We start from the raw sequence: 111,012 nt of genomic DNA, 5'->3' as shown, positions 1-111,012 counted from the left end.
CTGGAGCAGCATGATGTCGAGGCAGGTGTTCTCGATCGCGGAGCGCAGGCGGTCCTCCGCCTTGCGGCCCTCCATGACGCCCTCCGCGGCGCCCCTGTCCCCCGTCACGGCGAGACCGGCGGCGCGGACGTCCGCCACGGTCTTCTCGCTGAAGCGGCGGATGAGGACCTCGACCTCGTTGAGCTGGTCGGTGAACTTGGTGCGGGTGCTGATGACCATTAGCTGAACCTCCCTGAGAGATACTCTTGCGTGCGCTGCTCCCTGGGGTTGCCGAAGAGCTCGCGCGTGGGGCCCTCCTCGATGAGCTCGCCCAGATAGAAGAAGGCGGTCTTGTCGGCCACGCGGGCGGCCTGCTGCATGTTGTGGGTGACGACGACCACGGTGTGGTCGGTGGCGAGCTCGCTCATGAGCTGCTCGACCATGCTCGTGGAGATGGGGTCGAGGGCGGAGGTGGGCTCGTCCATGAGCAGGATGTCCGGGTCGGTGGCGAGGGCGCGGGCGATGCAGAGGCGCTGCTGCTGGCCGCCGGATAGGCCCAGGCCGCTCTTGTTGAGGTCGTCCTTGACCTCGTCCCAGAGGGCGGCGCGCGTGAGGCAGCGCTCGCAGATCTCGTCGCCCTCGGACTTGGAGATGCGGCGCTGGCGCCTGGGGCCGTAGAGGATGTTCTCGCGGATGCTCATGGGGAACGGGTTGGGGTGCTGGAAAACCATGCCCACGTAGACGCGCAGGGCGTTGGAGTCCATCTGGAAGATGTCCTGGCCGCCGAACTCGATCGTGCCCTCGGTGCGCACGGACTCGACGAAGTCGCACATGCGGTTGAAGGTGCGCAGCAGCGTGGACTTGCCGCAGCCGGAGGGGCCGATGAAGGCCGTGGCGCGGTTCTTGGGAATCTCGAGGTTGACGCCCTTGAGCGCCTGGAAGTCGCCGTACCAGAGGTTGAAGTCGCGGACGCTGATGGCCGTCTCCGCGCCCTCGATGCCGCGCTGGGCGTTCTGGGTGTTATCCGTGTCCATGATGCCTCCCATCAGCCGAAGCGGCCCGTAAGGTAGTCGACCAGGCGCTGGTCGTGCGGATCGGAGAAGATCTGCTGCGTGGTGCCCGTCTCCACCATGTCGCCCACGTAGAAGAAGGCGGTGCGGTCGGAGACGCGCGTGGCCTGCTCCATGTTGTGCGTGACGATGATCTCGCAGATGCCGCTCGAGGCGATGTCGCGGATGGTCTCCTCGATGGCGAAGGTGGAGATGGGGTCGAGCGCCGAGCAGGGCTCGTCGAAGAGGACCACGTCGGGCTTCATCGCGAGCGTGCGCGCGATGCAGAGGCGCTGCTGCTGGCCGCCGGAGAGGGCGTGGGCGGACTGGCGCAGCTTGTCCTTGACCTCGTCCCAGAGCGCCGCCTGCCGAAGCGACGTCTCCACGAGCTCGTCCTCCTCGGCCTTGGTCCTCACGCGGCCGTGCTTCTTGGGCGCGAAGAGGATGTTCTCGCGGATGGACTTGCGGAAGGGCGTGGGCTGCTGGAAGACCATGCCGATGGACTTGCGCAGCTCGAAAAGGTTCTCCTTGGGCGTGTTGATGTCATGCCCGTGATAGAGGATCTCGCCGCCGATCGAGCACTTGGGGATCTCTCGGTTCATGAGGTTGAGGCAGCGCAGGAACGTGGACTTGCCGCAGCCTGAGGGGCCGATGAGGGCGGTGACCTGGCCGGACTCAAAGGTGAGCGAGGTCTTGTGGAGCGCCTCGTGCGTGAGGTCGTAGGTGACGGTCACGTCCTTGGTGCGCAGCAGCGGCACGTTCTTCTCGCCTGTCGGGGCTGCCGGGGTGATGGTGTCGGTCATTCTGCGGTCAGCCTCCTCGAGAGGAGCTTGCCGAGCAGGCGGGCAAGCAGGTTGAACAGGAGCACGCAGGCGAGAAGGACCGTCGCGGTGCCCCAGACGATCTCCGTGGAGCCGGCCGTGGGCTCGGAGGTGAGTCGCCAGATGTAGACGGCGAGCGAGCAGGCCGGGCGGAAGATGTTGAACGGGCAGGTGGGGCTCACGAAGTTGAACGGGTTCGCGAAGTTCAGGCGCGCCGGGGCGGAGCCCGCGGTGAAGATGAGCGCGGCGGCCTCGCCGAACACGCGGCCGGCGGAGAGCACGATGCCGGTCACGATGGCGGGCATGGCGGCGGGGAGAAGGACGTTGATCGTGGTCTCCCAGCGCGTGAGCCCCATGGCGAGCGCGGCGTCACGCTGGCTGCGCGGAACGTCCTCGAGCGCCTGCTGGATGGTGCGCACCAGGATGGGGATGTTGAACATCGTGAGCGCGCACGCGCCGGCGAGGATGGAGATCTTCCAGCCGAGCGTCACCACGAAGAAGAGGGAGCCGAACATGCCCACCACGATCGAGGGAAGCGAGGAGAGCGTCTCGATGGCCGTCTTGGCCGCCGAGGTGACCCAGTTGTCCGGCGCGTACTCGACGAGGAAGATGGCCGCGCCGAGCGAGATGGGGACCGAGATCACGAGCGTGACGAGCAGCAGGTAGAACGAGTCCCACAGCTGGTAGACGATGCCGGGGAGCACGTCGTCGTTGTAGGGGTTGGTGAGGAACCCCGGCGTGAGCGCGCGCCCGGCGCCGCGGACGAGGATGTAGGCGATGATCGCCACGACGAGCAGCATGACCAGGCCCACGATGACGGTGAGGACGCCGGTCGCGACCTTGTCCTGGGAGTTGATGCGCTTGACGTGGGCGTCCAGGGAGAGCGCGCGGCTGTTCTCGCTAGCCATTGGCCTTCGCCCCCTTCCGGCCGATGAGGTGGATGATCAGGATGAAGACGAGCGACATGGCCAGAAGGATCAGGCCGAGCGACCACAGCGCGTGGTAGTAGACCGAGCCGGAGGTCGCGTTGGAGAGGCCGGCGGTGAGCGCTGCCGTGAGCGTGGAGGCCGGGTCGAGAAGGCCGGTGGGCATGGAGCGCTCCACGCCGCCGATGACCATCTGGACGGCGAGGGTCTCGCCGAAGGCGCGGGTCATGCCCAGGATGACGGCCGTCATGAGCGAGGGCGTGGCGCTCTTGAGGACCACGTGCCAGACCGTCTGCCAGCGGGTGCAGCCGAGGGCGTAGGAGCCCTCGCGGTACTGGTTGGGCACGGCGCGCAGCGCGTCCATGGAGAGCGTGGTGATCGTCGGCAGGATCATGATGGCGAGCACGAGCGAGCCGGAGAGGATGCCCGCACCGGTGGGCGCCGCCTCGCCGAAGACGGCCTTGATGAGCGAGTTGATCACGTAGAGGCCGAGCACACCGTAGACGACCGACGGGATGCCCACGAGAAGCTCGATGAACGGCTGGAAGACGCGGCGGCCGAAGCCGGGGGCCACCTCGACGACGAAGATCGCGGAGCCGATGGCGATGGGCAGGGCGAAGACGGTCGAGAGCAGCGTGACGGCGAAGGAGCCCACGATCATCGGGAGGGCGCCGTAGCGCTCCTGCTCGGGGATCCAGTTCTGGCCGAAGAAGAAGTCAATCGGGTTGATGCCGTCGACGAAGAACGTGGTGAGACCCTGCTGGGCGACCATGAAGATCAGCGTGACGACGACGAGGGCCACGAGCGCGACGCAGAAGCCCGTGATCCCCAGTCCGATGTTCTCGAGCCTCCGCTTGGGCATGAGGTTTGCCATATGGAGGAGCCTTTCTCATAGCGCGGCGGCATCCCACAGGGGGATGCCGCCGAAGGGAGGGAGAATCCGTGCTAAGCGGCGGTGATGTTGCCGTCGGCGTCCTTCTTGACCTGCATGTCGGTCATGGGGATGAAGCCCTCCTCCACGACCGTGGCCGCGAAGTCCTCGGACATCATGAACTCGATGAAGGCCTTGGTCACGGCAGCCGTGGACTCGTCCTCGTCCTCGCGGGTGTACATGTGCTCGTACGCCCAGATGGTGAAGTCGCCGGACTCGACGTTGGCCTGCGTGGGCTCGACGCCGTCGACGGTGAGGGCCTTGACGCCGTCGTTCTCCATGTAGTTGAAGGCCACGTAGGAGATGGAGCCGGCGGTGGCGGCAACCTGCTCCACGACGGTGCCCGAGGAGTCTACCTCGGCGACCGGACGGAAGCTGTCCGGGGCGACCTCGCCGCCGAGGACGGCGGCCTCGAAGGTGGCGCGGGTGCCGGAGCCGGCCTCGCGCTGGATGACCTGGATGGTGCCGGCGGTGCCGCCCACCTCGGACCAGTCGGTGATCTGGCCGAGGAAGATGCCCTTGAGCTGGTCGAGCGTGAGGTCGTCGACGTCGACCTCGGCGTTCACGATCGGGCCCATGCCCACGATGCAGACCTGGTTGTCGACGAGGCCCTCGCACTGCTCGGGCTCGAGCTTCTCCTCGGCGTAGACGTCGGAGCGGCCGATCTGGACCGAGCCCTCGGCGATCTGGGAGAGTCCCTGGCCGGAGCCGCCGGCGGAGATGGCGATGGAGACGTCGGGGTTGGCCTCGCAGAAGGCGTCGGAGGCCTTCTCCACGAGCGGCTGGAACGAGGTCGCGCCGGAGCAGGAGATGGAGCCGACGAGCGCGGCCTCGCCGGAGGCGTCGCCCTCGGGGGCGGCGTCACCGGACCCACCGCAGCCGACGAGGCCGAGGCCGGCCACGGCGGCGACGGCGCCGGAGAGGCCGAGGAACTGACGACGAGAGATATCAGACATGGTTCTCCTTCCCAAGGATGTGGGCCCGGGGTCCCCGACCCCCGGCCGTGTCAAGTGCATCCTAGGGCGGCGCGCTTTTCTCCCCGCCCTGATCGGCCATCTCTTACGGGGGGCTGACGGCGGCTTACATTTGACTTACAAACGTTGGAGCGTTTGTAAGCTCGCGCCAAGACGAGCTTACAAATGGCCCCAAGCTTGGGTTTTCCCGTTGGCGCGCCTTACAAACGGCGCCGACCGTGCAAAAGTGCCTGTCCCCTTTGCACGCCGAGTGTAAAGGGGACAGGCACTTTTGCACGGTTTGAAGGTACCGTGCGAATATTCTCACGGTACCTTGAAATGTTCTGTGGCGCGTCGCACAATTGCTCTCTGTGTCGAAAGGAGTCATATGAAGAAAAAGAAGGAAGGGCAGGGGCTCACCGGCCGCGAGGTCATAGGCACCCTCAAGGGGAGCATCCGCGAGTTCAAGGGGGCCTCGATCGCCACGCCGATCATCGTCTCCGGCGAGGTCGTGATGGAGGTCGCCATCCCCTTCGTGACCGCCCAGCTCATCAACTCAATCCAGGCGGGGGCCACCCTGGGGGAGATGCTCCCCTACGCGGGCGTCCTCGTGGCGATGGCGCTCGCGTCCCTCTGCTTTGGCATCGGCGCCGGCGTCACCTGCAGCCAGGCGAGCTGCGGCCTGGCCATGAACCTGCGCCACGACGTCTTTGCCGCGGTGCAGCGCTTCAGCTTCGCCAACATCGACCAGTTCTCGTCGAGCTCGCTCGTGACGCGCCTCACCACGGACATCACCAACGTGCAGCTCGCCTACATGATGGTCATCCGCACCGCCATCCGCTGCCCGTTCCTGCTTCTGGCGGGCATCGTCATGGCGTTCATCATGGCGGGACCCCTGGCGCTCGTCTTCGTGATCATCGTGCCGATCCTGGGCTTCGGCCTCTACAAGGTCGTGCGCACCGTGCACCCGATCTTCCGCTCGGTCTTCCACAAGTACGACGCCCTCAACGAGTCCATCGAGGAGAACGTCACCGGCATGCGCGACGTCAAGAGCTACGTTCGCCAGGACTATGAGAAGGAGAAGTTCGGCCGCGCCGCCCAGGACGTCTGCGCGGACTTCACCCGCGCCGAGAAGATCCTCGCGCTCAACACGCCGATGATGAACTTCGCCGTGTACACCGTCTTCGCCGTGACCCTGCAGTTCGGCAGCTACCTCATCATCTCGAGCCAGGGCAGCCTGCTGAACGTCGGCCAGCTCTCGGCGCTCACCACCTACGGCTTCATGATCCTCATGGCCCTCATGATGGTCTCGATGGTCTTCGCCATGATCACGATGGCCCAGGAGAGCGCCGAGCGCATCTGCGAGGTGCTGCGCACCGAGCCCACGATCAAGAACCCCGCCCACCCCGAGACCGAGATGCGCGACGGCTCGATCGACTTCGACAACGTGACCTTCAAGTACTCCGAGAAGGCCGAGCACCGCGCCCTCGCGGAGATCGACCTGCACATCAAGAGCGGCGAGACCATCGGCGTCATGGGCGGCACGGGCTCCGCAAAGACGTCGCTCGTGAACCTCATCAGCCGCCTCTACGACGTCACCGAGGGCTCCGTCAAGGTGGGCGGCGTGGACGTGCGCGACTACGACCTCGAGTTCCTGCGCAACAACGTGGCCGTGGTCCTGCAGAAGAACGTGCTCTTCTCGGGCACCATCAAGGAGAACCTGCGCTGGGGCAACCCGGACGCCACCTACGACGAGCTCGTCGAGGTCTGCAAGCTCGCCCAGGCCGACGAGTTCATCCAGCAGCTGCCCAAGAAGTACGACTACTACATCGAGCAGGGCGGCACCAACGTCTCCGGCGGCCAGAAGCAGCGCCTGTGCATCGCGCGCGCCCTGCTGAAGCACCCCAAGGTGCTGATCCTCGATGACTCCACCTCCGCCGTGGACACCAAGACCGACGCGCTCATCCGCGAGGGCCTCAAGTCCTACCTGCCCGAGGCCACCAAGATCATCATCGCCCAGCGCGTGAGCTCGGTGCAGGACGCCGACCGCATCCTCGTGCTCGACAACGGCCACGTTGCCGGCCTCGGCACGCACGAGGAGCTGCTCGAGAGCTGCCCGTTCTACCGCGACACCTACCTCGCGCAGAACCGCACGAGCCAGGAGGGCGCTGGCGAGAAGGACGGGGCGCCCGCCGTGCCCGCCACGCCCACGAAGGGAGGTGAGGCGGATGGCCGCTAACAACAACTCCGCCGAGAACATCCTCAAGAACGTGACCGGCTCCAACCAGCCCACCGAGCCCGAGCGCGAGCCGGAGCGCCAGAACGTCGCCGGCCGCCAGGTCGCCCGACCGCAGAGGCGCGGGGGCCGCGGCAGGACGCTCGGCCGCCTCATCAAGATGCTCTTCTCGTTCTATCCCAGGATGCTCCCGCTCGTGATCCTGTGCATCGTGGTTTCGGCCGTGCTCTCGGCCCTGCCCGCCACGTTCATGCAGCGCACGCTCGAGATCGTGACCGCCCACTGGGAGGGCGGCGACTGGGAGGCCGTCGCCGGCCAGATCGGCTCGCTCGTGCTCACGCTCGTGGGCATCTACGTGGTGTCGCTCGTGCTCAGCTTCACCTGGACCCGCGCGATGGCCATCATCACGCAGGGCTCGCTCGAGAAGTTCCGCGAGCGGCTCTTCGGCCACATGCAGGACCTGCCGATCAGCTACTTCGACCAGCACCAGCGCGGCGACATCATGAGCCACTACACCAACGACATCGACGCCCTGCGCCAGATGATCGGCCAGTCGCTGCCCAACATCACGCTCACCTTCGTCACCCTCATCTCGGTCTTCTCGGTGATGATCTACTACAGCGCGTGGATGGCCGCGGTCATCGTGGCGGGCGTCCTGTTCATGTCGTACATGACCAAGGTGCTGGGCTCTCGCTCCGCGCGCAACTTCGTGGCGCAGCAGAAGGAGATCGGCGTCGTGGAGGGCCACGTCGAGGAGGTCATGAACGGCCAGCGCGTGGTCAAGGTCTTCTGCCACGAGGACGCCGCCCAGGACGACTTCGACGTGCTCAACCGCAGGCTCTTCGAGGCGAGCCGCGCCGCCAACATGTACACCAACACGCTCGGCCCCATCCTCATGAACCTCGGCAACCTGATCTACGTCATCGTGGCGCTCGTGGGCGGCGTGTTCATCGAGACCGGCGTGCCCAACCTCTCCATCTCGGGCCTGCCCTTCTCGATTGCCGTCACGGCGCCGTTCCTCAACATGACCAAGCAGTTCGCCGGCCAGATCGGCCAGATCTCCCAGCAGATCAACTCCGTGGTCATGGGCCTCGCGGGCGCCGAGCGCATCTTCGAGCTCATGGACGAGCCCGTGGAGCAGGACGAGGGCTACGTGGAGCTCGTGGCCTGCACCATCGACCGCGAGGGCAACGTCACCGAGTGCGACCGCCGCTCCGAGAACTGGGCCGGCCAGTGGGCGTGGCGCCACCCGCACGGCGACGGGTCGCTCACCTACACCCCGCTCGCGGGCGACGTGCGCCTCTTCGACGTCGACTTCGCCTACCGCAAGGGCCACACCGTCCTGCACGACGTGAGCGTGTGGGCGAAGCCCGGCCAGAAGGTCGCCTTCGTCGGCGCCACCGGAGCGGGCAAGACCACGATCACGAACCTCATCAACCGCTTCTACGACATCGAGGACGGCAAGATCCGCTACGACGGGATCAACATCAACAAGATCAAGAAGAGCGACCTGCGCCGTTCCCTGGGCGTGGTGCTCCAGGACGTGAACCTCTTCACGGGCACCGTCATGGACAACATCCGCTTCGGACGGCTCGACGCCACCGACGAGGAGTGCATGGCCGCGGCGCGCCTCGTGGGCGCCGACGGCTTCATCAAGCGCCTTCCGGACGGCTACAACACGATGCTCACGGACAACGGCTCCAACCTGTCCCAGGGCCAGCGGCAGCTCCTCTCCATCGCCCGCTGCGCCGTGGCGGACCCGCCCGTCATGATCCTCGACGAGGCCACGTCCTCCATCGACACGCACACCGAGGCCATCGTCCAGCGCGGCATGGACGCGCTCATGACCGGGCGCACGACGTTCGTCATCGCGCACCGCCTCTCGACGGTGCAGAACTCCGACGCGATCATCGTCCTGGACCACGGCCGCATCATCGAGCGCGGCAGCCACGACGAGCTCATCGCCAAGAGGGGCACGTACTACCAGCTCTACACCGGAGCCTTCGAGCTCGAGTAGCGAGAAGGACCTCGCACGGGTCGGCCGGCCCCGGCATCCCTCGAGAAGCGCGCTGCGCGGAGCTTCTCCTCGGGATGCCGGGGCCGGCCGTCTTCGGTTCTCGCTGCGACCGTCCTGATATCTGATGCGACGTTGGGTCGCATCGCTCGGTACCGTGAGATTTTTCGCATGGTACCTTGACTTCCCCGCGCGAGGGTCTCAGAGTGTGGTCTGGAACGTTTTCAGATTCGGGAAGGAAGGAGGCTGCCGTGTGTGAGAAGGGGGACGACGAGCGGCCGGAGAGCGAGGCGCTGCACATCATGCGCAACCTCGGGTACTTTGGCTACTACCTCCACGTGCACTGGGGCGGCAGGAACGGGAAGCAGCACATCCTCGTGGAGCTTCTCGCCCACGAGGGGAGGATGACGCAGCGCGACCTCCAGGAGGCGTCGTGCATCACGTCCGCCTCGCTCTCCGAGGTCATCGCCAAGCTCGAGGCCGAGGGCCTCGTCGAGCGAGAGCGCTCGGAGACCGACCGCCGCCAGCTCACGGTGACGCTCACCGGGCCGGGGACGGAGCGGGCGCGCGAGGTGCTGCGCACGCGCGAGGAGTTCGAGAGGCTCGCCTTCGACTGCCTCTCCCCCGAGGAGACCGCGCAGCTCGCCAGCACGCTCGACCGCGTGGCCGCCCGCTGGATGGAGATCGAGGCCGAGAAGAGGGGTGACGACCGATGAGCCTGCTGCCGAAGAAGCCCGTCATGGACCAGGAGTTCGTCAAGACCGCCGCGCACGTGAACTACGCGACGGTGGGCCGCAAGCTCACCGAGAGCGTGCGCGAGTACAAGACCGCGGCCGTCGTCACGCCGCTGCTCGTCCTCGGGGAGGTCGTCTTCGAGGTCATGATCCCGCTCTACACGGCCGACCTCATCGACGCCATCAAGTCCGGCGCCGACCTGAGCCAGATCCTCTCCACGGGAGGCGTGCTCGCGCTCATGGCGCTCGTCTCGCTCGCCTTCGGCGCCGCGGCCGGCCTCACGTGCGCGAAGGCCTCGACCGGCTTTGCGAAGAACCTCCGCAAGGACATGTTCTACAACATCCAGACCTTCTCGTTCGCCGTGATCGACCGCTTCTCGAGCTCGTCGCTCGTGACGCGCATCACCACCGACGTCATGAACGTCCAGATGGCCTACATGATGCTCATCCGCACCGCCATCCGCTCGCCGTTCATGCTCGTGCTCGCGTTCATCGCGGCCTACAGCATGGCCGGGTGGCTCGCCCTCGTCTTCGTGGTCATCATCCCGGTGCTGGCGGTCGCCCTGCTCACCGTGATCCGCAAGGTCGTGCCCGTGTTCCGGCGCATCTTCCGCAAGTACGACGCCCTGAACGAGCGCGCCGAGGAGAACCTCGCCGGCATCCGCGTGGTCAAGTCCTACGTCCGCGAGGACTACGAGAAGGAGAAGTACGACCGCGCCGCGACCGAGGTCCAGAACGACTTCACCTACGCGGAGCGCATCCTCGCCCTCAACGCGCCGATCATGAACTTCTGCATCTACACGGTCATGGTCTTCGTGATCTACGCCGGCTCCTTCGCCATCGTCTCCACGCGCGGCGAGCTGCTCGACGTTGGACAGTTCTCATCGCTCATCACCTACGGCTTCATGATGCTCATGCAGCTCATGATGCTGTCGATGATTTTCGCCCAGGTCGTCATGAGCGAGGAGAACGCGCGCCGCATCTACGAGGTCCTCGACGCCAAGACCACCATCGACCAGCCCGCCGACCCCGTGACCGAGGTCGCCGACGGATCGATCGACTTCGACGGCGTCGGGTTCTCCTATCGCGGCGACAAGGACCACGAGGCCCTTCGCAACATCGACCTCCACATCAGGAGCGGCGAGGTCGTCGGCGTCATCGGGTCGACGGGCTCCGCCAAGTCGACCCTCGTCCAGCTCATCCCGCGCCTCTATGACGTCACGGAGGGGTCCGTCCGCGTGGGCGGGCGCGACGTGCGCGACTACGACCTCGAAACGCTGCGCGACGCCGTCGCCATGGTGCTCCAGAAGAACGTGCTCTTCTCGGGCACCATCGCCGAGAACCTGCGCTGGGGCAACGAGCACGCCACCGACGAGGAGGTCCTCGAGGCGGCGCGCCTCGCCCAGGCGGACGAGTTCGTCCAGACCTTCCCCAACAAGTACGACACCTACATCGAGCAGGGCGGCACCAACGTCTCGGGCGGCCAGAAGCAGCGCCTGTGCATCGCGCGCGCACTCCTCAAGCGCCCCAAGATCCTCATCCTCGACGACTCCACCTCGGCCGTCGACACCAAGACCGACCGGCTCATCCGCGAGGGGTTCCGCAACTACCTGCCCGAGACCACCAAGATCATCATCGCCCAGCGCACCTCGAGCGTCGAGGACGCCGACCGCATCGTGGTCATGGACTCCGGCACCATCGACGACATCGGCACCCACGAGGAGCTCCTGCGCCGGAACGCCATCTACCGGGAGGTCTACCTCTCCCAGAACAAGCAGAGCCACGACGAGCGCGAGCTCGGCGAGCTGGAGGTGAGCGCCGATGAGTAGGAACATGCACCGCGGGCGGGCCCCCAAGTCCATGGGCAGGACCGCCCTCAGGGTCCTCAGGATGCTGCGCGGCTTCTACCCGGTCATGCTGCCGGCCGTCGCGTGCTGCATCCTCGTCCAGTGCGTCGTCCAGGCGATGCCGAACGTCTTCATGGAGCGGGCGCTCACCGTCGTGGGGCAGACCTGGGAGTCCGGCGACTGGGCCACGGCGCAGCCGCAGATCTTCACCAACGCCGCCATCCTCGCCGTGCTCTACTTTGCGAGCCTCATCTGCAACGCCGTGTGGCAGCAGTGCATGGCCATCATCACCCAGGGCTCGCTCAAGAAGTTCCGCTGCCTCATGTTCGACCACATGCAGGACCTGCCTATCAGGTACTTCGACACGCACCAGCACGGCGACGTCATGAGCTACTACACCAACGACATCGACGCCATGCGCCAGATGATCGCCCAGTCGCTCCCCCAGCTCTTCCTCACGATGCTCATGCTCTGCTCCGTCGGCTGCATCATGCTCTGGTACAGTCTGCCGCTCACGCTCGTCGTGGTGGGCGGCGCGGTCATCATGGCGCTTCTCGGCAAGACGCTCGCGAGCCGCTCGGCGAGGAACTTCCTGCGCACGCAGCGTGCCGTGGCGGCCGTGGAGGGCCTCGTCGAGGAGGTCATGAACGGCGAGAAGGTCGTCAAGGTGTTCTCCCACGAGCGCCAGATCGAGCGCGCGTTCGACGAGCTCAACGACGAGTACCAGGACGCCGCCTGCACGGCCAACTCCTACGCGAACACGCTCATGCCCATCCTCATGAACGCCGGCAACCTGCTCTACGTGATCGTCGCCGTGGCCATCGGCGTCTTCCTGGTGCTCGGCATCCCCAACCCCGCCATCTCGGGGCTGCCGCTCACCATCGCCGTGGGCGTGCCCTTCCTCAACATGACCAAGCAGTTCGCCAACCAGATCGGCCAGATATCCAACCAGGTGAACTCCGTGGTCATGGGCCTCGCGGGGGCCGAGCGCATCTTCGAGCTCATCGACGAGGAGCCCGAGCAGGACGAGGGCTACGTCGAGCTCGTGGCCTGCACGATCGACCAGGACGGCACCGTGCGCGAGTGCCAGCGCCGCGACGGGCACTGGGCCGGCCAGTGGGCGTGGAAGCACCCGCACCAGGCCGACGGCACCGTCACCTACACCCCGCTCGCGGGCGACGTGCGCCTCTTCGGCGTCGACTTTGCCTACGAGCCGGGCCACACGGTCCTGCACGACGTCTCGCTCTACGCCAAGCCCGGCCAGAAGGTCGCCTTCGTCGGCGCCACGGGCGCGGGAAAGACCACGATCACCAACCTTCTCAACCGCTTCTACGACATCGAGGACGGCAAGATCCGCTACGACGGGATCAACATCAACAAGATCAAGAAGCCGGACCTCAGGCGCTCGCTCGGCGTGGTACTCCAGGACGTGAACCTCTTCACGGGCACCGTCATGGACAACATCCGCTACGGCCGGCTCGACGCCACCGACGAGGAGTGCATCGCCGCCGCGCGCCTGGCCGGGGCCGACGACTTCGTAAGGCGCCTGCCGGACGGCTACGAGACCATGCTCACGGACAACGGCACCAACCTGTCCCAGGGCCAGCGACAGCTCCTCTCCATCGCGCGCGCCGCGGTCGCGGACCCGCCGGTCATGGTGCTCGACGAGGCCACGAGCTCGATCGACACGCGCACCGAGGCCATCGTCCAGCGCGGCATGGACGCGCTCATGACCGGGCGCACGACGTTCGTCATCGCGCACCGGCTCTCCACCGTGCGCAACTCCGACGTCATCATCGTGCTCGACCACGGCCGCATCATCGAGCGCGGCACGCACGACGAGCTCATCGCCAAGAAGGGGACCTACTACCAGCTCTACACCGGGGCCTTCGAGCTCGAGTAGCGAGAAGGACCTCGCGGGGGTCGGCCTGCCCCGGCATCCCTTCGAGAAGTGCGCTGCGCGGAACTTCTCTTCGGGATGCCGGGGCAGGCCGCTCTCGGTTCTCGCTACAACCCCCTTGCGTCAGCCGCCTTCGTCAGGAGCGGAAGAAGAGGGCATGGGAGTCGCCGGCGGCGCGGCGCCGGCGGAACTCGGCGACGACGGCCATGCGCTCCGCCGTCGAGGCGGCGAGCGGCTCCGGGAGCGCGTCCGTGGCGAACCACCCCACCTCCAGGCTCTCGTCGTCGGCCACGCGCGGCGCGGAGCTGCCGCCCGGGGTGACGCGGCAGGTGAACGTGAGGTCCAGGTACTGCGTCCTGTCGCCGTTGGCATAGGTGGTGACGTGGTCGGCGGCGCGCACGCTCACGAGCTCGAGCGGATCCACGTCCACCCCGGTCTCCTCGGCGACCTCGCGCACGACGGTGTCCGCCGGCTCCTCGCCCGGCTCGTTGATGCCGTAGACGAGCGCCCACTCACCCGTGTCGGCCCGGCGGCCCAGAAGGACGCGGCCGTCGGCATCCTCGACGTAGGCGGTCACGCCGACGAGCCACAGCAGGTCGTGGCCGATCTTCTCCCGCAGGCGCAGGATGAACTCGGGCGTCGCCATGGGACGCCTAGTCGCGCTTCCCGGGCAGGCGCCTGTCCGGGAACTCGATGCGGACCTTGCCGCCCTTCGCGAAGAACAGCACCGCGAGCCCCACGAGCACGATCGGCAGCAGGCTCAGGGCGCCGAGGACGACGTTCACCACGAAGGACACGATAAGCGATATGACCGCCGCCGCGAGCAGGATCGCGGCGATCCTGATGAGGGTCTGTGACATGGGGCCTCCCGTCCGGTTCACTGAGACGAGTATAGCGGCGCCGACGACGCGAAACTCGCAGGTTCTTCTCGCTTGACGCCGACGTTGCGTCGCCGTCTACCCTGAGGTCACAGGAAAGGAGACCCTCATGAACGCACAAGGCTACACCGTCGGCGAGCTCGCGGACCTCGCCGGGGTCACGGTATTCACCCTGCGCCACTACGACCAGCTCGGCCTGCTCCACCCGTCGCGCGACGCGCACAGCAGGTATCGCCACTACGGGCCCAAGGACGTCGACCGCCTGCAGGAGATCCTGCTGTTCCGCCGCATGGGCGCGCCGCTCTCCGACATCGCCCCCCTGCTCAAGGGCAACCGCGAGGCGCGCCGCGCCGCGCTCGCCCAGCAGCTCGAGGCGCTTCGCGCCGAGCACGAGGAGACCGACCGCCTCATCGCCACGGTCGAGCGCTCGATCGAGGCCCTCGACGGCAAGGCGAAGATGACCGACGAGGAGAAGTTCGAGGGCCTGCGCCACACGGCGTAGCCCCTCCCGCCACGCGCGGCGCGGCGCCTCACAGCTCCGCCCGGCTCCCCACGTGAAGGTAGCGCACCCGCCCGCCGAGCCCGTCTCGCAGGATGGCGAAGGCGTCGGTGCCGGTGCAGTGGAACGTGGAGTAGCTCGCCCCGCGCGCGGCGAGCTCCGCCGCGAGCGCGCGCGTGAGGGCCTCGTCCTCGACGGTGCCGCCGCTCGGGTCCATGAGGTGGAAGCCCGCGACGACTGCGTCGAGCGGCGCTCCGGCGATTGCCTCCGCCTCGTCCATGAGGTTCAGGATGCCCCCGTGCGAGCAGCCCGAGACCAGCGTGCGGCGCCCCTCCTCCTCGACCAGAAGGCTCTGCTCGTGCAGGAACCGGTCGGGCTCGAGCGCGCCGGCGCGCCGCTCCATGAGGCGGGCGTTCGAGCGCGCGACGGGGTGGGAGCGCAGCCGCGTGGTGAACAGCGTGATGCCACCGCCCAGGGCGTGGCGCTCCCCCACCGTGCGCACGCGAGGGTCCGCCGCAAGGGCGGGGTCGAGCCCGATGGCATGATGGCGCCCCGGCGTCCCCGACGCGTGCTCCTCGAAAGCGTGCTCGCGCACGAAGACCGGTACCTTGCGCCCCGCCGCCGAGCATGCCCCGAGAAACGCCCCGAGCCCGCCTCCGTGGTCGTAGTGGCCATGGCTCACCACCGCGAAGTCGGCCTCGGTCACGTCCACGCCGAGCGCGCGGGCGTTGGCGAGAAACCCGTCGTCCGGCCCCATGTCGAAGAGCGCGCGCCGGCCGTCCGCAAGCTCGAGCCAGAGCGAGAGGCCGTGGCGCGCCCGCAGGCGGCTCGAGGGCGTCGAGTTCTCCATCAGCACCGTCACGCGCATCGCATGCCCCCCTCCGCGGCCCCGCAGGCCTCACGTCTGCGGGCTTCTCCCCCTCGCTCGCCGAGGCCTCGGCCGGCCGCGCGCCGAGGGGGTATAACCACCTCAAGCGTAACGCTACGTCACGAGGGAGGTAACCATGTACTTCAGAAACATCCTGGTCCCCTATGACGAGTCCGAGCACGCCAAGAGCGCCCTGCACATCGCGCTCGGCCTGGCGGGGCCCTACCCGGAGGCGCGGGTGAGCGTGCTGACCGTCATCGCCTCGGCGGCCCTGCCCAACCCCACGCTGCTCGGGGACGGCGGGATCGGCACCCCCTACGCCATCGCGGACCCGGCGACCTACGAGCGGCTCATGGACTCCGTCGTCAAGAACGCCTGCGCGGACGCCCAGGAGATCATCGACCAGTCGCTTGACGGCGCCGAGTGCAAGGTCGTGGCGGACGCGGTCATCTCCAACTCCCCCGTCGAGGGCATCGCGGAGTACGTGAAGAGCCACGACATCGACCTCGTGGTCATGGGACGGCGCGGCCTCGGCGCCCTGCGCGGCATGATCGGCAGCGTGAGCTTTGGCGTGCTGCGCTCCGTCGACGTGCCGGTCCTCACCGTGAAGTAGCGTGACGGGGGGAGGCGGCGGCACCGTCCCCGCGCCATCCCCGTCGCGTCCGCCCAGACAGAGCCAGCCGACGTTCTTCTCCCCTCCCGGGGCATAAGGCGTCGGCTGACTCTGTCTGGGTGAGATGGGGGGCGTCAGCCCCGGCGCCCGTCCGGGCCCGCGAGAAGCTCGAAGTGGCTCCTGCGGGTCACGATGAGCCCGTCGCGCTGCATGCGCGAGAGCTCGGCGGAGAGGGCGCTTCGGTCCACCCCGAGGTAGTTCGCGAGCTCCTGGCGGGAGAACGGGATGACGAAGGAGCGCGACCCGCGCTCGACCGCCTGCTCGGAGAGATAGGAGAGGACGCGCTCCCTGATGGTGCGCGGGGCGATGTGCATCATGCGCCGCGAGAGCGCGACGTTCTTCTCGGCGGAGACGCGCAGGAGGTTGCCGATGACGCGGTGATGTCGGGGGCAGGCGCGCTCGCAGGTCGTGAGCAGGGACGAGGTCCGCAGCAACAGGACCGTCGCGTCCTCGGCGGCCACGATGTCCACCAGGGTCTCGCCGCCCGGGATCGCCGAGTACGCCTCGGCGAATATCTGCCCGGGGCCGAGGTGCGCGAAGATGGCCCGCTCGCCCCAGTAGTAGTTCGCCTCGACGTTCACGCTGCCCTCGAGCACGACCCCCAGACGCGTGACCACGTCCCCCGCGCGATAGACGCGCTCTCCCCGCCCCAGCCTCAGCTCGCGCGCATCCAGGCAGGGGAGCATCCCCTCTATGTCCCCAGGGTCCAAGCCCTCGAAGAGCACGGAGTGTGAAAGCGCGGTGTAGTCCATGGGAGCCTCCCTCTATGTTGTAGAAACAACATACGCCTCCCCACGCGAGCGGTAAACCTTGTCAGGAAGAGGCCGTCCGCCGGATGGCCGTCCCGAGGGCAAGGAGGCCCAGATGGCTACGACAGGAAACGAGATGTTCTGCTTCCAGTGCGAGCAGACCGCGGGCTGCAGCGGGTGCACCGGGAGGGCAGGCGTGTGCGGCAAGCCCGCCGACGTCGCCCGCCTGCAGGACGAGCTCACGGGGGCGCTCGTGGGCCTCGCGCGCGTCGCGGGTGAGGAGGATGCCCCCGCCGGGGTCTCGAGGCTCGTCCTCGAGGGGCTCTTCACCACCGTCACCAACGTGAGCTTCAACGCCCAGACGGTGCGCGAGCTCACGGCGCGGGTGCGCGGCGCGCGCGAGGCCCTCTCCCCCGCCCGCGACGCGGGTGAATACGACCTCGACCTCATCTGGAACGACCCCGACGAGGACGTGCGCTCGCTCAAGTCGCTCGTGCTCTTTGGCCTCCGCGGCATGGCCGCCTATGCCTACCACGCCATGGTGCTCGGATACACGAGCGACGAGCTCGACCGCTTCTTCCTCAGGGCGCTGCGCTCGCTCGGCGAGCGGCTTGGCCAGGACGAGCTGCTGCCCCTCGTGCTCGAGGTCGGCGAGAAGAACTACGCGTGCATGGAGCTCCTCGACCGCGCCAACACGCAGACGTATGGCGTCCCCGAGCCCACCGAGGTCTCGATGCGCATCGAGCGCGGCCCCTTCATCGTGGTCTCCGGACACGACCTCTTTGACCTGCACACCCTCCTGGAGCAGACCGCGGGCACCGGCGTCTCCGTCTACACCCACGGCGAGATGCTGCCCGCCCACGGCTACCCCGAGCTCAGGAAGTACCCCCACCTCAAGGGCAACTTCGGAACCGCGTGGCAGAACCAGCAGCGGGAGTTCGACGGCATCCCGGGCGCCGTCCTCTTCACCACCAACTGCCTCATGCCGCCCCGCCCGAGCTACGCCGACCGCGTCTTCACCACCGAGGTGGTCTCCTACCCCGGGCTCGTGCACGTCGGCGAGGACAAGGACTTCTCGCCGGTCATCGAGCGGGCGCTCGAGCTCGGTGGGTACCCCGAGGACGTGCAGATGACCGGCATCAACGGCGGCACCACGCTCACCACGGGCTTCGGGCACGGCGCGGTGCTCTCCGTGGCGGACAAGGTGGTCGACGCGGTGAGGTCCGGCCAGATCAGCCGCTTCTACCTCGTGGGCGGATGCGACGGCGCCAAGCCGGGGCGCAACTACTACACCGAGCTCGTGGAGCGGACCCCCGCCGACAGCGTGGTGCTCACGCTCGCCTGCGGCAAGTACCGCTTCAACGACCTCGACCTCGGCACGGTCGCCGGGCTGCCGCGCCTCATGGACATGGGGCAGTGCAACGATGCCTTCAGCGCCGTGACCGTGGCGCTGGCGCTGGCCGACGCCTTCGGGTGCGACGTCAACGAGCTGCCGCTCACCATCATCCTCTCCTGGTACGAGCAGAAGGCCGTGTGCGTCCTTCTCACCCTGCTCTACCTGGGCATCAGAAACATCAAGCTCGGGCCCACGCTGCCCGCCTTCGTCTCGCCCAACGTGCTCGCCTACCTGGTCGAGCACTTCGGGATCGCCCCGATCTCCACGCCGGAGGAGGACCTCTAGCCCTGTGAGGGGGGGGCGGGGCGCCACCACTCCGCCCCCTTCATCAATCGACCGAGCAAGGGAGGGGCAGGACATGTTCGAGCTGAGGTGCAGGCGCGTCTACGGCGGCCCGGAGGCAGGCGACGGGGCGCGCGTGCTCGTTGACCGGCTCTGGCCGCGCGGGCTGCGCCGCGAGGCCGCGGCGCTCGACGCGTGGGAGAGGGGCGTCGCCCCCTCGGCGGAGCTCCGCAGGTGGTTCGGGCACGATCCGAGCCGCTTCGAGGAGTTCTCCGCGCGCTACCGCGCCGAGCTCGACGCGAGCGAGGCCGCGTCCGACTTCTCCGAGAGATGCCGCGCCCTGCTCGCTCGCGGGCCGGTCACGCTGCTCTACGCGGCCCGCGACGAGCGCTGCAACCACGCCGTCGTGCTCGCCGGCTGGCTGCGCGAGCGACTCACGGCGTGACGGGGGCGCCGGCGCGGCGCCGCCCCCGCGCCATCCCCGCCACGTTCGCCCAGACAGAGCCAGCCGACGTTCTTCTCCCCTCCCGGGGCGTAATACGTCGGCTGGCTCTATCTGGGTGAGATGGGGGGCGTCAGCCCCGGCGCCCGTCAGAGCGGCTGGGCGGGGGCCGTCACACGCCGGCCTCGAGGAGGGCGCCGGCGCGGCGCGTCACCTCCTCGAGCGGGACGCTGCGGTCCGAGAGCAGCCACCAGCGGTACAGCGAGAGCAGACCTCCGACGCCGAACGCGAGCAGCATCTCCAGCTCCGTGTCCGAGAGCTCGTCGCGCACGAGGCCGCGCGCCGCGATCTGGCGGGCGAGCGGGCGCGCGAGGCGGTCGAAGAGCAGCTCGGTCGGCACGTGCTCGCAGTAGCGCTGCCGGAGCGCGGCATTCTTGCCCAGGTGCACGGAGAGCGCGTCGAAGAAGGCGGACAGCGGGCGGACGTCCTCGCCCGCCCCCACGCGCCCGCGCATCGTCTCCTCCACCTCGTCGAGCAGCTCCGACACCGCCTCCTCGACGACGGCGTCGAGGATCCCGTCGACGCCGCCGAAGTGCTGGTAGACGGTCTTCCTGTCGACGTCCGCCTCGCGCGCCACGGCGCTCACGGAGATCTGCTCGAAGGGCGTCGTCATGATCAGCCGGTCGAAGGCGCCCATCATGGCTCGGCGGCTCCGGCGCACGCGCCGGTCCACGGCCCGACCGTTCTTCTCGCCCCGTGAGGAATCCCCCATTGTCCGCCCCTCTGTGGAATAGTGGCCAACTCGCTCCCCTTCATGGAAGAGACATACCTAGTATTCCACAGTTGTGGATTTATTCCTAGATGGGTATAAACAGCACCGTTCGGTTCCAGAAACCGTAGGGATCGCATCGGAAGGACCAAGGATGTCGCTTACCCAGACGGCGGAGCGCGCGGCGCTCTACAAGCTCATCGACTACGTGGACGAGGACCCGGAGGCCCGCATCCCCAAGATCATGGACACGATCGACCGCTACACGCCCAAGGACGTCTTCCCCACGCAGCGGGCGGCCTTCAGGAACGCCATCGACGGGCGCAGCAACTGGTACGAGCTCATCCTCAAGGCGTTCCGGCTCAACCCCGAGGTGCGGACGCGCCTGCTCAAGGCCCTCATCGTGGACGCCAACATCCTCGCCTGGCCCGTCCAGGAGAAGGCACGCGAGAAGTACGAGTGCAACATCCCGTGGGCGATCCTCCTGGACCCCACGAGCGCCTGCAACCTGCGCTGCACCGGCTGCTGGGCGGCGGAGTACGGCCATGCGCTCAACCTCTCCTACGAGGACATCTGCTCGATCATCGACCAGGGCCGCGAGCTGGGCTGCCACATCTACATCTACACGGGCGGCGAGCCGCTCGTGCGCAAGGACGACCTCATCCGCATCTGCGAGAGGTACCCTGACTGCGCCTTCCTCTGCTTCACCAACGCCACCCTCATCGACGAGGCCTTCTGCCAGGACATGATCCGCGTGGCCAACTTCGTGCCCGCCATCTCCGCCGAGGGCAACGAGCACACCACCGACTTCCGGCGCGGCGACGGGACCTACGCTAAGATCGAGCGCGCGATGGACCTCCTGCGCGAGCACGGGCTGCCCTTCGGCATCTCGGCATGCTGGACGCGCGCCAACGCCGACGCCATCGCCACCGAGGAGAACATGGACTGGATGATCGAGAAGGGCGCGCTCTTCTGCTGGTACTTCCACTTCATGCCCGTGGGTCGCGCCGCCTCCGCGGACCTCATGCCCACGCCCGAGCAGCGCGAGCGGATGTACCGCTTCGTGCGCGAGATGCGCGACAAGAAGCCGCTCTTCACGATGGACTTCCAGAACGACGGCGAGTTCGTGGGCGGCTGCATCGCCGGCGGGCGGCGCTACCTGCACATCAACGCCGCGGGCGACGTGGAGCCGTGCGTCTTCATCCACTACTCCAACGCCAACATCCACGACGTGAGCCTGCTCGACGCGCTGCGCTCCCCGCTCTTCATGAAGTACTACGAGGGCCAGCCGTTCAACACCAACCACCTTCGTCCCTGCCCCATGCTCGAGAACCCCGACGACCTGCCGCTCATGGTGGCGCAGACGGGCGCCCACTCGACGGACCTCGTGGAGCAGGAGACGCCCGAGCAGCTGCGCGAGAAGACCGAGGCGGCCGCGGCGGCCTGGGCGCCGGTGGCCGAGCGGCTCTGGGCCGACGAGGCCGACCCCATGCACGAGACGAGGAAGCGGTGGAACGAGGGCCAGGCCACGACGGACGTCTCGCGACTCGGGCGCCTCGGCCGGGACCTCACCCGACAGCCGGAGCCCAGGCTGTAGCCTCCCGCGATAGGGGACGAGACGGGGGTGGAGGGGCCGACGCCCGCTCCACCCCCGTCTCGATTCCTATCGCCCGAGCGCCTTGGCGCCGGGACGCCAGCGGGCGGGGCAGACCTGGTCGCCGTGCTCCGCCACGAACTTGGCCGCCTGGAGGAGCCGCAGGAGCTCCTCCGCGTTGCGGCCGATGCCGCTTGCAGTGACCTCGTAGACCTGGATCCTGCCCTCGGGGTCCACGATGAAGGCGCCGCGATCGGCGATGCCGGCCGGCTCGTTGAGGACCTCGAAGTCGCGCGCGAGCACGTGCGCCGGGTCAGCGAGCATGGGATAGGTCACCCTGCCCACGAGCTCTGACGCCTCGTGCCACGCCTTGTGGACGTAGTGGGTGTCGCAGCTGACGGAGTAGAGCTCGCAGCCCTCCGCCCTGAAGGCCTCGTAGCTCTCCTCGAGGTCCACGAGCTCGGTCGGGCACAGGAGCGAGAAGTCGGCCGGGTAGAAGAGGAAGAGGCTCCACCTCCCCAGCACGTCCGCCCTGGTCACGGTGCGGAACTCGCCGTTCTGGTACGCCTTGACGCTGAAGTCGGAGATCTCCTTGCTGATGAGGGACATGGTCGGCTCCTTTGCCGGTAGTGGTTGGTCCCCCTCCGGGGGTTGGGGATTTGTTACCCACTCACTGGCATTTATAGTCGGAAAAGGGGACGGGTTATTTCTCTCAGGGATTTCGGGACAGGCCACGAAGTGTGCCGCGGCGCCCGTCCCAGAATCCCTGAGAGAAATAACCCGTCCCCTTTTTTGCGGATGCGCCCGGAGAGGCCGGGCCGCCTACGCCTCCCCCTCGCGCGGCGTCACGAGCCAGGCGCCGAGCGCCATGAGCGAAAGCGCGAGGAGAAACGCCGGCCCGGGCATGGTCTGGAACAGCGCGAGCGAGAGCGCCGCGCCGATGAACGGGTTCACCGCATAGTAGGCGCTCGTTCGGGCGGCGCCCAGGCCGCGCTGCGCGTACACATAGAAGAAGATCGAGAGCCCGTAGGCCACGAAGCCCAGGAGCAGGGCGGCGGCCGCGTCGGGCGCCGAGGGCGGCGCGTCGCCGGCGAGAAGCGCCACGGCCAGCGCGCCCGCGCCCGACCCCAGCCCCTTCACAACGACCACCTGCGCCGGGTCCCTCTCGGAGAGCCGGCTCGTGCAGTTGTTCTCCACGCCCCAGCAAAGGCACGCGCCGAGCACCATCAGCGAGCCCGCGGAGAAGCTCAGCGCGCCCGCGCCCTCCAGGCTGAGAAGCGCGCACGACAGCGTGATGACCGCGATGCCCGCCCACGTGCGCGGCGCCACCCGCTCGCGGAAGGCGAGAAACGCGATCACCGCCGTCGCCACGATCTCGAAGTTGTTGAGGAGCGCCACGTTCTCCGGAGCGGCGTGCGCGAGGCCCGCCATGAGCAGGATCGGCGCCACCACGTCCAGCAGCACCATCGCCACGACGTAGGGGGCGTCAGCACGCTCGAGGGGCCGCTCGTCCGACGGGCCGCGTCGCACGGCCGCCCGCACGGCCGCGAGCGCCGCCATGCCCACGCCCGCGCCAAGGTAGAGCAGCGCGGCCATCATGTTGGGCGCCACGTCGGCGAGAAGGACCTTGGAGCACGGCGTGGAGAGCGCGTAGAGGCAGGCCGCCAGGAGCGCAGCTGCGACGAAGCGCGCCGGACGGGCGGCCTTCGGGGCGTCCCTCTCCCCCACGGCTACCTCTCCCCCATGAGCTCGTCAAGCCACTCCAGGGCGAGGTCGAGCCAGCGGGCAAGGTGGGGCAGGGCGTCGCCGGCATAGTGCGAGGTCTGCTTCGTGGCGAGCGAGAGACCGTGGCGGCCCTCGTGGAAGACGTGGCACTCGTGGTCCACCCCGTGCGCGGCGAGGGCCCCCGCAAGGAGATAGGCATTGCGCACCGGGACCGTCTCGTCCACCGACGTGTGCCAGAGGAAGGTGGGCGGCGTGGCTTCGCTCACCAGGTCTTGGGCGTGCCGAAGGGGCGAGCCCTCCCCGCAGATGCGCGCGGCGTAGGCGGGGTCGGACGGCCAGCCGGCCTCCAGGTCGACGACCGGGTAGCAGAGCACCTGCCAGGCGACGCGCGCCTCTGCGGCAGAGACCCCCGCGCGAGCGAGAAACGCGTCGTCTCGCGCGAGCGCCGCGTAGGTGGCGCAGAGGTGCGCGCCGGCGGAGCAGCCGACGAGCCCGATGCGCGCCTCGTCCACGTGCCAGCCGTCGGCACGAGAGCGCACGAGCGCCAGCGCGCGGGCGAGGTCCGTCTGCGGCGCGGGCAAAAGCGGGGCCGCCTCAGTGGCGTCGATCACCGTGTAGTCGAGGACGAAGGCCTGGTAGCCTCGGGCAAGGAGCGCCAAGGCAATCGGCTCGCCCTCGCGGTCGGAGCAAAACGCGTAGCCGCCGCCCGGACAGACCAGTGCGGCCGGCCTCCGGCGCACGGCCTGGTCCTCTATGTTGTCCTGCACGTAGGCCGTGAGCGTGGCGGCCTTCGCCCCGTAGCCGGACCCGGGCAGCACAATCCTCTCGACACGCATGGCACCCTCCCGCCGTCAGCTTTCCAGACAAGTCTATAAAAAGGGGACGGGTTATTTCTCTCAGGGATTCCGGGACAGGCCCCGGGGCCTGTCCCGGAATCCCTGAGAGAAATAACCCGTCCCCTTTTTACGTATCATGGGTGAGTCGCCCTCACCGTGAACGGAGTCTCGTATGGCAGCCTGTTCCATCTCGCGCAGGGGCGCGGTTGGACTCGCGCTTCTCGCCACCGCCTCGCTCGCCCTCCCCGGGTGCTCGCCGACGGGCGAGAGGGATGACGCCGAGCTCGGCCTCGCCGCGCTCGGCGAGCCGACGCCCGTGCCCCTCTCCCGTGCCACGCAGTTCTCGCTTGACGCCTACGAGGGCGGCTACCGGCTCGCAACCCTCGCCAGCGGCGATCGCCTCCTCATCGCGCCCGAGGGGGCCGAGGCGCCAAGCGGCCTCCCCGGGGACGTTGCCGTGGCCCAGCGGCCACTCGAGAACGTCTACCTTGCCTCCACCGGCATGATCTGCCTCGTTGACGCCATCGGCGCGCTCGATGCGATCGGCGTGTCGTCCGTGCGTCCCGAGGACTCCCCCACCCAGGCGTTCGCGGAGCGCCTGGAGAGCGGCGAGATCTCCTACGGCGGCATCTACCGCGCGCCGGACTACGAGCTCATCTCGGCCGCAGGCTGCCCGCTCGCCATCGAGAACACCAACATCGACCACGTGCCCGAGGTCCGCGCTAAGCTGGAGGAGCTGGGCGTGACCGTCCTCATGGAGCAGTCGAGCCGCGAGGAGGACATGCTCGGACGCCTCGAGTGGGTCCGTCTCATGGGCGCCCTCTTCGACCGCGAGGATGAGGCGGCAGAGGTCTTCGACGACGTGGCGGCGCGCGTGGAGGAGGCCTCCGCCGAGGGTCCGCTTGGAAGAGCCGTTGCCTTCTTCTACCTGAACGAGGACGGTGCCGCCGTGACGCGCCGCGACGGCGACTACTTTGCCCAGATGATCGAGGCCGCGGGAGGAGAGTACGTGAGCTTCGCCGAGGAGGGCGCCACCGACTCCTCCCCCACCACCGTCACCGTTGAGATGGAGCGCTTCTACGAGGGCGCGCGCGGCGCCGACGTCATCATCTACAACGGCACCATTGACGACGGCGTGGACACCCTCGAGGCACTTGTCGAGAAGAACGCGCTGCTCGCTGACTTTGCCGCCGTGCGCAGCGGCGACGTCTGGACCTGCGACGCCAACCTCTACCAGCAGATCACCAGCATGGCGGACATCATCTCGGACCTGCGCGCCGCCCTCAGCGGCTCGGGCGAGCCCGCCGCCTTCTTCTGGAGGCTGAGCTAGCGTGGCGCGCGCGACAGGCGACAGGGACGGGCGGATGCGACGGGCGATGACGTTCGACCTCGTCGTCCTTCTCGCCCTGTGCGCGCTCCTCGTGGCGAGCCTCTGCCTGGGGAGCGTGGAGACCTCGCCTGCGGAGGTGGCGCGCATCCTTCTGGCCGGCCCGGGAGACACCTCCACGGCGGCGCAGGTCATCTGGCAGATCCGCCTGCCGCGCGTCGTCGAGGCGGTGCTTCTGGGCGGGGCGCTCTCGCTCTCCGGATTCCTGCTGCAGACGTTCTTTGCCAACCCCATCGCCGACCCCTTCGTGCTCGGCGTCTCCTCGGGCGCCAAGCTCGTGGTGGCCGTGGTCATGATCGTGGTGCTCGGCGCGGGCCAGGTCATGAGCCCGGCGGCGTCCGTGGGCGCGGCGTTTCTCGGCTCGCTCGTCACGATGGGCTTCGTGCTGCTCATCTCGCGACGCGTGCGCTCCCAAAGCATGCTCATCGTGGCCGGCGTGATGGTGGGATACATCTGCTCGGCCGCCACCAACTTCCTCGTGGCCTTTGCGGACGACCAGGCCATCGTGAACCTGGACAACTGGTCGCGCGGGAGCTTCTCGGGCGCCACGTGGCCTGACATGGGCATCATCGCCGTTGCGGTGGTCGCCATGGGCGCCGCGGTCTTTGCGCTCTCCAAGCCGCTCGGAGCCTACCAGCTCGGCGAGCCCTACGCGCAGAGCGTGGGCGTGAACGTGGGCGGCCTGCGCATGCTCATCGTACTGGTGTCGAGCCTGCTCTCGGCCTGCGTGGCGGCCTTCGCGGGACCGGTCTCGTTCGTGGGCATCGCCGCGCCGCACCTTGCCCGGCGCGGCGTGGGGTCGTCGCGGCCGCTCCTCGTGACGCCGGCGTGCTTCCTCATGGGGGCGGCCTTCTGCTGCGGGTGCGACCTCATCGCGCGCACGCTCTTCTCGCCGGTCGAGCTCTCCGTGAGCGCCGTCACCGCCGTCTTTGGCGCGCCCATCGTGATCGCCCTCATGCTCCGAACAAAAAGGGGACGGGTTTTTTCTCTCAGAGAAAAAGGGACAGGCTTGCCCGAAGACGCGACGCGAAAGGGCGGCAGCCCCGCCGCCGAGAAGAGCGACCCTGCCCGGGAACCGTCTCAGGACCCGTCCGCAGTCGTGGCGCGGGCGAACGACAACCTGTCCCACTTTCTCAGGGAGAAAAAACCCGTCCCCCTTTCACTGGAGCTGCGGGGGCTTGAGGTGGGGCACGGGAAGCGGGCGCTGGTGCGGGACGTCTGCCTTGCCGTGAGGCCCGGGCAGGTGGTGGCGCTGATCGGCCCCAACGGGTCGGGCAAGACCACGATCCTGCGCACCGTCGCGGGGCAGCTCCGCGCGCTCGGCGGCGTCGTGGAGCTCTTCGGGCGGGCGCTGGGCGACGTCCCCGCGGCAGAGCGCGCCCGCGCCATGTCCGTCATGCTCACGGGCCGCCCGCAGACGGAGCTCCTCACCTGCCGCGACGTGGTGGAGGCGGGCCGCTACCCGTTCACCGGCCGACTCGGGGTGCTGAGCGAGAAGGACCGCGAGGCCGTCACCGCCGCGATGTCCGCGACGGGCGTGCTCGACATCGCGGAGCGCGACTTCGCCCATGTGAGCGACGGCCAGCGGCAGCGCGTCCTTCTCGCCCGCGCGCTCTGCCAGGAGCCGCGCGTGCTGCTGCTCGACGAGCCAACGTCGTACCTCGACGTCCGCTCCCAGCTGGAGGTGCTGCAGCTCCTGCGCCGGGAGGCGCGCGAGCGCGGCATCGCCGTGGTGGCGTCGCTGCACGAGATCGACCTCGCTCAGAAGGCCGCCGACCACGTGATCTGCATCCGGGACGGGCGCGTCATGTGCCAGGGCGCGCCTGACGAGGTATTCACCGCCGAGCGCATCTCCGAGCTCTACGACCTCGCGCCGGGCGCCTACGACCCGATGTTCGGCAGCGTCGAGCTCGTGCGGCCGGAGGGCGAGCCCGAGGTCTTCGTCATCGCCGGGGGCGGCACGGGGGCGGCGTGCTTCCGGCGGCTCGCACGCGAGGGCACGCCGTTTGCCGCGGGCGTGCTGCACGAGCACGATGCCGACGGCCTGCTCGCCGCGCAGCTTGCGACGCGCGTCATCTACGAGCGCGACTTCGAGCCCGTGAGCGCGGAGGCGGTGGAGCGCGCCCGCGAGGTCCTTCTCGCCTGCCGCGAGGTCATCTGCTGCGTGGACGAGTTCGGCACGATGAACGCCCGCAACGCCGAGCTCCTCGACGCCGCCCGCTCAGCCGGCCTCTGCAAGCGGTGAGACGGGGGCTGCGAGACAGGGGGGACGGCGAGACAAGGGGGACAGGTTCGTTTGTCTCGTTCAATTTCGAATGAGACAAACGAACCTGTCCCCCTTGTCTCGCCGTCCCCCTTGTCTCACTGCTCGCAGAAGGAGTCCACGAGGGCCTGGTTCTGGGCGAGAAGGACCTCGAGGGCGCGACGCGCCTCGTCGGAGAGCCCCCTCGTGGGAAACTCGCGCGCCATCGCCACGTTGACGCGGGCGTCGCAGATGTCCCCGAGCTCGTCCTGCACGCCCTTCATGCGCGCCCCCTCGGCGACGGCGTCGGGCCCCAGCAGGCCCGCGAAGCTCTCCCCGACGTAGCGCACGCGCTTCGCGCGCTTGCGCAGGGTGTGCACGGCGTCGGCGTCCGCCCGGTCGACGCGCGCGTAGCGCTCGTCGACGCTGCGGACCAGATCGTCGAACGTCGCGCGCACGTCCGCCCGCGTCACGCCCGCCTCGCGAGCGCCCCGCCGCCAGGGCAGCTTCTCCATCGCCTTTCTCACGCGTCGCAGCGCACGGCGCGCGTGACGCCCGCGCATGACGTCGACGACGTGGTTGCGCTCGAGCTCGCGCAGCTCGCCGATCTTCTCGTCGAGCTCGCCGTACGGGACGTCGAGCGCGCGGACCTGCCTCAGCAGCACGTCGTACTCGCGCAGGCGCGAGGTCTCTATCACCACGGAGCGCAGGTCGTCCTGGAGCAGCCGGTGCCGGCGGCGCCTGAGGAACGGCGAGGAGAACGCGAGCAGGCTGCGCAGGGTGCGGATGGAGATGCGCAGGCGGTGGATGGTCTCGACGTCGTCCGGGTCGGCGAGAAACGCCTCGAGCCGGCGCTCCACCGTCCGCTCGCCCTCGCGCAGCACGCGTGCGAGCTCCTTGCGCACGTCCCCCATCGCCTGCCTCCCGTGCCAGTCACGCCAATCACGTCAGGTTCGTTTGGCGTGCCATTTTAACCGGGTTCGTTTGGCATGCCAAACGAACCTGACGTGATTGGCGTGACTGGCGGGCTTAGCTGGCGCGAACGGCGTCGAGGGACTGCATCCAGGCGATGTAGACGCTCGGGTAGTGGCCGTAGAGCACCTGCATGGGGTTCACGTCGGCGAGAAGGTCGTGCGCGAGGGAGAAGACCCCGCCCGCGCTCGCCAGATCGTCGTCCGTGGGAATCTCGCGCCCCAGGTCCTCCACGAGCTTGTCCACGTGCTCGCGGTCCTCGGGCACGTACGGGCACTCCACGCCCGTGTTTGCCTCGAAGACCCGGCACATCCCCTCGTACTTCTCGTCAAAGCCCTCGTCACCGTAGCCGGGAAGCCAGAGGTCGTGCCCAAAGCGCGTATAGCCCCAGGACTCCAGCGGCAGGCGCGGCACCATGTCGCTGGGGTTCATGATGTTGAAGATGTTGTCGTAGAGGGCGTCACGCGCGGTATCGAAGGTCGTGACCTCGGGCGTGGCAAAGGTGTAGCAGTAGATGCTCTCGAGCGGCGCCAGCACGCGCAGACCCTGCGACATCTCGTCGGCGTATGCGGCGGCGATGTTGGCCGTGGCCGCCCCGCGCGAGTGCCCGGTGAAGAGCAGGCAGATGTCGTCGGTACCGCCGAGGCCTGCCTCCTCGGTGATACGCGCGGCGAGCGCGTCCACGATCTCGCGCGCGGCCTGGGCAAAGCCCTCGTGCGTGATCTCGTCCATGTCGTAGGCGGCGGCGTCGCCCATGTTGAGGTCGCTCAGCCACTCGGAGCCGTAGCTCCCGCGGATGGACACGAGGAAAAGGGTCTTCTCGGCGCCGCCCTCGCCCGTCACGCGCTTGGTGGCAACCGAGTAGGCGACCACGTCGTCCGTGCCGGTGATGAAGTCCACGACCTCGTCGAAGATCTCGCTGCGGTACTGATACGACGCCGTGGAGATCTCCTCGAAGCCCAGCGCCGCGAGCGCGGCCTCCATGTAGGCCGGCGAGTCCGAGCCCGCCTGGTAGTACGCGGACTCGGAGTTGGACACGGCGGAGAGCACGGAGCACGTGGTGGCCAACTCGTGGTTGTACTCGGTGGGATCCTGGAAGAACCACTCGTCGTCCCAGGACACCTCCGTGGAGATGGTCTCCGTGCCCGTGGCCATGCTCGTGAAGTCGATGCGCGTCGAGAAGGACCCCGTGCGCCCGGTAGAGCCCTCCAGCGCCGCGAACTCGCTCGGGGCCTGGACCACGCCCAGGCCCTCCTCCCTCTGCACGAGGCGCCGCTGCACCGCCAGGCCGAGCGCGATGACGGCGACGGCCAGGACCGCCAGCAGGGCGAGAAGGACGCGCCGCCCCCAGCGCGGCCTCGCCGGGACCTCGCCCGGCGCCATCATGCCTCCGGGCCCGCCGAGGCGTCAGCCACGGCGCGCGCCGCGCCGTCCACGCGCGCGGAGTCGTCCGGCGTGATGGTCATGGACTCGAAGCGGTGCGCCATGTAGTCGTTGTCGTAGTGCTCGGCGTAGAACTGCTCGACGGGTGTGGTCTGCGGGATGCCGGAGAGGCGCTCGAACCAGCAGTCCAGCGCCTCGAGCGTCATGACGCCGTTCACGAGCATGAGGACGGCGCAGAGCGTGGTGAAGGAGTAGCGGACCTTCCACGGGATGAGGTTGATGAGCCTGAGCATCCACGGGAGGCAGAGCTTGATCCACACGAAGCCGAGGGCGCCCCACATGCACATGAAGAGCGTCGAGGTGCGTCCGCCAAAGATGGCCGCGATCGGGTCGGGGAAGAGCCCGAAGATCGTGGAGCCCGAGTAGTCCCAGGCCACGGCGCCGAAGCCCATCTCCATGAACCAAGCCGTCGCGGCCTCGAAGAGACCCCCGATCACGGCGGAGACGACGAAGATGATAATCGGGTTGGCCCTGTAGAAGCGGTTGAGCGCCACCGTCATGAGCACGGCGCCAAAGCCGTAGATGGGCGAGAAGGGCCCGAAGAGCAGGCCGGCGCGGTCCTGAACCTCGCCGGGCACCACGATGACGAAGTGGTACACGGTCTCGATGATGAGCCCGAGGAAGCAGCAGATCACGAAGACCCAGAACAGGTTGAAGAAGTTGAGCTCGATGTAGCCCTTACCCTCGAGGTCGCGCCCGAGCATGTCCTCCTCGGCGGCCTCGCGGTCGACCATGTCGCGCACGCGGCGCTTGAGCTCGCGCTCCTGCCTGAGCGAGGGGTCAACGGTGACGGAAATGGCGACCAGAATGAGCAGCTGGATGGCATCGGAGATGAGCGTGGTGTCGATGCCCTGCAGCATGATCTTGAGCAGGACCTGGATGACCGAGGTGCCTATGAGCACGTGCGACCAGCGCACCGCGTTGCGGCGCTGGCTCTTGCGCAGCGAGTGCCCAAAGACGACGAGCGCGACCGCGTTACCGATGGTGACGAGATAGCTGATGGCGAGAAGGACCACGGGCAGCGTGGGGTCGGTGCCCACGATGATCATGGACGGGTCAGTCTGGAGCGACCACCCCATGAGCGCGGCGAAGACGACGACCGCGAACGCGGTGAACACGCCGAGAACGGTACAGAGAATTCCGTAGAGCCTCATCACGAGGGGGATTCTCCGCTCGGCATCGCCGTGCTCGGGAGCGACCCCCGGCGTTGTGGGCTGCGCTGGCGCGGGCTGCTGTTCTAAGGTCATGCGGGCTCCTTGACACCACGTCGTCAGACAACCATATAGGATACAACGCTAGCCGAACCGTAGGGATGGTTAGCTCACTCCGAGAATCGCCCGCAACTTTCAATCTACGGTTGATATCGGAAAGGGCGCCCCCGTCCTCGAGAGTCACCCCGAGCGCGCGGATAGACTGGGAAGGACGCCGGGTACCGTCGAAGGAGATCAATGAACATCAGGCAGCTCGTGTTCTTCTGCGGCGCGGCGCGCACGGGGAACTTCTCCGTCGTCGCGCGGGAGGAGGGCGTCTCGGTCCAGGCTGTCTCCAAGTCGATTCACGAGCTTGAGGACGAGCTCGGCGGGCAGCTGTTTGTCCGAGCGGGCCGTGGGATGCGCCTCACGCCCCTCGGGAACGCGCTGCTCGAGCCGGCACGAAGGGCGGTTGAGAGCTTCGAGTCCGTGGGGCAGATCGCCGACTCCCTGAGCAGAGGGCCGGCGCCGAGAAGCGACCTCAGGCTTGCCCTCGTCACGCCGCCCTTCTCGAAGCACGAGTTCATCTGCGGCATCGTGGCGCGCCTCATGACGCACTCCCTCGGAATCGAGACGCGCCTCTCCGTCCGGACGGGGGCCGCCGCGCTGGCAGACCTCAGGGCAGGGAGCCTCGACGCCCTCTTCACCATCGGTCGCCTGAGCGCCCCGGGGTGCACCTGCGCCCAGATCGGGACGGTCACGCCGGGCGTCTTTCTGGGCCGGAGGCACCCCCTGCGCGGCAGGGGCCGCCTGACCTTTGCCGACCTCGCCCCCTACCCCGTGCTCTGGAATGACGAGATAGACGGCTTCAACGAGACGGTGCTGGTCACCTGTCGCCAGCATGGGCTCGCCTCCCCTCTGGAGCACGTCAGCACCAACGAGGGGGTCGTCGACCACCTGGAAAGCCGCAACGGGTACATCATGGGCGTCAACCTCAAGGCGCTCAGCATCCTGCCCTTTGCGGCGATGCATGACCTGAACCCGGCCGAGGCGCCCGCCATCCCGGTGTGCCTCGCGCTGCTCGAGGGGCCCCGCCGAGCGGAGGTGGAGCGCCTCGACCAGTTCTGCCGGAACGAGTTCTCCCTTCTGAAGAGGCTTCTGAGCTCCGGGGGCACCGTCGCCGGATACTAGCGAGGCAGGGGCGGTGAGACAGGGGGGACAGGTTCATTTGTCTCATTAGAGTTCTAATGAGACAAATGAACCTGTCCCCCCTGTCTCACCGCCCCCCTGTCTCACCGCCCCTTCGCCTACGCGGCCGAGGGAGCCCCCTCACCCGCGCGGTCGAGAGCCTTCCTGAAGCCCTTGGACATGCCGGAGAGCTTCTCGTAGACGTCGACCTGCGGCGTGTCCGCGCGGCCGGCCTCGATGTAGCGGCGCATGACGGAGACGAGGATGTAGGGCTTCACGAAGGCCCCGTGGATGCCGCTCCAGAGCACGAGGGCGATGACGGCGCAGAGCACGACGAGCGAGGTGCCGGCGGGCACGGCGGTGCCGTCCTCGAGCGTGGCGGTGGCGTCAATCTGGGAGAGGACGGTCGTGAGCGGCTCGATCGATCCCAGGACGAGGTACGCGACGCCGAAGAACGCACCGCCGATGAGCGCGAGCGAGACGACGGTGATGGCGATCACCTTGGCGGAGTTCCTCATGAGGGTCTTCCAGTTCTGGAAGTAGATCACGGCGCCGTCGCACGTGCTCTTGAACGCGGACTGCTCGCCGTGGAGGAAGACCCAGCCAAGGCTGCAGTAGTTGAGGTACTCGAGCACCACGCTGACGACCGCGGAGATGATGCCGGCGATGACGGAGGCGGGGCCCGTGCTGTTCTCGCCGTCGATCCCGCGCGCGAGCGCGTTCATGCCGGAGGAGACCTCGCTGGTGATGGCCTTGGTGATCGACCACAGTCCGTAGTAGACGCTCGCCGTGGCGAAGCGGTCCTTCACGGCGCGCTTGCCCGCCTCATAGGTGTCCTCGGGGAGCTCGCCGGTGGCGACGCCCTCGGTGATCATGGCGACCTGCCCGGCCGTGAGCAGGTAGCCGCCGTAGTGCGCGACGACGTAGAAGACGATGAGCGCCACGATGAACGCGACGCCCGTCGCGGCGAGCTGCGCCATCTCGTCCAGGCCGGCCATGCCCGTGGTGACGAAGGCGACGAGCGGCAGGGCGGCCAGCAGAACGAGGCACAGCACGGTCCGCACGAGGCGCATGACGGAGAACTTCAGCGTGCGGCGGTAGATCTCGGAGTTCTTCATGACGTTCCCTTCAGGTGTTCGCGGATGCCCGGACAGGCGCGGGCGGCACCCCATTCCGGGCAACAAAACCGAGTCATGGTATCAGCCAGCGGTGCGCCGCCAGACGAGAAACGCGAATGTCATCCGCTGGTGGAACATGCCGTGCCAAAATGGGAGGCACGTCACCTCGGGCACGTCTGGAGGGCACCATGACCAACATCGCGATCGTCACCGGAGCGTCGTCCGGGCTCGGCGCCGAGCTCGTGCGCCTGCTCGCCGAGGGCTACTTCGGCCCGCTCGACCAGATCTGGGCCGTCTCGCGCCGCGCGGAGCGCACCTCCCCGCGCGTGCGCCCGTTCGCGCTCGACCTCACGGACCCCGCGTCGTTCGACGTGCTTGAGCGGGCGCTCGCCGAGACCCCCGGCGGCCGCGTCGCCCTTCTCGTCAACAATGCCGGCTTCGGCACGTTCGGCGACTTCGCGGCCATGCCCGCGCCGGACAACGCCGCCATGGCGCGCCTGCTCGTGCTCGCGCCCGTGGAGCTCACGTACCGCGCGCTGCCGTACATGGCCGCCGGCTCGCGCATCCTCAACGTATCGAGCGTGGCGGCCTTCATGCCGCAGCCGGGGCTTGCCACCTACTCCGCCGCGAAGCGCTTTGTGCTGGACCTCTCCCGGGCGCTCGACGCGGAGCTCGGGCCCGTGGGCATCCACGTGACGTCGCTCTGCCCCAAGTTCATGCGCACGGGCTTTCTCGACCACGCCGGCGCGGGGGACGTCGCCGCGCGCATGGCGGGCCTCACCGGCTTCGAGGACGTGCGCCGCGTGGCCAGGCGCGGCCTCGAAGCCGCGCGGGCGGGGCGGGCGCTCTGCATCCCCTCGGCGGACATGCGCGCCTTCTACGTCGCCGCCAAGCTGCTCCCCTACCCGCTGCTGATGGGGGCCGAGCGGGCCCTCATGGGCCTCGGGGCCGCGCGCGGGAAGAGGGGGTGAGCCATGGGCGAGAAGGACCTGGGCGAGAGGGGCGGACGCACGGTGCGCTGGGGGATCGTCGGCGCGGGCAGGATAGCGCACCGGTTCGCCCGGAGCCTCGCGCACGAGGGGCGCTCCGAGCTCGTTGCCATCAGCTGCCGCTCCGCCGGGAGGGCGGAGGCCTTCGCCCTCGAGCATGGCGTCCCCGAGGGCGGCGCCCTCTCGGACGAGGCGCTCGGCGGGGTCGCGGGCGCGGCGCACGCCGCACTTCTCGCCCGCCCTGACGTCGATGCCGTCTACCTCGCGCTCCCCCACTCGATGCACCTCGCGTGGGCGCTTGCCGCCCTGCGCGCCGGCAAGGCCGTGCTCTGCGAGAAGCCGGCCTGCGTGGACGCGGCGGAGGCGCGCGAGCTCGTCCGCGCGGCGCGCGAGACGGGGACCCTCCTCATGGAGGCCATGAAGACGCGCTTCTCGCCCCTCTACCGGCACGTGCGCGAGCTCGTCGCACGGGGCGGCATCGGCGAGGTCCGCCGCGTCGAGGCGTTCCTCGAGAACGACATGGGCGACCGCATCGCCCGCGGGGGCGACTACCTCTCCGACGCCCGCGGCGGGGGCATCCTGCTGGACTCGGGCGTCTACTGCGCCTCCTGGGTGGACGACTACCTGGGCGGCCCCTTCGAGGTCGTGGCCGCGCGGGCCCGCTGGGACCACGGCCACGACTGCTTCGTCGACGCGGAGCTCGCGCGCGGCGCGCTCACGGCCCGGCTCGTCACCGCCGCCGACACGGCGGGACCCCGGACGGCCCGGGTCGTCGGGACGAGGGGCGTCATCACCGTGGAGGACATGCACCGCCCGCAGCGCGCCCGGCTGGAGCGCGCCGAGGCCGAGGCCGCCGACATCGAGCTCCCCTACCCCGTCGACGACTTCTACGACGAGATCGAGCACTTCGTCGGCCTCGTGCTCTCCGGGCGCAGCGAGTCGGACGTCATGCCCCTCTCGGCGACGCTGCGCTGCGCCGAGCTACTCGACGCCGTGGGGGACGCCGCCGGGGCGGCCGGGGCCCGGCGCCCTCAACCGCCGGCGCACGCCTGACGGCCGCAGCTCGTCCCCGGGTGGCCCAACGGGTAATCTAGAGGGGCAAACGCGCCCCGCGCGCACGACACGAAAGGACATTCATGGACATCCAGGCAATCATCGCCCAGGTCTCCGCCGCCCTGGCGGACGCCCCCGAGAAGCTCCAGGAGCTCGTCTCCGACCCCAAGGGCACGATCGAGGGCATCACCGGCGTCGAGCTCGGCGAGGGCGACCTCTCCCAGATCGTCGACGGCGTCAAGAGCGGCATCGCCGACGGCAGCCTCGACCTCGGCGGCCTCGACCTGGGCAGCATCGCCGGCAACCTCGGCGACATGCTCGAGAGCACCCCGCTCGGCGGCATCGCCGACAGCCTGGGCGGCCTCTTCGGCAAGAAGTAGGGCGCGCGACATCCCGGCACGAGCCACGGCACTCCCCGCCCGCACCCGTAGGTGCCGGCGGGGAGTGCCGGTTTATTTGACCGTTTGCGAGCGGGGGCGCCGTCTCGCACGCGGCGTTCCTTCGGGAGTGCCGGCGCGGCGCGGTCCGCGAGCCGGCACTCATGGGTGCCGGGCACGGCGGGCGCGACGCAATCCTATCTCAGGACGTAGGCGCTCACGATTTCCGCGTAGTACGCGGTGTGCGGCGCGTCGGTGGAGTAGTAGCGCTCGCGCAGGTCGTCCGGAAGGCGCGCCTCGTCCTGCTCGCTCTTGAAGAGCACGCGGCACTCGAGCGTGAGCGGGAACTCCCGGACGGCGGGCGCGCCGACCTCCTCCCCCTCCGCGAGCGTGAGGCCGAGCTCGGCGACCTTGTCCGTGTCGCGGCCGCTCTTGGAGCCGCAGACCGCCAGGATCTGGCTGATGCGCTGGTCGTGGTCCTTCTCGCCCGTGCGCATGGGAACGCTGACCGTGAACTCGCCACTCTTCTCGATGAGGCCGTAGGTGAAGCGGCTGCTGCGGACGTATGCCACGAAGAGCTGCTTGCCCCACTCGACTCCCAGCGTGCCCCAGCCTATGGTCATGGGGTTGGCGCGCCCGTCCGCGCTCGCGGTCAGCAGCACGCCCGTGGGCAGCTCGCGAAGGATGGTGGGTGCGTACTCGGCGACGTCGATCTTCTCGCGCATGATGGCCTCCGGCTCAACGTACAATCAGATGACTAGATTATAGGAGGGGAGCCGCCATGAGCAGCCTCGAGAACGTCCGCGTGTTCACCCAGAGCGCCATCCGGGTCGAGGGGGCGGGCGGCACCGTCGCCTACTTCGACCCCTTTGCGCTAACTGACGCCGAGGCCGCGCACGACGCGGACTACGTGCTGATCACCCACGCCCACTACGACCACCTCTCGCCCGAGGACTACGCGCGCGTCGCCGGCGAGAAGACCGTGGTCGTGGCGCCAGCGAGCATGGCCGGCGAGGTGGCGGGGCTGGGCGCCGCCGCAACGCACCTCATGGACGCGGGCGAGAAGATCGAGCTGCCGGGGATCTGCGTGGAGGCCGTGCCCGCCTACAACGTGGAGCCCGAGCGCCTGGGCATGCACCCGCGTGAGAACGGCTGGCTCGGCTACGTGGTCACGCTCGACGACGAGCCCACGCGCTACTACGTCTCCGGCGACACGGACCAGAACCCGGACAACGAGACGGTGAGCTGCGACGTCGCGCTCGTGCCGATCGGCGGCACCTACACCTGCGACCCGCGTCAGGCCGCGGCCTTCGTGAACGCCCTGCGCCCCGCCGTCGTGGTGCCCACCCACTACGGCAGCATCGTCGGCACCTACGACGACTTCGACGCCTTTGCCGCCGAGGTCAGCCCCTCCATCTCCGTCATCCGCAAGCTCGAGCGCTGACGTGCAAAAGGGACAGGCACTTTTGCACGCCTACGGCAAGGCGGAGACGATCGCGCTGCTCGACCGGGCCGGAATCGCCTACGAGCTCTACGAGCACGAGGCGGTCTTCACCGTGGGGCAGGCGCACGCCGCGGGCATCCCCCACCAGGAGCTCGGCGCCAAGAACCTCTTCCTGCGGGACGACAAGCACCGCGCGTACTACCTCGTCTGCCTTCCGGACGAGAAGGACGTCTCGCTGCGAGAGGTCCAGGAACGCCTGGGCTCTCGCCGCCTCTCGTTTGCGAGCGAGAGGGACCTGCGCTCGATGCTCGGCCTCGCGCCCGGCTCCGTCACGCCGCTCGGCGCGCTGAACGATGGCCGAGGGCGCGTGGAGGTCGTAATCGACCAGGAACTCGTCGATGCCGGACACGTGACCGTCCACCCGTGCGACAACACCGCGACCGTCCTTCTCGCCACGGCGGACCTGATCGCGCTACTGCGCGAGCATGGTTGCACCGTGCGCATGGTTGACCTCTCCCCCTTTGTTCGACGCAGGCTCACCGACGAGGACCTTCCCGCGCTCCTTGCCCTCTGCGAGAGCAATCCCGCGTACTACGAGCTCTACGGCGAGAGGCCGACGCTCGAGAACCTGGCCCAGGCTCTCCGCGAGCCGCCGCCCGGATGCCAGGCCGACCAGAAGGAGTTTCTCGGCTTCCTTGCGCAGGGGGAGCTCGTCGCCGTCATGGACGTCGTCCGCGGCTACCCCGACGAGCGGTCGGCCTACGTGGGGCTTCTCATGGTCGACGGAGCGTGGCATGGACGTGGAGTCGGCACGCTGATCATGCGCGCCGAGCTCCGCAGGCTGCGAGCCGAGGGCCTCTCTCGCGTGCGCCTGGCGTACATCGAGGGCAACGAGCCGGCGCGGAAGTTTTGGGCCAAGCTCGGCTTCGAGCCCACCGGGGAGGTCGCGAGCACGCCACACTACGTCGCCGTTCTCATGGAGCGGGTGCTCTAGCCCATTTTGCGGTTTTCTAGTTGGCGCCCGTCTCCAAACTGACAGACGGGCGCCCGATGGTTATTCCTCGCCTCGCTCCGCACGGGCCTCGGCGATCGCGCGGCGCGTGGGCTCGAGGGCGTCGGTCAGCTCCTCCTCGGTGGGCAGGCACGTGACGTAGCTCGACGCGAAGAGTCCCTTGCCGTCGGCGAGAGCAGAGTACTTCGCCACCGTTCGGTCTGAGCTCGAGCAAAGGATGAGACCGATGGTCGGGTTGTCGTCAGTACCCGCGTACTTCTCGTTGAACAGCCGGACGTAGAAGTCCATCTGCCCTACGTCCTTGGCGTTGAGCGGACGAGTCTTGAGCTCGATGAGCACGTAGCACTTAAGCTTGATGTTGTAGAAGACGAGGTCAACATAGTGGCTTGCCTGTTCGCCATCGAGCCGGTACTGACGTCCAACAAAGGCGAAGCCGCGCCCCAGCTCCAGCATGAACTCCTGCAGCCTCGTCATGAGTGCCTGCTCGAGCTGGTGCTCATCAAAGTCCGTGCGACCGCCCAGGTCCAGGAAGTCCAGGACGTACGGGTCCTTGATGAAGTCGTCTGCCCCCGTCACGGGCTCGGAACGCTGAATCTCGGTGCGGATGAGCTCGCGCTTCTCACCCTGCGAAGAGAGGAGGCGCTCACGGTAGAACGTTGCGATCTGGTGGTCGAGCTGACGAGAAGTCCAGCGCTCGTCTGCCGCAGCGTTCATGTAAAACTCGCGCTGCTCCTGATCAGGGATACGCATCAGCCTACGATAGTGCGTCCAGCTCAATTGTGCACGCAGCGCGTGCACTTTTGGAAACGCAAGATAGAACTGCTGCATCTGATAGAGATTCCTCGGCGTAAACCCCTTCCCGTACTCCGCAGTCAGCCTCTCCGCCAGGTACTGCACCAGATGCTTCCCGTACTCCGCACGCTCCCCCGTCGCCTCCACGATCTGGCGCCCGATCTCCCAATACGCCTCGACCATGGCGCTGTTGACAGCACGCTCCACCTTGCCGCGCGCGGACTCCAATGTCTCGCGAACGGACACGTAGACTCGCTCGTCGTTCTTCTCGTCAAACTGCTTGATGGACTTCTTGGCCATAGCTGAACCCCCGTCTCACTCACGGCAAACCAACCTGCACAGACTGTGAGCTCCGGACTTTGCGGGTGCCGGAAGATGGGCGTACCAACCCACCCGAGACAAACAAGTGTGACCAGTCCCTATTACCCCTAGTCACCCGCCGGCACGTACCATTGGGGGCCTCCGTGCCGCTCTTGTCGCCCTCGTACCTTGACGAGAGTATAACATATTATGAAACACATGTTCTCTCGAATGGTCACTTTTTTACTACCACCAACGACGACGGTCACGCAGGTCGTCAATCTCGAGCAGCGCTCGGTAGAGCTCCTCCTGAAGCTCGGCCTTCTTGAGGCCCCTCACGTACTGCCACGTCTCTGCACGATGGGCCTCCTCGCGGGCAGCCTCCTCCGCCGCCCACCGCTCCTCAGCATGCAGAAGCTCATCTGCCTCGGCGGGATAGACGGTGAAGTAGAGCGCGACCATGTGCTTGCAGATAACATGGCGACCCTCAGCAAAGGGGCAGGTGCAGGTCGACTTCTTGGGATGCGCTATGTCGATGTGCACCTCATAGGGCGTATCGCCGTTTCCCGAGACGACCCCTTCGAACTGTTGCGGATAATCCCCTGGTCCCGAGGGCTCCCACGAGAGCACCTTGCGAGCGGTGTAGTAGTCGTAACCTCTCCACAGCGAGGCGCCGCTCGCCAGATACGGAAGCTTGGTCATTGCTACGACTCCTCTCTCGCACGCGAATGAGTCAAAAGTGACTGTCCCTTTTGACTCATTCGTAGTGCCGGACGTCCTTCTCGAGGTGGCGGCGCCTCTCGACGGTGGGGCCCATGGCGTTCACCGCGGCGTAGCGCGGGCAGTCGCGACCGTGGTCATTGATGATGCCGCAGGCCTGAAGGTGCGAGTAGACCGTCGTGGGGCCCAGGTACTTGAAGCCTCGGTGCTTGAGGTCGGCGGCCACGCGCGCCGAGAGGCCGTTGCTCACGGGAATCCACCCGTCGGCGTGCTTGTTGTAGAGGATCGTCTTGCCGTCGGAGAAGCCCCAGAGGTAGGCGTCGAAGCTGCCGAACTCCTCGCGCACGCGCTGGAAGCAGCGCGCGTTGTTGATGGTGGCCTCGACCTTGCGGCGGGAACGGATCATTCCCGGCGTCTCTAGGATGCGCTCTACGTCCTCCGGGCCAAACGCCGCCACGGCGTCAAAGTCAAAGCCGGAGAAGCATGCGCGGAACACCTCGCGCTTATGCAGCATCATGGTCCAGTTGAGCCCGCACTGCATGACCTCGAGCGAGAGGAACTCGAACTGCCCGCGGTCGTCGTGCAGGGGCACGCCCCACTCCTCGTCGTGGTAGCGCAGGCAGAGCTCGTCGGTGGTATCCCAGTCGCAGTAGGACATGCGACCCTCCGTTCTTCTCGGCAGGCGACGGGTCTATTATCTGACAAAGGAAAGGGGCATCGCATGACCGCAGGCTTTGACATCGAGCGCTTCGTCCGAGCGCAGGACGGCGACGTCTACGAACGGGCGCTCGGCGAGATTCGCGCCGGTCGCAAGCGGGGTCACTGGATCTGGTTCGTCTTCCCGCAGGCGCACGGGCTCGGCCGCAGCCCCATGGCGGAGCGCTACGGCATCGCCAGCCGCGGGGAGCTTGACGCATACGTCAACCATCCCCTGCTCAGGGCGCGTCTTCTTAAAATCTCGCACGCACTTCTCGCCCTGCCGGGAAGCGACCCCGCGGCCGTGCTGGGAGACATCGACGCGCTCAAGGTCCGCTCGTCGATGACGCTCTTCGAGCTCACGGGCACAGACCCCGTCTTTGGCGCCGTGCTGGACAAGTACTATGCCGGCAGTCGCGATGGACTCACGCTGGGAATCGTGAGCGAGAGCTGGGGGTAATGGCCCTTACGCGCCGACACTCATGAGTGCCCGCCAGGAGTGTCGGCCGAGTTGACAGGTTATGGCGAGGAGTGTCGGCTTCTTCTCGCGATATGTCGAGAAGTGCCGGCTGCAGCAAGTCGCTTGGCCGACACTCATGAGTGCCGTCCGGTAGGTAAAAGGGGACGGGTTTTTCCTCTCAGCGAATCTGGGACAGGTCGCGCCCGCGGGCGGCACCTGTCCCAGATTCGCTGAGAGGAAAAACCCGTCCCCTTTTACTCGATGTGGCGGATGGCGGGGATTGCCCAGGTCACGCAGGCGAGAAGAACCATCGCGGCGCCGGCTCCCACAAACCACGCCGGTGCGCCCACCGCGTCCGCGAAGAGCGACGAGAACGCCAGCCCAAGCGGCATCGCCCAGGACATGATGGCGCCGTAGAGGCCGAAGACGCGGCCCAAATACTCGGGCGGGACCTTCTCCTGCATGAGGGCGGTCTGCGGGCCGGAGTAGAACGGCGAGCTCAGGCCCATGAGGAAGCTCATGGCGAGAAACGCCACGAAGCCGCCCGCCCCGAGCATGCCCGCCACGAGCGTGGCTACGCCGTAGAGCGCCGTCGCCGCCACGACGGTGAGCGCGCGGTTCCTGAGGCCGCCCGTGGCCGCGAGCAGCGCCGAGCCCGCGATCATGCCCACCGAGAACACGATCTCCGCCGTGGCGGCGTCTCCCGTGGTGCCACCGAAGTGGTCGAGCGTCATGAGCGGGAAGAGCGCCGAGATGGGCGAGAAGACCAGCGTGAAGACGAAACCGCACCAGAGCAGTGCGAAGAGGCCGCGGTAGCCGCGCAGAACGCGGTAGCCGTCGGCGGTCTCAGCCGCGAGGGAACGGGCCTGGGCCACAAGGCCGAGGTTCTTCTCGCCTGCTGCCTCGCCCCGGACAGCGCCGCCCACGTCGAGCCGTGCCGCCAGAACCGCGACCGTGGCGAAGAGCGCGCCTGCGACGTCGAGCGCGATCATGGCCGTGAGCCCCCAGAGCGGGTATATCACCGCCGCGATGGCCGTGCCGAGGATGTAGCCGCCCGACTGCACTGCCTGCGTCACGCCCGCGAGGCGCGTGAGGTGCTCGGCAGGCGCCACGAGCGGCGTGAGCGCCTGGAAGGCCGGAGTGTGCAGAGAGCTGCCGATAGCCCGCACAAAGAGCGCGACCATGACCACCCACACGGGAAGCGTGCCCGTGAGCGAGATCGCCGCCACGACGGCGCTCACCGCCGCGATGAAGAGGTCTGCGCCGATGAGCGTGACTTTGAGCGGCAGGCGGTCCACGATGGTCCCCGCGAAGGTGCCGAACAGCGCAAGCGGCAGAAAGCCCGCGAGCGATGCCAAGGAAAGCATGCTCGCCGAGTTAGTCGTGAGCGTGATGTGCCAGACGAAGCCCATCTGCAGGATGGAGCTCGTGAGCACCGAGACGAGCTCGCCGCCCCACACGCACGCCAGCTTGAGCTTCCAGCCGCTCTCCAAAATGCCATCCCCCTTATGTGACAATCGAACCTGTCCCCATTGTCACACGAAAGGACTCGCATGGACGAGCTCGAGATAATCGAGAAGAACGCCACGCCCAGCTCGCAGGCGGTGCTCTACCGGCCGGCGCCCACGGTCGAGGAGCGCCGCGCCACAGGGCTTGCCGCACGCGAGGCCTGCCCGATTGCCTCGCTCGGCGCCTGGGAGCAGCGCGAATCCAGCGAGCCCGCCATCGACCTCATCGAGCAGCAGTCCACCACACGCGACCCGAGCCTCGTGCCGCTGCGCTACGAGCGCATGGGCGTCTCGCCGTTTACGTTCTACCGCGGCAGTGCCGTCATCATGGCTGCCGACCTCGCCACGATGCCCGTCACCGGCCTCGAGGTGCAGTGCATCGGCGACGCGCACATCGGCAACTTCGGCATCTTCATGAGCCACACGCGCCACCTCGTCTTTGACGTCAACGACTTCGACGAGACCGTGCCCGGACCCTGGGAGTGGGACGTCATGCGCCTCGTGGCGAGCATTGAGATCTGCGGGCGCGACCGCGGCTTCTCCAAGGCCGACCGCCGCGACGCCGTGCGCGCCTGCGCCAAGCAGTACCGTCGAACGATGGCGCGCTTCGCCGAGATGGGCGAGCTCGACGTCTGGCACGCCCACCTCGACGTGGAGCGCGTGCTCGACGAGTTTGAGCTTGACGGCAAGACCGGCCGAACCATCCGCAAGGTCGTGGAGAAGGCACGCGAGAAGGACAGCGTGCGCGCGGCCGACCGCCTCACGGTGCGTGACGGGGAGCGCCTCCGCTTTGACACACGGCCGCCGGAGCTGGTGCCGCTCGCCGAGCTCACGTCCGCTCAGGGCTACGACGCGGCGCAGCTCTCCCACGCGCTACACGGTCTGCTCGATACCTACTTCGAGAGCCTCCCCCGCGACCGCCGCGTCCTTCTCGGCCGCTATCGCCTGCAGGACGCGGCACGCAAGGTCGTGGGCGTGGGATCGGTGGGACGGCGCGCCTGGATCGCGCTGCTCACCGGGCGTGACGAGGACGACCCGCTGGTCCTCCAGGTCAAGGAGGCCGAGGAGTCGGTCGTGGAGCGCTACTGGCGGCCGAGCGGCTTTGCCAGCCACGGCGAGCGCGTGGTGGAGGGCCAGCGCCTCGTGCAGTCCACGAGCGACTTTTTGCTGGGCTGGACGAGCGTGCCCACGCCGGACGGCGGCGCGCGCGACTACTACGTGCGCCAGCTCTGGAACGGCAAGGGCTCGATCGATCTCGCAGCAGTGGGTCCGGAGAGCCTCGAGAACGTCGCGCGCCTCTGCGCGTGGTCGCTCGCGCACGCGCACGCCCGCACCGGAGACGAGGTGGCCATCGCGGCCTACCTCGACGACGGCCACGCCTTCGAGGACGCCATGTGGGACTTCGCGCGCGCCTACGCCGACCAGAACGAGGCCGACTACCAGGCGTTCATTGAGCGGGTTAGCTCGTAGCCGCCTTCTATGCGTCCTTGCTCAGCACGGCGACACGCTGCTGAGAGAGGCCTACGAGAGAGGCAATATCTCGCAAGGTGAGGCCCTCGTCGCGAAACCGGCGAATCACTTCCCTAGTAAGACCAGAGGAGATACGCTGCTTCTCCTCAGCCTCCCTGCGCGCCGTCTCAAGCTCCTCAAGCATTCTTTGCGAGTCAGAGTCGAGCACCGGCAAGACCTCAACGGTCCCCACATCAACACCAAGAAGTGACGCTGCATCACGAACCATGTCCGCAACCTGATCGAGCCTACGCGCTTGGGTGAACAGACCCTGAATCTCCTCAACGGAGATGGCCCACCAGCCTTCGCTCCGCGTCACTCGCGCCGTTACGTCCTTTGCCATGTCACTCGCCCCCAAACAGGTAGCGGAGTATCGCGCGAGAAGTAATCTCATTCACCTCAGCATGATGGGGGATTGTCGTCTGCTTGCTCCCAACACACACCTTTGTGTGGCTCGAGCCCTCTTCCCAGACCACCAAAAGCCCCTTTGACTTCGCCAGCTCGGAGATTCGTTTCCTGAGAACACGATACTTCATTAAGTACACCCCCATTGATAACACAACTCAATAGATATTGTCTAAATAAGGTTATGGGGATTGAATTAAGCGAGTGGCTGCCTAGCCAAAGAGCTCGAGGTACTCCGCGCAGGTCATGGCGCGGACCTTGGAGCGCTTGAACGCGTCCGCGTCACGCGTGAGGATGACGTCCACGTCGTTGAGCTCGGCGCAGGCACGGATGAGGCCGTCCTCAAAGTCCGGCTCGCCGCAGCCGAGCGAGAGCTCGCACTCCTCCGCGCCCATCGGCGCGATCACGAGCAGCTCGCGTAGCTTCTCGACGGTCTCGCGTGCCTCCGCCTCCTTGCCGCCGCGCGACAGAATGAAATAGACGTCCTTGAGCGACCCGCAGGTCGCAAGCCCCACGTCTCCCCCGCCGTTGCAACGGTCGAGCACGGCCCATGCCTCTTTGGACTGTGGCCGCCCAACAACCATGGCATCGAGAAGGACGTTGGTGTCGAAGAGCAGTCTCCTGCTGTTGAAGTCACGCATAGCGACTCGCAATCATGTCGCGCATCTCTTCCTTGGTCAGGTTCACGAGCCAGTCGGCCTCGCCGAAGGATTCCCTGAGCTCGGCAAGACGCTCCATGGGACCTTGGGCAGCGGTCGCCGGCACCTCCTCCGGCACCTCGCCCGTGCGCGCGATGTTCTCCCAGACCACCTTGATGACCTCGGCCGGCGTGGATCCCGCCGCGCGGATGTAGGCGTCAGCGCGCTGACGGACCTTTTCGTCCACGCGCCCGGAAACGACCGCTGTTGCCATGTGCGAGCCTCCTTTGTAGACATGTCTACATAGTAACAGAGGCGCGGGACAGAATTGCAGCGACGCCCCAGCTAGCCCGCCAGCTGCGCCTTGAAGCCCTCGCCCCATGCCTTGAGCGCGTCGATCACGGGCGCGAGGCTCTCCCCCAGCGGCGTGAGCGAGTACTCCACGCGCGGCGGCACCTCGGCAAAGACCTCACGGTGAACGAGCCCGTCGGCCTCCATCGCGCGCAGCTGGCTCGTGAGCACCTTCTGGGAGACGCGCCCCACGCCGCGCTGCAGCTCGCCGAAGCGCTTGGTGCCGCCCAGAAGCTCGCGCAGGATGAGCGCCTTCCACTTGTCGCCGATGAGCGAGAGCGTGGTCTCCACCGGGCACGTGGGCCACTCACGCTGCTTGAGGTCCTTCTCGGCAGTTTCTTTCATCGCTGCTCACCGCCAATAGTTACCTATGGGTACTTACCGCACTTTATTGTGCCTACTTTCTCTTGTGCACCAAAGGAGAGACTATACCGGTGTCCGCAGAAGCGCAAGAGAAAGGAACCGCAATGTCCGAGAAGAATCTCAGGGTCGCCGTCGTCGCCGCCAACGGTCGCGTAGGCCAGCTCGTGGTGGAGGAGGCAGCGCGCCGCGGCATGGACGTCACCGCCGTCGTGCGCGGAGAGAACAAGACCGCTGCCGAGAAGAGTCTCGTGAAGGACGCGCTCGAGCTCACCGCCGCCGACCTCGCCGGCTTTGACGCCGTGGTGGATGCCGCGGGCGGCTGGACGCCCGAGACCATCCCCGCGATCACCAACGTGGCCATCCACCTGGCCGACTGCGTGGCCGGCACGCCCACGCGCCTCGTCGTCGTGGGCGGAGCGGGCAGTCTCTTCGTGAACCCGGAGCACACCGCCACCGTGGACCAGGGCCCTGACTTCCCCGAGGACTGGAAGCCGCTCTCGGCCGCCCACGGTGCGGCTCTGGCCAACCTGCGCGAGCGCACGGACGTCGTGTGGACCTACGTCTCCCCCGCCGCCGACTTCCAGGCGGACGGCGAGCGCACCGGCGCGTACACGCTGGCCGGCGAGGAGCTCACGCTCAACGCGGCCGGTCAGTCCACGGTGAGCTACGCCGACTACGCCATCGCGATCGTCGACCTTCTCGAGAGCGGTGAGCACGTGCGCGAGCGCGTCTCCGTGGTGAGCAAGTAGGCGCGGCGAGAAGGGCGGGCGACGGTCATGACCCAGGACGAGCGCAGGCGCTATCTCATCGACGTACTGCTGGCGGAGCGCGAGGACGGCGAGAAGATCGTGGTGCCGGAGGGCACCGACGACCAGCGGGCCCTCCTGCGCGCACTCATGAACGTTCGCCCGCCCGCGCCCGTGGCGGCAGAGGCACTGGCCGTGCAGGACGCCTACCTCGCGGAGCGCCTGCGCGAGCGCGGCGGGGCGGTCGACGCGACGGCGCTCCCGCCCGTCGACGCCGCGGACCCCGTGTTCTCGCGCGTGGCGCTCTGGCGCGGCGACATCACGCGCCTCGCGGCAGACGCCGTCGTGAACGCCGCCAACGACCAGATGCTCGGGTGCTTTGTGCCCGGGCACCACTGCATCGACAACGCGATACACACCTACGCCGGCATGCAGCTGCGCCTGGACTGCGCGCGCCTCATGGCGGCGCAGGGGCATGCCGAGCCCACGGGCGAGGTCAAAGTCACGTCCGCGCACAATCTGCCGTGCCGGTACGTGTTCCACACCGTGGGACCCATCGTGCGGGACGGCCGTCCAACCCCGCACGACGAGGTTCTTCTCGCCAGCTGCTACCGGGCGTGCCTCGAGGAGGCAACGCGCCGCGGCATCTCCACGCTTGCGTTCTGCTGCATCTCAACGGGTGTCTTCGGCTTTCCGCAGGAGGAGGCGGCGCGCGTCGCCGAGCGCGCCGTCCTCGACCACCTCGTATACACCGACCACGGGCTCAAGGTGATCTTCGATGTTTTTCTCGACTCTGACCAGCGCATCTACCAGGAGCTCCTCGACGGAGCTCGAGCGGCTCGCCGACGCGCTTGACGCTGCGGACGCCGTGCTCGTGGGAGCCGGGGCCGGGCTCTCCACAGCAGCCGGGCTCACATACTCCGGCGCGCGCTTCCGCGAGCATTTCTCCGACTTCATCGAGAAGTACGGCTTCACGGACATGTACTCCGGCGGGTTCTTCCCCTTCCCGTCCGAGGAGGAGCGCTGGGCGTACTGGAGCCGCTACATCAAGATCAACCGCTACGACCCGGTGCCCACCCCGCTCTACGAGCACCTGCTCGAGGCGCTGGGCGAGAAGGACTTCTTCGTCCTCACCACCAACGTGGACCACTGCTTCCAGCGCGCGGGCTTTCCCAAGGGGCGCCTCTTCTACACGCAGGGCGACTACGGCCTGTGGCAGTGCGGCGTCCCGTGCCACGCGCGCACCTACGACAACGAGGCCGCGGTGCTGCGCATGGTCGCCGAGCAGCGCGACATGCGCGTGCCCGCGGGGCTCGTGCCGCGCTGCCCCGTCTGCGGGGCGCCCATGACCATGAACCTGCGCGCGGACGACACCTTCGTGGAGGACGAGGGATGGCACGCCGCCGCGACCCACTACCGGGACTTCGTCCGCCGTCACCGGGGCTCGCGCCTGCTGCTCCTTGAGATCGGCGTGGGCGCCAACACCCCCGTCATCATTAAGTACCCCTTCTGGCGCATGGCAGCCGAGAACCCGCGCGCCACCTACGCCTGCGTGAACCTTGGGGAGGCCGTGGCTCCGGCGGAAATCGCCGAGCAGAGCATCCTTCTCGACGTGGGCGCAGCGGAAGTGATTTGAAAAGGGGACGGGTTATTTCTCTCAGGGAATTTGGGACAGGTTATGCCCTCGGGGCATAACCTGTCCCAAATTCCCTGAGAGAAATAACCCGTCCCCTTTTCATCGTCACTCTTCCCGGCCGAACGCCTCCCAGAGCAGCGTCACGATGCCGCAGACGAGGCCACCCACCGGCCAGGCCACCCAGAACCACATGGCCGAGGTGCCCTCCGGGGTCCAGGAGTCCATGTTTGGCGCCGAGAACACCGGCGCAAAGAGAAGCGCCAGGCCCACAATCGTGGCCACGATCATGATGACGCCGCACACGGCGCCGAGCTTCTTGCCACGCCGCCTCTGGGCGAGAAGAGCCTCGCGCTGCGCCTCGTCCAGCTCTGCGGATACGATATCCTCCACCTCGAGGTCTTCTGCGATGGAGCGGTTGTACTCCTCGACGTTGACGCGCCCGAGCAGCATGCCGCCGCGAACGATCCACCACACGCCCAGGGCGATGAAGAACATGAGGAAGAAGAGCCCCCAGTTCTCCGCCGTCCTCTCGAGCATGAGCAGGCAGCCGATGCCCGCAAAGATGAGCGCGAGGCCAGCGATGAGCGCCGTCGAGAACTGCCGGCGGGCTGCGGCGCGGTCCTCGTCGGTGTAGAAGTCCTCCACGTAGGGGTGCGCCTTCTGGAACGCCGTGTGCTCCATGCCCGCGGGCACGAGAAACGCGAGGCCAGCGAGGATGCCCACGAGCACGATGATCACGAAGAGGCCGTCGCGCCCATTCCAGGACGCCAGCTCGACCGAGCCCTCGAAGAGCAGGCCGAGCGCGATGCCCAGAAGGATGAGGGCCACGCCGGTGGGGACCTTGAGCGCCATCATGCGCCAGTGCTCCTCGTAGCCGCAGACGTCGGTGGGCGGGCCGGCGGGGATGGGCGCGGCCGTCGCGGGCGCGGTGCGGCCGGTGAGGTTGCCCGTCACGAGCTCGTCGAGCGTGCAGTCGAAGATCTCGCACATCTTGAGGAGCTTGTCCATCTCCGGCTGGCTCTTCTCATCTTCCGCTAGATAGGTGAATGCGATAAAATAAGGCCTGAACAGCACAAACTTGTTCAGGGAGAGACGGCATATGAGACAGGCGAAACACGTCAGGGCCGCGATTTACACCCGTATATCGCTCGATGCGACCGGCCGCGAGGAGGGCGTGGAGCGCCAAGAGAAATACTGCCGCGAGTGGGCCGAGCGCGCCGGGTGGCCCGTCGAGGAGGTCTTCTGCGACAACTCCGTATCGGCGAGCAAACCCGGAGGCAAGCGGCCGGAGTACGAGCGGATGACGCGTGCCGTCGAGGACGGCAGCATCAACGCTGTGATTTTTTGGGACATCGACCGCCTCACACGCCAGCCCCGCCAACTAGAATGGTGGCTCGATCAGTGCAAGTACCACGGACTCGACATGGCCGACGCCAAGGGCGGCGACATGGCGCTCGACACGCGCTCTCCGATGGGCGAGCTGTTCCTGCGAATGCGCGCCACGTTCGCCGCCTACGAGGTGGCGCACAAGGGCGAGCGACAGCGGGCGGCGAACAAGGACCGCGCCGACAAGGGCCTGCTCTTCACCGGCGCGCGACCCATCGGCTACGTTCGTGAGATGCACCGCGACGAGCAGGGACGGCTGCGCGTGGCCCGCGTCGTCGAGGACGAGGCCGAGGTCGTGCGCGCCGTCTACCGGGCATTTCTTCGCGGCGCGTCGCTCGACGCCATCGCGCGTGCCCTATCGGGCGAGGCGGAGGACGGCCTTGAAGATGTGCCGTGCGTCCCAAGGCCCGCATACACAAAGGCCGTCGAGTTCAATAAGGCGCACCCTGACCGGCCCCGCGAGCTGCCGCCCGAGCAGCCGTGGTACTCGGCTACCGTGCGGCTCATGCTGCGAAACCCGAAGTACGCGGCCTACGTCGGGTACACGCCCACCTCGAAGAGCAAGAAGGGCGGCGACGGCTCCGGCAAGTGGTACTCGATGCTGTGGCTCGACGGGGACGGCCACCCGGTCAGCGGCGCGTGGGAGCCCATCATCGACCGCGAGACGTGGTGGCGCGTGCAGGACGTGCTCGACGACTCCGCCCGCCGCACCAACCTCATGTCGCCGAAGGTGCGCCGCCACATCGGCAGCGGGCTGTTCCGTTGCGGCGTCTGCGGCCACACGCTCCACATCCAAGGTGGCAAGGGCGGCTCATACGTCTGCCCGAACCACGCGCACGGCGAGAGCGCCCACGTGTGCGCGCTCGCCAGCTACACGGACAAGTACGTCGAGGTGCTGGTCGAGAAGTACCTCGACCGCGAGGAGGTGCGCGCGTCGTTCGTGATCCAGCGCGGAGCACGAGCGTCGCGCGACTACGAGGCAGAGGTTGCCCGGCAGGAGCGCCTTATCGAGAAGGCGGAGCGAGAATATAACGAAGGCATCATCGAGGGCCGCGACCTGCAAGGTCGACGCGAGAGGGCACGCGAGCGCATCGAGGCCATACGCGTAGAGCAGCGGCGCGAGGCCGACGAGGCCACGCGGGCCGTCATGCCGCGAGAGGTTGCCGAGGCCATCGACCCGGCGAAAGCATTCCACGAGGCCGACCTCGCGACCAAGCGAGCCGCGCTCGACTTCCTGCTCGACGTCCGCATCGACCCCGTGAAGCGCAAGGGCGGCACACGAGACGGAAAGCACGGCGGCGTCTTCGACTTCTCGCGCATCAGGGTGACGCCGAAGGTGGGCGAAGAGGCCGAAACGGCCGCCTAGACGCACAAATCGGTTGACAATCCGAAAAGCAATACACGAAAACAATATCACCGGCATATGAACTGACGAGGGGATATGCAGCGGCAGCAGAGTTTTATCCACAAGTGTTACTAGATGAGATAGTCATTCAATCAAATCTGTATCTGAATTAGAAGCTCGGGCAAAACGCGGGATATATTAGCAGCAAAAATAGGTTGATTTGATTTTTTCTACACGTTCGCCAGTGCGTGTAAAAGCTAAGAACGCCTCTCGATTATTCCCAATAATAATTAAAAAAACAAAGCCGTACGGACTGGCGCCCGACGTTGCAGCTTGACGCAAAAGAGCCATATCGGTTGACGAAGGGGTTGGCCTATCCTCATTGTGTGTATGCCATTCGCCAATATAATTGATTTTCCCATTACTCTTATGCCAGATGCGTTCAATTAATTTTTCTGCGGGTCGAGCTTTTCTCACGAAGTAATATGGACCTGCGTCGTCCTCAGGATTTGGAAGTGTGAAGTCTAGAATGAAACAATCAAGCGAATTTTCCTGTTGGCAGCCGAGCAGAATCCCTCCGGATTCGCTATTAAAACCTGCATCTTTAAGATAATCCTGCAACCTGTTTATCGCTTCTGAGGCAATAGAAAGAGAGAATCTTTCATCGAGTGAAATCTGAATCAAATCACAGCCTCACTATCTCGAAAGAATAATCGTGATGCTCGAGCGCCCCATCACGAAGCAACACTGGATAATTATGGGAGACTGATAGTTTTCCGAACCAATCGAAGCGGTATCCATCGCATGAATTTATGCAATTCGGAATAACGCTGAGTAGCGTATTAACGAAAATTAACACGTCAGAACCTGCATAGGGAACAAATGTTGAAGCACATCCCGACTCACGCTTCGAGAGCTCGTTAGCATTAATAACAATTCCTCCATCGAATTCAGCATTGTCATTAAGTGCTAACTTATCGAGCGCGGTTGGGGAGTTCAGCAAAAGTGCATGAGCCGCAACCCCATATGGTTCCATCCATATTGCCATGATTGGAGTATCCGGGTAGAGGTCCCTCCATATTTTAAAGGCATGCAGCTCTGTAGATAGCGAACCGGTCGCCACTACAACTAACCCGGGTTTTGGGGATGAATCGGTGAGAGAATCAAGATAAAGGTGAATATCCTGCGCTTGAGGCACGCACTCACACCACGGGGCTAACAAGCGGATGCGGTTTCTCGTGGCAACCGCCTTATTGATCATCACATTATCCAGGCCACAGATATGACGCGCGACATTTTCCGGCATTATGAAATCATTATCAACTAAAGTGAGGCTTTTCACTCCCAATCTAGCAAAGGCATCGGCAGCGACCGAACCTAGCGACCCACATCCCAACATTAGCACGGAATCAAAGTCGAGCATTCGACCGACGCCGCCCCTGTTCAGAAGTCTACTGCCGCGCAGATCCTCGACATGAGCTCTCGCGAGCTGACCAGGCTTGATTGTCCTGCTTAATGATCGCAGCTTCGCATTGAACTCAGAATCTGTCATTTCGTCATCCAGATATCTCAGTTCAAACAAACCTTTCTGAAGGGCTGCTTTAGAATTGAATGCCTCAAAATTAAATACAAGCGCAGCAAGGACCCTTCCGTTTTTGGCAGGTTGTGAGAACAATACTACCAAAGGATTGCGTCCAGCCTTTCTGAGGGCACTTCGGAGCTGGTTGCCACAGGGGCAGGAAGAGGATATGACGTCAATCCACTCAGCTCGACCATCTGGAAACGGATATCGCAATTCCTGATCTAAAGGAACATAGATACATGCTTTGATCATGGCGTCATCTAATGAACTGCCAACATATCGTTCGGCGGCTTCTTTAGAGTCGGCGATAAGCCATCCCTTTGGAATATCGCTTGGAGCTACCACGAGTTCTTTGAATTCATCGCTGACATTAGCGCATGAAAAAAAGATGCCCTTAAAGCTACTGTTATAACTCCAATATGCGGTGAACTCATCGAAATAGTCGCTCTTGTTTATCCCGTCAACGCCTGAATGCAATAATTCCCGAAGTCTGATGAGAACTTGGCAGAATGCACCTGCGGGATCACATGGATCGACTCGAGCGGTGGTTTTATCAAAAATAAAAAGAAACGGCGGCTTTGATTTTTCAAAGCTGCTGCGGAAATCAAAGAACGACAAGCAACAGTTCTGATTTTGCTCCAATATGGTTATTGGGGGCACAAATTAAAATCAAAAAAGAGCCGATAACAGCAGTATTTCAAACTGCATATTATCGGCTCTGCGTCTGTGCGTCTGGCTCTTTTAATTAAATTATTTTTGTTGTTTTTTGGCTTTATTATATGTATTAGCTAATTGTCCACAAGCTGCTTTAATCTCTCTACCATGAGAAACTCTCATGGTAACTTCAAGTCCTGTTTGCTCTAATTGATGTTTGAACGCAACCATTTCTTGTTTTTGTGGTGCTCTAATTTTTGAATTACTCGTCGGGTTGTATTGCAGCACGTTAATCATAACATTTTTGCCCTTAAACCATTTTGCAAGTTGCCTTATATCTGAGGAACGGTCATTTATACCTGGTAAAAGTAAATACGCAAATACCACTTTTCGATTATGCCTTTGTGAATAGGACAATGCTTGCTTAACAACATCTTCAATAGCGTACATGTGCATATGAGGAATGATACAGTTTCTCGCAGCCTGTGTTGCTGCATGTAAAGATATTGTCAACTGAATTTTTAGATGTTCTTCGCGCAATTTTTTTAATTGATTAACTGGACCAACTGTTGATACGGTAATGCCGTCGGTTGGAAAGTTAAGTCCATTTCTATCTCGAAGAATATGGATTGCTGCAATCAAGTTGTCGTAATTGAATAAAGGTTCTCCCATTCCCATAAAAACGATACGATTTACTTTTTGACGTATCAATATGACCTGCTGCACAATTTCAGACGGTGTTAGATTACGAACAAAACCATTGCGTCCGGACTCACAAAAAATACAGCCAACAGAACAACCAACTTGCGTACTTACGCAAACAGTCCCACCATCTCGCCGTTTAATAAAAACCGTTTCGATATACCTGTTGTCTTTCAATTCATAAACATACTTTTCAGTATCGCTACTTTTATAGACTTTTTTTGTTGATATTGATAGATTTTTTTGTGAAATGGCTGTTTATATAATTCCGTATATAAGGCTCTTGCTTTATCCTCTCCAATTACTTCCGACATTTCTTTGTAAGTAAATCCGTATGGGTCATTCAATATTTCCGTAGGTGTACTTTTAGGTAAGTGTTTCATTTAATATCCTTCCTTTTCAAAATTAAAAAGTTTGTTTTTCAGAGTTTTTGATTATGATTTCTAATTTTTCAACATCAACGATATGTGTAATTATAAAACACAAACTCGTCCGTCTGGAGACACATGAGGAATCCCAATAAGCTTGTCGGGGAAATTGCCGACAAGCTGAAACTCGGGAATCTCGAAAGGAAACGTCTCAGTATTAATCCATTTTATCTGAACATAGTCTCCCTCGAAGTTGAACGATAAGACAAACTCATCACAAGATTCGACAGAGAAGCCCTCCTGTCGTGCAAGGGAACAGAGGTACTCTCTAAGCTGAACGTCCATCATAACCAAGAATGCCAGGCATAGACGTCATGCGCATCAAAGATCTGGTACGCTCAATATTCTCGAGGGCTTCAAGGGCGGAATTAACTGAGGAAGGAGCGCCCGACCCAGTTTCACGCATGTAGAAGTTGCCCGTCGACCTGCTCCGTGCTTTCTCATAGCCGTCAAACGCATGCTCTTCGCCAACATGCTGGTGTGCGCGTTCGGGAGAAACATAGGCGCCAGTACGTTCGTTAATGAAGCCGCCATCCGGATTGCCCATATCCACTCCATTCCCTAAAACGGAACCGTGCTTGTAGTTTACCAAACCGAGTTTGGTTCGATACGAGCAAATCCTCTGAGCGTCTCATTTCCAGCAGTAAATGAAGGTTTTATCAGAGGGCGTGACGCGTCTCATGCAAGCGTCTCAATTTCGACGAGCGCCACGTGCTCGAAGCCGGCCTGTTCGAGGCCGAGGGCCTGGCCTCCCGCGCCGGCGCATATCTCGATGGATTGAAGGGGCATCGGACTCCTCTCATGGTGCCTATCCATTGTCGCACGAGAAGGCCAATCATTGGCGTTTGAACGGCCAGCGAACGGCCGCGACTTCAATTGTGTGCATGGTGTGACGAGTTTCAAAACGGGAGCCAAACCTGTGCAAGCTCCAAGATTATGGCGTTTAACTGCGAAAACATCTGCACAGGTTTCTGTGCAAACCTGTGCAGGGTGGTTTCCACGCTCAAGGGTCGGCCCTTGATTGGGCGCTAAAGCGCCAATGAATGGGGCCTAGCGGGAGCAAGCAAGGGGGCCAATCCGGGGCCGGTGACGCCGAGAGGTGCGGCATCGGCCCCGAACTGGCCCCTAGGGGGAGGGTGTGCGACGAGGCTGTGCCCCCGTCGCTCGTTTCGCCGTTTTGATTCGAGGGGTTTGGCGCGCCCTGACGGTCTCGAAGCGCCCCCGGGGCGCTCCCGGACGCGGGGACGGGCCGACGCCGCGCCAGCGCCCGCAGGGGGCGCCAGACGCGGCCCGTCCTACATGCTCGGGCCGTCCCAGCCGCTCGGCTTCGGCGTCCTCGGCGTCCCCCAGCCCGGCGTCTCGCGCGGGATGCCGGGCGCGGGAACGCGGGCCGCTGCGATTACGCGCGTGCGCTGGTCGGCGCGGGCCTGCTCAGCCTCGGCGGCGCTCAGGGCGTCGTCCCACGCCGCGCGGTCGAGCGTCGGTGCCTCGGGCACATGCGCGTCGTCGAGCGTCTTGAGCACTTCGACGAACATGCCGTGAACGGCCTTGAAGAACGTCGCCGTGGCCTTGCGGCCCTTGCGGTCGTTGTCCATCTGCCTGCGCTTGACCGACCCGCACAGGCCCTCAAGCAGATGGACCATGTCCTCGCGGAAGTCGCGCAGGGCGTCGCGCTCGCGGCGGGCCTCCTCGGCGGCGGCCTCGTAGCCTTGTCGCGCCTCCTCGGCCCGCTTGACCGTCTCGCGGAGCCCCGGCGCGTGAATGATTGGGGGCTCGCCTCCGTTTGCCATGGTCTCGTTCTGGAGCGTGATTTCCGCCGTGTAACGGAGGCTGTTGCGCAGATAAAAATCGTTCGTCGCGTGGTACTCGGCCGGGAGGTAGTCCTCGACGGTCGCCGTGCGGTCGTCGCCGTCGAGGAGCCTTGAGACCTCGGCGCGGTCCTCGGCGAGCTTGTCCTCTCCGGCCCTGAGGGCCCGCTCGCGCTCGTCGAGGGCGGCGGAGCGCCCGGCGTTCGCCTCGGCGATCCGCTCGCCCTCGGCGCGCAGCCTCTCGTTCTCGGCCTTGAGGCCCTTGGTGCCGAGAACGGTGCGACCGTCCTTGGTGCGGTAGCTCTCGCCCGCGTAGGCGTCGCGCTCGCGCACGGCCTCGGCGGCCTCCCGCTTGGCGGTCGCCGCCTCCGCCTTTGCAACTTTGGCCTCGGTCTTCGCCGCCTCGGCCTCGGCCTTGGCGTGACGCGTTTCACGCGTCACGAGGCCGCGCGCAATCTCGTCTTCAAGCACGGACTCGACAGCCGACTCGTGCGCGGCGGCCTGCGCGTCCCACAGCACTGCCTGGGCGTCGTAGAGCGTCGCCTCAGACGCCGCGACGTTGGCCGAGATTTCCGCCTCGGCCCTGGCGAGCTCCTTGGCGTCGAGACGCGCAAGCGAGTCCTTCTTAAGCTGCTCGTTGGTCTTGCCCGCGCGGCCCTTCTGGCGCTCGTAGGTGCCCGGCTCGTGCTCGTTCCAGTCGCACTTGAAGCGCTCCTTCGTCATCTCATGTGCGGCGTTGTTGAGCCTCACGATGCGCGAGCGGTCGCAGAAGTCGCGACCCTTGAGGTGGCGCTCGGTCACGCGCTCGGTGACGACCTGCCCCCTTTTTTTGCCGGAGCGGTAGAGCTTGGGGGCGGGCTTGCCCTCGGCGTCGAGCTTTGGCACCTCGTTGCCGTCGGCGTCCTTCATCGTATCGTAGACGACGCGCTCCTCGAAGACGCGGCGACGCTTGATCTTGCCGTCGCGGCCGCGCTCGGGGACGCGGTTGCCGTCGCCGTCGAGCACGTACTCGGGCACGGGGCGGCGCAGCTCGTCGAGCTTGGGCATGCCGTCGTCGTTCTTGGCCCAGACGGTCGCGCCGTCGGCGTCCCTGACGGTCTCGAAGACGACCTCGCGCGGCAGCTCCACCGGGCCCTCGCAGACCGGGGCCTCGTAGAGGTGCAGGTGCGGCGCGGACATGACCGTAAGGCCGTTCTCGTCGATGTACTCGTGCTGCTCGTCAACATCGACATAAGCAGCGATGACCGCCTCCTCGCCGTCCTCGTCCTCGCAAAGCTTAGCAAACGCCTCGAACCACTCGGCGAGCCTCGCCTCGGCAGCAAGCAGCTCGGCGCTCGGCGTGGAGCCCGGCGCGTGGACGTAACACTTGCCAGTCTCCGGGTCGCGCGCCGCTTCCACGAGCGCCTTGGGAGGGTAGGCGCAGCGCGAGACCATCGCTACGCGTTCGTTGACGGTGCCCTTGCCCGTAGCGTCGTCGAACCCGTACTTGTCGAGCACGGCATCGAGCCGCGCGCACTTCTCCTTGAGCGTAAGGCCCGCCGTCGCGCCCACCTCGAAGTTGAGGTGGCTCAGCTCCGGCTGGATGTCCGGATTCTCGTGCGTCACGGCCTTGTCGGCGCGGTGCCCCTTGTCGTTGTGGCGGAGCCACGCCTTCGCCGCACTGCGTCCCTTGGCCTTTTTCCACTGCGCGCTTGCCATCCGGCCCACTCTCCCTTCCTCGTCTGTGCCTCGTCGGGCGCTTGGTCGTCGCCCATGAGGCGCCACTCTTGCCGGGCTGCGCCCGGTCAAGCCACCCCCCTGCGGAAGCAGGGTGGGGCTTGCACCTACGCCCCACCCTCCGGGTGGGGCTGCGGTGCTGCTCTCGGGAGGGGGCTGCGCCCCCCCCCGCCGCAGGGGCGCCCACCCCCGCTCGCGCCGCCCATGTCGCGGAAGCGGCTGCCGCCGCGATCCGCTCCATGGCTGCGGCGCTCGCTACGCGCCCTCGGGGCCGCTGCCGAGGCGCTTGCGCGCCTGCGTCAGGGCCCACTCGGGCGCGGGCAGACCGCTGACCGTGAGGCCCAGAAGGGCCTCCACGGCAGCGGTCAGCACGTCGTCGCCCGCGTCGTCCCCGAGGGACTTCCGGACGACTCCGAGGAGCCGCGCGGCGAGACGGGCGTCCGCCTCGGCCTTGGCAGCTGCGGCCTCGGCGGCCTCGCGCCGCTTGGCCACGTCGAGCGCGCGGCGGACGGCCTTGCGCTCCTCGTCCAGCTTCGACAGCTCGGCCTGAATCTCGGCGCTCGTCTTGGCTCTCTTGCTCACTGCAATCACTCCCTCTAGTCGTTCATTTCATTCGCAGCACGCGCCTCGGCGATGCGGCCGAGCGCCCGCGCCAGCGTCGTCTTGTCGCCGGTCGGCAGCGACGCGCACGCGCCCACGAGCTGCGCAACGGTCGCCTCCCGCAGGGCCACCCCTAGCGACTCGTCATCGCATGGTGGGAGCCCGTCGGGGCCCGCCACTCGCGCGAGCACCGAGAGCGCCGAGGCCCCAATCCACGGGTCCTCGCGCAACAGCTCGACGACCGCCGTGCGCTCCACGAGCGCCGCCAGACCGTCGCCGCCCGCGCACTTCTCCTTGCACATATCAATCTCCTTCCAATGCCCTATCGGTAGTCTTGGCTCGGCCCCGCCGGGGCCGTCGCGCGGCCGCGCCGCCGGGCTCACGAGGAGCCCCCGACAGGCGGCGAGACAGGCCGCACGAGCCACGAGGTGTAGCGGGTCGGCAGCTTGATCCACTCACCGAAACTGGGCAGCGCGGCCACGCCGGTCGGTGCGGTCACGCAGACGCGGACCTCGCCCTCGCGCGCCTCGCGAACCGCGCCCTCGATGACGCCCGCGACCTCCTCCCACGAGGCATCCCGCTCGACGTGGCGCTCGACGACGGGCGCGAGCGTCACGTGCTCCAGCTCGTCGCGCGGCGACGCCCCCGACGGGACCGGGAACGAGAAATGCGGGTTGCCGGTAGGGTTGCGGTCGTCGAAGGTGGCCGCCCACGGATTCAGCCAGAGCTCGTAGCCGCCCGGCGCGCGGCTCGCGACGACGGCCTCGCCCTTAAGGCGGCCGTACCTCTCGCGGAGAGCTCTGTCGAACCGCTCCGACGGGAACCACTCCGACGGCCCCAACTCGTCATCCGAGAAGGCCTCCTCGTCGTCCGGCTCGATTCGAATGTCAATATGACCCAAGTCGCGCTCGAACGAATCGAGCGCCTCGCGGGCGGCTCCGGCGTCCATGCCCGCGTCCTCGATGACATGCAGCGCAGCCTTGTCCTCCACTGCGCCGATGTCCTGCGATTTCAGCGACGTGCGGCCGTGGAGATAGCGTTCCCACGCATCCCGACGCACGAGCCATGCGCGCGGGCGCGCCTTGGCATGGGCCCGCACCCAGCTGCGCAGCCCCTCGTCCCCCAGCGCGTCCATGAGCGGCTTCATGTCGTCCTCGACCCACCATTCGGCCATAGGGAACTGCTTGGGGGTGCCGTCCTTGTTGCGCACGAGCACGAACCCGTCGGCCTTGGCGGCGCGCTCGAGCGTGCTGCGGAACGTGCGGCCGTTCTGGCGCGGGAGCTTCCCGGCCTCGCCCTCGTAGCGCTCCTTGGCGGAGGACATGAGCGCGTGGGCGACGCAGACCGGCATGGCACGCACGCCCGCCCACTTGGCCGGGCCGTCCTCGCCGGAGGTCTCTACCTCCTCGCGCAGGAGCCGCCATGCGCGCATCGTCGGGTTCGACTCCGCCCAGTTCTCCTCGTTCGACGAGATGACGTAGGAGTTCTCGTCGAGGTATGACGACGTCTCGAAGTAGGGGGTGTTCGCGATTGCGTCGTAGGCGAACCACCTGAGCGTCTGGGGCCTTTGCATGAAGTCCTCCTTGATGCGCCGGTCGATGCCGCCGGGGCGGTCGAGGAAGCACTCTCGGAAGACGACGAACAGGAAGCGCCCGAAGATGGCGTCGGTCTGCTCGGCGATGCTCAGGTCGGAGTTGATGCAGATGACGTGCAGCATCTTGGCGATGAACTCGCGCGCCTTGCCGTAGGGGTCGCGGCCCGTCACCACGTCGCCGCCGAGCACCTTCTTGGCGTCGGCCATCTTCTTTAGGTAGGTTACCTCGGTCTCGTCCACGAGGTTCGCGACCTTGCCCACGAGGCGCGCGAGGTAGTACTCCTGCCCCATCTTCTCAAGGCCCACGCTCGCGAGATACCGCTGCTGGAACTGCTTCGGGCCCACCATGGCGCGCATCATGGCGAGGTAGGTGCCCTTGCCGCTGCGGCCCGGCGAGTAGAACACGACTGCCTTCTCGATGTTCACCGCCGGGAACAGGAACAGCACGAGCACCGCGCGGAGCACCCTGCGGCCGTCCTCGTCGGCCATGACGTCGCGCAGCCACTCGCCCGGCCTCCAGTCCGGGAAGCCGTCGCGGCGGTAGACGGGCTCCTCCGGGGGGATGACCTCGCCGTTCGCGTCGGTGTCGAAGCGGAGTCCTGCGTACTTGCCCAAACGGTAGTCGTCCGCAGTGTAGGGGCGCACGTGCAGCGTGACCTCCCCGCCGGAGAAGTCGCGGCGGAGCATGCCGTTGCCGATGGGGCACTCCATCGCGTCCAGCTCCTCGGTGAAGTCCACCTCGGGGAGCAGGTCTCGGAGGTGCTCGAGGTAGCGCTTGAGCTGACGCTGGCCGAGGTGACGGCCCCAATGGTGGAACTGCCTTTCAAGCTCACGATGCGTCTTGACGGCGTAGGGGGCCGTGTCGTCATCGTTGCAGGTCGGTGAGTACTCGGCGATGTCATCGCTGCCCTTGACGACGACCTGACGGAAGCCCTTGGCCTCATAGAACTCGGCGTCGTAGACCGCCATCGCGTAGGCCACGGCGTCGGCCGGGGCACGGCTCAGGCCGGTGCCCTCAGTCGCGTGCTCACGGTTGTAGAGGGGGACGTAGCCCTCGGCGACCGTCACGCTGCACGGTACCTTCTTGTTATCCTTGGTCAGCTTGATGATGTCGCGCACGACGCACACGCGGTTCGCGAAGAGGTCGAAGAGGTCCATGAACTCGGCGCGGGTGGCGGGGTCCTCCTGCCCGCGCACGCAGAAGTCCATAAGCCCGCCCACGATCAGCGGCCACGCCGCGTCGGGGGCGTCCAACATGGGGCAACCGTGCTCAAAGCTGCCCGTGCTGACCCCAGTGAACGCGACCAGTCGCCGCATGAACTCGTCGATGTAGCCGTCCCGACGGCTCCTGGGGTTGTCGGTGTACTCCCCCTCGATGTTGCTCACGAGGCTAACTCGTCGCCAATCAGCGCTCGAATCCGTGGTATTATTCGAGGTAAACAAGGTGTTTTGGGCTGTGGCCGTCCCGGGAGCGCTGGCAGGCGCGGGGGCGGTCCCCTCCATTTCCGGGAGCACCCCCGGCAGGCGCTTCTCGTCGTCAGACATGAGCGTCACCGCCTAGGCGCACTGAGCCAGAATGGCCGAGAGGCGGCTCTTCTGCGCATCGGTCATGACAGGCAGCATGGCGGCGGCAGTCGTCGCAATCTTGTCGATTTCGGCGTCGATGTTCGGTGCCGGCACCTTGCCTTCGGCGCGCAGCGAGCGCACGCGCTCAAGGTCTTCCGTGAGCATCAGGCGCTGGCCCTTCACGAGGGCAGTGCGCACGAGCCGACGCTCAATCCAGCGGTTCAGCGTCGCACGCGACGCGTAACCGAGGGTCGTCGCCTCGCTCATGCTCAGTTGGGGTTTGGTGGAAAGCGGTTCGAGGGTAGCCATAAAAGCCTCCGAGGAGTAGCGCACAGGCCGCTCGGGTCTGCGCTGGACTCCTCGGTGGGGTGCTTCTTGGCTTGATTCGTTGACCGAGACGCGCCGATTCTTTTTCGTGCCCCTTTCGGGTTAGGCGCGCGCGACGATTATGCGCTGGCCACTTCGCGTCGCTAATAGCCCGACGGAAGCCGCTGCCCCCTATACGCCGCTCATTGATTATTCTACTCGCAAGCGCTAACGCCGTCAAGCCCCTGCGATTGTCTCACGTGTCTCAAGCTGCGGAAACTCTCGAATTCACCTTAATAGTGAAAGATTCGGCCTCCCACTTGGTGACGCTCTGGCGGGAGACGCCGAGCAGCATGGCCAGCTGCTCCTGGGTCATGTTGCGCTCTGCGCGCAGGTGCTGAAGGTTGTCGCGAAAGCTCATGGTCTGCCCTTCGTCGGGATGTGCTCTGTCTGCCGGCACCTCATAGTCTGCAGGCGCGCACGGCGCAATTCTACCAACCGACGGTAAGCAATTTGTCCGATTTTGCGGCAACCAGAGGGCACCCACCGGTTGCGCGCCGCAGGTAGATGCGTTGGTCGGCCGCATGACCTTCTCGACCGCACGTCCTTCTCGCCAAAACCGCCGAGACAGAGAAACGGCACAGAATAGCCCCTCCGAGAGGCCGATTCTGTGCCGTTTCTCTGTCTCGGCGAGGTTGGCCGCAGCGGGTGGGCGAGAAGGACAGTGTCACGCTTTGCAGTGTACCGGCACCCAGATCTCGCTGTAGGCGGTGCCGTCGTCGCGGACGTCGCTGAACGAGAGCATGCGGAATCCGTCAAGCTCGTAGGGTACCTCGGCGAGCCACTCGGCATAGATGCGGGCAGTCGTCTGCTGCATGGTCTCCGGATGGGGACCGTCATTGGGGAAGACCGCCCAGGTGAGCGCCGGCACCTCCACGAGCGCGAGGTTCTCCCCCGCCTCATGTGCCATGGTCGGCACGCCGATGAGATGCGTGAGCTCGCCCGCTTCCTCCTGAAAGTTGGTGTCCGAGTTCCAAGAGGCGTTCACCACACGACGCGGCTCCGTGTCCATCAGGCGGTGCATCTCGGCGCGCTGCGCCTCCGTGATGCTGAGCGCAAGCTCCGCGATCGCGGGGTTCTCGCCCTCGAACTGCATCGGCACACGCGCCACGACGCCAGCAAGGCGAAACTCGCCCTTCTCGACGATTCGATACTCCATGAGATGACCTCCCTTTACGTCAACCGCAATATGTAGAGGTGAGCGCATGTGCGAACCAAGCTGTGCGACGTCCGAAGGAAGTGTGCCGCACCAAGAGCGAAACGCTCGAGAGAAGCCCTCGACCGAATCATAGCCATAGCGAAACGCAACCTCGGTGACGGAGCCACCGGCCATGAGATCGGAGGCCGCCGCGGAGAGGCGCCGCTCGCGGATGTAGCGCGATGGCGCCATGCCGGCAATCAGCAGAAATGCCGCGCGAAGCTGCTCGGCGGTGACACCGGTCGCCCGGGCGACCTCCTCGGTCGTTGGTGCCTCAGCAAGATGGCGCTCAATGTAGTCGAGCGCGTGCTCAAGATACGAACCCGGCATCCCCTCACCCCCCTCCTGCGAAATTGTACGTTGCAGCACCCAGCCGCACCCGACGGTTTGTCGGGAACTTTGTCGGCTGCCCTGAGGCGGACTTTTTTCTCTTGGGTAGACTGACGGTAACGGCACGACCGAGGAGGTGCCCTATGGAGAAGCGTCTCACCAGGGCCGCGATCGTCTACGGCGCAGTCTGGCTCGCCTGCCTTGCCCTGTACTGGGGGTCCCTCGCGACGGGCGCCCTCGGCGGCGGGGGCATCATGGGCTACATAATCCTGACGTTCCACCTAGCCCTGCCGATTGCCGGCGTCGTGGCGACCTTTCTGGTTGGGCGAATGGCTCAGCTCGGGTGGCGGCGCCTCGCCGCGCCGGTCGCGATCGCCATCCTCTACGTGCTCCACTCTGCGTCGACGTTCAGCCTCTCGAACGCCCTCGGTCTCACCAACATCGCACCGGCAGACCTTGCGACCTTCATGTACGGCCTCATCCCCGCCGCGATCGGCCTCGCCGTCGGCTGCGCCACCGCAAAGCGGTAATCAGAGAATAGACGGTTCATGGCCCCCGGCCGGCACTCATAAGTGTCGGCCGGAAGAGACCTCCGTGCCGACACTTGAGCGCAAACGCCGAGAGGGTGCCGACACTCCAGCTCATAATCTGTCAACTAGGCCGACACTCCCTGCCGACACTCATGAGTGTCGGCAGGAGGCGCGACAAGAGGCGCGGCAGAGGGCGAGAAGGACACGCCGCTCGCGCATAAGTCGGAGCTTGCGGCGGTGATTCAAAAGGGGGACGGGTTATTTCTCTCAGGGAGTTTGGGACGGGCCTGAGGCGGTAAAAGCCTCAGGCCCGTCCCAAACTCCCTGAGAGAAATAACCCGTCCCCCTTTTGGCTAGAACGTGACGTTGCCGAACTCGGAGAGGCGCAGGCCCTCGTTGTGCTCCTCGGCCCAGTTGAGGTTCCACGGGCTCGTGAAGAGCAGCAGCTTACCGCCGCGCATGTCCTCCACGCGCAGGGTCTCGCGCGTGAGGTTGAGGCTGCGCATGTCGACCTCGCCGTCCTTCTCGTCAATCCAGCGGATGAGGTTGTACGGCAGCGGCGAGCGGTACACGTCAACGTGGTACTCGCTCTTGAGGCGCTGCTCGAGCACCTCAAACTGCAGCGTGCCCACCACGCCCACGATGACGCGCTCCATGCCGGCGCCGTACTCGCGGAAGATCTGGATGGCGCCCTCCTGGGCGAGCTCCTCCATGCCCTTCACGAACTGCTTGCGCTTGAGGGTGTCCACCTGCTCGATGCGCGCGAAGTGCTCCGGCGCAAAGGTGGGGATACCCGCAAACTGCACGCGACGGCCCACCTTGCAGAGCGTGTCGCCGATCGAGAAGATCCCGGGGTCGAAGAGGCCCACGATGTCGCCGGCGCACGCCTCGTCCACCGTGGCGCGGTCGTCGGCCATCATCGCCGTGCCCGTGGCCAGCTTGATCTTGCGCTCCCCCTGCACGTGGAAGGCGTCCATGCCGCGCACGAACTTGCCCGAGCAGATGCGCAGGAAGGCGATGCGGTCTCGGTGGTTCTTGTCCATGTTGGCCTGGATCTTGAAGACAAAGCCGGAGAAGTCCGGGTCCGTGGCCTCAACCGGCTCGCCCGTGAGGGAGTCCGTGTGCGGGCCGGGCGCGGGCGAGAGGCGCAGGAAGTCGCGCAGGAACGGCTCCACGCCAAAGTTGGTGAGCGCCGAGCCAAAGAAGACCGGCGTGAGCTTGCCCGTGCGCACGGCCTCGAGGTCAAACTCGTGGTCCGCGCCGTCGAGGAGCTCGATGTCGTCCATGAGGGTGCGGTGGTTCTCCTCGCCGATGAGCTCGTCGAGGGCGGCGTCGCCGAGCGCGGCCTCCACCTCGCCCACCTTCTTGGTGGCGTTGGCGCGACCGTCGCCCTCGAAGGCGAGGACGTGGCGGCTCGCGCGGTCAAAGACGCCGCGGAACGTGCGCCCGTTGCCGATGGGCCAGTTCATGGGGTACGTCCCGATGCCCAGGACGTTCTCGATCTCCTCCATGAGGTCAAAGGGATCGCGCGTCTCGTGGTCGAGCTTGTTCACAAAGGTGAAGATGGGGATGCCGCGCAGCGCGCACACCTTGAAGAGCTTGACGGTCTGCGCCTCCACGCCCTTGGCGCCGTCGATCACCATGACGGCGGAGTCCGCGGCCATGAGCGTGCGGTAGGTGTCCTCAGAGAAGTCCTGGTGGCCGGGGGTGTCGAGGATGTTCACGCAGTGGCCCTCGTAGGTGAACTGCAGGACCGACGACGTGACGGAGATGCCGCGCGCCTTCTCGATGTCCATCCAGTCGGAGACCGCGTGCTTGGCCGAGGCCTTGCCCTTGACCGAGCCGGCGCTCTGGATGGTGCCGGTGTAGAGCAGGAGCTTCTCCGTGAGCGTGGTCTTGCCCGCGTCCGGGTGCGAGATGATGGCAAAGGTGCGGCGAGAAGAGATCTCCTCCTCAAGGCTTGGCATGCGCTTCCTCCCGTGATTCAAAAGGGGACAGACCTCTTTTGAATCATTTTCGATGGCGTAGATTGAGCGCAGCTATTGTAGCGGGAATCGCCATGCCGCACGCAGGACAGCGGGGAAGCTTCAAGCCCCTCGTGCTTATCGCCAGCTCACGGGCCATGTAAGGAACATTTGACAGCACCGGGCGGCCTTGCGAGACCCGGTGTCGGCCACCTTTGATGGTACGCTCTCCCCCACGGTGGCACGTTCTTCTCGACAAGGGTCGAGCCAAGGAGCGGAGGGGAGGCAGCATGGAGCTGGGAAGTCACATCAAGACGCGGCGCGCGGAGCTCGGCATCTCGCAGGACGAGCTGGCAAGTCGCATCTACGTAAGTCGCCAGACAATCTCTTCGTGGGAGAACGACAAGACCTACCCCGACGTCCAGAGCCTGCTGCTCCTCTCGCAGGTTTTTGGCACGACCATCGACGAGCTCGTGAGAGGAGACGTGGACACCATGAAGGAGACGGTCGAGAAGGACGTGCAGCTGCTCAGGCGCCTAGGAAACGTGATGCTGGGCTTCATCGTGCTGATGGTGCTCGCCCTGGTCTGGTGGGTCTGCCAGATGACCGTATGGGACCTCTCGATCCTGCAGACGCTGCCCACCCTGGCACTGGTGATCGTGCTCTGGGGCATCGCCCTGTTTGCGGCGCGATGGGCCGACCGCATCAAGAGGGAGCACGACCTCGTCACCTACCAGGAGGTCCTCGCCTTCTGGAACGGCGAACCCGTGGACCGGGACACCGAGCGCGGCCGGCGCGAGCGCCTCATTCCCAGGTGGATGAGGGTCGTCCGCATCGTCGGCTGGGCGCTCCTTGGGATGGCGATGGGCTTCTTCATCGGCTACGGGATCGCGTGGCTCGCGGAGACGCTGCTCGGGTAAGTGGGTCAAAAGGGACAGTCACTTTTGACCCATGCGCGCGGGGACATGCCCGTGAAGTCAGAGAAGGCGTGGCAGAAGGCCGAGGGGCTTGGGTAGCCGAGAAGAACGGCGACCTCGGAGACGGTATAAGCCCTATCCCCAAGGAGACGGCACGCGCGCTCCATCCGCAGCTGGCGGGCGTACGCGCCCACGCTCTGGCCCGTCTCGCACCTGAATGCGTCGCAGAGCCGTGAGCGACTCACGTAGAGCTCCTTAGCCAGCGCATCGAGAGAGGGCGGCGTGACGCCCTCCTCGACGGCGGACGACAGGAGCCTCCTCGCGTGACTTACCAGCGCACTTTCATCTTGGTCGGCACCACTCCCCTCCGCCACCAGAGACGCCATGAGAGAAGTGACGGTCGAGAGAAGCCCGAGCGAACCGCCAGGACCAAGCGGCGGGCCCGCGGGTATGTTGCCGAGCGCATAACGAATCGCTCCCTTGGCCTCGGGACCCCAGGTGCCGTCGAACGCCGAGAAGAGCCCGCCGAACTCCCCCGGATAGCTACGGTCCAGCTCGTCGAAGAAGTCGGGCAGACAGATGATGGAACGGGAACGGTAGACGTGACCAGCGAGCAGGCGGCTTGAGAGCGAACGAGGGCCGCGCTCGACGAACGTGGCAACCTCGTCCCGCGGATGCCGCGCGCCGCCCCCGGCGCCGACGAACCTGATCGGAAGCCCGCAGTCCCGTGAGCACACCACCGCGTCGTCCCCCATCGTGCAGGCGCAGGCGTACGGCCCGAGCGACCCCTCGAAGAGCGGCATGTCCTCAAGCGGGGTGACGTCGTGGCAGAGCACGAGGCAGTGCGGAACCGATGCGCAGAGCCACATCGAGCCCGTCGCCACGGAGCCGCGCGCCTCGCCCACCCAGATGCCGCCCCGGCGCTCGAGCCGCACACCGAGCTGCTCGACCTGCGGCTCGAAGAGCGCGACGAGCTCGCGAGGAATGTCACCCATGCCCGCCATCTTGAGGGTTCGTCCGCCTCCCTTGAGGAATCGTCCCGTGTTAGTTAGCCGTAGCTAACAAATAGCCGTCCCCATGATACGGTGCGACGGAACGTCTATCAAGGTCTCCACAGGCAGGAGGTTTCGATGTCTGACTCTCAAGCAACCAAGGCGAGCGGTGCCCGCGACAAGGGCGCCGTGAGACGCCTGCTCGCCTTCGCCGGCCCGCGCCGTGCACTCACGTACCTGGGCTGCGCGCTCTCGGCCGTCTCTATGCTCGTGGGCTTTGGCCCGTACGTCTGCGTCTGGCTCGTGGCGCGCGACCTCATCGCCGTGGCCCCCGACTGGGGCGCGGCCACCGGGATCGCCGCATACGGCTGGTGGGCGTTCGGCCTTGCGGCCGCGAGCATCCTCACCTACTTCGCCGGCCTCATGTGCACGCACCTCGCCGCCTTCCGCTGCGCGTCCAACATGCGAAAGCGCACCACGGACCACCTCATGCACGCGAGCCTCGGCTACTTCGACACGCACGCGAGCGGGGCGCTGCGCCGCGTCGTGGACGGCTGCGCCGCCGAAACCGAGGGGCTTCTCGCCCACAAGCTCCCTGACACCGCGGGCAGCATCGCCATGATCGTCGGCATGCTGGTGCTGTTCTTCGTCTTTGACTGGCGGCTCGGCCTCGCGTGCCTTGTCGCGGTGGTCATCTCGCTCGGCTGCATGTTCTACATGATGGGCGGGCGCGGCATGGACTTCATGACGCGCTACATGGAGTCGCTCGTCAAGATGAACAAGACGGGCACCGAGTACGTGCGCGGCATCCCCGTGGTCAAGGTATTCCAGCAGACGGTCTACAGCTTCCGCGCGTTCCACGACGCCATCGAGGAGTTCACGCGGCTCGCGCAGGACTACGCCGTCAAGTGGTGCCAGACGCCTCAGTCGCTCTCGCTCACCATCATCAACGGCGTCGCGATCTTCCTCGTACCGGCGGCGATCCTCGTCGCGCCCGGCGAGGGTGACTTCGCGCGCTTCCTGGCCAACTTCGCGTTCTACGCGATCTTCTCGGCCGTGATCCCCACCGCCATGACCCGCGTGATGTTCATGTCCGAGGCGTTCCAGTCCGCCGCGGACGCCGTCTCGCGCGTCGAGGAGGTGCTGGCCGCCCCCGTAATCTCCGCTCCCGCCGCGCCGCGCACGCCCGCGGGTAACGCCATCTGCTTCGAGGACGTGACCTTTACCTACGAAGGTGCGGACGCCCCGGCGCTCGACCACGTGAGCTTTGAGGTGCCCGCCGGCGCGACGGTGGCGCTCGTGGGCCCCTCCGGCGGCGGCAAGACCACGGCGGCGAGCCTCGTGCCGCGCTTCTGGGACGTGACCGCCGGGCGCGTGACGCTCGGCGGCGTGGACGTGCGCGAGATGGACCCGCACGACCTCATGGACCGCGTGGCCTTTGTCTTCCAGGCCAACCGCCCCTTCCGTCAGACGATCCTGGAGAACGTGCGCGCCGCGCGCCCCGAGGCCACCCGCGAGGAGGCGCTCGCCGCCCTCGAGGCCGCCCAGTGCGCGGACATCCTGGAGAAGCTGCCCCAGGGTGCCGACACGCTCGTGGGGACGGGTGGCACCCACCTCTCCGGCGGCGAGGTGCAGCGCCTCATGATCGCCCGCGCGATTCTCAAGGACGCTCCGGTGGTGGTGCTCGACGAGGCGACGGCCTTCGCCGACCCGGAGAACGAGGTCAAGATCCAGGCCGCCTTCAGGCGCCTTGCCCGCGGGCGCGACGGCTCCCCGCGCACCGTCCTCATGATCGCGCACCGCCTCTCCACGGTGCGGAACGCCGACAAGATCGTGGTGCTTGACGCCGGGCACGTGGCCGAGCAGGGCACGCACGACGAGCTGCTGGCGGCGGGCGGCCTCTACGCCCGTATGTGGGTCGACTACGAAAAGTCCGTGAGCTGGCGCATCACGAGCGGTGAGACAAAGGGGACACCGTGCAAAGGGGACAGTCACTTTCGCACGAGCTCGCCGTGCGAAAGTGACTGTCCCCTTTGCACGAAAGAACCTGTCCCCTTTGTCTCACCGGAGGTGGAGTAGATGAGCATCCAGGAGAAGTACGCCCTCACCGACGAGGGCCTGAAGAACGTCAAGCTCGGCGCCGTGTGGACGGCCGCCTCGAACCTCGTGGTCTTTGGCGGCGTGGGCGCCCTCTATCTGCTCATGAGTGAGCTCGTGGCGCACCTCACCGAGGGCGCGCCGCTGCCGAACCTCCTCCCGTACGCGGCGGGTCTCGCCGCCTTTGCCGTCGCGCTCTTCGTGGCGGAGTACTGGGCCTACTACTACCAGTACGGCGTCATCTACAAGGAGAGCGGCCGGCAGCGCATCGGCCTCGCAGAGCGCCTGCGCAAGCTGCCCCTGGGCTTCTTTGGCCGCCGCGACCTCGCCGACCTCACCGAGACCCTCATGACCGACGTCAAGACCACCGAGCACGCCTACAGCCACGTGCTGCCCGAGCTCTATGGCGCCTACATCACGCTCGCCGTGGCGGCCGTCTGCCTGTTCTCCTTTGACTGGCGGCTCGCGCTCGCGTCGCTCTGGAGCTGCCCGGTGGGGCTCGCCATCCTCTTCGGCGCGCGACGCGCCCTCCAGCCCATGATGGAGGCCACGCGCATGCGCGGCCTCGCCACCTCGGAGGACATCCAGGAGGCGCTCGAGTGCGTGCGCGAGGTGCGCGCGACCAACCAGGAGGGGCGCTACCTCGAGCACATCCACGCCGATGTGGACGCGGCGGAGCGCCAGGCCGCCCGCTCGGAGATCGCCTGCGGCATCGCCGTCAACGGCGCCCAGATCGTGCTGCGCCTGGGCCTTGCCACCACGGTGCTCGTGGGTGCGGCGCTCATCCTGGAAGGCTCCTGCACGTTCATGACGCTCTTCGCCTTCCTTGTAGTGGTGAGCCGCATCTACGCGCCCTTCGACCAGTGCCTCATGCTCATCGCCGAGCTCTTCTCGGCCAAGACCGCCGCGGCGCGCGTGAAGAGCTTCTACGAGGAGCCGCTCGCGCAGGGAGGCGAGGCGTACGAGCCTGCCGGTCACGACGTTGCCTTCGAGGACGTGTCCTTCTCCTACGACGGCGGAGAGAAGGTCCTCGACGGCGTGACGTTCATTGCGCGCGAGGGCGAGGTCACGGCGCTCGTGGGGCCCTCCGGCTCCGGCAAGTCAACGTGCGCGAGGCTGGCGGCGCGCCTGTGGGACGCCGACGCGGGGCGCGTCACCGTGGGCGGCGTGGACGTGGCGACCGTGGACCCCGAGGTCCTTCTCGCCGACTTCTCCGTGGTCTTCCAGGACGTGCTGCTCTTCGACGACACGGTGATGGGCAACATCCGCCTCGGCCGGCGCGGCGCCACCGACGAGGAGGTGCTCGCCGCGGCGCGGGCGGCCAACTGCGACGAGTTCGTGAGTCGCCTGCCGCTGGGCTACGACACGATGATCGGAGAGAACGGCGCGCGCCTCTCCGGCGGCGAGCGCCAGCGCATCTCCATCGCGCGGGCGCTGCTCAAGGACGCGCCGGTCGTGCTCCTGGACGAGGCCACGGCGTCGCTCGACGTGGAGAACGAGACGCAGGTCCAGGAGGCGCTCTCGCGCCTGCTCGCTGGCAAGACCGTCATCGTGATCGCCCACCGCATGCGCACGGTCATGAGCGCGGACAAGATCGTGGTGCTCGAGGACGGTCGCGTGGCAGAGCAGGGCTCGCCGGAGGGACTGCTCGCCACGGGCGGCCTCTTCGCCCGCATGGTGCGCCTGCAAACCGAGAGCGCCAACTGGTCGCTGTGATCCAAAAGGGGGCAGTCCCCTTTTTGGTCATGGACAATATGTTAACTATGGGTTACTCTATGCTCATTAGAGTTAGGCTAAGCTAACTATTGGAGACGTATGGGCCAGGGAATGGACGTCTGCCTTGCCGTTGACGCCAGCGACGCCTCGCCTCGCGAGCACCTAGAGGCGAGGTTCGTGCGCTGCCTCGTCTGTCAGGCGGGCATCGTGCTCGCGGGACGCAAGCCGGCAGCAGTCTTTGGCTTCCGGATGTCGCCCGACGAGGCCGCGCGCCCGACGTTCATGCGCCGCCTCCTCGTGAGGGTCCTCATAGGGACCTACGCGTGGCACCTCCGACGCTTCGGCGTGCGCGTCTCCCTGCTGGGCTGGCGAGAAGGGCGGGCGATGCTGCTCGTCTGGCGGCCACGCCGTATCCGGTCTCTCCTCTCCGACGCGGGGGCGCACGCGCTTCTCGACAAGAACCGCCTCCCCTCTCGCAGCGGAGCGCTCATGGGAGAGCTCAGGCGGCGCCTGCGCGCCTACTACGGAAACAGGGCCCCCTTTCCCCACGAGATCGGCTTTGTCCTCGGCTATCCCATCGAGGACGTCGACGGCTTCATGTCGGACGGGGGCCAGGGAGCGCGGGCGTGCGGGCGCTGGAAGGTCTACGGAGACGTGGACGAGGCGCTGCGCCGCTTCAAGGAGCTCGAGCGCGAGGAGCTCAGGATCAAGAGGCTCTACTCCGAGGGAACGCCCCTGCGGGGGCTTCTCCGGATGGCAACGGCATAGCAGGGGCGGCTGAGTCCGCACGACGAAGGGAGACTTCCATGAGCAAGAGCATCGCGATCGTGTACTGGACGGGGACGGGCAACACCGAGGAGATGGCCCGCACGCTCGAGGCGGGCATCGCCGCCGCAGGGGCCGAGGCCCGCGTCGTGCCCGTCGCGGACTTCTCGGCGGAGGACGTGCCCAACTACGACGCGCTCGCCTTTGGCTGCCCCGCCATGGGCGCCGAGGAGCTGGAGTCTGACGAGTTCGAGCCCGTCTGGGAGGCATGCCGCAACGCGCTGGGCGACAAGCCCGTTGTGCTGTTCGGCAGCTACGGCTGGGGCACCGGTGAGTGGATGGAGACCTGGCGGGCGGACGCGGAAGGGGCCGGCGTGAACGTGGTCTGCACCGTGATCGCCAACGAGGCCCCCGACGACGATGCCGTCGCCGAGCTCGAGGCAGCCGCAAGGAGCCTTATCGAGGCGTAATGGCTCATGCTGAGACCCCGGAACCGAGCGGGCTCCGGGACCATCTGACGCCCGCGATGGATGGGAGGCACCCATGCCGCCGACGCTCGTTCTTCTCGCCCTGGGGCTCCTGGGCTCGATTCTCATGTTCGCCGGGGACATGCTGCTCTACTTCACGCCCGGCGCCTACGACATGGACGGCACGCTCAGGCCGTATATGCGCATCATGCGGGACGTGCCCGCCGGCCGCGTGCGGGTTGGAGGCGCGCTCGGACCGATCGCCGCGTTCCTGTACGTGCTCGGGTTTGCGGGGCTTGCCCTCACGGCGCGCGGCGACTTCTCCTGGCTCGTCTGGCTGGCCGCGGCGCTGCTCGCCTTTGCCCTCATCTGCGGCGGTGCCTACCATGCCCAGTACGTCTATCTCTCCGTCATCGCCAAGGCGGGGCGAGAAGAGCTGTACGACGAGGTCGCGGGCAACATCATGTTTGTCATGCGATTTGCCACTGTGCCCATGTACCTGGGCTTTGTTGTTCTCGGCGTTGCCATAGTGCTGGGGCAGACGGTCTTTCCCGCGTGGCTTGTCGTCCTCACGCCGCTGGTTACGTCGTTTCTCGGCCTCGTGTGGATGCGCGTGCCGCAGCCGGCGCGCTGCATCCTCTTTGGCGGGTGGAGCAACCTCGTCTTCACGATCATGTTCGCCGCAATGGTTCTTGCCCTCAGGCTTCCGTGAGGTGGCGGCGCCTACCGAGAGAGCGCCCTCAGTTTGCGAACGCCGACCTCGAAACAGTCCGCCATGTAGTCGATGGACGCCTCGGATATGCCGTCCGCACGGGCCTGCCTGCGCCAACCGGAGAGGGCCGACACCATGCGGGACGCGACGTCGCGCGCCTCGGCGAGGCCCAGACGGAAGAAGTCGAGAACCTCAAACGCCAGCTCCGGCTCCGCGTCGCGCACGTCAAACTCGAGGCCAGTCGTGAGGAACTTGGGCTCGGACCCCGGCGTGGGGTTCACGTCGAATGCGGGCGAGAGCCTCCAGCCGGACTCCTCCCGGAGAAAGCCGTAGTTCCTCAGGTGGTTGTCCGTGTTGCCAACGGCACAGGAGAAGAGCGCCCGCGTCCAGAGGTCCCTGAGATCCCAGGCGGGCTGCGACCCCTCAGTCTCGATGAAGTCAACTAGCTCGAGATAGGAGTACCGCCCACCATCGGTGCCCTGAACCGCGGTCAGACCGCTGATGTACGGGACTCGCTCGCGCCCCCGTCGGTCAAAGCGCCGCGTCAGCAGAACAGAGCGCCCGGCGACGCGCAGCAGACGGGAGACCGGTACGGGAATACCCGACCTCTCCATGAGGCACAGAGCGACGTGCTCCCATGCGCACACATCATCGATGGCCGACTCGTCCGCCTTGGGAAACTTCGCGATGCAGAGAAAACCTCCCTCATCCCGAACAGAGGCCTTGGGCCGAGCGCCGCCCAGGCTTGACCCGGCGGCGAGAAGGTCACGGACGTCGGCGTCCATGTCCGAGGCCGCGATGTCGGCAGCCCGCAGAAGGGAGGGGATGCTCGTCTCGCGCGGCACCCCGTCCGCAACTCCCGAAAGCACCCGGCCATCCGTATCCCAAATGCGCAAGGCACCCTGCCTTGCCTCGTCGTTAACGCCGACGAGCATATCGGCCTCGAAGAGCGTCCTGGGAACCCGCTCGTCCTCCCGTGCGCGGACGCGCTCCGCACGAAGCATCAGGTTGCGCCCCCACCGGTCTGGCATGCAGTCCTCGAGCGCGCGAAAAGCCCGAAGCCCCTCGGAGTGAAAAGTCCCCGGGCCGAGCGGCATGTCCGGCGCCAGAGTAAAGGCGCGGGCGTCATCCAAATAAGAGGTCGCATAAGAGAAGGTCGCCGTCTCATCGCCGTGACGGACGTTTTGATACAGCCTTCCCGCCAGGACGTCCTCGCCCTCGATCTGAACGGTAACGTCGAGCTGCATGCCCTCACCTCCTCACACGCTTGGGCACGTCCTGCTCCGCCCGCGCGCGACCGATAGGCGTGTTCAGCGGGTCGGTTGCGTCCTCGACGCCCTGCAGCAAACCCAGAATGCGGGCGACGCGCAGGAAGTTCTCGAATGTGCCCGCGCCCTCGTTCAAAAGGCGACGAACTGTGGGGACAGAGAGGTTCGCACGCTCGGCGAGCAGCCCAAGCGTGATGCGCTGCTGGCGACGCGCCAGGTCGAGATTGGCCGCAATGGTACGCATCGCACGCGACACTGGTATGGGGGTTCTTCCCGCCATAGCGCTCCTAATAGAAAGAATTGCTTCTATAATAGACTATAACAGAAAGATATGCTTGTCTAAGAAGAGCTTTTGCGCTTGCGCGATTGCCATGAGCGATCATACTGACAGGGTAATCAGGCACCCTTGCGCGCGACAACGACGCAGGCGGTCGAGCCCCCGCGGCGCCAGGACACGTCGCTGAACCAGGTGCCGAGGATGTGGCGCATCTCGGCCTCGGAGTAGATGCGGACGTCGCCCCCCTTCGAGTGGGGCATCCACGCGTTCATGATCGCGCGGGCGGGCGCCGGCTGCCACGCGTCGCCGACGACGAGCGCGCCGCCGGGCGCGAGCACGCGCCACGCCTGGAAGGCGGCGCGCTCGGGGTCCGGGTAGTGGTGGAAGGAGTCGTTGCACCAGGCGGCGTCGAACGAGCCGTCGCGGAAGGGCAGGCGCTCGGCGTCGCAGAGCAGGACGTCGGCCCGCCCGCCCAGGCGCGCCCTCGCGGCCTCGGCCATCCTCGGCGACAGGTCCACGCACGAGAGGCGCGCGCCCGGGACCACCTCGAGCGCCAGCTCGGCGAGGGCGCCCGTGCCGCAGCCCAGGTCGAGCAGGCGCGGCGCTGGGTCGCCCGCCACGGCGCGCGCCACCTCCGCGAGCACGTGCGGGTAGAGCCGGTGCGCGTGATCGCCCTGCATGCTCTCGTCGTAGGTCGGCGCCTGCGCGTCGAAGGCCGCGCGGGAGCGGGAGCGCAGCAGCTCGGCGTCCTTCTCGTCCATCCTGTTGTCCATCAGTCGTCCTTTCTGTTGAGCATTGTTCAATACAATCGGCCGAAAGGAGCCCCGGCCGGGGCCGGGGCGGGATCCCTAGTCGGCGGCGCCCCCCGAGCGGAACTCGGCGAGCAGCGCGCGGAGGTAGCGGCGGGCGGCGGCGGTCGCGGCCCCGTCCGGCATGCCCGGGCCCGAGGCGAGGCCCACCGCGCCGTAGGTCATGATCGCGGCGAGCTCGTCGGCGTCGGGAGCCGATGAGCCGCGCGAGGCGGCGTCGGCCTCGAGCGCGGCGCGCAGGTGCGGCCGCACCGCCTCGCACATGGCGAGCGAGAGCCGATCGTGAAGGGCGCCGTGCCCCTCGGCGTGGAAGAAGGCGGCGTAGGGGTAGCCGCCGCCCGCGCCGAGGTCGAGGGCTCGCTCGAGCCTCTCGTCCAGCGAGGGGCCCTCCTCGTCCAGCGCCGCGTTAATCCCCTCGGCGCAGCGGCGGGCGTAGTCCCCGATGGCCTCGGCGAACATCTTCTCCTTGGAGTCGAAGTAGTGGTAGGCGAGCCCCGGCGCCACGCCTGCGGCGCGCGCCACGGCCCGCACGGACACGTTGTCGTAGCCCTCCTCGGCGAAGAGCCTCATGGCGCACGCCAGCAGCTCGCGCCTGCGCTCCTCGGGGTCCATCACGGTTCTGGTCACGGCTGCCACCTCCTCGGGAGGGATCGTACACCTTGATTGAACATTGGTCAATAATACATAACACAGAGCGTGTCTATTCGCTTCTGTTCAATCCACTATAACTATACAGAAATCGGCTTTATATAGACGATTGCTGTATACTGTTCCAAAGGAGGACGGGCATGAAGACACTGGAGGCACAGCGGCGTTTCTCTCAACTCGAAAACGTCAAGAACGCATACCGCTCTCGAGACCTCGAGCTTCTGCTCGAGGAACGTGGGGAGAAGCTGAGAAGCACCATTAGGCGCCTCGTCGACGCCCGTGTCCTCGTGCGCGTCGCGCGTGACCTGTACTGGCACCCCACTACAGCCGCAACCAAGTTTCAGCCCATCGAGGAGATCGCCGCGCTGCTGCGGATCGGCAGCAGCTGCTACGTGGGCATGGAGAGCGCCGCTTCGAGATGGGGCATCATCTCGCAGGTCCCCGTCGACCGTCTCACCGTGGTCACGACTGGACGCGAGGGGACGTTTCCCACACCCTTCGGAACCATTGAGTTCATCCACACCCGCGCGGACGCATTCGAAATCGCGAAGAACACGGTAGATGTCCCCAACAGCCCCTTGCGCCTCGCAACAAAGCGTTACGCCGCCGTCGGTCTCAAACGCGCACGGCGCTCGCTTGACCTCATCGACTGGGAGGAGCTTGAAGGTGAGCAGTAGCATGTTTTCCGAATTCGCACGAGGGGTCGCAGCGCGGCACCAGCTGGGAACCCTCCTTCCCGTCGTGGAGAAGGAGCTTCTGCACTACGACATCCTCGCAGCGCTCGACGCCTCGGGATGGCTGAAACGGCTCGTGTTCCAGGGCGGCACCTGTCTGAGGCTGTGCTACGGCAACGTGAGGTACAGTGAGAACCTGGATTTCACGACCCCCGATGAACTCATTGAGATCGACCTCGCCGGTTTTGCCCAAGTGCTGTCACAAGCTCTCGACACACAGTACCATCTTGGGGTTCGCGTCAAGGAACCCACCTCCGTCAAGGCCTTCAGCGGAGGCGGAAGTCTCAAACGCTGGCAAATCATCGTAGATACCGCCCCCGAACGTCCTGACCTTCCCTCGCAGAGAATCAAGATTGAAATCGCAAGGATTCCATCCTACGATACTTCGATGCGCTTCCTCGCCATTAACTATCCTGAGCTGCCCAGAGCTTTTGCCAACATGCTCGTGCGCTGTCAGAGCGCAGATGAGATTCTCGCTGGCAAGCTCATCTCGTTTGCCAATTCGTCCGCAGCGCCCCGCTACCGTGACCTGTGGGACATTCCGTGGATCGTCGGAAACCATGGGTGGCACATGGACGAAGTCGCTCGCATGGTGGGCCTCAAGCACGTTGATTACGGATGCTCGCGGCGCCTGCTGGAGCTCCTTGAGTCCGGGCGGGCGCGAGCGCTCGCGCTTGCCACCTCGCGTGAGTTTGCCGACCAGATGGCGCGATTCGTTCCGCGCGAGGCATTTGAGAAAATCCTCGGAGTCCCCGGATACGCCGAGGCGCTCGCCACGTGCATCAGCGAGACGTATTCCGCTGTCACGCAAAGGCTCTGCTCTTAGCTCAAACTCGCCCGAGCGACGTAGACCCCTTTTGCTTGCCCGTCTTTTCCGTAACGCGAAAACCCTATCCCACCACGCGGTAGCCGGCCGCCTCCACCGCGGCGGCGAGCGCGGCGCGGTCGATCGGGTCCTTGGAGAGCACGCGCACGTGGCCGGGCAGGGTCGCGCGCGCCCACACGCCTCCGATGCCGTCGAGCGCGGTCTCCACTACTGCGAGGCAGTGCTCGCAGTGCATCCCCTCAACGGTGAGCTCGACCTCGTAGGGGTAGTGCGCCTCGTTGGTGTCGGCGACCGTCGGGCGCGCGACGTGGGACTCTCCCCCGCCGGAGCACCCACAGCCGCAGCCGCCCCGTCGCAGCGTCCGCAGGTAGCGCTGGGCGGCGAGAAGAACCACCGCCACCGCGGCGAGGACGATAATGACGTTGATCATGGCAACCTCCTTACGAGCTCACGTTCTTCTCGCCCGCCAAATGATTCAAAAGGGGTCTGTCCCCTTTTGGATCACGCCTCGGCGGGGACGCGACGGGTCTTCACGCCGAAGCAGAAGTACAGGATGTGGAACACCCACACGCACGCGAGGACGATCTGGCCCAGGCGCACCTGGTGCATCATGACAAAGCCGATGGACATGAGCACGGTCACCGTGACCATCACGCGGATCTTGGTGGCCCAGTCCATGCCCTGGCCGCTCACGTAGCTCTCGAGGTTCTTCTTGTAGAGCTTGGTGCCAGTGAACCACGCGTGCAGCCGCTCGGAGCTCTTGGCAAAGCAGAACGCCGCGAGCATCAGGAACGGAAACGCCGGCAGCAGCGGCACCACCGCGCCGATGGCCCCCAGCACGAGCCCCACGCAGCCAAGCGCAACGAGCAGCACCTTCTTCACCTTCATGCGTCCTCCTTCCGATGTGCAAAAGTGCCTGTCACTTTTGCACGCTTTTACACGGACAGCCGCCTCTTCTCGGCCTTGGTCTCGATGACGTGGCGGACGGCCGCCACAGGGTGATGGAAGATCATGCGCGGGCCCGAGAAGCGCATGACCTCGCGGATCTTCTCGCGCATCTCCGGCCTGTAGCAGTGCACGCGGCAGTTCGAGCAGAAGGTCTTGGTCTCCATGAAGGGGCAGCGGTCGCTGCGCTGTCGCGCGTACTCCGCGAGCTCGGCGCACTCCGGGCAGAGCTCGTCGCCGCGCGTGCCATGCCGCCTGCGGCAGTAGAGCGCGATCATCTCGGAGACCATGCACTTCTCGCGCTCGCGCTTGGCTGCCACGCGCTCGGAGTCGGACGTGCGCGCCATCAGCTGACCCTCCCGTTCTCAACGCGCCAAATAAACCTGACGCCAGTGGCGTGCGTCCTCAACGCGCCAAATAAACCTGACGTCAGTGGCGTGCCGCATCATGAGACGCGCCCGTTCTCAACGCTGGCCACGGTGTCGGCGATGCGCATCGTGGACGGCCGGTGGGAAACGAGAAGGACCGTCCGGCCGGCGCGCTCCCGCGCAATGGAGCGCAGGATGACGGCCTCGTTCAGGCTGTCAAGGTTGCTCGTGGGCTCGTCGAGCAGCATGAACGGGGCGTCGTGCAGGAAGGCGCGGGCGAGCCCCAGGCGCTGGCGCTCGCCGCCGGAGAGGGTGTCGCCGAGCTCGCCGACCGGCGTGTCGTAGCCCTGGGGCAGGCTCATCACGAAGTCGTGGACCGATGCCTTGCGGCAGGCTTCCACGATCTCTTCGTCCGTGGCATCGAGCCGCGCGATGCGCAGGTTGTTGCGGATGCTGTCGTGGAAGAGGTGGGTCTCCTGCGTGACGAGGGACTCAAGCTCGCGCAGGTTGGCAGTGTCCACGTGCCGCACGTCGCGCCCGGAGACGGAAACGCTCCCGTCGCCCGCGTCCCAGAACCGCATGAAGAGGCGCAGCAGCGTGGACTTGCCGGAGCCGGAGCGCCCGGTGATGCCCACGATTCTGCCGGCAGGCGCCTCGAGCGAGACGTCCGTGAGCACGCGCTCGTCCCCGTAGGAGAAGCTCACATGGCTTGCCGCGGCGCCGTCAAAGCCCACGTGCTTCTCGCCCGTGACCTCTGGCGTTACCGGCTCCTCGTCCAGGATGGCGAGCACGCGCTCCCCCGCCGCGAGGGTGGGCTGCAGCGTGGAGCCCAGGTTCGCGAGCGCCACGACCGGCCCAAACGAGCTCATGAGCGCGAGCACGGGGATGAGCACCCCGTCAAAGCCCACGGCACCCTGCGCGTTGAGACCAGCCGCCACGAGCAGCATAACCAGGTCGCAGGCGAGAATGACGGTGTTGGTGAGCGCCGTCGCGCGTCCGGTGGCGCGCTTCATGCGCTCCTCGTCCGCGGCGAGCGCTCGGGACCGCTCGTCCATCTGGGCAAGGCGCTCCGCACCCGCTCCGTACTGCAGGATCTCGTCCAGGCCACGCAGGCTCTCCAGCACGAAGCTCGAGAGCTCGCCCGCGCCGGCGCGGAAGCGCGCGCCGGTGTCACCGGCGAGGCGCGCCGCGACGAGCGGGCACGCCACGCCCACGGCGAGATACGACGCTGCGGCCACGACGGAAAGCGCAGGGTGGAAGCTCCCGATGAAGGCGCAGGCACCCGCGCAGAAGAGGAGCGCAATCGCCGCCGGTGAGATGGTGTGCGCGTAGAAGACCTCGAGAAGCTCGATGTCCGAGGTGATGAGCGAGATGAGGTCGCCGCGGTCTCGCCCCTCGAGCTTGGCCGGGGCAAGGCGCCGCAACGCCCGGAACACGCGGTCGCGGACGAGCGCGAGCAGCTTGAACGCGATGAAGTGGTTGCACGCCTGCTCGCCGTAGCGGAGAAGCCCGCGCGCCACGGCGCAGACTGCCATCGCCACGATGAGGCCGGCGAGCGGCGCCGTCGCGCCGTCCGCAAGCACCGCGAGCACGCCGTAGCCACCGAGCACCGTGATCGCAGCCGCGCAGACGTGGCCGAGAAGTCCCATGAGGATTGCCAGCACCATGAATCCCATGAGCGGGCGCACCAGCCCCACGAGCCGCCGCATCACCCTCCGTGAGACAAAGGGGACAGGTTCATTTGTCTCATCGCGCTGGTCGTGCAGAGACGGGCGCGCAGGGCTAGCTGATGAGACAAATGAACCTGTCCCCTTTGTCTCACCCTCGAGCTCGCGCTGGGCGCGCCAGAGGGTTGCGTAGCGGCCTCCCGCGACAACGAGCTCGTCGTGGCGCCCGTGCTCCACCACACGGCCATCGTCGAGCACGAAGATCTTGTCGGCCCCCACCACGTTTGCCAGACGGTGCGAGATGAGGATTACCGTCGCGCGGCCTGCCAGCCCGCGAACCGCACCCATGATGGCGTCCTCGCTCTCCGCGTCCACGTTGGAGGTGGCCTCGTCAAAGACGTAGACCGGCGTCTCGTGCAAGAGGGCACGGGCGATTGCCAGGCGCTGGCGCTGGCCGCCGGAGAGGTTGGAGCCACGCTCCGCGAGCATCGTGTCCAGCCCGTCCTCGCCGCGCAGGAAGGGCGCCAGGCGCGTGGCCTCGAGCGCGGCCCAGAGCGCATCGTCGCTCGCACCCGGGGCCGCGACCAGCAGGTTCTCGCGCACCGTTCCCTTGAAGAGGTAGCTCTCGTGTCCCACGTAGGTCACGTGGGCGAGCAGGTCTGCGGCGTCGAGCGCGCCAACCTCAACGCCGCCCACCGTGAGCGAGCCACGATACCCGCGCAGCCGCCCCAGCAGGAGCGCTGCGAGCGTGGACTTACCGCAGCCGGACTCCCCCACCACGGCCACAAGGCCGCCAGCCGGCACGTCCAGGCTCACGCCGTCCAGCACCTCACGCTCGCCGTCGTAGGAGAAGCGCAGCTCGCAGGCGCGCACGTCACAGCACGCGGGGAAACTCTCCCCGCCCGCAGGCGGCTCCGGCAGGCCCAGCAGCCTAAAGATCTTCTCGCTCGCCGCCATGCCGTTCATGGCCACGTGGAAGAACGACCCCAGCTGGCGCATGGGGATGAAGTAGTCCGCCGCCAGCAGGATGATGGCAAGACAGCCGCCCAGGTCAACGGCACCCGCGGCCATCTGCGTAAGCGCCACCGCCACGCCGGCGGCCGCCCCGCCGTACGCAACGAGGTCCATAATCGTGATGGAGTTGAGCTGCATCGTGAGCACGCGCATCGTGATGCGCCGGAACTTCTCGGCCTGCTCGTTCATCTCGGCCTGTTTGAACTCGTCGGCCTGGTAGACCTTGAGAGTGGTGAGGCCTTGGAGGTTCTCCAGGAACGTGTCGCCGAGCTCGGTGTACTGCCCCCAGTAGCGGCCGAGCAGCTTCTTTGCCCAGGTCTGCACCGCGGCGATGGCAACCGGGATGAGCGGCACGCACACGAGCAGCACCACGGCCGCCGGCACGTTCACAAAGGCCAGGGCCACAAAGAGCGTGAGCGGCGCGAGCATGGCGTAGAAGAACTGCGGCAGGTACGCTCCGAAGTAGGTCTCGAGCTGATCGCATCCCTCAACGGCCACCTGCACGACCTCGGAGGTGCGCACGTCCTCGCGGTAGCTCGGCCCCAGCCGCAGGAGCTTCTCGTAGATGCGGTGGCGCAGCGTGCGCTTGACCTCTCGGCTGGCGAGAAACCCCATGCGCGCGGAGCCCACGGCGGCAAGGCCGCGCACGACTGCCGCCACGACCACGCAGACGGCGAGAAGAACGAGGTCCCTCTCGCCCGCCGCGCCCGCCCAGAGCGCGGAGAGCGTCCGGCAGATGACGAGCACCATACCCATGTTGGCCACGAGCGACGCCCATTGCAGGGCCACGCTTGCGCCCACGTACCTCATGCTCCCCGGCACGATGCCGATGAGCCGCTTGTCGATCATCACGTGTCGTCGCCCCTCACGTCCGACGTCCTTCTCTGTTAGACAGAGTAAACTATCTGGACACAAGGGTTAGCCTATTGCAACTCAATTTGTTAGATGAGCATAACTTTAGGGCGCTGACAAAGGCGACGGGGTCGACCGTCAGGAAAAAACCTGGTGGTCGACCCCGTCGTCTCTGTCAGCCTCTGGCGGGGGCGCTACAGGGCGGCAGAGATCTTGTCGATGAGCTCGGCATACTCGGCGTCGGAGAGCGTCACGCGACCCGGGTTCATCGCGAACACGTCGCCGAACTCGAAGGGGTCCTCCGCGTACTTGGGCACGAGGTGGAAGTGCAGGTGATGCATCGTGTCGCCATACGCCCCGAAGTTGATCTTGTCGGGCGAGAAGGCCCGATGCAGCGCGGCGGCCACATGGCGGACGTCGGCCATGAACGCCGCCGACTCCTCCTCGGCGAGGTCGCTGATGTCGTCGACGTGGCGCTTGGATGCCACGATGCACCGGCCGCGATGGCTCTGCTCCTTGAAGAGTATCAGCCGGCTTGCCGGCAGCTCGCAGATGGGGATGCCAAAGGCGCCCACCAGCTCGTCCTTCTCGCCAATCATGCAGTATGCGCAGCTCTCGTCCCTCATGGTCTCCCCTTTCTCGCATGCTCCTGACGACCTAACTGTAGCGCCGGGGCCACCGCGCGCGGGGGACATGTCGGCAAGCGTGCGGGCACGTCGCGTTTGCACGAGCAACCGTCCACGGCCGGCGCGTTTGCACGAGCAAACGTCACTCGGAGCCGGGGCGAGAAGAACCGACCTGCGGAAACGTCGCTGGAGAGGGGCACAGACCGCGTTTGCTCGTGCAAACGCGCCGGGCAGTCCGGGTCAGTCGTGCCCGGCCTGCCCCCGATGCCGCCCCCCATGGTGTCCCGAGGTGGACCCCGTGCCCTCCAGCAGCTCCGAGAGCTCGCGCACGCTCATGTCCGCCGCGTCCTCGGCGGTAAGGTCGGAGCCCGCGTCCACGAGCTCGCGCCAGACGCGCCACTTCCCCACGCCGAGCCCCTCCTCGTGCGCGGCATGGTGCTCCTCCTCGCTCGCATGCGAGCAGCTCACCTCGGCGGCGGAGGCGCCCAGGCACCGATGGCTCGCATCCTCGATGGCGCCGTACTGGGCGTCGTCCTCGCAGCTCACGGTCACGCTCACCGCCGAGTCCTCTGTGAGGTAGCCGGCGGCCTCCATGCCCTCGGAGAGCGCGAGCACGGCATCCTCGTACCCCATCCACGTCACGTCCGTGGCCGCGAGCACGTCCTCCCCGTCCTCGTTGAGGCCCCGCGCGCTGACCACGTGGTCGAAGCGGTTGAGGCCGAGCTCGATCGAGGGGTTCACGTCGATGTCCACGTACGCGGTCGGGGTGGCGACGGCAAGCCCGAGAAGGCCCGCGCCCACCGCGGCGACCACGAGGCAGGCGGCGAGCAGCAGCCGCGCGCGACGTCGGGCGCGCGGGCGAGAAGGACGCGGCTCCGTCGCGGCGACGCTCGTGGCGGGCGCGCCCGCGTCGGCACGCTCCCCCTCGCCGCGGCGGACCTCGATCGCGGCAAGCGCGCGGGCCTTGACGTCCTCGGGGGCGTGGACGGACGCGAACGCCTCGCGCACGCGCCTCTCGGCGGCACCCTCCCTCATGACAGCACCTCCCTGAGCCTGCGCTTTCCCCGCGAGATCCAGGAGTAGACCGTGCCCACGGGCATGTCGCAGATCCCGGCTATCTCGCGCGCGGTGTATCCCTCGCACAGGGCGAGGTAGAGCTGAGTCCGGGGCGGGTCCCCGAGCGCGGACATGGCGTCGAGCACCTCGCGCAGGCCGAGCTCGGAGGGCGCCTCGGCGTCGACGGCCCCCTCGCCGAGCCGCTCCATGCGCTCGTCGAGCGAGACGTCACGCCTCCGGGCCGCGCGCAGGGCGTCCTTGCAGCCGTTGATGGCCACGCGCAGGAGCCAGGCGCGGGCGTGGGCGTCGTCGCGGAACGGCCCGTCGTGCAGCGCGTACTTGAGGAAGGTCTCCTGGAAGACGTCCTCGGCGTCCGCACTGGGCAGGTAGACGAGGCAGGCGCGCCACACCGCGTCGGCGTGGGCGCCCATGGCGCGCTCTATGTCCGCCGCGTCGCGCACGTGACCTCCCCCTCGCTCCCCTCCCTCATGCTACCGGCAACGATGCGCCCCGCCGCAGCCGTTCCGCGCGGCGGGGCCGCAGCCCCGGCCGGAATGGCGGCCACGTCCGCAGCCCCTCCCGGCGCACGTCCCGTCCTCGCGGTTGTCGCACACGCCATCGGCGTCCGCATCGACGAAGGAGCCGCAAGCGTTGGCCTCGCGGTTGTCGCACACCCCGTCCGCGTCCGCGTAGGCGCATCGGGCCGTAGCGGCGTCGACCTTGCGCTCGATCGCCTGGCTGGCGGGCGTCGACCCCGTCGCGGCGGCCGGCGTCGCCAGGCACCCGAACGCAATCGTCCCCGCCGTGGCGAGGCCGGCAAGTCCCAGGCAGATTCCCCTCAGCATCGCAATCACTCCCCTGCTCCGTGGGGCGACCCTCTCGCCCCTCATCACAGACACGAATCAGGGACGGGAATCCTTGCGGGCTTTTTCGCGTTCTTCTTGCCACGTCCTTCTCGCCGCGCTTTTCTCGCCCCGCTCTTCTCGCCCCGCGCCGCCATCGTACCCGCGCGGCAGGGCGCGCTACCTGCGCCTGCGCCGGCGGCTCTCGCGGATGACGTCGTGCGCCACCCACGCGCCGAGGATGAAAGCGACGAGGTAGCCGATGAAGCCGATGATGGGGATGCCAAAGATGACCGGCTGGATGCGCGCGTAGTAGACCACGGACGAGCCGATGAACAGGCCCGCCACGATGACGCTCATCGTGAGGCGGTTGGCGATGCGCGAGAGGTCCTCGAGCGGGTCGGCGGTGCCGGCGAGGTCGAGGTTCACGCGGAGCTGGCCGCGCGTGAGCATGCGCGTGATGAGGCTGAGGTCGCCCGCCGCCCCGAGCAGGCCGTGCGTCGCGGCGACCGTCTCACGCGAGAGGCGAGAGAGCTCCTGGCGCACGAGCTCGTCGGGCGCGGCGTGCGCGTGCAGGTGGCTCTGGATGATCTCCACGATCGAGGCGTCCGGCAAAAGCGCGTGCACCACGCCCTCGAGCGTCACGAGGGAGCGGGCGAGCATGGTGACCGACCCCGGGAGCTCGATGCCGTTCTTCTGCGCCATGGAGATGAGCGCGTTCATGAACGAGCCGATGTCGAGGTCGGAGAGGTCGGCGAGGCCGTAGTCGGCGACGATGGCGTCGAGGTCGGCGAGCAGGTGCGCGTGGTCGACCTCCGTGGTGTCGGACGTCGAGAAGCGCAGCAGGCCGTCGGCGAGCGCCGGCGAGTCGCAGCGCGCCACGGCGAAGACCATGTCGCGCACCGCGCCGCGGTCATGGCTGGAGAGGCGTCCCATGATGCCGAGGTCGAGGTAGACGATCTTGCCGCCGTTGATCACGAGGTTGCCGGGATGCGGGTCGGCGTGGAAGAAGCCGTCGTCGAGCATCTGGCTCGTGTAGTTGTCCGCGAGTTTGGTGCCGATCTCCGCGAGGTCGTAGCCCTCGGCGACGAGGCGCGCGGTGTCGTTGATGGGGATGCCCTCGACGTAGTCCATGACCACCACGCGCCGCGTGCAGAGCGCGGGGTAGGGCTTGGGGCAGTCGATGAACCGGCAGCCCGCGTTGTTGCGGCGAAACTCCTCGAGGCTGCGCGCCTCCACGAGGAAGTCCGTCTCCTCGCGGAACGACTGCCAGAGCTCGTCCACCACCGACTGCAGGTCGATGAACTGCTCGTCGCCCATGAAGCGGCTCGCGTAGCGCGCGAGCGAGCGGATGATGGAGATGTCGCGCGCCATGATCTCCTGCACGTGCGGCCGCTGGACCTTCACCGCAACGACCTCGCCGGTCACGAGGCGCGCCTTGTGCACCTGGGCGACGGAGGCAGAGCCGAGCGGGCGGTCGTCGATGGCGTCGAAGATGTCCTCGATCGGGCGGTCGTACTCGGCGCGCAGGGCTGAGATCACCGTGTCGCGGTCCATGGGCTCCACGCTCGTGCGGAGCTTCCCGAGCTCGCGCGTGAAGCTCTCCGGCAGGATCTCCGAGCGCATGGAGAGGATCTGCCCGGCCTTGACGAAGGTGGGGCCGAGCTCCTCGAGCATGCGCCGCAGGCTCTTCGGCGTGAGGCCGTGGAAGATGTCGTAGCGCCGGACGATGTTGACCATCTCGCCGATGCGCGCGAGGCGCGACCCCGTGGTGAGGCCGTAGTCGTCCGCCCCGTCCGCGCGCCCGCCGAAGAGGCCGATCGTCTGCGAGGAGTCGCGCTGCTCCTCGCGCTTCCTCACGGCGGCGTACCAGGCGTCCAGGATGTCGTCCGGGGTCTTTGCCGTGGTGGGAACCTGCCGCCGGGGCAGCTCGGTGCCCATGACGGGACCCCACGCGCGCCGCCCCTCCCCCTCGGGGGGGACGTCGCCCGCGGGGGGCGCCTGCTCCGCGGGCGACGTCGTGGCCCGCGGGTCCTGCCGAGCCGGGGCCGCGTCGTCGGCGCGACCCCGGTCTGTGTCACTTCGAGCTTCTGTCACGTGCTCCCCAAGCCGCTACTCGGCGTCTTCCTCTTCTCCCTCGGCGTCCTCGACGTCGACCGTGACGGCCTGCGCGTCGATGTCCGCGGACATCTGGGCCACCTTGGCGGCGTACGCCGCGCGCTCCTCGGGCGTCATGGACTCGAGGCGGGCGCGCAGGGCGGAGTCTCCGGCGCCGTCGATGACCTCCTTGGCCTTGCGGGTGAGCTCCTGGTTGAGCGTCTTGCCCTGCTCGACCGTCAGCTCGCCCTTCTTGACCAGCTCCTCGACGACCTCCTGGGACTTCTCGGCCCCCATGGCAACCGCGCCCACACTGGCCAGGAAGAGCTTGCGGATGCCCTCGGTCACGTCAAAGTCTGCCATGTCTGCTCCCATCTCTCGAGACCGGCGGGACGCCCCTCGCATCCCTCTATGCTCGTCCTTCTACCCACATCCCGGGGCCGCGGCCCCGCACTTCTCGGCAAGCGGCGCGGCCCGTCTGGGGACGGCCCGCCGGGGCGGTCGCGGGTGGCCGCCGCGACCTGCGGTCACGTGCCGAGAAGGACGCGGCGAAGCTCGTCGACGCTCGCCGCCGCGGCGCACGCCCCGGCGGCCTCGAGCTCGCCCGGGTCGGCGGTGCCCGCATACGTCACGCCCACGCAGGGCACGCCGCATGCCGCTGCCGCCTCCACGTCGTGGTGGCGGTCCCCCACCATCACGGCGTCGTCCGGGCCCGCCCCCGCGAGCTCGAGGATGCGCCCGATCGTCGCGGTCTTGTCGCCCTGCGCGTCGGACGCCTTGCCGAGCACCGCGAGGAAGAGCCCCTCGACGCCGTTGTCCGCGACGGCGCGCTCCACGAGCTGCTGGCGCTTGGAGGAGGCGACGGCGAGCGTCCTGCCGGCGGCGCGCAGGTCAGAGAGGAGCTCGCGGACGCCCGGGTAGAGCGGCCACCCCTCGAGGCCGAGGTCCAGGTAGATGGCCCGATACTCGTCGGTCACCTGCGCGGCCTCCTCCTCGGAGAGCCCGTAGACGCTCGAGAACGCCTGCGGGAAGGGCGGCCCGATGATCCTGCGCACGTCGCCTATCTCCTCCTCGGTGAGCCCGTGGCGAAGCAGGACCGTGCGCGCCGTGGAGATGATGCCGGCGATCGTGTCCGCCAGCGTCCCGTCGAAGTCGAAGATCACGAGGCCCCTGCCGGTGACGTCCTCGCCCGTGAGCGCCATGCGCGCCTCCTTTCGTCCGTATCAGGGTAGCACCCCGGCCGGCGGCATGCGCGGCGCGCCCGGGCGGGCCCGGGTCCGCGAGCCGGCCGAGCATGCCCCCGCGCCCGGGTGGGCCCGGGTCCGCGAGCCAACCGAGCATGCCCCCGTGCCCAGACAGAGCGAATCGACAAAAACGCGCCCTCGGGCGGCCGAAAACGTCCGCTCGCTCTGTCTGGGCGCAAAGGGCAGCACTGAGCGGCGCCGAGCGGTAGGAGCGGGCGAGCGACGGAGCGCGCCCGCGGGGTATCATGTCCTCATACGCAAGCGAGGAGGCCAAATGCACGCTGAGCCCATAACCTGCCACCGCCCGCGCCCGGACGCCGCCGCGGAGTTCGCCGCGCCGCCCTATGACGTGTTCGACCGCGCCGGGGCCGCCGCGTACGTGGCCGAGCACCCGCGCTCATTCCTGGCGATCGACCGCCCGGAGACCGCCTTCCCGCCCGGGCACGACCCCTATGCCGAGGACGTCTACGCGCGCGCCCGCGACCTGCTCGCCGAGCGCGTCGCCGACGGGACGCTCCTGCGCGACGCCACGCCCTGCTACTACCTCTACCGCCTGCGCAGTGGCGGCCACGAGCAGACCGGCATCGTCGCCGGGGTGGCGATGGACGACCTCGCGGACGGGACCGTGCGGGCCCACGAGCTCACCCGGCCGGAGAAGGAGGCCGACCGCGCCCGCCACATCGAGGCCACGGGCTGCCAGACCGGCCCCGTCTTTCTCGCCTACCGCGACAACGCGGTCATGGACATCCTCGTTGAGGCCGCGAAGGCGGCCGAGCCGCTCTATGACTTCACCGACGACGAGGGCGTCCGCCAGACGGTCTGGCGCGTGGCGCGCCCGGCGGCCGTCGAGAGCTTCCGCGCGATGCTCGGCCAGGTGGGCCGCGCCTACATCGTCGACGGGCACCATCGCGCCGCCGCGGCGGCGGGCGTCTGCCGGCGCATGCGCGAGGCGGCGGGCGCGAGCCTGTCCGGCACCGAGCCCTACAACTACCTGCTCTGCGTCCTTTTCCCCACGAGCCAGCTCTCCGTCCTGCCGTACGACCGCGTGGTCGCGGACACGGGCGGCCTCGACGAGGCCGGGCTCGTGGCGGCGCTCGAGGCGGCGGGCGTCGCCGTCGGGGAGCGCCGCGAGGGGCCGGTGAGCCCGGGCAGACGTGGGCAGGTCGGGATGTACGCGTTCGGGGCGTGGCGCGAGCTCGCCCTCGGGGGCGCGCGGCCCGACGACCCCGCGGAGGGCCTCGACGTCGCGATCCTGCAGGACCGGGTCCTCGGCCCCGTCCTCGGCATCGCGGACCCGCGCTCCGACGGGCGCATCTCGTTCGTGGGCGGCGCCGAGGGCCCGGAGGCGCTCGCGCGGCGCGCGGGCGAGCGGGGCGTCGCGTTCTCGCTCTTCCCCGTCTCCATGGGGGAGCTCATGGCCGTGGCCGACGCCGGGAGGCTCATGCCGCCCAAGTCGACCTGGCTCGAGCCCAAGCTCAGAAGCGGGCTCTTCATCCGGAGGGTCGGCCCCGGCCGCGGGGCGGGCGCTCGCTAGGCCGCATGAAACGTCGGGAGTGACGAGAGGGGGCAAGGACATGGCAGAGGATGAGCGCACGGGGCGGCTCGGGAGGCTCTTCGCCGCGCTCGTGAACGTGGGCGACGATCGCGCGGACGAGGCGGCGCCCGCGGGGACGGGCCTCGTCGAGCCGGATGCCGAGAAGGACCCGGCGGGCGGCAACACCACCGTCCTCGACCTCGAGGGGCTCTCGCGCTCCCTCGCCTCGTCCCCCGACCCCATGGCGCTTCTCGCCGGGCTCGTCGTCGACGTCCGCGCGCGGGTCGGCGCGACCGGCGCGCCCGATTTCCCGGGCGAGGCGCCCAAGCTGCCGCCGAGCCCGCTCGAGGTGCATCTCGCCACGAGGCTCGTGGAGGCGGGCCTGCTGGAGCCAGACGTCGAGCTCCCGGGCGTCCGCGTGGTCCGCCCGCGCACCTCGGGCCTCTTCTACCTGCGCATCGAGGAGGAGCGGGTCAGCTACCTCGCCAAGCTCCGCGTCCTGCAGATCGAGTCCGCGCTCAACGCCGTCCTTCTCGCGAGCCATGCGCTCGAAAGCCCCAACGACGCCCCGCTCGACGCGATCGTGCGGGCCGAGCAGCGCGTCACGAGGTCCGTCGCCGGCCAGGCGCGCGAGGTCGCGTCGCGCCTCGAGGGGCCCGTGCGCGGGGAGTGGGACGTGCGCTACGCCCTTGCCTACGGCATCGAGGCCTTCCGCCTCCCCCACCGCCTCACGGCGCGCTTCCGCGTGAACGCGCGGGCGGGGCTCGCCGCCTTCGAGCTCGACCTCGTCCCCCCGGAGGCGTGGCCGCGCTCGGCCTTCGTCGACGGCCTCGGCGTGGTCCCCGCGACCGAGCAGATGCGCCGGCGCGCCGCCGGCACCTACAACGCCCGGCTTGCGGCGCTCGTGGCGGGCTACGCCCTGGCCGCCGCCCCCGAGCTCGGGGAGGTCTGGGTGGCGGGCGTCATCGACACCGCGCGCGACCACGTCTGCCTCTACTCCGCCCGCATCGCGCGGGAGGCCCTGGAGGCCGTCGACCTCGAGGGGTCGTTCGACCCCGTCGCGCTGCTGCGCTCCTGCGGGGCGGCCATCTCCCTCGACGAGACGGGCGGCCTCGCCCCCGTCCGCCAGGGCTTCTCCCTTGACGACGAGGCGCTCTGCCCGCGCGAGCGCTACGACGCGCCCGAGCTCTCCGAGGCGACGCTCGCCGGCGAGCTGGGCGACGCGCTCGGCTGCTGGCGCGTGAGCGACCTCGGGATCGACGAGGGGGCCCGGCGCAGGAGCGTCGCCGACGAGCTCGCGCGCCACCTCACGGACTCCACCGAGAAGAACGTCCAGGCGATCCTCGCCGCGGCGCGCGAGGACGGTCACCCCGACGTCGTCGATGCGGCGCGGCGCTGCGTGTCGGGCCTCATCGACGGCGAGCTGGAGGACGACCCCCTCGCCATCGGCGAGTCCTTCGTGGAGGGCGGCGACCTCCAGCGCGGCTGCGCGCGGGCGCGCGACGCCCTGCTCTCGCACGACCTGGAGTCCGCGGGGAAGTACGCGGCGGACGCGCTCCTGCCCATCGACGGGCTCGGGTCCTTCGACGGGTCGGACGGGCTCGTCTGGCGCGGCTTCGGGTCCTATGCCGACCGCGCGCTCTACAACCGGCTGGTCGCGGCCCCCGGCGAGCGCTGCGCCCTCGTCCCCGCCGCCTACCTCGAGGCCCACACCATCGCCGCCGCCTCCGCCCTCGCCCGGGGCCGCGCCGAGGAGGCGCTCGCGCACGCCCGGCGCGCCGCCGAGGTGGCCCCGCTCTCCTCGCAGGCGAGCCTCAACCTGGCGCAGTGCCTCGAGGCCTCGGGCGACCCCGAGGCGGCCGGGCGCGAGCTCTGCCGCCTGCTCTCGCTCGCGCACGACCCGGAGTCGATCGGGCTCGGCTACCTGGGCATGGCACAGCTCCAGTGGCAGGGCGGCCACGTGCTCACCGCCCAGGCCTGCTACCAGCGCGCGACCCGTCACCTCGGGGCGCCCGCGCTCGTGGCGCGGCTCGCCATGGCGGCCCTCATCGGCCAAGTTGGGGTCTCGGCGGGAGGCGAGCTCTCGCCCGACCAGGCGGACTCGCTCCTGGAGGCGGCCGGGATCCCGCTCGCCCCGACCGAGCCCGTGAGCACGGCCTTCCTCGAGGCCACGCGCGCCGCCACGGACGCCGGCATCTTCCGCGTGGCGCGCGACCTCCTGCGCAAGCTCTGCATGATCTCGCGTGACGACGTCTACTTCGGCATGCTCCGCTCCCTCGAGGACGAGCCGGACCGCTGATGGCCGCGCCCTCGCTCCTCCCGCCGTCCTTCTCGGCGGGCATCTTCGACTTCGACGGGACGCTCGCGGAGACCTGGCACCTCTGGCGGCGCGTCGACGAGATCTTCTTCGCCACGCGGGGGCTGCCCTTCGACGAGGACGCCTCCGCGACGCTCGCCACGCTCGGCTTTGCCGCCGGTGCGCGCTGGTGCGTCGAGCGCTACCGCCTGCGCGACGAGGTGTCCGACATCGTGGACGAGTGGAACCGCCTGGGGGCGGCGCTCTACGAGGAGGAGGTCCGCCTGCGCCCGGGGGCCGAGGCCTACCTGCGCGCGCTCCGGGAGGCGGGCGTGCCGCTGGCCCTTGCCACCACGAACGACCCGCACGTGCTGGGCGCCATGCGGCACGTGGACGTCTACGGCCTCTTCGACGAGGTCGTCTGCGGGCGCGAGGTCGCGCGCGGGAAGGACCACCCGGACATCTACCTCGAGGCCTCACGCCGCCTGGGCACGGTGCCGGGGGCGTGCTGCGTCTTCGAGGACATACTGCCCGGCACGCTCTCGGCCGCACGCGCCGGGATGACCACGGTCGCCGTGCGCTGCGAGGACCCGCGCCAGCCCGCCCGCGAGCTGCGTCGCGCGGCCGACCTCTGGATCGACGGCTGGGAGGAGCTCGCGGGCTGAGGGCAGCGGAGCCGAGCGCCCGAACTTCTGCACATTGCTGCCATAGTGCACCGGGAATCGCGCCTCCCACAATGCAGGATATGCCTCGGCAACGTTGAGAAGATCGACTCATCGCACATCAAAACCTGTGGCAATCGGGATTCATGCCCCCTTAGCACAGACCTCCCCACCACGGGAACATACGATGCTCGAAAGAGGCCTAGGCGATAGGAGCTACCATGAGCGACCAGCGACGTTCCACCCATGAGGCGCCCGGGATCCCGCACGCCTCCGACGCGGCCGAGCGCTCGTTCTCCGAGCATGGCCTCACCGAGCGAGAGGTCGACGCCGCGCGCTCCGTGCTCGCCGGCATGACCGCTGAGATGGCGGCGAGGGAGATGGGCATTGAGGCATCAACGGTGGGCGGCTTCAGGCAACGGGCGTATCACAAGCTCGGCATGGAGGACGGGCGCGAACTCGTGCGACGCTACGGGCCACATGGCGACAAGGACGCGAACGAACTCGCGAACGATATCGAGGGCTTTCGCAGCTCCCTTGTGAACAGGGGCCTTACGGATACCCAGCTCGACGTCCTCGCACGTGCTGCGGCGGGAGTTCCCACGTCAGAGATTGCCCGGGAGCTCCACGTGGCGCCTGGCACCGTCGGATGCGCGAGGTCCAACGGGTACCGGCTCCTCGGCGTTCGCTCACGAGAAGAGCTCCTTTCCATGCTGGAAGGCGAACGCACGGAACGTGAGAGGAGGCAGAGGAGGGGAAAGCGTCTCGCTCTCGGATGCATGGTCACGGTAATTGCCGTCTCCGCGCTTCTCGCGCTCGCTGGGGCATTTCTCCCGGTCGACTCCATTGGGGAATTCCTGAGTGGCGAGGCCGTGGGCATGCGCAGCGTCAACGGCGTCCTTTACGCAATCAACGAGAACGACCAGACCTTCGGCTCGATCGAACGCGCCAGCCTGCCCGAACCATGGGACGAGTTTCTTGAGCATCCCTCTGTAACGGAATCCGATATGCGTAAATGCCTGCCCGACCTCATTGCGACAACGTCAACATCCTCGAACTCATATGGCCAGCCCGGCTACGTCAGGAAGGAAGACTTCTTAAGCGGCACGAGAAGCCCCGATGGTTACGTAATCGTCTGGGAGGCCAACGGGAGGAGGGAGATGGGCTCGATACAGATTGGCAGGTTCACACCGCGATAGCCAGGAGCAAGGAGAGGCTCATGGGGGTGAAGAATTGATTGGCTGGCATATGACAAGGCTCGTTCAGCACGTACAACTCGACACCCGTACTAAAGCAATAGCGTACCCTCCCGGGCCCTCCATGGAGCTCGGGAGGGGCTAGCTTTTTCTCAGGCGCGCCACGAAGTGGGTGTCGGCGCCCGGAAGGTCGGTGCGCCGGGCGTCGAGCAGCTCGAACTGTCCGCCCGTAGGACCGGTGAGCAGCGCCTCCACGACGCGCTCGTCCTCCTCGGCGAGGATCGAGCAGGTCGAGTAGACAACGAGCCCGCCCGGCGCAACGCGCGTCGAGGCGGCGCGCAGGATGTCCGCCTGGAGCGCGGCGAGGCCGGGAAGCGCCTCCTCGCGCAGCGACCACGCAATCTCCGGGTGGCGCGCGAGCGTGCCCGACCCCGAGCACGGCGCGTCGACGAACACGAGGTCGAAGCTGCCGAAAAGAGCGTCGGGCAGGTCATCCCCGCCAAGCGCGCGCCCGTCGGCCGCGACGCAGCGGACGTGCTCGGAGATCCCGGCGGCCTCCATGCGACGCGCGGCGAGCGCGGACTTGCGGGGGTCGATCTCCACCGAGACGATCTCGCACGGGCCGCCCGCGGCCACCGCCGCACCCTCGAGGAGCACGGTCTTGGTGCCGCGGCCCTGCCCCACCTCGAGCACGCGGCTGCCGGGCTCGGGGGCGGCGGCAAGCACCACCTCCTGCGCCGCAAGGTCGCAGGGCAGGACGTCCACGCGCTCGACGAGGCCGGACGGCGCAAGACGCGCGGGGGCGCCCAGAAGGTAGGATCCCGGCACGGGACCGGGGGTGGGCGCGCACCCCGCCTCCTCGAGAGCGTGCAAAAGTGCCTGTCCCCTTTGCACGCGGTTGGCGGCCACCCAGGCGCCCGCGGGGCCGAGCGCCGCGACGGCCCAGGCGGCGGCGCGCCCCTCGCCGAGCGAGGCGAGGGCCCGGGCGCAGAGCCACTCGGGAAGGGCGCCGACGCGGGCGAGGTCGCGGGCGTCGAAGGCCCCGGCCACGACGCGCTCGCGCGCTCGGGCGAGCGCGGGCGCGTCCTTCTCGGCGACGCGACGCAGCACGGCGTTGGCGAGCCCCGCGGCGCGCGGGGACACGCCGCGCACGAGCTCGACGCCCTGGCTCACGCAGACGTCGTCGCGCGTGCCGAGGTAGAGGAGCTCGAAGGCGGCGAGGCGCAGGGCGTCGCGCACCCGCGGCTCGAGGTGCGCACCCCGGCAGAGGTGGGCGTCGATGACGCGGTCCAGCTCCCCCTCCGCGGCAACGGCCCCGAGCACGAGGCGCGTGACCTGGGCGCGCTCGCGCTCCGAAAGGCCCGAGAGCTCATCGGAGGCGCGCAGCAGGTCGCGGGCGCGGGCGTCGCGGCGGCGGCGCTCCGAGACGAGCGAGAGCGCGGCGCGACGGGCGGGCGTCGCGCGCGCCACCTAGACGCGCCCCCAGGAGAGGCCGCCGCGCAGGCCGGCGGCCCATGCGGAGGCCTCCATCTCCCGCTTGCCGTCGGGCTTCACGCGCAGGACCTCGAGCGCGCCGTCGGCGCAGCCGAGAAGGACGCGCCCGTGCGCGGTCGCGACCTCCCCCGGCCCGAGGTCCTTCTCACCCTCTCGCGCGAGGGTCACGCGGGCGCCGCGGCCCGCCACCGAGCAGCGGGCCGGCGCGGCGTCCGAGGACGCCAGCACGCGCAGGACGTTGTCGGCAGCGGGGTCGGCCGGGTCCAGCATGAGCTCGGCCTTGGAGATCTTGGCGGCATGGGTGACGCGCGCCTCGTCCTGCTCCACCCATGAGGCGGTGCCGCCCACCACGGCGGGGAGCGTCTCCACGAGAAGGTCCGCCCCCAGGCGGGCGAGCTCGCGCGTGAGCTCGGTCGCGGTCTTTCCGGCCACCGTCGTCGAGGCCTGCGCGCAGTAGGCGCCGGTGTCCACGCCGTGACCGATCCGCATGATGGAGACGCCCGTCCGCTCGTCCCCGGCGAGGATCGAGCGCTGGATGGGCGCGGCGCCGCGCCAGCGCGGGAGGAGCGAGGCGTGCACGTTCACGCACCCGGCGGGCGCCATCGTGAGCACCTCGTCCGGCAGGATGCAGCCGTAGGCGGCCACGCAGAAGACGTCGGCCGCGGCCGCGCGCAGGGCCTCGAGCGCCTCGGGCGTCATGCGGGAGGCCTCGAGCACGGGGAGCCCCAGCTCGAGCGCGCGGGCCTTGACCGGCGAGGGCTCGAGCCTCCTGCCGCGCCCGCGAACGGCGTCCGGGCGCGTGACCACGAGGGCGACGTCGCAGGCCTCGGCGAGCGCGGAGAGGGACGGCACGGCGAACTCCGGCGTCCCCATGAAGACGACGCGCGGGCGTCGCGCCCCCGGGGCGGCCTCGTTCTTCTCGTCAGCCATGGCTCCCCCTACCCGACCTCGGTGTCGCCGGGGCGCGCGCCCGCGGCGAGCGCCGCCTCGTACTCGCGCTGCGCCTCGGCGCGGCGGATGGGCGGCAGGTGGTCGAACATCGTCACGCCGTGGACGTGGTCGATCTCGTGCTGGAGGCAGACGGCGAGCAGGTTGTCCGACGCCTCGTACTGCATGAGGTCGCCGTCCAGGTTGAGCGCCTGCACCACCACGTGGGAGGGGCGGCTCACGCGCACGCTCACGCCCGGGAAGGAGAGGCAGCCCTCCGAGCCCTCCCTCTCGGGCCCGTCGGCCGTGACGACGCGCGGGTTGATGAGCACGTACGGGTTCTTCTTGCCCCCGCGCCCGGCGTAGTCGACGTCGATGACCACGATCTGGCGCATCTCGCCGATCTGCGGGCCCGCGAGGCCGCAGCCGTCGGCGGCGTACATGACCTTGAGCATGCGCTTGGCGAGGGCGCGGACGTCGTCGTCGATCCTCTCGACGGGGGCGCACTCCTGGGAGAGGCGGGGGTCGGGCGAGAGCACGATCTCCTTGAGCTCGTTCATGGTCCTCCTTCCGGGCGCCGGGCTCTGTGTCACGGCGCCGAGGGTCACATCATGTCGTATGCGTCGATGTCCACTGCCATGTTAATACCCGGCAGGCGGCCAAGCGAGGCGGCACACGCGGAAAGCATCCCGCCGAGGTCCGCGCCTGCGGGCGCCTTCACCATCACGTGGCGGCGCACCTGGTCCTTCGCCCGCGCCTTGACGCAGTCGGCGGGGCCGAGCACCTCCCAGCCGGGGGCGCCCCCCACGCGCTCGCGGACCGCCTCGGCGAGGCGGGCCGAGGCGTCGCGCACGCCGCGCTCCGAGCGGCCCCACACGACGGCGTTGGCGAGGCGGCCGAACGGCGGGTATCCCGCCTCGGCGCGCTCGGCGAGCTCCGCCTCGAGAAAGACGGAGCGGTCGTGGGACGCCACCGCCCGCATGGCGGGGTGCGTGGCCCACCAGGTCTGCACGATGACCTCGCCGGGGCGCTCCCCGCGGCCCGCGCGGCCCGCGACCTGCTCCAGGAGGTCGTAGGTGCGCTCGGCGGCACGGAAGTCCGGGAGCTTGAGCATGGTGTCCGCGTTGATGACGCCCACGAGCGTGACCTCCGGGAAGTCGAGCCCCTTGGCGATCATCTGCGTGCCCACGAGCACCGCGCACTCCGCGGCGTCGAACTGCTCGAGCAGGCGCTGGTGGGCGCCCTTGGCGCGCGTGGTGTCCGCGTCCATGCGGATGACCTCCACGTCGGCCGGCAGCAGCATGGAGAGCTCGTCCTCGACGCGCTGCGTGCCCACGCCGAAGGCGGCGAGGTAGCGGCTCCCGCAGTTGGGGCAGCTCGTCGAGGGGTCGGGGTAGGCGCGCACGGGCCAGCTCCTGCCGCAGGTGTGGCACGCGAGCAGGTGCCCGCGCTCGTGGTAGGTGAGCGCCGTGGAGCAGTGCGGGCACTCGGGCACGCAGCCGCAGTCGCGGCACATGAGGAAGTTCGCGAAGCCGCGGCGGTTGAGCAGCAGCACGGCCTTCTCGCGCCGCTCCGCGACGCCCTCGAGCGCCCTCGCGAGCGGTGCCGAGAAGATCGAGCGACCGCCGCCCCGGAACTGCTCCCCCATGTCGACCACGGTGACGCGCGGCAGCACCGACGCGCCGGGGCGCTCCGGCATCTCCACGCGCGTCCAGCGGGCGCCGCCGAAGCCGCCCTCGCGGCAGCGCTGGAGCACCTCGAGGGAGGGCGTGGCCGACCCCAGCACGAGCGCCGCGCCGCGCTCGCGGGCGAGCCGGGCCGCGACCTCGCGCGCGTGGTAGCGTGGGGACTTGTCCTGCTTGTAGGAGCCCTCGTGCTCCTCGTCGATGATGACGAGGCCCACCTCGGCGAGCGGGGCGAAGAGCGCCGAGCGGGCGCCCACCACCACGCGGGCGCGGCCGGCGCGGACGAGGTCCCACTGGTCGAAGCGCTCGCCGGCGGAGAGGCGCGAGTGGAGCACGGCCACCTCGTCGCCGAAGCGGCTGCGGAAGCGGCCCACGGTCTGCGCCGTGAGCGAGATCTCGGGCACGAGGACGAGCGCTCCGCGGCCGTCCGCGAGGGCGCGCTCGATGGCAGCGAGGTAGACCTCGGTCTTGCCGGAGCCGGTGACGCCGTCCACGAGCACCACGTCGCCCCTGCCGGCGGCGCGGGCCTCGTCGATGGCCGCGAGGGCGGCGCGCTGCCCCTCCGTGAGGCGCTCGGGCCGCGGCGCCGCGGCCGACGAGAGCGTGGTGTCGTCGGCGCCCCGGATCTGCCGTCGGCTCTCAATCGCCACGACGCCCCTCTTGGCGAGCGCCGTCACGGCGGACGCGGCGCCCGGGATGGTGGCGGAGAGCTCGGCCACGCGCTGCGGTCCCTGGCGCAGGGCCTCGAGCACGGCGCGCTGGCGGGAGGCGGTCCTGGCGGGAACGAAGTCGTTCGCCGCGGGGGTGAGGCTCGCCCAGCGGGCGTCCACGGCGCCGGCGCGCTCGGTCTGGAGCTCCCAGGGGGCGTCCTCGGCGGCGCGCGTCACGCGGACCTTCTGCCCCGGGGCGAGAAACGGGCGCACGGCCTCGCAGAGCGGGCAGGCGTACTCGCGCGCCATCCACGCGGCGACGCGGGCGGCCGCCTCGTCGAAGGCGGGCGGCGCCAGGACCTGGAGCACGGGCTGGACCCGCTCCGCCGACACGCCCTCGGGGGGCTCCTCGGAGACGGCGAGCACGTAGCCCACCGCCATGCGGTGCGAGAAGGACACGAGGACCGTCGAGCCCGTCCTGGCCTCCCCCGCGAGCTCGGGCGGCACCGCGTAGGAGAACGCGCCCTCGAGGTGGCGCGTCGGTATGTCGAGCACGACGCTCGCGTAGGGCATGGGCGCGGGTCCTCCCGTTCTTCTCGCTGGGTGTCCGGACTCTCAATTGTACCCGGCGGCACCGTCCGCGGCGTCGCGCCGCGCGGGCTGGAGCAGCGCCACTCAACCGCGCGGCACCGCAGCCCCTGGCACGTCATGCCGGAGGGCGGCGCGCCCGCGCCCTTCTCCCCCGACATGCAGGACTTTGCAGACTAGTCAATCTGCAGAGTTTTGCATGTCAACGCGGGGCTAGCGGCCTCTCCGCGCGGGGACGAGACGCCGCGCGCGGCCGCGGAGCGCCCCCATGGGGGCGCTGACGTCGATCCCGAGGATGGCGTTTGCCACCCAGAGGAAGAAGAGCAGCACGATCAGGGGGATCACGCAGGACGTCACGACCATCACGGCGAGCCACTCGATGAGGGCGTTCACCTGGTCGAGGACGCCGTCCGTGATGCTGGTGAGCCCGTCTGCCACCATGCTGGGCAGGTTGAGGATGAAGTCGAGCGGAGAGCCGCCCTCGTCCGACTGCTCGTCCGACTGCGTCTCGGCGACCTCCTCGACCGGCGCGACGGAGCCCGCGTAGGTGTCGTCGATCATCCGCGTGACGGCGACGCTCGCCGGGATCGTGACGAGGATGACGAGCGCGAGCGCCACGAGCTTGGCGGCGAGCCGGGCGAGCGCCCCGTCCCAGGAGACTCTCCCGGCGAGGAGCACGGCGGCGGCGAGCAGCGCGCAGGCGGCGGGGACGAGTATCCCGAAGGCGGCGAGGCCGAAGATGGTGAGCAGGTACTTCTCGAGATAGAGGACCGAGAGCACGATGCCGAGGTCCCCGGAGACCTCCATGAGCTTCTCGGCGACGGGGGTTCCGGTGTCGTCCGGGATGGCGGTGATCGCGGCGGAGAGGGCGGTCGAGCTCGCCACGAGGCCGAGGACGTTTGCCTTCTTCTCGTCGATGGTGGCGATGGTGTCGGCATAGGTCTCCGGCGCGGAGAAGTGCTCGCGCAGCGGGAACCCGCTCACGAGGGCCACGACCACGAGCGCGACGGCGATGGCCGCCCGCGCGCGCAGGGAGAGCGCGGAGGCGGCCGAGGGCCTGTCGAGCTCCTCTGCCGGGAACACGTAGACGGCCTCCCCCATCTCGTCGTCGCTGAACTGGCGGCGCTCGATCTTGTCCATGCGGGCCTCCCCCTCTTTCTTGGCGTCTCGTGACAACCTTACGTCCCCCGCGGGCGGGCGCGCAACGCCCCCTCAGCCGGCGGTGCAGAACGCGACGGATTCCGACGTCCCCGCGCGCCGCGCCGTCCGGAGGCCCGCGCCCGCGGGCGAAGTGAGGCCGCCTGCCGACAATATGTTCAACCTGTTTCACCGGACGGCGGCCCTCACCTGCGGCGTCAGCAAAGCGTCAGCTGACGGGAAGACAATCCCGCGCGCCGTTTGCGTAGCATGGGCGCCCCAGAGGACGCGAGGTGAGGAGGACCCATGGCGCTCTATTGGCCGGAGCAGGGAGTTGCGCTGGAGATCGTCGACGACCCGCTGGCGGAGCCGTTCGACCGGACGGCGCACCCAGGGGTGCGCGTCATTCAGACCACGTGCGACGAGCTTGCGGACTTCGACCGGTTCAACCGGCTCATGGCCCGCGTTGCCCGCGAGCTGGGCGCCACGCCTCCGCCGTCCACGCCCGGGCTCCTCGCCCGGCGGCGCGCCCTGCACGAGAGGCTCATGGCCGAGACGCCGCGCTACTGGCGAGATTCCTCCTTGACGTAACTATAAAGTGACTATATAGTTTAGGAGGCGTGATGACCAAGCGGAGGGACCTCGTCAGGCTGCTCGTGAGAAACGGCTTCGCGCCCGACGGCGGGACCAAACACGAGCGGTTCTCGCATCCGGACGGGAGAAAGGCAACCGTTCCCCGCCATCGCGAAATTCCCGACGAAATGGCGGAGAAAATCAAACGCGAGGTCGGAATAGGGCCCGTTCGATAGGCTGGAGGGGACATGCTGTTCGGGGTATATGAGTTCGAAGTATTCATGAGCGAGGGGTGGTATCTTGCCTTTCCCTACGACCTTCCCGGGGGGACGCAGGGTGAGGACTTTGAGGACCTCTGCCTCATGGTCGCGGACTGGCTCAAGATAACCCTCGAGGACTTCGACATGCGCGACGAGACGCCGCCCAGGCCGACCTTCGGCAACGCCCCGCGCCACGGGGGCACGAACATGGTCTTCGCCGTGCAGGCGGGGCGCGAGACGGTGGAGAAGGTCACGGCATCAGAGGCCGCGCGGCTGCTGGGGGTCACCCCCGCGCGCATCACGCAGATGCTCGCCTCCGCACGCCTCATCGGCTACCGGGACGGTCGCAACACCTACGTGACGATGGACTCCGTCCGGGCCCGCCTCGAGGAGCGGCCGCGCGGCGGCAGGCCCCGCAAGGGGGAAGCCGTCGCAGCGTCCGCGTAGCGCACGGCGAGGCAGCCCGGGGACCTACGAGAAGAGCTCGGCGTCGAGCGCGGAGAGCTCCGCGGGGGCCGCGGCGGGGTCGCAGTCGAAGGACTCCGCGACGGCGCGCGCCTGCAGGCGCCTGAGCCCGGCGAGGTCGTCCTCGCCGCGCGCCTCGTAGACGCGGGAGAGCCTGTCGAGCGCATAGCACACGTACGCGGCGACCGTGTCACCCATGCCGGAGAGGACCATCATCGTCACGAGGGAGTCGGGGGCGAGCGAGAGCGCCGTCGCGCGGTCGAGCTCGAGGAGCTCCGCCACCTGCGACTCCACGTCCTCGCACGCGCCGGCGTCTCCGCCGAGCGCCCGACGCAGCGCCTCGCCCACGCCGTCCACGAACTGGCCCACGATTTCCAGGATATAGTCTCGCTGCAGCATCGATGCTCCTCTCGTCACCCCGCAAGCATAGCGCGTCCCGGCAAGGGGGACGGTGAGACAAAGGGGACGGGTTCATTTGTCTCATGTGCTCCATGAGACAAATGAACCCGTCCCCTTTGTCTCACTTAGTCCACGGACTTGAGGCTCTCCGCCATGTCCACGCGGTCGAGCTTGCGGCGCATGGCGAGCATCACGAGGCCCGCGAAGACGAGCGTCAGCACGAACGCGCAGGCATAGCTCGCGGGATGGATGACGCGGCCGAACATCACGAGGTCCACCTCGGCCGTCACGATGACGAAGCCCTCGAGCCAGGTCCCGAGCGCGAGGCCGAGCACGTCGCCCATGAGGGCGAGCACGAGGATCTCGCGGAAGACGTAGGCGGCCACCTCGCCTCTCCTGAACCCGAGGACCTTGAGGGTGGCGATCTCGCGGACGCGCTCGTCCACGTTGATGTTCGCGAGGTTGTAGAGCACGATAAAGGCGAGCGCCGCCGCCGACACGATGAGCACCACGACGATCATGTCCACGGCGGAGAGCATGTCGCGGTACATCTCCACCGTCTCGTCCACGAAGGCCACCGTGGAGACCGGCCCCGCCTCGGCGAGGTCGGCGCCGAGGCCCGCTCGATAGGCGGGGTCGTCGTCGGTCGTGGCGTAGATGGTCGAGAAGGACGGCTCCTCGTCATCGACCACGCCGGCCGCGCGGAGCGTGCCCCACGCCTCGGGCGCCAGGTAGGCGAGGCTCCCCACGTAGTTCTCCACCACGCCGGCGACCGTGAGGGCGCACCCCTCGCCCATCGCGTTGCCGACGGCGTCCTGGCCCCTGAGCACCACCTCGTCGCCGACGGACACGCCGAGCTTGGTGGCGGTCTTCTCGGCGAGGACGATGCCCTCTCCCTCGAGCGGGACCCCCTCGCCGGACAGGCGGTCGTGGAGGTCGATGGCGTCCTCGAGCGACGAGGCGTCCTCGGGGATGATGACCTGGGCGGAGACCGCCCCCTCGGAGGAGGGGGACGAGAGCTGGAGGTTGACCGTGGCGGCGTGGGAGAGGTCGGTGGCGCGCCCGTCCGCGACGAGGCGGGCCGCGACGGCGTCCGCCTCGTCGGCGGTGGCGCCGTCGTCCAGGCTCACGGCCGTGTCGTAGCGCACGATGGGGCCGAACTGGTTGTCGATGATGTCCCAGATCGCGTCGTGCAGGCCGAAGCCCACGAGCAGCAGCGCGGTGCACCCCGAGATGCCGATGACGGTCATGAGCAGGCGGCGCTTGTAGCGGAAGAGGTTTCTCGCCGTGACCTTGCGGAGGAACGAGAGGCGCCGCCAGAGCGGCCGGACGCGCTCGAGCAGGATGCGCCTTCCCGGCTTGGGCGAGCGCGGGAGCATGAGGGCGGCCGGGGACTCGCGCAGGCTCGCCACGACGGCGGCCCACGTGGCGGCGAGCGTCACGCCCACGCCCAGGCCGGCCGAGGCGAGCGCCACGGCGGGGTCGACCGCCAGCGGGAGGCTCGGCAGCGGGACGGCATAGATGATCTGGTAGGCCGACATCACCACGAGCGGGAGCACCTGCGAGAGGACGAGGATGCCGATGGCGGCCCCAGCCGTGGCGGCGAGCCCGGCATAGGCGAGATAGCGCGAGGCGATGCGCGCCGTGCCGTACCCGAGCGCCTTGAGGGTGCCGATGACCCCGCGCTCGTCCTCCACCATGCGCGTCATCGTGGTGAGCGACACCAGCGCGGCGACGAGGAAGAACATGAGCGGGAAGACGGTGGCAATCTTGTCCATGCGCTCGGAGTCGCCCTGATAGGAGGCCGTGCCCTCGTTCTGGGTGCGGTCGAGCACGTAGATGTCGCCGGGCTCGAGCGCGTCCACCTCGGCCTGCGCGTCGTCGATCTGGGACGCGGCGTCCGCGAGGCGCTCGTCGGCCTCCGCGCGTGCCTCCTCCCAGGCGGCGAGGCCATCCTCGTAGGAGCCGCGCGCCGCGTCGAGCTCGGAGCGCGCCGAGGAGAGCTCGGAGGCGGAGGCGTCGATCTGCGCCTGGGCGGCGGCAAGCCGGGAGTCGGCCTCGCGCTCGCGGGCGGCGAGCTCGTCTCGCCCGGCGTCGATCTCTGCCTGGGCGTCCGCCGCCTGGGCGCGCCCGGCGTCGTAGGCGCTGACGGCGTCTCGCGCGGAGGCGAGCTCCGAGGCGCTCGCCGAGGCGGACTCGAGCGACTGCGCCTGGGCGTCGATCTGGGAGAGCTGCGCCCGCGCGGCCTCGAGCTGCGCGAGCTGCTCGGCGGGGAGTTCCCCTCCCGCGGCCTCGGCCTCCTCCTGGGCGGCCTCGAGCTGCGCGACGAGGGCGGCGACGGCGTCGCGCGCGGAGGAGAGCTCGCCGCGGGCCGCCTCGAGGGCGCTGAGCACGCCGTCGAGGTCGGCGGCGTCGAGCCCCTGCTCGGAGAGGCTGGCGAGAAGGACCTCGAGCCCCTGGTCGTACGCCGCGCGGGCCGCCTCGGCCTCGCCCGCCCGCGCGTCGAGCTCCGCCACCTGGGCGTCGAGCGCGGACTGCGCGGCGTCGAGCTGGTCGCGGGCGGAGGAGAGCTGGGAGTCGGCCTCGGCCCGGCTCGCCTCCAGCTCGGAGCGCGCGGCGGCGAGGTCCGCCTCCCCGTCGGCGAGCTGCGCCTCGCCCGACTCGATCTGGGACAGCGCCTCGTCGAGCTCCGCGCGCCCGTCGGAGAGCTCTGCCTCGGCGGACGCGCGCTCGGCCTCGTAGTCCGCCCGGGCCTCGTCGACCCGTCCCTGGGCGTCGGCGCGGACGTCGTCGAGCCGGGACGCGGCGAACGCGGGCGCGTCGCCCTCGATCCCGTCGGCGACCGCGCCAACCACGGCCTCGTACGCGGCGGACCCGCTCTTCTCACCCTCGACGCCCGCCACGCGCAGGTACGCCTCGGTGTAGGGGGCGTCCTCGGAGAAGGTCGACGCCGGAACGTAGAGGTACTGGTCGATCATGCCGGACCCGAGCGTGGTCGAGCCGAAGGTCACCGTATAGGGATACGTCGAGGAGCTCACGGTCCCCACGACGGTGAGCTCCTCGGTCACGAGGACCCCCGCGTCGCCAGCCTCGCGGAGCACCTCGACCACATCGCCGGGCTCGACGGCAAGCGCCGGGTTGTCCGCCGAGGCCACGCACTCCCCCGCCTCGCTCGGCCACCGGCCGTCGCGCAGGACGAGGCGGTTGACGTCCGGCTCGGACGAGCCGCCCAGGTACTCGGCCGGCAGAGTGGAGACGCGCGCGGCGACCTGCTCGGACCCGATTCGCGCCATGACGTCGACGGAGGTCGAGCCGACCGCGTCGGAGACGCCCTCCGCCTGCGCCAGGCGCTCGACGTCCTTCTCGCCAAGCCCCTGGGTCGAGACGACGCGCAGGTCCCAGAGCGCCGTGTCGTCGTAGTAGGCGTCCGCGGCGGCGCGCATGTCCGGCCCTCCCATGCGCATGCCGGCGAAGAAGCCGCAGCCGAGGGCCACGATCCCCATGATCGCGAGGAAGCGCCCGAGCGAGGTCTGGATCGCCCTGCTTATGCCCCGGGAAAACGCGCTCATCGCCCCTCCTCGCGCGCCACTGGCGTCAGGTTCGTTTGGCACGAGCCCTGCGCGTGCCAAACGAACCTGACGCCAGTGGCGCGCGCCCTTGTCAGCACCCTCGCCATCACTCGCTCCTGAGGGCCTCCACCGGGTCGCGTCGGCTGGCGGCAGAGCTCGGGATGAGGCCCGCCACGAGGGTCAGCACGACCGAGATGCACACGAGCGCGGCCGCCGAGGTCCAGGGGAGGCTCATGATGTTGTCCACGTTGTAGTCCGCGAGCACCCAGGCGTTCACCGGGACCGAGACGGCCACCACCACGGCGATGGCGAAGAGGCCCGAGATGAGCCCCTCGATGAAGGTCTCGGCGTTGAACACGCTCGCGACGTTGCCCTTGGAGGCGCCGATGGCGCGCAGGATGCCGATCTCCTTCTTGCGCTCGAGGACGGAGATGTAGGTGATGATGCCGATCATGATGGAGCTCACCACGAGCGAGATGCTCACGAAGGCGATGAGCACGAGCGAGATCATGTTCACGATGTCGGTGACGCTGCCCATGATGACGCCCATGTAGTCGGTGTAGGTGATGACGGCGTCGTCGTTTCCGGCCGCGCGCTGCTGCTCGTTGTAGGCGTCGATGATGCCCACCACGCGCTCCTTGGCCTCGAAGTCCTTGGGGTAGATCTGGATGGCGGCCGGGTCGTCCGGCGTGGCGTATCCGAGCGTCTGGAGGTTGTTGTCGTAGGTGAGCTGGCTCGCGTTGGCGTAGCTCTCCATGAGCGAGGTCAGGTCCTCGGCGTCCATGTTGAACTGCACCGCGCTCGCGAGCGCGTCCACGTCCACCGAGAACGCTTCCTGGAGGTTGGAGAGGCTCGCGGCGGCCTGGCTCGCGTACTGGGAGAGCACCTCGGTCATGGCCGCCTGGAGCTGGGACGAGATGGCGGAGCCGATCTGCGCGGACATGCTCTGCATGAAGCCCTGGAGATAGGGGGCGAGGTCGTTCGTCACATAGGCGCGCACGATCTCCTCCACGCGCTCGCGGACGGCGGGGCCGGCCACGGCGTCGATCTGGGCCAGGATCGCCTGCGCGCCCTCGGTCGCGAGGTACTGCTCGAAGTACCCGGCCACCTTCTGGGCGAGCTCGGGGTCCTCGGGGTCGAGGGCGCCGGCGTTCTGGCCCCACCACGCGACGAAGTCCTGCGCGAGCTGGCCGCCGAGGGTCGTGACCTCCTCGAGCTGCTCCGTGGTGAGCGCGGGGTCGGCGAGCTCCTGGTCGAGGATGGACGAGAAGTCCGGCGCGGGCACGCCCGCGACGAGCGACTCCACGTCGACGGAGTCCGCCACGCCCGAGAGGTCGACCGAGAGGCCCGAGAGGTCGAGCCCCGAGGGGTCGAAGCCCGCCGCGAGGCCGGAGGTGTCGAAGGAGAAGGCGGAGCGCAGCTTGTCCTCGTCCACCGTGAAGAGGCTCTCCAGGTCCACGCCCTGGCGCGCCTCCTCCTGGAGCGTGTCGAAGGACTTGCCCGTGAAGACGTCGACCTCGGGGTCCGCCAGCTGCTGCTGGACGATCTGCGAGCTCGCGGCGCGGTCCATCAGCTCGAGCGTGAGCTCGGGGGTGTAGGCGATGCCGGCGGAGAGCGCCTTGGCGTCGGAGGACTCGTTGGGGCGCACCACGCCCACGACGTGCAGGTCGAGCCCGTTGTCCACGGCGCTGGCCATGAACTGCTCGTCGGAGGACATGTTCGTCCAGCCGCCGGTCTCCTCGTTTCTCCGATAGGCGTCCGTGGGGGCGATCACCTTGAAGGAGAGGTCGAGCGCGTCGTCGTAGGTGAAGTCGACGTCCTCCCGCTCTACCGTATTGTCGCCCGCCGTGCCGCTCATCGCGGAGTTCACCATCTTCGTGAGCTCGGCAGGGTCGAGCACGCCGATTCCGTAGAGCGTGTAGTCGCTGATGCGGCCGCTCTGGGTGAGCACGAGCACGCACTCGTCGGCCGCGGTGGCCCAGCGTCCGGCCACGACGTCGTACTGGGACTCGAGGAGCTCCTGGTCGTCGATCATCTCGTTGAAGACCGACATCCCGCCGGTGGACATGCCCGCCGTGGCGGTTCCGGACGCGCCGCCGGTCATGGCCGTGGAGAGCGCGTTGGGGTTGAGCTGGACCGCTCCCCCCGAGGTGTCCGCCTTATAGACGAGCGGCGTGAGGCCGTAGTCGTACTGGATGGCGTTGACGTCCTCGTCAAGGCCCTCAGGGTTGGTCTCGAGGTAGGACCTGAGACCGGAGAGGTCGTTGGAGCCAACGGAGGCGAACATGTCCGTAAGCATCATGAACTCGGGGATCTGCCCGTCGGCGTCCTTCTCGCCGTCCCCCTCGCCCTCCTCGGGCGCGGCGCCGCCGTCGCCGGAGCCCGCGTCCTCCGAGAGCATGCCCGAGATGTCCATGCTCTGCTTGCTGATGGTGAGCGGGTAGCTGGAGAGCGTGTCCTCCTCCACGCGCGCGATGTACTCGTTGACGCCGTTTGCCAGGGCGAGGATGGCCGCGATGCCGATGATGCCGATCGATCCCGCGAAGGCCGTCATGATGGTGCGGCCCTTCTTGGTCATGAGGTTGTTGAAGGAGAGGCCGAGCGCGGTGAGGAAGCTCATGGAGGTGCGACGGGCCCGCTTTGCCTCGCGGCGCGGCGCCGTGGACGGGTCGAAGGGGTCGGAGTCCGCGGTGATGCGGCCGTCGGCGAGCTCGACGATGCGCGTCGCGTACTGGTGCGCGAGCTCGGGGTTATGCGTGACCATGATGACCAGGCGGTCCCGCGCGACCTCCTTGAGGAGGTCCATGACCTGCACGGAGGTGGCCGAGTCGAGGGCGCCCGTGGGCTCGTCAGCGAGCAGGATCTCAGGGTCGTTGATGAGGGCGCGCGCGATGGCCACGCGCTGCATCTGGCCGCCGGAGAGCTGGCTGGGCCGCTTGTTCACGTGGTCGGCGAGGCCCACGCGCGCGAGGGCGTCCAGCGCGCGGCGGCGGCGCTCCGAGCGCCCCACTCCCGAGAGCGTGAGCGCGAGCTCGACGTTCGCGAGGATGGTCTGGTGAGGGATGAGGTTGTAGCTCTGGAACACGAAGCCGATGCGGTTGTTGCGGTAGGTGTCCCAGTCGCGGTCCTTGTACCTGCGGGTGGAGATGCCGTCGATCACGAGGTCGCCCTCGTCGAAGTGGTCGAGGCCGCCCACGATGTTGAGCATCGTGGTCTTGCCGGAGCCGGAGGGGCCAAGCACCGCCACGAACTCGCTGTCGCGGAAGGCCACGGAGACGTGATCGAGCGCGACCTGCGTGAAGCCGGCCGTGACGTAGCGCTTGCAGATGTCATTGAGCTCGAGCATGTGGTTCCTCCGGAATGGTCGCGGACCCATTCATGGTACCCAAACCGCCCGCCCCTCAGACCCGGCCGCACGATCGGTTGGCCTGGCGGCACGCCCGATCGCGGGGGCCGGCGCGCCCCGCCGCCGCTCCCCCGCCCGAGGATTTGGCACAATGGGGCGGTCGAGAGGAGTCAGGCTCATGGCGCGGGTGCTGGTCATAGAGGACGACGCGGCGATCAACGACGTGGTGGCGACGAGGCTCTCGCGCGACGGCCACGCCGTGACCCAGGCGTTCTCCGGGTCCGAGGCGCGCCTCCTGCTGGGCGCGGCGGGCGAGAAGGGCGGCGGCTTCGACGTCGTGGTATGCGACCTCATGCTGCCCGGCGCCACCGGCGAGGAGCTCGTCGGCCTCATCCGCTCCCGCGGCTCCGAGACGCCCGTCGTGGTGATCTCCGCCCGCACGGCGGCCGCCGACAAGGTGGACCTCCTGCGCCTCGGCGCGGACGACTACCTGACCAAGCCCTTCGACCTCGACGAGCTCGCCGCGCGCGTGGAGGTGCAGCTGCGCCATCGCGGGACGCCCGCCGCGGGCGGCAGGACGCTGCGCTGGCACCGCTGGGAGCTCGACCCGGAGGCCCGCACGCTCACGGTGGCCCCCGGCGAGGGCGACGGGCGCGGCGGCGCCGTCTCGCTCACCAGGATCGAGTTCAACATCCTCGAGGCGCTCGTCCGCAGGCCGAACCGCGTGCTCCCGAAGGCTGAGCTCTTCGAGCTGGCGTGGGGCGAGCCCTTCGCCGGCGACGACTCCACGGTGGCGGTGCACGTCTCCAACATCCGCTCTAAGCTCCGTGAGTCGGGCACGGACGACTACGTCAAGACCGTCTGGGGTATGGGCTTCAAGCTC

General features: G+C 67.7%; 106 protein-coding genes (1 of these 106 only partly in view). 41 read left to right on the top strand and 65 right to left on the bottom strand.

What is annotated here, in order from left to right; genetic code table 11:
- From E0L17_RS01665 to E0L17_RS01640, 6 genes are all read right to left on the bottom strand, one after another.
- A protein-coding gene (locus E0L17_RS01665) for a phosphate signaling complex PhoU family protein (RefSeq protein WP_167929557.1) crosses the window boundary here: on the bottom strand, positions 1-219 show its start. It extends 477 nt beyond the left edge of the window; 219 of the gene's 696 nt are visible here — the first part of the coding sequence; the start codon lies at positions 217-219; its stop codon lies beyond the left edge, outside the window.
- Positions 219-1,013 (bottom strand): phosphate ABC transporter ATP-binding protein PstB, encoded by a 795-nt coding sequence (pstB, locus tag E0L17_RS01660; protein ID WP_167929556.1) that lies wholly within the window; start codon positions 1,011-1,013, stop codon positions 219-221. The genes E0L17_RS01665 and pstB overlap by 1 nt, the downstream gene beginning before the upstream one ends.
- Positions 1,014-1,024: 11 nt before the next feature.
- Entirely contained in the window at positions 1,025-1,831 is an 807-nt protein-coding gene (locus E0L17_RS01655) for a phosphate ABC transporter ATP-binding protein (RefSeq protein WP_167929555.1), read from the bottom strand.
- Positions 1,828-2,757: a phosphate ABC transporter permease PstA gene (pstA, locus tag E0L17_RS01650; RefSeq protein WP_167929554.1), complete on the bottom strand. Its 930-nt coding sequence runs from the start codon at positions 2,755-2,757 to the stop codon at positions 1,828-1,830. Before pstA ends, E0L17_RS01655 begins: the two co-directional genes overlap by 4 nt.
- Complete coding sequence (gene pstC / locus E0L17_RS01645) at positions 2,750-3,649, bottom strand: phosphate ABC transporter permease subunit PstC (protein ID WP_167929553.1); 900 nt, start codon at positions 3,647-3,649, stop codon at positions 2,750-2,752. Before pstC ends, pstA begins: the two co-directional genes overlap by 8 nt.
- A gap of 71 nt (positions 3,650-3,720) precedes the next feature.
- Complete coding sequence (locus E0L17_RS01640) at positions 3,721-4,662, bottom strand: phosphate ABC transporter substrate-binding protein PstS family protein (RefSeq protein WP_167929552.1); 942 nt, start codon at positions 4,660-4,662, stop codon at positions 3,721-3,723.
- Between the two features lie 385 nt (positions 4,663-5,047).
- Between E0L17_RS01640 and E0L17_RS01635 the strand changes: the two genes are divergently transcribed.
- The 5 genes from E0L17_RS01635 (at position 5,048) to E0L17_RS01615 (ending at position 13,393) form a co-directional block, all read left to right on the top strand.
- A complete protein-coding gene (locus E0L17_RS01635; RefSeq protein ID WP_167929551.1) occupies positions 5,048-6,898 on the top strand; it encodes an ABC transporter ATP-binding protein in 1,851 nt (616 codons plus the stop codon).
- Positions 6,888-8,912 (top strand): ABC transporter ATP-binding protein, encoded by a 2,025-nt coding sequence (locus tag E0L17_RS01630; RefSeq protein ID WP_167929550.1) that lies wholly within the window; start codon positions 6,888-6,890, stop codon positions 8,910-8,912. The genes E0L17_RS01635 and E0L17_RS01630 overlap by 11 nt, the downstream gene beginning before the upstream one ends.
- 248 nt (positions 8,913-9,160) lie before the next feature.
- The gene (locus E0L17_RS01625; RefSeq protein WP_353652926.1) at positions 9,161-9,625 is read left to right on the top strand and encodes a MarR family winged helix-turn-helix transcriptional regulator; all 465 of its coding nucleotides are present in this window, start codon (positions 9,161-9,163) and stop codon (positions 9,623-9,625) included.
- Between the two features lie 23 nt (positions 9,626-9,648).
- Positions 9,649-11,472: an ABC transporter ATP-binding protein gene (locus tag E0L17_RS01620; protein ID WP_502706245.1), complete on the top strand. Its 1,824-nt coding sequence runs from the start codon at positions 9,649-9,651 to the stop codon at positions 11,470-11,472.
- Positions 11,465-13,393, top strand: a complete 1,929-nt coding sequence (locus E0L17_RS01615) for an ABC transporter ATP-binding protein (RefSeq protein WP_167929548.1) — start codon at positions 11,465-11,467, stop codon at positions 13,391-13,393. Before E0L17_RS01620 ends, E0L17_RS01615 begins: the two co-directional genes overlap by 8 nt.
- Before the next feature lie 133 nt (positions 13,394-13,526).
- Here the strand turns inward: E0L17_RS01615 and E0L17_RS01610 are convergent, their stop codons facing one another.
- Positions 13,527-14,036, bottom strand: a complete 510-nt coding sequence (locus E0L17_RS01610) for an NUDIX hydrolase (protein ID WP_167929547.1) — start codon at positions 14,034-14,036, stop codon at positions 13,527-13,529.
- Between the two features lie 7 nt (positions 14,037-14,043).
- On the bottom strand, positions 14,044-14,250 hold the full coding sequence (locus E0L17_RS01605; protein ID WP_167929546.1) for a hypothetical protein: 207 nt from the start codon (positions 14,248-14,250) through the stop codon (positions 14,044-14,046).
- A gap of 127 nt (positions 14,251-14,377) precedes the next feature.
- Here E0L17_RS01605 and E0L17_RS01600 point away from each other — a divergent pair, with 127 nt between their 5' ends.
- Positions 14,378-14,770: a MerR family transcriptional regulator gene (locus E0L17_RS01600; protein WP_167929545.1), complete on the top strand. Its 393-nt coding sequence runs from the start codon at positions 14,378-14,380 to the stop codon at positions 14,768-14,770.
- 28 nt (positions 14,771-14,798) lie between these two features.
- Here E0L17_RS01600 and E0L17_RS01595 read toward each other — a convergent pair whose 3' ends face one another.
- Positions 14,799-15,635 (bottom strand): MBL fold metallo-hydrolase, encoded by an 837-nt coding sequence (locus E0L17_RS01595; protein WP_167929544.1) that lies wholly within the window; start codon positions 15,633-15,635, stop codon positions 14,799-14,801.
- Between the two features lie 136 nt (positions 15,636-15,771).
- Here E0L17_RS01595 and E0L17_RS01590 point away from each other — a divergent pair, with 136 nt between their 5' ends.
- Positions 15,772-16,248 (top strand): universal stress protein, encoded by a 477-nt coding sequence (locus E0L17_RS01590; protein ID WP_167929543.1) that lies wholly within the window; start codon positions 15,772-15,774, stop codon positions 16,246-16,248.
- Between the two features lie 134 nt (positions 16,249-16,382).
- Here the strand turns inward: E0L17_RS01590 and E0L17_RS01585 are convergent, their stop codons facing one another.
- Positions 16,383-17,060 carry a Crp/Fnr family transcriptional regulator gene (locus E0L17_RS01585; protein ID WP_167929542.1) on the bottom strand — a complete coding sequence of 226 codons (678 nt, stop codon included), beginning with the start codon at positions 17,058-17,060 and terminating at the stop codon, positions 16,383-16,385.
- 112 nt (positions 17,061-17,172) lie between these two features.
- On the opposite strand from E0L17_RS01585, the gene hcp reads away from it, so the two are divergent.
- The gene (gene hcp, locus E0L17_RS01580; protein ID WP_206108950.1) at positions 17,173-18,738 is read left to right on the top strand and encodes a hydroxylamine reductase; all 1,566 of its coding nucleotides are present in this window, start codon (positions 17,173-17,175) and stop codon (positions 18,736-18,738) included.
- Positions 18,739-18,811: 73 nt separating this feature from the next.
- Positions 18,812-19,180 (top strand): DUF488 domain-containing protein, encoded by a 369-nt coding sequence (locus E0L17_RS01575; RefSeq protein WP_167929541.1) that lies wholly within the window; start codon positions 18,812-18,814, stop codon positions 19,178-19,180.
- Positions 19,181-19,349: 169 nt separating this feature from the next.
- Here E0L17_RS01575 and E0L17_RS01570 read toward each other — a convergent pair whose 3' ends face one another.
- Positions 19,350-19,949 carry a TetR/AcrR family transcriptional regulator gene (locus E0L17_RS01570; RefSeq protein ID WP_167929540.1) on the bottom strand — a complete coding sequence of 200 codons (600 nt, stop codon included), beginning with the start codon at positions 19,947-19,949 and terminating at the stop codon, positions 19,350-19,352.
- A gap of 151 nt (positions 19,950-20,100) precedes the next feature.
- On the opposite strand from E0L17_RS01570, the gene E0L17_RS01565 reads away from it, so the two are divergent.
- On the top strand, positions 20,101-21,543 hold the full coding sequence (locus tag E0L17_RS01565) for a radical SAM/SPASM domain-containing protein (protein ID WP_167929539.1): 1,443 nt from the start codon (positions 20,101-20,103) through the stop codon (positions 21,541-21,543).
- A 66-nt stretch (positions 21,544-21,609) separates the two neighbouring features.
- Here the strand turns inward: E0L17_RS01565 and E0L17_RS01560 are convergent, their stop codons facing one another.
- The 3 genes from E0L17_RS01560 to E0L17_RS01550 form a co-directional block, all read right to left on the bottom strand.
- Positions 21,610-22,149: a redoxin domain-containing protein gene (locus tag E0L17_RS01560; RefSeq protein ID WP_167929538.1), complete on the bottom strand. Its 540-nt coding sequence runs from the start codon at positions 22,147-22,149 to the stop codon at positions 21,610-21,612.
- A gap of 213 nt (positions 22,150-22,362) precedes the next feature.
- A complete protein-coding gene (locus E0L17_RS01555) occupies positions 22,363-23,268 on the bottom strand; it encodes a DMT family transporter (protein ID WP_206108949.1) in 906 nt (301 codons plus the stop codon).
- 2 nt (positions 23,269-23,270) lie between these two features.
- On the bottom strand, positions 23,271-24,101 hold the full coding sequence (locus tag E0L17_RS01550; protein ID WP_167929537.1) for an alpha/beta hydrolase: 831 nt from the start codon (positions 24,099-24,101) through the stop codon (positions 23,271-23,273).
- Between the two features lie 172 nt (positions 24,102-24,273).
- Here E0L17_RS01550 and E0L17_RS01545 point away from each other — a divergent pair, with 172 nt between their 5' ends.
- Positions 24,274-25,431, top strand: a complete 1,158-nt coding sequence (locus E0L17_RS01545; protein WP_167929536.1) for an ABC transporter substrate-binding protein — start codon at positions 24,274-24,276, stop codon at positions 25,429-25,431.
- A gap of 46 nt (positions 25,432-25,477) precedes the next feature.
- A complete protein-coding gene (locus tag E0L17_RS10900; RefSeq protein WP_286163208.1) occupies positions 25,478-27,733 on the top strand; it encodes an iron chelate uptake ABC transporter family permease subunit in 2,256 nt (751 codons plus the stop codon).
- Positions 27,734-27,849: 116 nt separating this feature from the next.
- Here the strand turns inward: E0L17_RS10900 and E0L17_RS01535 are convergent, their stop codons facing one another.
- From E0L17_RS01535 to E0L17_RS01525, 3 genes are all read right to left on the bottom strand, one after another.
- A complete protein-coding gene (locus tag E0L17_RS01535) occupies positions 27,850-28,644 on the bottom strand; it encodes a CHAD domain-containing protein (RefSeq protein WP_167929535.1) in 795 nt (264 codons plus the stop codon).
- Between the two features lie 115 nt (positions 28,645-28,759).
- Positions 28,760-30,085, bottom strand: coding sequence for a lipase family protein (locus E0L17_RS01530; protein ID WP_167929534.1), 1,326 nt, complete (start codon positions 30,083-30,085; stop codon positions 28,760-28,762).
- Positions 30,085-31,392, bottom strand: a complete 1,308-nt coding sequence (locus tag E0L17_RS01525) for a putative ABC transporter permease (RefSeq protein WP_167929533.1) — start codon at positions 31,390-31,392, stop codon at positions 30,085-30,087. Before E0L17_RS01525 ends, E0L17_RS01530 begins: the two co-directional genes overlap by 1 nt.
- A 201-nt stretch (positions 31,393-31,593) precedes the next feature.
- On the opposite strand from E0L17_RS01525, the gene E0L17_RS01520 reads away from it, so the two are divergent.
- Positions 31,594-32,526: a LysR family transcriptional regulator gene (locus tag E0L17_RS01520; protein WP_167929532.1), complete on the top strand. Its 933-nt coding sequence runs from the start codon at positions 31,594-31,596 to the stop codon at positions 32,524-32,526.
- A 116-nt stretch (positions 32,527-32,642) separates the two neighbouring features.
- Here the strand turns inward: E0L17_RS01520 and E0L17_RS01515 are convergent, their stop codons facing one another.
- Positions 32,643-33,641, bottom strand: coding sequence for a hypothetical protein (locus tag E0L17_RS01515; protein ID WP_167929531.1), 999 nt, complete (start codon positions 33,639-33,641; stop codon positions 32,643-32,645).
- 188 nt (positions 33,642-33,829) lie between these two features.
- On the opposite strand from E0L17_RS01515, the gene E0L17_RS01510 reads away from it, so the two are divergent.
- The 3 genes from E0L17_RS01510 to E0L17_RS01500 all read left to right on the top strand — a co-directional run bounded on the left by E0L17_RS01510 (position 33,830) and on the right by E0L17_RS01500 (position 36,063).
- A complete protein-coding gene (locus E0L17_RS01510; RefSeq protein ID WP_167929530.1) occupies positions 33,830-34,612 on the top strand; it encodes an SDR family NAD(P)-dependent oxidoreductase in 783 nt (260 codons plus the stop codon).
- A gap of 3 nt (positions 34,613-34,615) precedes the next feature.
- The gene (locus E0L17_RS01505) at positions 34,616-35,683 is read left to right on the top strand and encodes a Gfo/Idh/MocA family protein (protein ID WP_167929529.1); all 1,068 of its coding nucleotides are present in this window, start codon (positions 34,616-34,618) and stop codon (positions 35,681-35,683) included.
- Positions 35,684-35,766: 83 nt separating this feature from the next.
- Entirely contained in the window at positions 35,767-36,063 is a 297-nt protein-coding gene (locus E0L17_RS01500) for a hypothetical protein (protein ID WP_167929528.1), read from the top strand.
- A 194-nt stretch (positions 36,064-36,257) separates the two neighbouring features.
- Here the strand turns inward: E0L17_RS01500 and E0L17_RS01495 are convergent, their stop codons facing one another.
- A complete protein-coding gene (locus E0L17_RS01495; RefSeq protein WP_286163205.1) occupies positions 36,258-36,809 on the bottom strand; it encodes a flavin reductase family protein in 552 nt (183 codons plus the stop codon).
- Positions 36,810-36,841: 32 nt separating this feature from the next.
- Between E0L17_RS01495 and E0L17_RS01490 the strand changes: the two genes are divergently transcribed.
- The gene (locus tag E0L17_RS01490; protein ID WP_167929527.1) at positions 36,842-37,504 is read left to right on the top strand and encodes an MBL fold metallo-hydrolase; all 663 of its coding nucleotides are present in this window, start codon (positions 36,842-36,844) and stop codon (positions 37,502-37,504) included.
- Between the two features lies 1 nt (position 37,505).
- Entirely contained in the window at positions 37,506-38,498 is a 993-nt protein-coding gene (locus E0L17_RS01485) for a GNAT family N-acetyltransferase (RefSeq protein WP_167929526.1), read from the top strand.
- A gap of 60 nt (positions 38,499-38,558) precedes the next feature.
- On the opposite strand, the gene E0L17_RS01480 is transcribed toward E0L17_RS01485, so the two are convergent.
- From E0L17_RS01480 to E0L17_RS01470, 3 genes are all read right to left on the bottom strand, one after another.
- The gene (locus tag E0L17_RS01480; RefSeq protein WP_167929525.1) at positions 38,559-39,608 is read right to left on the bottom strand and encodes a PDDEXK nuclease domain-containing protein; all 1,050 of its coding nucleotides are present in this window, start codon (positions 39,606-39,608) and stop codon (positions 38,559-38,561) included.
- A 246-nt stretch (positions 39,609-39,854) separates the two neighbouring features.
- Entirely contained in the window at positions 39,855-40,310 is a 456-nt protein-coding gene (locus E0L17_RS01475; protein ID WP_167929524.1) for an SWIM zinc finger family protein, read from the bottom strand.
- Positions 40,311-40,365: 55 nt separating this feature from the next.
- A complete protein-coding gene (locus E0L17_RS01470) occupies positions 40,366-40,986 on the bottom strand; it encodes a DNA-3-methyladenine glycosylase I (protein ID WP_167929523.1) in 621 nt (206 codons plus the stop codon).
- A 63-nt stretch (positions 40,987-41,049) separates the two neighbouring features.
- Between E0L17_RS01470 and E0L17_RS01465 the strand changes: the two genes are divergently transcribed.
- Complete coding sequence (locus tag E0L17_RS01465; protein WP_167929522.1) at positions 41,050-41,484, top strand: DUF1810 domain-containing protein; 435 nt, start codon at positions 41,050-41,052, stop codon at positions 41,482-41,484.
- 254 nt (positions 41,485-41,738) lie between these two features.
- Here E0L17_RS01465 and E0L17_RS01460 read toward each other — a convergent pair whose 3' ends face one another.
- Positions 41,739-42,977: an MFS transporter gene (locus E0L17_RS01460; protein ID WP_286163204.1), complete on the bottom strand. Its 1,239-nt coding sequence runs from the start codon at positions 42,975-42,977 to the stop codon at positions 41,739-41,741.
- Positions 42,978-43,037: 60 nt separating this feature from the next.
- On the opposite strand from E0L17_RS01460, the gene E0L17_RS01455 reads away from it, so the two are divergent.
- Positions 43,038-44,462 (top strand): DUF2252 domain-containing protein, encoded by a 1,425-nt coding sequence (locus E0L17_RS01455; protein ID WP_167929520.1) that lies wholly within the window; start codon positions 43,038-43,040, stop codon positions 44,460-44,462.
- A gap of 7 nt (positions 44,463-44,469) precedes the next feature.
- Here E0L17_RS01455 and E0L17_RS01450 read toward each other — a convergent pair whose 3' ends face one another.
- From E0L17_RS01450 to E0L17_RS01435, 4 genes are all read right to left on the bottom strand, one after another.
- Entirely contained in the window at positions 44,470-44,844 is a 375-nt protein-coding gene (locus E0L17_RS01450; protein WP_167929519.1) for an XRE family transcriptional regulator, read from the bottom strand.
- Positions 44,845-45,118: 274 nt separating this feature from the next.
- Entirely contained in the window at positions 45,119-45,547 is a 429-nt protein-coding gene (locus E0L17_RS01445; protein WP_167929518.1) for a type II toxin-antitoxin system VapC family toxin, read from the bottom strand.
- Positions 45,540-45,818, bottom strand: coding sequence for a type II toxin-antitoxin system RelB/DinJ family antitoxin (locus E0L17_RS01440; protein WP_167929517.1), 279 nt, complete (start codon positions 45,816-45,818; stop codon positions 45,540-45,542). The genes E0L17_RS01445 and E0L17_RS01440 overlap by 8 nt, the downstream gene beginning before the upstream one ends.
- Before the next feature lie 71 nt (positions 45,819-45,889).
- On the bottom strand, positions 45,890-46,240 hold the full coding sequence (locus E0L17_RS01435; protein WP_167929516.1) for a winged helix-turn-helix transcriptional regulator: 351 nt from the start codon (positions 46,238-46,240) through the stop codon (positions 45,890-45,892).
- Positions 46,241-46,362: 122 nt separating this feature from the next.
- Between E0L17_RS01435 and E0L17_RS01430 the strand changes: the two genes are divergently transcribed.
- Genes E0L17_RS01430 through E0L17_RS01420 form a run of 3 tightly spaced genes read left to right on the top strand, consistent with a single transcriptional unit; the run spans position 46,363 to position 48,640 of the window.
- Positions 46,363-47,007: an NAD(P)-dependent oxidoreductase gene (locus tag E0L17_RS01430; protein ID WP_167929515.1), complete on the top strand. Its 645-nt coding sequence runs from the start codon at positions 46,363-46,365 to the stop codon at positions 47,005-47,007.
- A 27-nt stretch (positions 47,008-47,034) separates the two neighbouring features.
- Positions 47,035-47,859, top strand: coding sequence for a protein-ADP-ribose hydrolase (locus E0L17_RS01425; RefSeq protein WP_167929514.1), 825 nt, complete (start codon positions 47,035-47,037; stop codon positions 47,857-47,859).
- Positions 47,783-48,640, top strand: a complete 858-nt coding sequence (locus E0L17_RS01420) for an SIR2 family NAD-dependent protein deacylase (protein ID WP_167929513.1) — start codon at positions 47,783-47,785, stop codon at positions 48,638-48,640. Before E0L17_RS01425 ends, E0L17_RS01420 begins: the two co-directional genes overlap by 77 nt.
- Before the next feature lie 105 nt (positions 48,641-48,745).
- Here the strand turns inward: E0L17_RS01420 and E0L17_RS01415 are convergent, their stop codons facing one another.
- Positions 48,746-49,648 (bottom strand): XRE family transcriptional regulator, encoded by a 903-nt coding sequence (locus E0L17_RS01415; RefSeq protein ID WP_167929512.1) that lies wholly within the window; start codon positions 49,646-49,648, stop codon positions 48,746-48,748.
- A gap of 91 nt (positions 49,649-49,739) precedes the next feature.
- On the opposite strand from E0L17_RS01415, the gene E0L17_RS01410 reads away from it, so the two are divergent.
- The gene (locus E0L17_RS01410; protein WP_167929511.1) at positions 49,740-51,392 is read left to right on the top strand and encodes a recombinase family protein; all 1,653 of its coding nucleotides are present in this window, start codon (positions 49,740-49,742) and stop codon (positions 51,390-51,392) included.
- 177 nt (positions 51,393-51,569) lie between these two features.
- Here E0L17_RS01410 and E0L17_RS01405 read toward each other — a convergent pair whose 3' ends face one another.
- The 12 genes from E0L17_RS01405 to E0L17_RS01345 all read right to left on the bottom strand — a co-directional run bounded on the left by E0L17_RS01405 (position 51,570) and on the right by E0L17_RS01345 (position 63,915).
- The gene (locus tag E0L17_RS01405) at positions 51,570-52,055 is read right to left on the bottom strand and encodes a Mov34/MPN/PAD-1 family protein (protein WP_167929510.1); all 486 of its coding nucleotides are present in this window, start codon (positions 52,053-52,055) and stop codon (positions 51,570-51,572) included.
- Between the two features lies 1 nt (position 52,056).
- On the bottom strand, positions 52,057-53,571 hold the full coding sequence (locus tag E0L17_RS01400; RefSeq protein WP_167929509.1) for a ThiF family adenylyltransferase: 1,515 nt from the start codon (positions 53,569-53,571) through the stop codon (positions 52,057-52,059).
- Between the two features lie 132 nt (positions 53,572-53,703).
- A complete protein-coding gene (locus tag E0L17_RS01395) occupies positions 53,704-54,486 on the bottom strand; it encodes a radical SAM protein (protein WP_431996090.1) in 783 nt (260 codons plus the stop codon).
- A gap of 519 nt (positions 54,487-55,005) precedes the next feature.
- Positions 55,006-55,284, bottom strand: a complete 279-nt coding sequence (locus E0L17_RS01385; protein ID WP_167929508.1) for a hypothetical protein — start codon at positions 55,282-55,284, stop codon at positions 55,006-55,008.
- A 131-nt stretch (positions 55,285-55,415) separates the two neighbouring features.
- On the bottom strand, positions 55,416-55,526 hold the full coding sequence (locus E0L17_RS01380; protein WP_206108947.1) for a DNA cytosine methyltransferase: 111 nt from the start codon (positions 55,524-55,526) through the stop codon (positions 55,416-55,418).
- Between the two features lie 506 nt (positions 55,527-56,032).
- On the bottom strand, positions 56,033-58,243 hold the full coding sequence (locus E0L17_RS01375) for a plasmid recombination protein (protein ID WP_167929507.1): 2,211 nt from the start codon (positions 58,241-58,243) through the stop codon (positions 56,033-56,035).
- A 273-nt stretch (positions 58,244-58,516) separates the two neighbouring features.
- Complete coding sequence (locus E0L17_RS01370; protein ID WP_167929506.1) at positions 58,517-58,843, bottom strand: hypothetical protein; 327 nt, start codon at positions 58,841-58,843, stop codon at positions 58,517-58,519.
- A 14-nt stretch (positions 58,844-58,857) separates the two neighbouring features.
- The gene (locus tag E0L17_RS01365) at positions 58,858-59,163 is read right to left on the bottom strand and encodes a hypothetical protein (RefSeq protein ID WP_167929505.1); all 306 of its coding nucleotides are present in this window, start codon (positions 59,161-59,163) and stop codon (positions 58,858-58,860) included.
- Positions 59,164-59,240: 77 nt separating this feature from the next.
- Positions 59,241-61,841: a hypothetical protein gene (locus tag E0L17_RS01360; RefSeq protein WP_167929504.1), complete on the bottom strand. Its 2,601-nt coding sequence runs from the start codon at positions 61,839-61,841 to the stop codon at positions 59,241-59,243.
- 171 nt (positions 61,842-62,012) lie between these two features.
- The gene (locus E0L17_RS01355) at positions 62,013-62,330 is read right to left on the bottom strand and encodes a hypothetical protein (RefSeq protein ID WP_167929503.1); all 318 of its coding nucleotides are present in this window, start codon (positions 62,328-62,330) and stop codon (positions 62,013-62,015) included.
- A gap of 262 nt (positions 62,331-62,592) precedes the next feature.
- On the bottom strand, positions 62,593-62,748 hold the full coding sequence (locus E0L17_RS01350) for a helix-turn-helix transcriptional regulator (protein ID WP_286163201.1): 156 nt from the start codon (positions 62,746-62,748) through the stop codon (positions 62,593-62,595).
- 306 nt (positions 62,749-63,054) lie between these two features.
- Positions 63,055-63,915 carry an AraC family transcriptional regulator gene (locus E0L17_RS01345; RefSeq protein WP_167929502.1) on the bottom strand — a complete coding sequence of 287 codons (861 nt, stop codon included), beginning with the start codon at positions 63,913-63,915 and terminating at the stop codon, positions 63,055-63,057.
- A 143-nt stretch (positions 63,916-64,058) separates the two neighbouring features.
- Between E0L17_RS01345 and E0L17_RS01340 the strand changes: the two genes are divergently transcribed.
- Positions 64,059-64,445, top strand: coding sequence for a hypothetical protein (locus E0L17_RS01340; protein WP_167929501.1), 387 nt, complete (start codon positions 64,059-64,061; stop codon positions 64,443-64,445).
- A 353-nt stretch (positions 64,446-64,798) separates the two neighbouring features.
- Here the strand turns inward: E0L17_RS01340 and E0L17_RS01335 are convergent, their stop codons facing one another.
- A complete protein-coding gene (locus E0L17_RS01335) occupies positions 64,799-66,412 on the bottom strand; it encodes a peptide chain release factor 3 (protein ID WP_167929500.1) in 1,614 nt (537 codons plus the stop codon).
- A 287-nt stretch (positions 66,413-66,699) separates the two neighbouring features.
- On the opposite strand from E0L17_RS01335, the gene E0L17_RS01330 reads away from it, so the two are divergent.
- Entirely contained in the window at positions 66,700-67,329 is a 630-nt protein-coding gene (locus E0L17_RS01330) for a helix-turn-helix transcriptional regulator (RefSeq protein ID WP_167929499.1), read from the top strand.
- 5 nt (positions 67,330-67,334) lie between these two features.
- On the opposite strand, the gene E0L17_RS01325 is transcribed toward E0L17_RS01330, so the two are convergent.
- Entirely contained in the window at positions 67,335-68,321 is a 987-nt protein-coding gene (locus E0L17_RS01325) for a helix-turn-helix domain-containing protein (protein WP_286163200.1), read from the bottom strand.
- 135 nt (positions 68,322-68,456) lie between these two features.
- On the opposite strand from E0L17_RS01325, the gene E0L17_RS01320 reads away from it, so the two are divergent.
- The 5 genes from E0L17_RS01320 to E0L17_RS01300 all read left to right on the top strand — a co-directional run bounded on the left by E0L17_RS01320 (position 68,457) and on the right by E0L17_RS01300 (position 74,075).
- Positions 68,457-70,397: an ABC transporter ATP-binding protein gene (locus E0L17_RS01320; RefSeq protein WP_206108946.1), complete on the top strand. Its 1,941-nt coding sequence runs from the start codon at positions 68,457-68,459 to the stop codon at positions 70,395-70,397.
- Complete coding sequence (locus E0L17_RS01315; RefSeq protein WP_167929497.1) at positions 70,398-72,131, top strand: ABC transporter ATP-binding protein; 1,734 nt, start codon at positions 70,398-70,400, stop codon at positions 72,129-72,131.
- Positions 72,132-72,230: 99 nt separating this feature from the next.
- Positions 72,231-72,899 carry a DUF3793 family protein gene (locus tag E0L17_RS01310; protein WP_167929496.1) on the top strand — a complete coding sequence of 223 codons (669 nt, stop codon included), beginning with the start codon at positions 72,231-72,233 and terminating at the stop codon, positions 72,897-72,899.
- A 38-nt stretch (positions 72,900-72,937) separates the two neighbouring features.
- Positions 72,938-73,366 (top strand): flavodoxin, encoded by a 429-nt coding sequence (locus E0L17_RS01305; protein ID WP_167929495.1) that lies wholly within the window; start codon positions 72,938-72,940, stop codon positions 73,364-73,366.
- Positions 73,367-73,439: 73 nt separating this feature from the next.
- Positions 73,440-74,075 carry a DUF6796 family protein gene (locus E0L17_RS01300; protein WP_167929494.1) on the top strand — a complete coding sequence of 212 codons (636 nt, stop codon included), beginning with the start codon at positions 73,440-73,442 and terminating at the stop codon, positions 74,073-74,075.
- Positions 74,076-74,086: 11 nt separating this feature from the next.
- Here the strand turns inward: E0L17_RS01300 and E0L17_RS01295 are convergent, their stop codons facing one another.
- The 4 genes from E0L17_RS01295 to E0L17_RS01280 form a co-directional block, all read right to left on the bottom strand.
- Positions 74,087-75,322 carry a type II toxin-antitoxin system HipA family toxin gene (locus E0L17_RS01295; protein WP_167929493.1) on the bottom strand — a complete coding sequence of 412 codons (1,236 nt, stop codon included), beginning with the start codon at positions 75,320-75,322 and terminating at the stop codon, positions 74,087-74,089.
- Between the two features lie 4 nt (positions 75,323-75,326).
- Entirely contained in the window at positions 75,327-75,623 is a 297-nt protein-coding gene (locus E0L17_RS01290) for a hypothetical protein (RefSeq protein ID WP_167929492.1), read from the bottom strand.
- 116 nt (positions 75,624-75,739) lie between these two features.
- Positions 75,740-76,393, bottom strand: coding sequence for a class I SAM-dependent methyltransferase (locus tag E0L17_RS01285; protein WP_206108945.1), 654 nt, complete (start codon positions 76,391-76,393; stop codon positions 75,740-75,742).
- A 75-nt stretch (positions 76,394-76,468) separates the two neighbouring features.
- Positions 76,469-77,056: a TetR/AcrR family transcriptional regulator gene (locus E0L17_RS01280; protein ID WP_167929491.1), complete on the bottom strand. Its 588-nt coding sequence runs from the start codon at positions 77,054-77,056 to the stop codon at positions 76,469-76,471.
- Positions 77,057-77,217: 161 nt separating this feature from the next.
- Here E0L17_RS01280 and abiEi point away from each other — a divergent pair, with 161 nt between their 5' ends.
- A complete protein-coding gene (gene abiEi, locus E0L17_RS01275) occupies positions 77,218-77,754 on the top strand; it encodes a type IV toxin-antitoxin system AbiEi family antitoxin (RefSeq protein ID WP_167929490.1) in 537 nt (178 codons plus the stop codon).
- On the top strand, positions 77,744-78,637 hold the full coding sequence (locus E0L17_RS01270) for a nucleotidyl transferase AbiEii/AbiGii toxin family protein (protein ID WP_167929489.1): 894 nt from the start codon (positions 77,744-77,746) through the stop codon (positions 78,635-78,637). Before abiEi ends, E0L17_RS01270 begins: the two co-directional genes overlap by 11 nt.
- Positions 78,638-78,701: 64 nt before the next feature.
- On the opposite strand, the gene E0L17_RS01265 is transcribed toward E0L17_RS01270, so the two are convergent.
- The 11 genes from E0L17_RS01265 to E0L17_RS01215 form a co-directional block, all read right to left on the bottom strand.
- Positions 78,702-79,067, bottom strand: a complete 366-nt coding sequence (locus E0L17_RS01265; RefSeq protein ID WP_167929488.1) for a heavy-metal-associated domain-containing protein — start codon at positions 79,065-79,067, stop codon at positions 78,702-78,704.
- Positions 79,068-79,138: 71 nt separating this feature from the next.
- Positions 79,139-79,525 carry a YbaN family protein gene (locus tag E0L17_RS01260; RefSeq protein ID WP_167929487.1) on the bottom strand — a complete coding sequence of 129 codons (387 nt, stop codon included), beginning with the start codon at positions 79,523-79,525 and terminating at the stop codon, positions 79,139-79,141.
- A gap of 47 nt (positions 79,526-79,572) precedes the next feature.
- Positions 79,573-79,929 carry a nitrous oxide-stimulated promoter family protein gene (locus tag E0L17_RS01255; protein WP_167929486.1) on the bottom strand — a complete coding sequence of 119 codons (357 nt, stop codon included), beginning with the start codon at positions 79,927-79,929 and terminating at the stop codon, positions 79,573-79,575.
- 98 nt (positions 79,930-80,027) lie between these two features.
- Positions 80,028-83,480 carry a thiol reductant ABC exporter subunit CydC gene (cydC, locus tag E0L17_RS01250; protein ID WP_167929485.1) on the bottom strand — a complete coding sequence of 1,151 codons (3,453 nt, stop codon included), beginning with the start codon at positions 83,478-83,480 and terminating at the stop codon, positions 80,028-80,030.
- Between the two features lie 197 nt (positions 83,481-83,677).
- On the bottom strand, positions 83,678-84,109 hold the full coding sequence (locus E0L17_RS01245; RefSeq protein ID WP_167929484.1) for an HIT family protein: 432 nt from the start codon (positions 84,107-84,109) through the stop codon (positions 83,678-83,680).
- A gap of 240 nt (positions 84,110-84,349) precedes the next feature.
- The gene (locus tag E0L17_RS01240; protein WP_167929483.1) at positions 84,350-85,144 is read right to left on the bottom strand and encodes an anti-sigma-I factor RsgI family protein; all 795 of its coding nucleotides are present in this window, start codon (positions 85,142-85,144) and stop codon (positions 84,350-84,352) included.
- Positions 85,141-85,626: an RNA polymerase sigma factor gene (locus E0L17_RS01235; RefSeq protein ID WP_206108944.1), complete on the bottom strand. Its 486-nt coding sequence runs from the start codon at positions 85,624-85,626 to the stop codon at positions 85,141-85,143. Before E0L17_RS01235 ends, E0L17_RS01240 begins: the two co-directional genes overlap by 4 nt.
- Before the next feature lie 30 nt (positions 85,627-85,656).
- Positions 85,657-86,010 (bottom strand): hypothetical protein, encoded by a 354-nt coding sequence (locus E0L17_RS01230; RefSeq protein ID WP_167929482.1) that lies wholly within the window; start codon positions 86,008-86,010, stop codon positions 85,657-85,659.
- A 177-nt stretch (positions 86,011-86,187) separates the two neighbouring features.
- On the bottom strand, positions 86,188-87,948 hold the full coding sequence (locus E0L17_RS01225) for an ABC1 kinase family protein (protein ID WP_167929481.1): 1,761 nt from the start codon (positions 87,946-87,948) through the stop codon (positions 86,188-86,190).
- A gap of 171 nt (positions 87,949-88,119) precedes the next feature.
- The gene (locus E0L17_RS01220) at positions 88,120-88,467 is read right to left on the bottom strand and encodes a phasin family protein (protein WP_167929480.1); all 348 of its coding nucleotides are present in this window, start codon (positions 88,465-88,467) and stop codon (positions 88,120-88,122) included.
- Positions 88,468-88,631: 164 nt separating this feature from the next.
- Entirely contained in the window at positions 88,632-89,306 is a 675-nt protein-coding gene (locus E0L17_RS01215) for an HAD family hydrolase (RefSeq protein ID WP_167929479.1), read from the bottom strand.
- A 316-nt stretch (positions 89,307-89,622) separates the two neighbouring features.
- On the opposite strand from E0L17_RS01215, the gene E0L17_RS01210 reads away from it, so the two are divergent.
- From E0L17_RS01210 to E0L17_RS01195, 4 genes are all read left to right on the top strand, one after another.
- Positions 89,623-90,882, top strand: coding sequence for a DUF1015 domain-containing protein (locus E0L17_RS01210; protein ID WP_167929478.1), 1,260 nt, complete (start codon positions 89,623-89,625; stop codon positions 90,880-90,882).
- 40 nt (positions 90,883-90,922) lie between these two features.
- Positions 90,923-93,181: a tetratricopeptide repeat protein gene (locus E0L17_RS01205; protein ID WP_167929477.1), complete on the top strand. Its 2,259-nt coding sequence runs from the start codon at positions 90,923-90,925 to the stop codon at positions 93,179-93,181.
- Complete coding sequence (locus E0L17_RS01200) at positions 93,181-93,843, top strand: HAD family hydrolase (protein ID WP_167929476.1); 663 nt, start codon at positions 93,181-93,183, stop codon at positions 93,841-93,843. Before E0L17_RS01205 ends, E0L17_RS01200 begins: the two co-directional genes overlap by 1 nt.
- 218 nt (positions 93,844-94,061) lie before the next feature.
- Complete coding sequence (locus tag E0L17_RS01195; RefSeq protein WP_167929475.1) at positions 94,062-95,039, top strand: helix-turn-helix transcriptional regulator; 978 nt, start codon at positions 94,062-94,064, stop codon at positions 95,037-95,039.
- Positions 95,040-95,177: 138 nt separating this feature from the next.
- Here E0L17_RS01195 and E0L17_RS11185 read toward each other — a convergent pair whose 3' ends face one another.
- The 5 genes from E0L17_RS11185 to E0L17_RS01170 form a co-directional block, all read right to left on the bottom strand.
- Positions 95,178-96,506: an RsmB/NOP family class I SAM-dependent RNA methyltransferase gene (locus E0L17_RS11185; RefSeq protein ID WP_167929474.1), complete on the bottom strand. Its 1,329-nt coding sequence runs from the start codon at positions 96,504-96,506 to the stop codon at positions 95,178-95,180.
- Positions 96,507-97,460 (bottom strand): methionyl-tRNA formyltransferase, encoded by a 954-nt coding sequence (gene fmt / locus E0L17_RS01185; protein WP_167929473.1) that lies wholly within the window; start codon positions 97,458-97,460, stop codon positions 96,507-96,509.
- A gap of 8 nt (positions 97,461-97,468) precedes the next feature.
- Positions 97,469-98,017 carry a peptide deformylase gene (gene def / locus E0L17_RS01180; RefSeq protein WP_167929472.1) on the bottom strand — a complete coding sequence of 183 codons (549 nt, stop codon included), beginning with the start codon at positions 98,015-98,017 and terminating at the stop codon, positions 97,469-97,471.
- A gap of 44 nt (positions 98,018-98,061) precedes the next feature.
- The gene (priA, locus tag E0L17_RS01175) at positions 98,062-100,365 is read right to left on the bottom strand and encodes a replication restart helicase PriA (protein ID WP_167929471.1); all 2,304 of its coding nucleotides are present in this window, start codon (positions 100,363-100,365) and stop codon (positions 98,062-98,064) included.
- Positions 100,366-100,593: 228 nt separating this feature from the next.
- Positions 100,594-101,520 carry a hypothetical protein gene (locus tag E0L17_RS01170; RefSeq protein WP_167929470.1) on the bottom strand — a complete coding sequence of 309 codons (927 nt, stop codon included), beginning with the start codon at positions 101,518-101,520 and terminating at the stop codon, positions 100,594-100,596.
- A gap of 303 nt (positions 101,521-101,823) precedes the next feature.
- Here E0L17_RS01170 and E0L17_RS01165 point away from each other — a divergent pair, with 303 nt between their 5' ends.
- The 3 genes from E0L17_RS01165 to E0L17_RS01155 are packed head-to-tail and all read left to right on the top strand — an operon-like array spanning position 101,824 to position 102,797.
- Positions 101,824-102,108, top strand: a complete 285-nt coding sequence (locus tag E0L17_RS01165; RefSeq protein ID WP_167929469.1) for a hypothetical protein — start codon at positions 101,824-101,826, stop codon at positions 102,106-102,108.
- Between the two features lie 32 nt (positions 102,109-102,140).
- Positions 102,141-102,326: a type II toxin-antitoxin system HicA family toxin gene (locus tag E0L17_RS01160; RefSeq protein ID WP_167929468.1), complete on the top strand. Its 186-nt coding sequence runs from the start codon at positions 102,141-102,143 to the stop codon at positions 102,324-102,326.
- Positions 102,327-102,338: 12 nt separating this feature from the next.
- Positions 102,339-102,797, top strand: coding sequence for a type II toxin-antitoxin system HicB family antitoxin (locus E0L17_RS01155; RefSeq protein ID WP_206108943.1), 459 nt, complete (start codon positions 102,339-102,341; stop codon positions 102,795-102,797).
- Positions 102,798-102,821: 24 nt separating this feature from the next.
- Here E0L17_RS01155 and E0L17_RS01150 read toward each other — a convergent pair whose 3' ends face one another.
- The 3 genes from E0L17_RS01150 to E0L17_RS01140 all read right to left on the bottom strand — a co-directional run bounded on the left by E0L17_RS01150 (position 102,822) and on the right by E0L17_RS01140 (position 110,129).
- Positions 102,822-103,214 (bottom strand): hypothetical protein, encoded by a 393-nt coding sequence (locus tag E0L17_RS01150; protein WP_167929467.1) that lies wholly within the window; start codon positions 103,212-103,214, stop codon positions 102,822-102,824.
- Between the two features lie 125 nt (positions 103,215-103,339).
- A complete protein-coding gene (locus tag E0L17_RS01145; RefSeq protein WP_167929466.1) occupies positions 103,340-106,783 on the bottom strand; it encodes an FtsX-like permease family protein in 3,444 nt (1,147 codons plus the stop codon).
- A gap of 106 nt (positions 106,784-106,889) precedes the next feature.
- Complete coding sequence (locus E0L17_RS01140; RefSeq protein ID WP_167929465.1) at positions 106,890-110,129, bottom strand: ABC transporter ATP-binding protein/permease; 3,240 nt, start codon at positions 110,127-110,129, stop codon at positions 106,890-106,892.
- Positions 110,130-110,307: 178 nt separating this feature from the next.
- Here E0L17_RS01140 and E0L17_RS01135 point away from each other — a divergent pair.
- On the top strand, positions 110,308-111,012 hold a 705-nt coding region (locus E0L17_RS01135), incomplete at its 3' end, for a response regulator transcription factor (protein ID WP_167929464.1).

Origin of the sequence: Olsenella sp. SW781, from assembly GCF_012027725.1 — a bacterium.
GTDB lineage: Bacteria > Actinomycetota > Coriobacteriia > Coriobacteriales > Atopobiaceae > Thermophilibacter.
The sequence above is the reverse complement of the archived record's forward strand: the minus strand, read 5'-3'. Positions and strand labels throughout refer to the sequence as shown.

Bases quoted from the DNA above. Each gene is read 5' to 3' on its own strand.
- E0L17_RS01150 (WP_167929467.1), bottom strand. From the start codon at position 103,214: ATGCTGCAGCGAGACTATATCCTGGAAATCGTGGGCCAGTTCGTGGAC.
- E0L17_RS01435 (WP_167929516.1), bottom strand. From the start codon at position 46,240: ATGAAAGAAACTGCCGAGAAGGACCTCAAGCAGCGTGAGTGGCCCACG.
- E0L17_RS01315 (WP_167929497.1), top strand. From the start codon at position 70,398: ATGAGCATCCAGGAGAAGTACGCCCTCACCGACGAGGGCCTGAAGAAC.
- pstB (WP_167929556.1), bottom strand. From the start codon at position 1,013: ATGGACACGGATAACACCCAGAACGCCCAGCGCGGCATCGAGGGCGCG.
- E0L17_RS01490 (WP_167929527.1), top strand. From the start codon at position 36,842: ATGAGCAGCCTCGAGAACGTCCGCGTGTTCACCCAGAGCGCCATCCGG.
- E0L17_RS01355 (WP_167929503.1), bottom strand. From the start codon at position 62,330: ATGGCTACCCTCGAACCGCTTTCCACCAAACCCCAACTGAGCATGAGC.
- E0L17_RS10900 (WP_286163208.1), top strand. From the start codon at position 25,478: ATGACGTTCGACCTCGTCGTCCTTCTCGCCCTGTGCGCGCTCCTCGTG.
- E0L17_RS01480 (WP_167929525.1), bottom strand. From the start codon at position 39,608: ATGGCCAAGAAGTCCATCAAGCAGTTTGACGAGAAGAACGACGAGCGA.
- E0L17_RS01505 (WP_167929529.1), top strand. From the start codon at position 34,616: ATGGGCGAGAAGGACCTGGGCGAGAGGGGCGGACGCACGGTGCGCTGG.
- E0L17_RS01240 (WP_167929483.1), bottom strand. From the start codon at position 85,144: ATGAGGGAGGGTGCCGCCGAGAGGCGCGTGCGCGAGGCGTTCGCGTCC.
- E0L17_RS01350 (WP_286163201.1), bottom strand. From the start codon at position 62,748: ATGAGCTTTCGCGACAACCTTCAGCACCTGCGCGCAGAGCGCAACATG.
- E0L17_RS01465 (WP_167929522.1), top strand. From the start codon at position 41,050: ATGACCGCAGGCTTTGACATCGAGCGCTTCGTCCGAGCGCAGGACGGC.
- E0L17_RS01170 (WP_167929470.1), bottom strand. From the start codon at position 101,520: ATGGACAAGATCGAGCGCCGCCAGTTCAGCGACGACGAGATGGGGGAG.
- E0L17_RS01140 (WP_167929465.1), bottom strand. From the start codon at position 110,129: ATGCTCGAGCTCAATGACATCTGCAAGCGCTACGTCACGGCCGGCTTC.
- E0L17_RS01225 (WP_167929481.1), bottom strand. From the start codon at position 87,948: ATGGGCACCGAGCTGCCCCGGCGGCAGGTTCCCACCACGGCAAAGACC.
- E0L17_RS01145 (WP_167929466.1), bottom strand. From the start codon at position 106,783: ATGAGCGCGTTTTCCCGGGGCATAAGCAGGGCGATCCAGACCTCGCTC.
- hcp (WP_206108950.1), top strand. From the start codon at position 17,173: ATGGCTACGACAGGAAACGAGATGTTCTGCTTCCAGTGCGAGCAGACC.
- E0L17_RS01585 (WP_167929542.1), bottom strand. From the start codon at position 17,060: ATGGACTACACCGCGCTTTCACACTCCGTGCTCTTCGAGGGCTTGGAC.
- pstA (WP_167929554.1), bottom strand. From the start codon at position 2,757: ATGGCTAGCGAGAACAGCCGCGCGCTCTCCCTGGACGCCCACGTCAAG.
- E0L17_RS01530 (WP_167929534.1), bottom strand. From the start codon at position 30,085: ATGGCGCCGGGCGAGGTCCCGGCGAGGCCGCGCTGGGGGCGGCGCGTC.
- E0L17_RS01595 (WP_167929544.1), bottom strand. From the start codon at position 15,635: ATGCGCGTGACGGTGCTGATGGAGAACTCGACGCCCTCGAGCCGCCTG.
- E0L17_RS01320 (WP_206108946.1), top strand. From the start codon at position 68,457: ATGTCTGACTCTCAAGCAACCAAGGCGAGCGGTGCCCGCGACAAGGGC.
- E0L17_RS01335 (WP_167929500.1), bottom strand. From the start codon at position 66,412: ATGCCAAGCCTTGAGGAGGAGATCTCTTCTCGCCGCACCTTTGCCATC.
- E0L17_RS01340 (WP_167929501.1), top strand. From the start codon at position 64,059: ATGGAGAAGCGTCTCACCAGGGCCGCGATCGTCTACGGCGCAGTCTGG.
- E0L17_RS01510 (WP_167929530.1), top strand. From the start codon at position 33,830: ATGACCAACATCGCGATCGTCACCGGAGCGTCGTCCGGGCTCGGCGCC.
- E0L17_RS01535 (WP_167929535.1), bottom strand. From the start codon at position 28,644: ATGGGGGACGTGCGCAAGGAGCTCGCACGCGTGCTGCGCGAGGGCGAG.
- E0L17_RS01440 (WP_167929517.1), bottom strand. From the start codon at position 45,818: ATGGCAACAGCGGTCGTTTCCGGGCGCGTGGACGAAAAGGTCCGTCAG.
- priA (WP_167929471.1), bottom strand. From the start codon at position 100,365: ATGCCCTACGCGAGCGTCGTGCTCGACATACCGACGCGCCACCTCGAG.
- E0L17_RS01630 (WP_167929550.1), top strand. From the start codon at position 6,888: ATGGCCGCTAACAACAACTCCGCCGAGAACATCCTCAAGAACGTGACC.
- E0L17_RS01285 (WP_206108945.1), bottom strand. From the start codon at position 76,393: ATGGACAACAGGATGGACGAGAAGGACGCCGAGCTGCTGCGCTCCCGC.
- def (WP_167929472.1), bottom strand. From the start codon at position 98,017: ATGAACGAGCTCAAGGAGATCGTGCTCTCGCCCGACCCCCGCCTCTCC.
- E0L17_RS01375 (WP_167929507.1), bottom strand. From the start codon at position 58,243: ATGGCAAGCGCGCAGTGGAAAAAGGCCAAGGGACGCAGTGCGGCGAAG.
- E0L17_RS01160 (WP_167929468.1), top strand. From the start codon at position 102,141: ATGACCAAGCGGAGGGACCTCGTCAGGCTGCTCGTGAGAAACGGCTTC.
- E0L17_RS01290 (WP_167929492.1), bottom strand. From the start codon at position 75,623: ATGGCGGGAAGAACCCCCATACCAGTGTCGCGTGCGATGCGTACCATT.
- E0L17_RS01590 (WP_167929543.1), top strand. From the start codon at position 15,772: ATGTACTTCAGAAACATCCTGGTCCCCTATGACGAGTCCGAGCACGCC.
- E0L17_RS01570 (WP_167929540.1), bottom strand. From the start codon at position 19,949: ATGGGGGATTCCTCACGGGGCGAGAAGAACGGTCGGGCCGTGGACCGG.
- E0L17_RS01265 (WP_167929488.1), bottom strand. From the start codon at position 79,067: ATGATCAACGTCATTATCGTCCTCGCCGCGGTGGCGGTGGTTCTTCTC.
- E0L17_RS01525 (WP_167929533.1), bottom strand. From the start codon at position 31,392: ATGACCTTAGAACAGCAGCCCGCGCCAGCGCAGCCCACAACGCCGGGG.
- E0L17_RS01470 (WP_167929523.1), bottom strand. From the start codon at position 40,986: ATGTCCTACTGCGACTGGGATACCACCGACGAGCTCTGCCTGCGCTAC.
- E0L17_RS01310 (WP_167929496.1), top strand. From the start codon at position 72,231: ATGGGCCAGGGAATGGACGTCTGCCTTGCCGTTGACGCCAGCGACGCC.
- E0L17_RS01610 (WP_167929547.1), bottom strand. From the start codon at position 14,036: ATGGCGACGCCCGAGTTCATCCTGCGCCTGCGGGAGAAGATCGGCCAC.
- E0L17_RS01500 (WP_167929528.1), top strand. From the start codon at position 35,767: ATGGACATCCAGGCAATCATCGCCCAGGTCTCCGCCGCCCTGGCGGAC.
- E0L17_RS01520 (WP_167929532.1), top strand. From the start codon at position 31,594: ATGAACATCAGGCAGCTCGTGTTCTTCTGCGGCGCGGCGCGCACGGGG.
- E0L17_RS01365 (WP_167929505.1), bottom strand. From the start codon at position 59,163: ATGTGCAAGGAGAAGTGCGCGGGCGGCGACGGTCTGGCGGCGCTCGTG.
- E0L17_RS01430 (WP_167929515.1), top strand. From the start codon at position 46,363: ATGTCCGAGAAGAATCTCAGGGTCGCCGTCGTCGCCGCCAACGGTCGC.
- E0L17_RS01345 (WP_167929502.1), bottom strand. From the start codon at position 63,915: ATGCCGGGTTCGTATCTTGAGCACGCGCTCGACTACATTGAGCGCCAT.
- E0L17_RS01455 (WP_167929520.1), top strand. From the start codon at position 43,038: ATGGACGAGCTCGAGATAATCGAGAAGAACGCCACGCCCAGCTCGCAG.
- E0L17_RS01385 (WP_167929508.1), bottom strand. From the start codon at position 55,284: ATGGGCAATCCGGATGGCGGCTTCATTAACGAACGTACTGGCGCCTAT.
- E0L17_RS01325 (WP_286163200.1), bottom strand. From the start codon at position 68,321: ATGGGTGACATTCCTCGCGAGCTCGTCGCGCTCTTCGAGCCGCAGGTC.
- E0L17_RS01210 (WP_167929478.1), top strand. From the start codon at position 89,623: ATGCACGCTGAGCCCATAACCTGCCACCGCCCGCGCCCGGACGCCGCC.
- E0L17_RS01635 (WP_167929551.1), top strand. From the start codon at position 5,048: ATGAAGAAAAAGAAGGAAGGGCAGGGGCTCACCGGCCGCGAGGTCATA.
- E0L17_RS01425 (WP_167929514.1), top strand. From the start codon at position 47,035: ATGACCCAGGACGAGCGCAGGCGCTATCTCATCGACGTACTGCTGGCG.
- E0L17_RS01600 (WP_167929545.1), top strand. From the start codon at position 14,378: ATGAACGCACAAGGCTACACCGTCGGCGAGCTCGCGGACCTCGCCGGG.
- E0L17_RS01605 (WP_167929546.1), bottom strand. From the start codon at position 14,250: ATGTCACAGACCCTCATCAGGATCGCCGCGATCCTGCTCGCGGCGGCG.
- E0L17_RS01260 (WP_167929487.1), bottom strand. From the start codon at position 79,525: ATGAAGGTGAAGAAGGTGCTGCTCGTTGCGCTTGGCTGCGTGGGGCTC.
- E0L17_RS01220 (WP_167929480.1), bottom strand. From the start codon at position 88,467: ATGGCAGACTTTGACGTGACCGAGGGCATCCGCAAGCTCTTCCTGGCC.
- E0L17_RS01445 (WP_167929518.1), bottom strand. From the start codon at position 45,547: ATGCGTGACTTCAACAGCAGGAGACTGCTCTTCGACACCAACGTCCTT.
- E0L17_RS01165 (WP_167929469.1), top strand. From the start codon at position 101,824: ATGGCGCTCTATTGGCCGGAGCAGGGAGTTGCGCTGGAGATCGTCGAC.
- E0L17_RS01255 (WP_167929486.1), bottom strand. From the start codon at position 79,929: ATGGCGCGCACGTCCGACTCCGAGCGCGTGGCAGCCAAGCGCGAGCGC.
- E0L17_RS01330 (WP_167929499.1), top strand. From the start codon at position 66,700: ATGGAGCTGGGAAGTCACATCAAGACGCGGCGCGCGGAGCTCGGCATC.
- E0L17_RS01415 (WP_167929512.1), bottom strand. From the start codon at position 49,648: ATGGACAAGCTCCTCAAGATGTGCGAGATCTTCGACTGCACGCTCGAC.
- E0L17_RS01410 (WP_167929511.1), top strand. From the start codon at position 49,740: ATGAGACAGGCGAAACACGTCAGGGCCGCGATTTACACCCGTATATCG.
- E0L17_RS01195 (WP_167929475.1), top strand. From the start codon at position 94,062: ATGAGCGACCAGCGACGTTCCACCCATGAGGCGCCCGGGATCCCGCAC.
- E0L17_RS01205 (WP_167929477.1), top strand. From the start codon at position 90,923: ATGGCAGAGGATGAGCGCACGGGGCGGCTCGGGAGGCTCTTCGCCGCG.
- E0L17_RS01640 (WP_167929552.1), bottom strand. From the start codon at position 4,662: ATGTCTGATATCTCTCGTCGTCAGTTCCTCGGCCTCTCCGGCGCCGTC.
- E0L17_RS01300 (WP_167929494.1), top strand. From the start codon at position 73,440: ATGCCGCCGACGCTCGTTCTTCTCGCCCTGGGGCTCCTGGGCTCGATT.
- E0L17_RS01230 (WP_167929482.1), bottom strand. From the start codon at position 86,010: ATGCTGAGGGGAATCTGCCTGGGACTTGCCGGCCTCGCCACGGCGGGG.
- E0L17_RS01475 (WP_167929524.1), bottom strand. From the start codon at position 40,310: ATGACCAAGCTTCCGTATCTGGCGAGCGGCGCCTCGCTGTGGAGAGGT.
- E0L17_RS01245 (WP_167929484.1), bottom strand. From the start codon at position 84,109: ATGAGGGACGAGAGCTGCGCATACTGCATGATTGGCGAGAAGGACGAG.
- cydC (WP_167929485.1), bottom strand. From the start codon at position 83,480: ATGATCGACAAGCGGCTCATCGGCATCGTGCCGGGGAGCATGAGGTAC.
- pstC (WP_167929553.1), bottom strand. From the start codon at position 3,649: ATGGCAAACCTCATGCCCAAGCGGAGGCTCGAGAACATCGGACTGGGG.
- E0L17_RS01450 (WP_167929519.1), bottom strand. From the start codon at position 44,844: ATGGCAAAGGACGTAACGGCGCGAGTGACGCGGAGCGAAGGCTGGTGG.
- E0L17_RS01515 (WP_167929531.1), bottom strand. From the start codon at position 33,641: ATGAAGAACTCCGAGATCTACCGCCGCACGCTGAAGTTCTCCGTCATG.
- E0L17_RS01155 (WP_206108943.1), top strand. From the start codon at position 102,339: ATGCTGTTCGGGGTATATGAGTTCGAAGTATTCATGAGCGAGGGGTGG.
- E0L17_RS01200 (WP_167929476.1), top strand. From the start codon at position 93,181: ATGGCCGCGCCCTCGCTCCTCCCGCCGTCCTTCTCGGCGGGCATCTTC.
- E0L17_RS01380 (WP_206108947.1), bottom strand. From the start codon at position 55,526: ATGCCCCTTCAATCCATCGAGATATGCGCCGGCGCGGGAGGCCAGGCC.
- E0L17_RS01215 (WP_167929479.1), bottom strand. From the start codon at position 89,306: ATGGCGCTCACGGGCGAGGACGTCACCGGCAGGGGCCTCGTGATCTTC.
- fmt (WP_167929473.1), bottom strand. From the start codon at position 97,460: ATGGCTGACGAGAAGAACGAGGCCGCCCCGGGGGCGCGACGCCCGCGC.
- E0L17_RS01655 (WP_167929555.1), bottom strand. From the start codon at position 1,831: ATGACCGACACCATCACCCCGGCAGCCCCGACAGGCGAGAAGAACGTG.
- E0L17_RS01305 (WP_167929495.1), top strand. From the start codon at position 72,938: ATGAGCAAGAGCATCGCGATCGTGTACTGGACGGGGACGGGCAACACC.
- E0L17_RS01295 (WP_167929493.1), bottom strand. From the start codon at position 75,322: ATGCAGCTCGACGTTACCGTTCAGATCGAGGGCGAGGACGTCCTGGCG.
- E0L17_RS01550 (WP_167929537.1), bottom strand. From the start codon at position 24,101: ATGCGTGTCGAGAGGATTGTGCTGCCCGGGTCCGGCTACGGGGCGAAG.
- abiEi (WP_167929490.1), top strand. From the start codon at position 77,218: ATGAAGACACTGGAGGCACAGCGGCGTTTCTCTCAACTCGAAAACGTC.
- E0L17_RS01620 (WP_502706245.1), top strand. From the start codon at position 9,649: ATGGACCAGGAGTTCGTCAAGACCGCCGCGCACGTGAACTACGCGACG.
- E0L17_RS01560 (WP_167929538.1), bottom strand. From the start codon at position 22,149: ATGTCCCTCATCAGCAAGGAGATCTCCGACTTCAGCGTCAAGGCGTAC.
- E0L17_RS01545 (WP_167929536.1), top strand. From the start codon at position 24,274: ATGGCAGCCTGTTCCATCTCGCGCAGGGGCGCGGTTGGACTCGCGCTT.
- E0L17_RS01575 (WP_167929541.1), top strand. From the start codon at position 18,812: ATGTTCGAGCTGAGGTGCAGGCGCGTCTACGGCGGCCCGGAGGCAGGC.
- E0L17_RS01565 (WP_167929539.1), top strand. From the start codon at position 20,101: ATGTCGCTTACCCAGACGGCGGAGCGCGCGGCGCTCTACAAGCTCATC.
- E0L17_RS01420 (WP_167929513.1), top strand. From the start codon at position 47,783: ATGTTTTTCTCGACTCTGACCAGCGCATCTACCAGGAGCTCCTCGACG.
- E0L17_RS01615 (WP_167929548.1), top strand. From the start codon at position 11,465: ATGAGTAGGAACATGCACCGCGGGCGGGCCCCCAAGTCCATGGGCAGG.